A 108,957-nucleotide genomic window follows, 5' to 3' on the forward strand; every position below is an offset into this window, starting at 1 on the left:
GTCCCAAGTTCGGCCTCCAGCGACTGGATCTGGTCGCTGACGCTCGACTGGGCGAGGTGCACCGCCTCGGCGGCGCGCGTGACGTTGCGGCTCAGCGCCACCGCGAGGAAGGTCTTGAGCAGTCTTGGATGCATCGCCTGGCCGAAATCGCCCCGCCCTATTGCAGCTGCGGCTTCTTCAAAAAGCTGCCGCGGTCGGCGGACTTGACGCGCAGCCAGGTTTCGCGGCCGTCGCGCACCACCCGCATCGGGATCTCGGCCCCGGCCGAGCCGCTTTCCCACAGTTTGCGATAGAAATCGGCGAGCCCGTCGACCGCGCCGTCGCGCACCTCCGAAATGACGTCGCCTTCGCGCAGGCCGGCCTTGGCGGCGGGGCCGCCTTCGGTCACGCTCATCACCACCACCTTGCCGTCGCTTTCGGCCGACAGCGCGCCGAGCCACGGACGCGGCGGCTTGGCCACCTGGCCGCGCGTCAGCAAATCGTCGAGGATCGGCGGCAACAGGTCGATGGGCACCACCATGTTGATGTCGGCGACCTCGCCGGCGCGGCTCATCTGCAGGCGCAGCGAACCGATGCCGAGCAGCGCGCCCTCGGCGCTGAACAAGGGCGCACCGCCCCAGGATGGATGGGCCGGCGCGATGAAGATCGCTTCGTCGAGCAGATACTCCCAATAGCCGGCGAATTCCTGCTTGGTGACGATCTTGGCCTCGACCGCCCGGCCGATGCCGTCGGCAAGCACAACCGCGTCGCCGATCCTGGCCTTGCCGGCATCGCCGAGCGCCACGGCCGGCAGGCCGGTCGGCGCCAGCGCCTGGACGAGGCCGAAGCCCGATTCCTGGTCGTAAGCCAGCGCGTGCGCGGGGATGACGCGGCCGTCATGCGCGGTCAGCCAGACTTCCTCCGCCTCGGTGATGAGATAGCCGATGGTCAGCACCAACCCGTCATCCCTGATGACGACGCCGCTGCCTTCCCTAAGCGTGCCCAGCGCCCCGGCCGTGAAGGCATCGTCGGGAACGGTCGCTCGCACGGCAACCACGGAGCGCGGATTGGGATTGGTGGTCATGGTTTTGTCCTGCGATGCGAATGCCCGGCGGCTTCCTCTATAGGTATGCCGCTGAGAGGAAGGCGCAAGGGGTGGCGCTTGCCTTCTCCCCTTGTGGGAGAAGAAGATCCGACGTCCGTGCTGACATCGACAATAGTTCAACGCAAGTTGAACTTCCCGCTCCCCCACCCTAGTTCTAGCGTATCTGCCTAACCCCATTCTTCCTCCCCGCCATCCCGAGGCCCCGCATGACCGATTACACCCCGCCGAAAGTATGGACCTGGAACAAGGCCAATGGTGGCACATTTGCCAGCATCAACCGCCCGATAGCCGGTCCGACGCATGACAAGGACCTGCCCGTCGGCAAGCACCCGTTGCAGCTTTATTCGCTGGCGACGCCGAACGGCGTCAAGGTGACGGTGATGCTCGAGGAACTGCTCGCGCTTGGCCACAAGGGCGCCGAATACGACGCATGGCTGATCCGCATCAACGATGGCGATCAGTTCGGCAGCGGTTTTGTCGAGGTCAATCCCAATTCCAAGATCCCCGCGATGATGGACCACAGCGGCGGCACCCCGGTGCGCATCTTCGAATCCGGCTCGATCCTGGTCTATCTCGCCGAGAAATTCGGCGAATTCCTGCCCGTCGAACAGCCGGCGCGGGCGGAAGTGCTGTCCTGGCTGTTCTGGCAGATGGGCTCGGCGCCCTATCTCGGAGGCGGCTTCGGCCATTTCTACGCCTATGCGCCGGAAAAGTTCGAATATGCCATCGACCGCTTCTCGATGGAGGTGAAGCGCCAGATGGACGTGCTCGATCGCCGGCTGGCCGAAACCGACTATCTCGGCGGCAAGGATTATTCGATCGCCGACATGGCGGTCTGGCCCTGGTATGGCGGGCTGGCGCTCGGCCGGATGTACAATGATTCCGCCGATTTCCTGTCGGTGCAGGAGTACAAGAACGTGCAGCGCTGGGCAAAGGCGATCGATGAACGCCCCGCGGTAAAGCGCGGCCGCATGGTCAATCGCGCCTTCGGCGAACCGGCCATGCAGTTGCACGAACGCCATGACGCCAGCGATTTCGATACGAAGACGCAGGACAAGCTGGCCGCCGAATAAATTCCACCTTGGTGGGCGTCAAAACAAAAGCCCATCACCGGTCCGACCGGTGATGGGCTTTTTGCTTCGCATGAGACGGATCAGTGAAGAACTTCAACGATCTGACGGGTGTCGGGGTCGACCAGTACGGTCTGATCGTTGATCACCGCGACGCGGTACTTGACGTTGGGAACTTCACGCAGTTCGACCTTGTCCGGTACCGACGAACCCAGCTTGAGCTCCACGCCCAACAGATTCACCGACGCCAGCGGCTCCTTCTTGACGTATTCGCGAACGACCGTCTCCTGTTCCGGCTGCACAACGATGGTGTCCGCCATGGCGGCACCCACGCCGCCCAACAGGACGATCGCAGCCGCGGCACTCGTAAGATAATGTTTCATAACAACCTCCATGATTGGATATTTCGCTCCGCCTCGGAAAGAACTCCCACGCAACTCGGAGGTTCCATTGCTGCTTGTGAAATAAGTGCGGCGAGAAACCAGAAACATGCCACATTTTGTTATGCATGCATGCGAAGATAATCACTGACATGATTTTCATGCCAGCCAGAACTTCTTCCCGTTTCAGGAATAGCAAAAAGCATCAGCGCTTTGCAGCACAAGCAATGCAGCCTTCGTCTGGATCATCCGCTCCTTAGCAACAACTACGTATAGCGAAGAGTGTCGTTCCAAATGCTCTACCGGCCTTCAAAAAAGCCCGCCCTGCCGGGAGCAGAGCGGGCTTCAATGGATCGGTGGAGGTGGCGCCTCACCGGTCGCGGCAGGAAAACGCACGCACCGCGGCTTCGTTCCACCATGCCGACGCGATTTGGCGGAAGGGGCGCAACGCTCGACATGCTGCTGGAGTACGAACTCTTCGCTAGAACCGGACGCCGTCCCGATGGAGCGGCGGCACCGGGTTGACTGCATCCGGGCTAATCGCGGCGTCTTGCGCGCGCCTGTAGATCAACCCCACGACGAGCACGAAGTAGCCGACCTGCAGCACGACCAGGACCACCACCGTCCACGCAAGCGCCACCCACAACGACCCGGTGGCAATATAGGTCCACACCGCGACAAGGATCGTGGTCGCCGACATCCCGACGAGAAATGGCCCAAAATACATCGACCTTCAAGATCGCCGAACCCGTTTCGGTCCCGGCGACTCCCCTGCCCAAACACCACACCCGCGCACAGGCTTCCATTATTTTAGCAATTACGCAAGTATGGCGTCCGGCTGGGCCTCCATGTAGAAGTTTATTACGGGGCGGCGCCGACAGGAGCAGTTTGATGCTCGCGAACCGCGATATGCGGGAAAAGAAGTCCGGTGGGGATTGAATATGACGCTCAAGCTTATCGGGGTCGGTTTCGGCCGCACCGGCACATGGTCGACCTTTGCCGCGTTGAACAAGCTCGGCCTGCCCTGCTACCACATGCAGGAAGTGATTATAAACAAGGCCAATAAGGGCCATCTCGATTTCTGGCGCAAGGTGGCCAACAGCCCGCCCGGCTCCCAGCACGACTGGAACCGCGTGTTCGCCAACTATACCGCCACCGTCGACAATCCAGGCTGCTGCGTCTGGAAGGAATTGATGGCTTCCTATCCCGATGCCAAGGTGCTGCTTACGCTCCACCCGCGCGGCGCCGAAGCCTGGTATGAAAGCACCATAGATACGATTTACTTCACCAAGAACGTCTGGCAGTTCAAGATCCTGGAATGGCTGACGCCGTTCGGCCGCAAGTTCGGCGACATGTCGAGTAAGCTGGTCTGGGGCCGCACGCTGGCCGGTGTCATGGGCGACCGTGACAAGGCGGTAGCCCGCTATAACGCCTATGTCGACGAAGTGAAGGCAGCCGTGCCGCCGGAAAAATTGCTAGTCTTCAAGGTCAGCGAAGGCTGGGGCCCGCTCTGCCATTTCCTCGACGTGGCGCAGCCGAACGAACCCTTCCCAAACCTGAACGACCGCGAAACGATCAAGAAGATCATCCGCGACATCATCAAGGGCTCCTACATCATGCTGGGGCTGACGGCGGCGGCCATCGCGGCGGCGATCGCGGCATTGTGGTGGTGGCTGGGGTAAGGGCAGCCGCGGCTTTCTCGCAATTTTGCGCTTGCCTTCCCTGCCGGGCGGTCACCGGCCCATGCCTATCCTGGCAGGCTTTTGCCCCCTCTCAACCTTCAGGCGAGACGGATCGTTACATATTGATTGGATAAAATAGCGGAACGTCCAATGGACATTGCCGGAACCGAAGAGGGCCTCTCGGACCTTTGCGCGCACACCCCAAGACCTTGGTCCTACAAGGAAAACCGCACGGTTCGATCCGCGGCACTCAGGCCCGGTCGGTAAAGAGGCTCCAACACTTTCCATACCGAGCATCGCCATGCCCACAACGCCCGCCTGGCGGTTGGCCGATCATGCCCGGCTAGAATGCCGGACCTCGCCACCCTTGCCTATTCCGCTTTCGCGGAAGTTTCGGCCGGCATGCGATGTGCGATGGTGCTCTTGCGGCGGTACGAGCCGCCCTGGTTGACGCGGGCGCCGAGCACACCCCAACAATGCGCCCCCCGTCCGCGTCGGCCAGGCGCTCGGCGCGCAAAGCGCTGCCCACTCCATCGCCTTCGATCACCGGTCTCTGCTTGATCAGGCTGCGGAGATGATCCGGCGGTTCCTCGACATGTTCCCGATTGCTACAATGCAACATTGACAGAGAACCAAGATGTGTCACGATGATGGCGATATATAGGGGAGAGCTTTTGATCATGAAGAAGGTTTATGAACGGCCCGTCCTGGTCAAGAAGGGCAATCTGAAGTCTATCGTGGCTACGGCCTCGCCGCCGGTGCTCCCGGAATAGGTCAGCAGGTCGGCGTCAGGGCACTCGGGACCATTTTCCAACAGCACTCTTCAAAGTGTGCAGGCGGTATATCGCTCCAGGCATTTGGGCGGCGCGTGAGCGCCGAGATTAATTACGGACCCTTCAACGAGCCCGATAAAGTACCAGTGTCCGATTTGTCACGGTCGCGATCGGTATGGCTTGAACCATCCCGTCGAGACATTGACAGCAGGCAACGCTATGGCACACTCCTAACGGGATATAGTGGAGAGCCTGCATCATGAAGAAGCTTTATGAACGGCCCGCTCTGATCAGGAAGGGCAATCTGAAATTGATCACGGCCGGGACCAACGGCACGGTGGTGATCTCAAAATCGCCGCCCACCTGATCAGCCGGCCAGCACCAGGTCGTCCACGACCATTTGCCAGGTATGTTTCGTCGAGAGACGGACGCGGGTGACTTCTCCAAGCATCGGCGCGTAGTGCAGCGGCGTGAGCGCCGACAGCACCACTTCATCGCTGGCGACCAACCGGTCGCCGAGCCAGCTTTCGATCAGCGCCGTTTCCCCTTCCGCCTTCAGCCACGCAACACTAAGCAGCACCGAGTGGAAGCCGAATGGCGTCTCGCGGCTGAACTCGGCCGGATAGCCGCTGCTTGTATAGGCGACGTGGTCGCCCGAGACATTGCCGTTGACATAGCCCTCGCTGTCCTTGGTGTGGTCCTTCGCCATGGCGTTCAGATTGCGCCAGTCGAGCCCGGCATGGCCGCATGGGATCTTGCGGAAGCCACGCCCGGTGACGTCGTCGAAGCCGATCATACGCGCCGCCGCCTCGTCGGCCAGGGCTCGGGGCGAAAGCAGCCCGAGATCGGTCGGGTAAGGCGACAGCGCCAGCCGGCGGTCGAGCCCGCCGCCGCTGATCACCACCATGTCGGCCTCGCCGGCAAGCTCGAAGCGAAAGGCCAAAGCCGGCGCCAGCGTGTGGCGCTCCAGCACCTGCCCGTTCGCCATCACCGATAGGGTCGCGCTGTCGGCCGCCGCCATCCTGCCGGCCAGGGTGCGCACCGGCGCCAGCCCGACCGGGCGTGGCAGATCCCGCGACACCAGCCCGGCGGGTGAGCCGGGCGCCAGCTCGAACTGCATCGACTGCGTGTCGTTGGCGCTGGGCGAGCGCCAGCCCGGCGGCACCGAAACCGAGAACCGGTAGGCGCCGGGCAAGCGCAATGCGGCCTTCACCGCCGACGTCGACATGGTGAAATTGGCATAGCCGGCATTGTTCGTCCTCGACGACGCGACGAAGCCGCCCTGCCCGTCGAACAGCCGCACCATGATGCCGGCCATCGGCCGGTCGGCCACGCCGTAGCTGCCGTCGCGGTCGACATCGAAATAGACGAAGGACGAATAGTTGACGGTGCCCGTGCTGCGGCTCCAGTCGGTGCGCACCGCATAGTCGTTGGCGGGGTTGGCCCGGCGCAACGCTCGGCGGCTGAGGTGCCGCCGCCGCAACAGCCAGATCACTGCGACGGCGGCGGCAATGATCGCCAGCGCCGCGACAAGGAGGCCGACAAGAGCGGGATTACTCATGGCGGACCGGCTTCGCTGGCGGCCGCTCGCCACTTGTCAGAAATGCAATTCATCAAGCAGCCCCCTTGCCGATCCGATCCAGCTTAGCCCGACGGGTGCCCCGCGCAAAAGGGTAGCACGCGGTTAATGCCCGGCAGGCGTGACATGCCTCACCCCAATTCCACCCAGACCGGCGCATGGTCGCTGGCGCCGTCCTGCCCGCGCACCTCTCGGTCTATCCCCGCCCCCTTCAGCCGCCGCGCCAACGTCTTCGACAGCAGAATGTGGTCGAGCCTCAATCCGGCGTCGCGCGGCCAGCGGTTCCGGCGGTAATCCCAGAAGGTGTAGAGCGTCTCCTTCGGATATTTCTTGCGCAACGCATCGGTCCAGCCTTGATCGAGCAGCGCGGCGAAGGCGGCGCGGCTTTCCGGCTGCACCAGCGCGTTGTCGTCATAGGAGCGGGTGGCGTAGATGTCGCGCGGCTCGGGCACGATATTGTAGTCGCCGGCAAGCACCACCGGCAGGCCGGTGTCGAAGAGTTGTGCCGCATGCGCCTCCAGCCGCGCGTGCCAGGCGAGCTTGTAGGCGAATTTCGGCCCCGGCTGCGGATTGCCGTTGGGCGCGTAAAGGCAGGCGATGACGATACCGTTCACCGCCGCCTCGATATAGCGGCTCTGCCGGTCGGCATCGTCGCCCGGCAAGGCATCGCGCGTCAGCACCGGTTCGGCCCCCCGCGCCAGGATCGCGACGCCATTCCAGGTCGGCTCGCCCTTCCACACCGCGCCATAGCCGGCATCGGCAAGTGCGGTGCGCGGAAACTGCGTGTCGCGCGCCTTCAATTCCTGCAGGCACACGACATCGGGCTTCGCCGCCGCCAGCCAGGCCAGAAGGTTTTCGAGCCGGCTGTTGATGTTGTTGATGTTGAAGGTGGCGATTTTCATCGGTGCATGAAGCAGGAAGCTGAGGTGGGGAGCAAGAGAGCGGCCGGATGCGGCGCCTGGGCGTTGGCAGCCAATATGACCAACGTCAGTGCTGCCCCTCATCCGCCTGCCGGCACCTTCTCCCGTATAGTGACGGGGAGAAGGGAGCTGCCGGCAACGCCGCGACCTTCCTGCAATGTCGGCGATTGGCGAAAGCGGCCATGACAGCGTCTTTCTCCCCGTCACTATACGGGGAGAAATGCCCGGCAGGGCAATGAGGGGCGGCGCCAACGTCCGGGAAAATGCGAAAGCCCGCGGCGCGCTCTCCTAAACCCTACCCACCCAAGCCTTCACCGTCTCCGCCACGGTCTTGAAATGACCCGCCGTCGAAAACCCCGACACACTCTTGCGCGGTTTCAGATCGTGGTCGCCGTCCTCCAGCCAGATCACTTCGATCGCATCGGAAAGGCCATAACCGGCCACTTCGTCCGGCGCACCGAATTCGTCGCGCGTGCCCTGAAATATCAGCGTCGGCGTCTTCAGCCCCAACAGATGTTTGGTTCGCAGCTGCTCGGGCTTGCCGGGCGGATGGAAGGGATAGCCGAGGCACAGCAGGCCAGCGATCTCGCCCTTGGCTGACATTTCGTCGGCGACCATCGAGGCGACGCGCCCGCCCATCGACTTGCCGCCGATGATCAGCTTGCCCGTCACGCCCCTCGCCCGGAGATCGGCGATCGCCTTGATGTATTCCGGGTTCACCGTCTCCGCGCGCGGCGGCGGCTTGCGCTGGCCGTAGCGGCGGGCCGCCATGTAGTGGAACTCGAAGCGCGCGACCTGAAAGCCCACGGCGGCCAGCGCCTTGGCGGTGGCGGTCATCGAGGGAGAGTCCATGGAGGCGCCCGCGCCATGCGCGAGCAGGATGGTGACGGGGGCGGTGTCGTGGCCGTCGAAGAGGAAGCTGGTCATTGAACAGAACTCCGGTCGCTCGACGTTGGTGACCCCTTCTCCCTTGTGGGAGAAGGAAAGAACCCTCACCCGGCCGACTTCGCCAACTGCATATCCACGAACTGCACGCCCCTGGCCGCCACGCCGGCCCATTCCGACTCCGCGTCCAGTTCGAGATACCGCACCCAGAGCCGCCGCGCCTCGGGCAAATTGCCGGCGTCGAACTCCAGCCGCGCCAGGTTGAACACCGGATCGGCATAAGTCCTGTCCAGCGCGATCGCCTTCTGCAAATGCCTTCGCGCCGAGGCGTCGCGGCCCTGCTCGCTCATCAGCCCGGCGAGGTTGAACCAGGCTTCGACGAAGGCCGGGTCGAGCTTTATCGCCCGGGCGTAGTCATGCGCGGCTTCCGCCACGCGCCCGGCCCCGCGCAAACAGTTGGCGCGGTTGAAGGCGGCGATGGCGTCGGTCGGGTCGATCGCCAGGCAGCGCTGGTAGAGCGCGGCGGCGCCGTCATGGTCACCGTCCTCCTCCGCCGCTTCAGCTTCGGCGAACAGATCTTCCAGCGTGTCGTCACCGATCGTGGCGGCGCCCAGATCGAACAGCAGCTGCCCGTCGAGTTCGCTCTGGCCGCCGTCGAGATAGATCGCGTCGGGCCGGCCAAATGCCGAGCCGACATTGAGCGACTTGGCGGTGAGCGAGGCGACCGGACCGGAGCGGTGGACGGAGCGCGCGATCGCGCCCCATGTGGCGCCGCCGGCGATCAGCCCGGCATATTTGCGCGCCAGGATGAGGTCCCGGAAGGAATAGGGCTCGCCATCATGTTCGAAGGCATCGAACAGGCTGAGCCGGTCGAGATCGGCGCCGGACAATCTGGACTGGTCGATCAGCGACTGGCGCGACAGCGAAGACGCCCCGGGCGCTTTGATCAGCCCGAGCAGCCGCAGGAACCCATTCTCGCTCATAAGAACGCGACCGGCGGCGCGCTCGGCGTCGAGCCGGCGTTCGATCTCGCTATCGCTGTGTTTGGTCAGCCCAACCTTGGTCAGCCCCGCCTTGGCCAGCCCCGCTTTGACCAACCCAGCCTTGGCCAGCAAGGTCCGTCCGAACACGACATGCGTGGTGCGTCGGCTGACGCCGCGCCTGAGATGGCCGTGCTGACGCTCCACCTCGCGCGCCGCGAGCCGGAGCGGAAACGCCGCCAGCGCGCCGACCGTGCCGAAGACGGCGCCGGCTGATGCCGTCATTTCTTGCTCTTGCCGACCGCCTTGAGCAGACTGGCCTTGAGCGGATTTTCAGGAGCAGCGCCGCCCGCGGCCGCCTTCTTGGCGGCGGGCTTGGCGGCCTCGTCGGCCTTGCTCTTCGACTTGGCCGGCGGCTTCGACTGCGACAGGCTGGCCTTCAGCGCATCCATCAAATTGATGACATTGCCGCGTTCCGGTGCCGCCGCGATGATCGGCTTGTGGCCCTTCAGCTTCTCGCGGATCATCGTCATCAGTGCGACCTCGTAGCGGTCCTCGTAGTTCTTCGGGTCGAAGGTGGTTTCCTTCTGCTTGATCAGCGCTTCGGCAAGCTGGAGCATTTCGGGGTCAGGCTTGCCGGCCGGAATGTTGCCGAAATACTCTGCCGTGCCGCGCACTTCGTTCGGGTTCCTCAACGTACACACGAACATGCCGTTCTCGCGTGCGCCGATCGTCACCACGCGCTCGCGGCTGGACAGCACCAGCCGGGCGATGGCGAGCTTGCCGGATTTGCGCATGGCCTCGCGCAACACGGCGAAGGTCTCCTCCGCCATCGCCCCGTCGGGCGCCATGTAATAGGGCGCGTCCTGGTAGATGACGTCGACCTCGTCCTCGTCGACGAAAGCCTCGATGTTCATCGTGTGGTTGGATTCGATGCGCACCGCGTCGAGGTCGGTGTCATCGATGATGATGTACTGCTTGTCCTCGTATTCGTAGCCCTTGACCAGATCCGCGCGCTCGACGAGCCCGAGTTCAGGATCGACTGGCTTCATGTTGATGCGGTTATGGGTCTTCTTGTGCAGCTGATTGAACGAGATGCGTTCGCTGGCGCTGGTGGCGGGGTATAGCCGCACCGGACAGCTGACGAGACTAAGCTTGAGATAACCCTTCCAACTTGCCCTGGGCGCCATGATGAACTCCTACGCGGCCACGCACTGACATTTTAGCTCGGGCATGATCTCTGGACAAACGGAAACCGTTTGTCCGCGAAAACCGGTTCCCGCTTTTCGATCATGCTCTCTGCAGCGCTTTTCGTCCGTAGGACGAACAAGGCTGCGCACATCCTACACCGACCCCTGATTATAAAGCCAAATCCCTGACGAAACCTTCCGGCGGGTTTTGGGTCACGGGAAGAGAATAATTCAAATTGTCGGAACCGTCGATGGAGGTAGCGTGGCGCCGGCCGTTAGCCGGGGCAGCCATGTCTTCGTCATCCTAGGGCGAAGCAAGGAGCGAAGCGACCCGGCGAAGACCCTAGGATGACGAAGGGGAGGCCGGCAAATCCCTGGCAAACTCATCAATCTCCGCCCATGGATCGCCGGACGTCTCCAGCAACCCCGGCAGCGACGCGTAATTCAGATCCTGCGGCGCATCGATCGCCTCCAGGTCGCTCCAGCTCACCGGTGTCGAGGCCGGCAGGTTGGTGCGCGCGCGCAGTGAATAGGGCGCGGCGGAAGTGTGGCCGCGCGCGTTGCGATGATAGTCGATGAAGATGCGGCGCTTGCGGTTCTCCTTGCCCATGGTGGTGGTGAAAGTGTCGGGCGCGGTCGCCGCCAGATGCGTCGCGATGGCGCTGGTTGCCTGGTGCAGCTTCTTCCAGTTCTGCTTGCCCGTCACCGGCACGGTGATGTGGATGCCGCTGCCGCCGGACGTCTTGGCGAACGGCACCAGCCCCAGTCCCTCCAGCTCGCCCTTGATGTGGACGGCGGCCTCCACCACCTCGCGCCAGGAAATCCCCTCGCCCGGGTCGAGGTCGAGGACGATCTGGTCGGGCTTGTCGAGGCTCGTGCGGTGCGTGCCCCAGGTGTGGAATTCGACGACACCGAACTGCGCCAGCGCCAGATAGCCCTTGGCGCCCTCGACCGAGAGATAGGATTTGGCCTCGCCCTCGGAATTGATCGCCTGGAAGGTCACCACCGAAGGCGGCATGCCGGTGAAGGCGTGACGCTGGAAGAAGCAGTCCTTGGGCAGGCCGGTCGGGCAGCGCACCAGCGACACCGGGCGGCCAAGGAGGTGCGGCAGCATGAAGTCGCCGACCAGCGCGTAATAGACGGCGATGTCGAGCTTGGTCGGCCCGGTCTTGCCGAACAGCCGCCGTTCGGGATTGGTCACCCAGATGGTCGCCAGATCCGCCTCGGAGATCAGGCGCTTGCGCTTGGTCGACACCGGCGTCGACAGGCCGACATCCCTAAGACCGCGAAACACGCCATGGCGCAGCGCATTGTCCGCCGTGCGGTTGGCATAGTGGACGCGCGCCGAGAACAACGGTTTCACCCAGCGCATCTCGCGCATGATTTCGCGCGGCACGCCTTCCGGCGGGGTCGCGCCTGATGCGAGCGGCTGCAGCCGGGCCAGCAGATCGCCCGCGGTTCCGGCATCGAAGCCGGTGCCGACCTTGCCGCGATAGTGCAATTCGCCATCCACCCATTCGGCCATGCCGAGCGCGGCCAGCCCTTCCGCCGCGTCGGAGACAGTGTAGCCGGCGATGACGAAATCTTCGCTCTTTAGCGCCTTGGTCTTGGTCCAGCTCTTGGTCCGGCCGCTCTGGTAGATGGCGGTCGCCCGTTTTGAGACGACACCTTCCAGCCCCATATCCGAGGCTTGATCAAAAAGTCCCTGCCCCGAACCCTCGACATGGTCGGAAAACTGGATGGCGGAGTTGGCGCCGAGCCCGCCAAGCAATTCGGCCAACAGCGCCTTGCGCCGGATGAGTGGCACCTTCATCAGGTCCCAGCCGTCGAGATGCAAGAGGTCGAAAGCATAGAAATGCAGCTTGCTGCCGGCGCCCTCGGCAAGCGCGTCCTGCAGCAGCGCAAAGCGCGAAATGCCCTTGGCGTCGAGCACGACGATCTCGCCGTCGATGATCGCCTCGCGGCACGGCAATTTGGCGAACGCATGAGGCAGGTCGCCATAGCGCTTCGTCCAGTCGATGCCGCCACGGGTGATCAGCCGCACCTCTCCATCGGCGAGGTGTGCCATGGTGCGGTAGCCGTCGAATTTGATCTCATGCAGCCAGAGCTCGTTCGTGTTTTCGGCAAGGCCTTCGCCGCCCGGCGGCTTGGGCACCTGGCTTGCCAGTTGCGGCTCGATGCGGCTGAGCGCCGGCGCCTTGGCGGCACCCGGCAGCTCGCCAGGCTTCAGCGAACCAGGCTTTGGCGCGGACTTGGCGGCCGGTTTCGGCGGCGCCACCAGTTCCTCGATGCGCAATCCGGATTTGACGCTCTCCGGCCGCGCTTCGAGGATGTTCAGCACCGTGTCGGCGGCGAGGTCCCGCTCCTTGAACAGCAGCCAGTTTTTCTTCTCCGAATCCTCTCCCGGCTTGGGCTTCAGCCGGGTCAGCATCCAGCCGCCATTGAGCTTTTCGCCGGCCAGCCGGAACTTGAAGGCGCCGGTGCGCAGGCTCTTGTCGACATCGTCCATCGGCGCCCAGCTGCCGGTGTCCCAGACGATCATCGGCCCGCCGCCATATTCGCCTTCGGGAATGACGCCCTCGAAATCGATATATTCGAGCGGATGGTCCTCGGTCTCGACCGCCAGCCTCTTGTCGGCCGGATTGAGCGAGGGCCCGCGCGGCACCGCCCAGCTTTTCAGGACATCGCCGACCTGCAGGCGCAGATCGTAGTGGTCCGCGGTCGCGTGATGCTTGTGGACGACGAAGCGGTTGCCTTCATCGGTGATCAGCCCGCCGGCGGGTTCGGGCGTTTTGGAAAATTCGCGCTTGGCGCGATAGGTTTTGAGCTTGGTGGGCGGCATGTCAACAGCCGAGCCGGGCGGGAATCAACAACCGCCTCGTTCCTTCGCGCGCCCCTCTGCCCTGCCGGGCAAACCTCACGCCGGCCTTCGCGAATATTGGACTTTGAAGGAATAGCGCGGTAGGCGAAATTACCAATCTCTCCCCTAGAGGGGGAGATGTCCGGCAGGACAGAGGGGGGCGCCGTAGGGCGCTACGTTTGCACCACTCGCGATTTTTCACGTGGTCTCAATCGTCGATCGCGGGCGTCAGCTCCAGCTCGGCTGGGGTCAACCCCTGCTGCAACTGGCTCAAGCGGAATTCGTCGACCCAGTAGGCCTCGCCGTCGACCAGCACGCGCGCCTGGTAGGCGCCATCCGAAAAGCTTTGCGCGGTGATGTAGACCTTGTGGCGGTCGAGCGCCTTGCGCACCGCGGCGCGCTTGGCATTCTGGCCGGTGACGGGACTGAACATGACGCTGCCCTCGGTCGCTCTTACACGCAACATGGCCGTTTCCCTGGCCCGCGACTGTGCTTAAGGATGACGGAGACGCGCCGCCCTGTCAATTTCGCGGGCGGCGGCCCCTGGCCGATGGCTTACGAGCCGCTGGTGTTGAGCGTGTTGCCGATCTTCAAAAACTTGCTGTTGATCGCATTGCCTAGCGCGCCCGCGCCGACGATGATGGCTAGCGCGATAAGAGCGGCGATCAGGCCGTATTCGATCGCGGTGGCGCCGGAATCATCCCGGATGAACCGAGAAATTGTTGCTGACATGTCATGCCCCTGCTCTTGATCCCTCGCACAACCCTATAGGCACAGCAGGTTGCGGTTCGGTTAAATCTTCGCAGTGTTTTGAAGAGGTTCCGGGGCTGCCTTGAATCAGGATGAGAGCAATCGTGCCCGAATGCCAGGCAGGAAAGATAGCAGTCAGGTCTTCAATCGCCGCAGACGGCGCATCGCGCCTTGCATGGCCTTGTAAAGCCGAGGCTTGGAGCGCACGAACAGCTCGGTCTTGCAGCGCAGCCTGATATAGGCGGTCGAACCCCTGCCCTTCAGGGTCGTCGCCTCGCACAGTTCGGCCAGCACCGAGTTCGAGGCGCCGATATGTTGCTTGTATCCCTGTCCGCCGACCGAGAGGTCGAAATAGCCGAGCCCTTGCGCCCGTGCCCACATCATCAACTTGCCGATCATTGTCAGGCCCGGGGCGACGTTGGCCACCGCGTCCTGGTCGATGCCGAGCAGCAGGGCATGCAAGGTGCCTTTCATGACCAGCACGTACATGACAGCGAGATAGGCCTGGCCCACGCGCAGCCCGAACAGCCGCACCGAGCCGTCGGAAAGCCCCTGCAGGGCGGCGTTGCGGTAGAATTCCACGACCGGCGCCTGCGTCAAGAGGTCGAAGCGCCCGAGCTCGCGAAAGCGATAGAGCCTGAGGTCGAGCAGCCTGTCGAATTGCTCCTCGATCATGTCAGGCGTCTCGGCTTCGACCAGTGCGAGGCCGCCGTGCTCTTCGAAGCGGCGGCAGTGCTTGTTGAAATTCTTGGTGAAGGACGATTTGCAGATGCGTTTGAGAAGCGTCTCCGGCTCGCCATCCATGACCATACCCGAGGCGATCTGGATGGAGTCGCGCGCCGTCGAAAGCAGCGCCAGAGGATTGGCAACGCCGTGGATTTCCCGTGGAATCCCCGCGACATGGATGCGGTCGGCCGGCGGCAGCACGGCGCGGGCCGCCGCCCAGGCGGCGTCGGCGCTTTGCCTGGTCCAAGGCCTGGCATCGGCCAGTAGCGGCGCCGAATAATCGCACACGCCGCAGCTCAGCCATTCGATCACGGAGTGGCCAAGCGCCCGGCGCCGCATCAGCGGCATCAGCATGACCGGCGCGCCCGTGTCGGCGTCATTGACCTCGACGACCAGCAGCTCGGCGCTTTTGGGCATCAGCCGCCCGGCGATCCCTTCCACCCAGGCAAGGCCCTGGTGGCCGGTGCACAGGCCGGTCTCCTCGAGACGCTGCCAGAGCTGCCTTACGGTGTCGAAGCTGGTGTGCAGCCGCGCCGTATAGCGCGCCGTGGCGCCCATGCCTGCTCTGATTGGAGAAGTCGGTTGAGCCGGTGCATCCGCCGTCGCCGCCAACCGCACTGCCTGGCTTGCCAAATGCCTCTCCCATTCGTTCTGGGGCGCCCAGGCATCATCCACGCAAGCGCCGCAGACCCCGCATCGTTCCCTGGACCGCCTTGAGCAGCCTGGGTTTGGAGCGTATGAAGGCCTCGGCCCCCCTGCGCAACTCGATGGCGGTGCTGGCAAGACTGCCCCGCATCGTCAACCCATGGCAGAGTTCGACCAACACCGAACCCTTGGCGCCCATATGTTCCTTGTAGCTCTGGTTGCCGACCGACAGGTCGAAATAGCCAAAACCCCGTTCGCGCGCCCAGCCGATCAACCTGCCCATGATTGCAAGGCCCGGTGAGACGTTGGGCACGACGCTCTGATCCATTGCTATCAGCAGAGCGTGAACAGTCCCTTCATGAACCAGCAAATATTGGACCGAAATGAGAGCCTCGCCGACGAGCAGTCCAAACAGCCGCACCGAACCGTCCAACAGGCCCTGAATGGCCGCGTTCCTGTAGAAATCGACGATCTTGTCCTGCGTCAGCAGGTCGAAGCGGCCAAGCTCGCGAAAGCGATCGAGGCGCATCCGCACCAACTCGCCGAAGATGCGTTCAACCTCGGCCGGCGCGCGCGCCTCGACCAGTTCCACACCGCCAAGCCGCTCCAGGCGACGCCAATCCTTGCCGAATTCCTTGACGAAAGACGGCCTGCAAAGGCGCTTGAGGACCGTTTCCGGATCGCCGTCGATGGCGAGGCCGAAAGTGGTCTGGATCGAATCGCGCGTGGCCGGAAGCAAGGCCAGCGGATTGGCAACGCCCTGGATCTGTCGCGGAACCCCCTCGATGTGGACGCGGTCCACCGGCGGCAGCACCGAGCACAGCGCGGCCCACGCGGCCTGCGCGGATTGTTTCGTCCATGGAGTGTCATCGGCCAGCAGCGGTGCCGCATAGTCGCAGACGCCACAGCTCAACCATTCGACCACCCAATGGTGGAAAGCCTTGCGGCGCATCAGCGGCACCAGCATCCTGGTTTCGCCGGTCGCCGCGTCGCTCACCTCCACGAGCAGGAGTTGCGCGCCTTCCGGCAACAGCCGCGCGACGATCCCTTCCGCCCATGCGAAATTCTGGTGGCCGGTGCACACACCCTGCGCCTGCAGGCGCAGCCACAGCGGCCTGACCGCCTCGAGGCTGGTGTGCAGCTTCGCCGTATAGGCGTCGTTGGCGGCGACGGCGGCGGCGTGCGGAACCTGCCCGTCGGGCAGCTCGGTCACAGCGGCGATTTGTACGGCCTGGCCTGACACGTCCGTCTCCTATCGCTTTACCGCGGCGAACGAGACCGCCCGCCGCCAGGAGCCCAGGCGGCTGTCGCGCTGCTGGTCCGGATGTTCGATGTTCCACATGCGGTGATGCACGAAATACCATGATGCCGCGAGCACGAAGATCTCGGAGAGCGCGGAACCGAGCAGCGCCCATGGCGGGGGGGCGATTGCCAGGGAGATGGCGATCAAGGCCAGCCCGACGATGGCGCCGCCCAGGGTGATGAACGCGACGATGCGGAAGTCACCCATGATCTCCAGCACGATGCGGGGCATGATGTAGAGCATGATCGGAACGAAATTCGCGGTCACGAAAAGCCCGATGAAGCCTACCGACGCATCCTGGAGCGCCTGCGATTTTATCATCGGCAGGACGAACAGGATGGCGCATCCATAGACCACCGCGCCGAGCCCCATGACGACAGCCCACAGCTTCGCCTGGGCCCAGACACGACGGGTCTCGTTATTGCGCATCAGCTTGGCCAGTTCCGGCTGCGTCATGTTGACGAAGGCGAGGCTGATGATGCGCAACGGCGCGAACAGCACGATCACCGCCGCCAGCGGCGCATAGGCTGCCGGCCCGGCAATGCCGGCAACCAGCAGCGCCAGGCATTGGCCCTGGATGTTGGTGGTGGTGGCGCTGAACGCCGACCAGCAGAGCTGGGCCCAGAGCCTTGCATAGCGCCGCCGCGTCGGCATGCGGAAGCTGATGCGCAGCGTGCGGCGCGCCAGCCGGACCAGGACGAAGATGCCGAACACATTGGCCGCGGCCAGCGCGTAGAACACGGTCTGCAGCATGTCCTTGGCCAGCCAGATCGCCAGGCCGCCCATGACGGTGCCGGCGATCGTGAAGGCGGCATCGCTGATGGAGACGATCACCTGCTGGCGGCGCGCGAAGAAGGCCGTGCGCATGTGGCTGCGCAGCGACCACGCGCCGACGAAGCAGCCGGCGGCGATCCCACTGGGATCACCCAGGAGACGCATCACCATCGTCGTGCCGAGCGCCATCACCAGCGCGACGACCAGCGCCGCCGTCCCGAAGGCCACGTCATAGGCATCGACGCCGGCGCTGTTGGTGCTCTTGCTCATCCATATCGAGGCGGGAACGGCGGTGAGCGACCTGATGTAGGACAGGCCGACGCCGCCCATCACCATGCCGATGGCGAAGAGGCCGTAGCCTTGCGCCGACAGCATGTGCAGCAGCGCGATGTTGAGGGCGAAGTGGAATCCGCTCTGCATCGCCTCGCCGCCGATCATCAGCACGAGGCGCCGCACCAGATGGCCGGGGAGTTTCACGAGCGTGTCTCCGCCTGGCGCACGGTTGCCGTCCGGCCCGGCCTGGCGATCGCCGCCTTGAGCTTGTCGGCGGCTATCGCGGCGATCGCCGCCGCAGCGACCGGCTCGCTGAACACCGCTTCGTAGCGCGCCCGCCCGGCGGCGACGAAGGAGCGCCAGGCCTCGGGCCGCAGGATGATTTCCTCGAGTTTGCCGGCAAGGGCCGCGGCATCGCCGGGCGGCACATGCCAGCCGGTTTCGCCGTCCGCGACCACCTCGACCAGCCCGCCGATCGCCGACACCAGCGGCGGCCGGCCATAGGCCATCGCCTCGATGGCGACGCGGCCGAGCGATTCGGGACGCCGTGACGGCACGGTGACGATGTCGGCCCAGCGATAATGTTCGGACGGATCGGAAATGAAGGGCAGCACGCTGACGCGTCCGGTAAGCCCCATGCTGGCGACCAGTTCGGCCAGCGCGCGCTCGCGCTCGACGCTTTCGAAGGCGCCGCCGACCAGCCGCACCTCGATCCGCGACTTCAGCTCAGCCGGCAGCGAGGCGACCGCCTCGAGAAGCACTTCCTGGCCCTTGATCCTGTTGATGCGGCCAAGCAGCAGCACCTTGAGCGGCCGCTTGCCGTCATAGGTCGTCGCTTCGACCGCCGCCGGGCCGGCAACCCCGTTATAGACCACATGGGAGCGCCCGGATTTGGGATCGCCGAACGCTGCGCGGGTGGCGCGCGAGTTGAAGATGAGATCGGCATGGCTCCAGTGCATCAGGCCGACGAGGATCCTGCGCATGGCGCCTTCGGGAATTTCGTGGATGTGCAGCACGGCCTTATCAGGCAGAAGGCGCGCGGCGATCGCGTAGTCGGCCACGATCGAGGTGTTGACATAGGTGAGGTCGCAATCCCTGAGCCGCCGCCAGGCCCGCAGCACCGCGACCGGCAGCCGCGCCATCTCGGTGGTGGCAAGGCGCGCGATGGCCTGGCGCCTCAGCACCCAGAGCGGCTCGAAGACGATGCGGGTCGCATGCGGTTCGAGGATTTGCACGATCGGTCCGCCGCGCGGCAGGACCACTTCGATGTCGGCCGACGGAAACGCGGCGCGCAGCGCCGCCACGCTCTCGGCGAAGCTGCGATCGGAACCGTAGAGCTCGTAGCCCTGATGGATGCAGGCAATCCGCATCTTCAAATGCATCTTTCTGTCAGGGTGGTGAGACGATTCCGCTGCCTGACGCTATCGGCGGCCGGAAACTTCAAGCAACACCCCTTTGGACTTCCCTCGTTGTCAGTGTGGTCGTGAAACGAATCTCGACCCGGATCAACGGATGTTGATCTGGGATCACCACACCAATGCTGCGCGCCTCCGCCGATTCTGGCGCACAGAAGTCCTTACGCAAGCATTATGCCGTGCTAATATATCCGTTCGCAGGCCGACAAGCCGCAGCGTGGCCTCGTTTCGATACACATACGTTGGGAAGGTTGACCGATAATGAAACAACTCGGGCGCTTGGAAGAAATATTTTACAACCCGGGTGCGATGATGGCTGGAATCGAGCCTGCCAGCCAACCGCAAGGGCGCGGTTTTGAGATGAGACAGCATTGCGGATCGAGCGGACCTGAAAAGTGCCAGCAGTCATGAAATCGGAACAGCCTGCCATCCTGATCCTCGGGACGCGCGGCATTCCAGCGGCCCATGGCGGTTTTGAAACCTTCGCCGAGAAGCTGGCGCTGTTTCTTGCCGGGCGCGGCTGGAAGGTCGGCGTCTACTGCCAGGAGGAGGTCGAGCGGGTCGACCAGAGGGTGCGCGTCGATAGCTGGAAAGGCATCGACCTCATTCACATCCAGGTCGCCTCCAAAGGCCCGCGCGCGACGCTGGAATTCGACTGGCAATGCGTGCTCGACGCCGCCCGGCGGCCCGGCGTCTGCCTGGTGCTCGGCTATAATGGCGCGGTCTTCCTGACCTGGCTGCGGCTGATGCGGCGCAAGATCATCACCAACATGGACGGCATCGAATGGCGCCGGCCCAAATGGGGCGTGGCGGCGCGCACATGGTTCTGGCTCAACGAGTGGATCGGCGCCTGGGCCTCGCACCGTCTGGTCGCCGACCATCCCGTGATCGCCGATCACCTGGCGACGCGCCGGCCGCGCAGCGCCATCGGCACCATCACCTATGGCGCCGATCCGGTGACGTCGGCGCCGGAGGCGCCGGTACGCGCGCTCGGCCTCGAACCTGGAAAATACCTGATCTCGATCGCGCGCATCGAGCCCGACAACAACATCCTGCCCATCGTCGAGGCCTTCTGCAGCCAGAAGCGCGACATGAAGCTGCTCGTGCTGGGCACGCTTTCCCCTGACATCCCCTATCATGTCGCCGTTCGCAAGGCGGCCAACGCGTCGGTGGTGCTGCCCGGCGCCATCTACGACCAGGCGGCGGTGAAGGCGCTGCGTTTTCACGCGCGCGCCTATATGCATGGCCACACGGTCGGCGGCACCAACCCGTCTCTGGTCGAGGCGCTGGCCGCCGGCAACATGGTCATCGCCCACGACAACCCATACAACAGATGGACCGCCGGCGCGGCCGCCGTCTTCTTTACCGACAGGCAGAGCTGCGCCGAGCGCATGCGACAGGCGCTGGAGGATGACGCCCTGGTCAGGACTTGCGGCGAGGCGGCGAGAGCCCGCGCCAACGAAGTCTTCCGCTGGGACGATGTCCTGCTCGCCTACGAAGCTGAAGCCTACCGCCTTCTGGGTGTGAGCGCCGCGGCTGCCGTGCCGCTCGACCGCCCCTCGCCCGGCGCCGTATGACGGGCTGGTCGCGACGGCGGCTGCTGCGGACCGCGCTGTCGACGGCGCTGCTGCCCGCCGCGGCCACTCTCTCGTCCGCCCCACCCGCTTCGGCCGCTTCGGCCGCCACCGGGGAATGGCGCTTCCGCCGCGGCGTCAATGCCTGGCCCTGGTTCGCGCTGACACGCGAGTTTCCCGCGCCGCGCACCGACTATGCCTGGCCGCCCTTCCAGTCGCAGCGGCCGGTGCCGACACGCGACGACCTTCGCCGGCTGCGCCGAACCGGGCTCGATTTCATCCGCTTGCCGGTCGACCCCGGGCCATTCCTGGCCGCCGACGCTGCCACGCGCGCGAAATTGCTGGCGATGCTGGACGACGCCGTCGCGGCCGCCCTCGATGCCGATCTCGGCATCATCGTCAACGTGCAGGCCAACGGCGCCACCCACTACTGGACCCCCGACCGCATGGTCTCCAGCACCGCCGCGCCCGAATTCAATGCCTATCGCGCGCTGGTCGGCGAGCTTGCCGGCAGGCTGCGGCGCTTCCCGGCGGGCATGGTGGCGCTGGAGCCGGTCAACGAGCCGCCGCAATCCTGCTCCTCCAACGTCTGGTCAAACGTCCAGGCGGCCCTTCTGACGGCTGCCAGGGCATCGTCGTCGACCTTGCCGCTGGTCGTCACCGGCGGCTGCGGCTCGATGGTGAGCGGGCTGGCAGCGCTCGACCCGGAGCCGCTGGCGGCCTTCGAGCCGATCCTGTTCACCTTCCACTTCTACGAACCCTATCTGTTCAGCCACCAGGGCGCGCCCTGGATGCGCGAGCCCGTCTACCGCGCGCTGAACAACGTGCCATGGCCGGCCTCAGCCGGTTCGCTGGAGGCGACGCTGGCCTCGGTCAGGGCGCGCATGGCTGAGGATACCGAGACCTCCGAAGCGGACAAGCAGGCCGCCTATGCCGAAACCGAACGCGTGCTGAAGGTCTATTTCGATGCTCGGCCAGACCGCTGGTTCATCGACAAATACCTGAGCCAGGCGCGCGCCTGGGCAGACAGAAACGGCATCGCGCCTGGCCGAGTCATCATGGGCGAATTCGGCGCGCTGCGCACCGACGCCCGCTACACCGCAGCCCCCAACCCCGACCGTGCCCGCTACATCGCCGATGTCAGGCAGAGCGCCGAGGCATCAGGCTTCCCCTGGGCCTTCTGGGACCTCTTCGACGGCATGGGCATGATGGACGACACGACGCGCGCGCTCGACCCGGCGATGGTGGATGCGCTCGGGTTGCGGATGCCGGAGTAGCGATTAACCTACCAAGACTAGCCGAGCGCCTACCCTCTCTTCGTCATCTTAGGGCGAACCAAGAAGCGAAGCGACGCGGCGCAGATCCTAGGATGACGAAGCGCGGGGGTGCGTCTGGGGTCCGCGCACCCTTTGTGCGTCCGACCCCACCTCCCGCACCGGCCTGTACAGCGCCAGCGCGATCACCACGAACTTGGTCATCAGCGTCGTCTTGGACGCAAGGCTTTCGGAGGTGTTGAGCAGGATCAGCCAGCCCAGCATCGTCAGCCAGATGCCGGCATGGCAGCGGCGTGCCACTTCGTGCATGAACAGCACGAAGCCGAAAAATAGCAGGAGCGTGAAGAAGGCGCCCTGATAGAGGACCAGGCGGATGATCGGGTTCTCGATGCCCTGTTCGAGGCCGTTGATGCGGCGCAGGCTTTCGATGAGATCGATATCGGGCCCCACGATCAGGTCGCGCAGCTCCAGATGTTTGAAGAGCTCGAACATTTCGACGCGGGCATTGGCGCTGCCGCTGTCAGACACGAAGCGCTCCAGCAGCGCGTCGAAGAAGCCCCAGGAGAACAGCATGCCGAGCACGACCGGCAGCAGCGAGGCGAGCAGGACCGCAAGAGCGGCACCCGGCAGGCTGATGCGTCCTCGCCGCAGATAGGCCACGCCGCTGAAAAGCAGGTAGATGCCGCCGAGCGCGATCGTCGTCACCATCGCCGAGCGCCCGCCAAACGAGACCAGCGCCGCGCATTGCAGGCCGATCAGCCCGAGCCGCATCGGCATGGACAGCGATCGCGAACCCGAGAGCAGCGCCAGCACATAGATCGAGGTGACCGTGGCGTTGGACAGCGGATGGCCTTGGAGCGCCGTCGAGCGCAGGTCGTTCATGAACACCGCGCCGTCGAGCCGGTAGGGAAAGACCAGCGTCTTGGTGGCGAACTCGAACAGGGCCAGCAATGCGTTCGCCGTCATCACCGCGTGGACGACGGTCCGTATCCGGGCGAAGGTCCTTTCGTCGTCCTCGGCCAGCATCATCACCAGCAGCGCCGGCGCCACGAACGTGTCGATCATGCCGGCCATGCCGGGCCGCTGCCTGACGATGACGACGACCAGCAGCAAGATCGAGATGACCGCCATCAGCGCGCTCGCCGGCCGCCGGTCGGCGATGGCCAGCGTGTAGCCGACCGGGTTGCCGAAGGTGCAGGCGCGCCAGGCAAACATCAGCACCAGCAGATAGGTCGAGGGATGGATCTTGGTCGCCGGATTGCCGGTCAGGCCATCGTAATTATAGCCGACCAGCCACAGCATCCCGCCAGAGATGGCGAACAGCAGCGCCACCACCGCGACAAGGCCGTAGCCGGTCACCCAGTCGAGCGAGTGGCCGCCGGGGCGCGCGGCCGTGCCCTGGCCCCAGCCGGCTGCCGGGGCGGCGGGCCGAGCCATCTCAGGCCGCCTCGTCGACCAGCAAGGCGCCGGTCGGCAACCGTCCCATGACGGAAATGGCTTGCGAGGCCGCCGTGACATCGCGCATCGGCGTCGCGTTCAGCGTGGCGACGAGCACGATCTCGTCGACCATGGCGACCAGCGGCGAGGCGTTGAGATTGTCGGCCAGCGCGCCGCCGTCAACGACGACGAGGTCGAAATTGCGGCTCGCCTGGGCCAGCATATGCTGCGTGAAATAGACGCCCTGCGCCTCGGAGAAGGCGGCCTTCGGCCGTCCCTTGCCCAGGACCGCGACATTGCTGCCGGGCGCGAACTGGCTTAGCGCCTCGAAAGCGTATTCGCCGCGCAGCACGTCGAGCAGGCCGGGCTGCGGCTCCTTCTGGCTCTTGCCGCCATTGGTGTCGATGAACAGCACGCGGCTGCCGCGCGCGGCCGCCGCATTGGCCAGCAGGCGCGCCACCCGGCCCCGCTGCGCGGCATCCTCTGGCGCCGACGTCAACAGGATCGATGGCACCAGCGGCCAGTTCGGCGGACGCCGGCTGGAGGCGAACAGGCGTCTCAGCGCCAGGCCCGCGACCGCATCCATCTTCTGCGCGGCCGGCGTGGCGGCGCCGCCGAAAGGCCACCAGCGGCGGCGCGCCGGTTTTGCCGGCAGCACGCCCACCACCGGCGCCTCGATGGCCGATTGCATCTGCGCGCTGGAAAGCACCGTTGGCGACGAATATTCCGCGATCAGCGCCATGCCGGTGCCGAGCCCCAGCCCGCCGAAGAACGCGCCGAACACCAGCAGCAACAGCGGCGGCCAGCTCTTCTTCAGGGCGGGCATGGCGCTGGAGATGATGCGCGCATTGGTGCTGTCGACATTGATCTGCTCGCGCGTTTCCTGCGCCCGCTGCAGATAGGTGGCGTAGACGGAGCGCACCGCCTCGAGATCGCGCTGCAATTCGCGCAGCTTGACCGATGCCTGGTCGGTGTCGAGCGATTTGCTCTTCATGCCGGCGACCTTGGCCTCCAGCGCCTGCTGGTTGGCCAGCGCCCGCTCGTAGTCGGTTTCGGCGGCGGTGACGATGCGGCCGAGTTCGCGCGCGATGAGCTGGCGCGTGTCGCGCAGCTGCTGCTGGGCCGCGATCATCGAAGGATGGCGCGGCCCCAGTTCGGTACCGAGCTGCGAGAGCTGGTCGACAAGCGTCGCCTCTTGCGTGCGCAGGCTCGAAATCACCGACGAGCGCATGGCCTCGGAGGTCGCGTCGGGCGCGCCGCCCTGCTTGCGCAACTGGTCGACCTGCGCCTTCAGTGCCGCGGTGCGGCTCTGCGCGGCCGACAGCTGCGTGTTGATCTCGGTCAATTCCTGGTCGCTGACCAGATTGCCCGCCGCCATCACCATGTTGTTGGCGGACTTGTAGGCCTCGACCGCGTTCTCGGCCTGCTGGACGCGCTTGCGCTGCTCGTCGAGCCGCGCGGTGATGGAATCGGAAGCATCCGTGGCCATCTTGGCGCGCGCGCTCGCCTGGTCGGCGAGGTAGGCCTGCGCGATGGCATTGGCGAGCATCGCCGCCTTGTCGGCGCTCTTGGCGGTGACGATGACGTCGAGGACCAGCACCTTGTCGGCCCGCTTCACCGCCAGCCGCCGGCGCAGCGCATCGAGTGTCTTGCCCGTCTTGTCGGTTTCGGCCGAGCCACCGCCCAACAGACGGCTCAGCAACCCGCCCTGCCCGTTGAATTCGGGATCCTCGGTCAGGTTGGTTGCCGCGATCGCCCTGAGCAGTACGCCGCTCGACTGGACGACGGCGACCTGGCTTTCCACCATGGTGATGCCGCCATCGGGCGGAACCCGGCTCGGATTGACGTCGTTGGTGACCACCTGCAGGTCTTGCGGATCGACGATGATCTCCGCCACCGAACTGTAGAGCGCCGGGGTGAACAGCCCATAGAGCAGCGCCGCAAGGGTCAGCAGCAAGGCGGTGGCGAGGATCAGGAAACGGCGGCGCACCAATATGCGCTTCACGTCACCCAGTTCGACACTCGAGGATGGATAGGAGGCGGCCGGCATCGGCTCCGGCGCGGCATATTGCATCCCCTCCGGAGCGTGTTGTTGCGGCAACGAGAGCAGGGATGATTGCAAAGGTCGCTCCGACAACACTCCATGTGCCCCAAAAGATTAAATTGCGGCTTCAGCCTAGCTATTACTCCAACTGTTAAAACACTGTTAATTATGTTGGGAGCTCTTCTGATTTCTGGCACGAAGTTTGCGTAGCAAAGGCAACGGCCATGTTGACAGGGCGCAAGCGAGCGGGAAACGAATGGAAATGGAGCAACCTCTCCCTCCAGTCCATCCGTCCGCCCGCCTCTCATGCCCGAAATCGAACACCGGCCGGTTACCGACCATCAGAATTCTAGGGGTGCGACATGCAGGTGAGCCTGCGCCTGGACAGCGACTGCCTCCGAGCTTTTCACCTGCTGCTGCTGCGGCGCCTGGCGGCGCTCGCCGATGTCGAGGTTCGCGTCGACGCGCGCCCGGGCGGGAGCGGCGTCCCAGGCAGCATCGCGGCCCTGTTCCAGCTTGAAACGGTCATCCATGGCTTGCCCGCGGACGGGTTGGCCAAGCGCCTGCCGCTGTCGGCGCTGGCCTCCTACAGCACGCCGCCGCCCGCCGTGCCCGACCTCGTGATCGACCTGTGCGGTGACGTGCGGCCGGAAGGGACACGCGTCTGGCGCGTGACCTATGACGGCGCCGCCGGCGAAGCCGCCCTTCTGGCATCGATCCTCGATGGCCGCACCCCGCTGGCCAGCATCGAGGAGAACGGCGCCGTCGTCGCCGAAGGACGCCTCGGCACCGAATATGGCGGCATCGCGCTCGCCGCCTTCCAGGACATGCTGGCGCGCACGGCAAGCCTGATCGTGGCAGCGGTGACGGGCGCGGCGCGAGGCGCCCTGCCCGTCCTGCCTGAGATGTTGGACGGCGGCGCCGCGCCGTCACTGCCCTCGGCCGGCAAGCTCGGCGTCAGGGCGGGCAAGGCGCTGGCGCGGCGCATCGTCCAGAAAATCTACCATCTCTGCTACAACGCCCCGCACTGGAAGGTCGGCTGGCGCGAAACCGGTGGGAAGGATCTGTTCGACCTGCGCGCCCATCCGGCATCGGGTTGGCAGGAACTTCCCGACGACGGCAGCCGCTTCTATGCCGATCCTTTCCCGATCCTCCACCAGGGACAGGTGACCCTGTTCGTCGAGGACTATATCCATCGTCTGGGCCGCGCCATCATCTCGGCCGTGCCGTTCGGCCCGACGGGACCGATCGGCCGCCCGGAGCCGGTGCTCGACCTGCCCTACCACCTCTCCTACCCCTTCGTCTTCGAGCGTGACGGCGAGGTCTGGATGGTACCCGAAAGCTGCGCCAACCGCACGGTCGATCTCTACCGCGCCACCGCCTTCCCCGGCGGATGGGTGAAGGAAGCGACACTGCTCTCCGACATCGTCGCCAGCGACGCCACCCTGGTCGAGCATGGCGGGCGCTGGTGGCTGTTCGCGACCGTGCGGGACGGTGGCGGCGCCTTCTCCGATGAACTGCATCTGTGGTCGGCGCCGGACTTTCGCGGTCCCTGGACGCCGCATCCCAAAAATCCGGTGCTGATCGACATCGCCTCGGCGCGGCCGGCCGGCCGCATGGTGCAACGCGGCGGCCAGTTGCTGCGCCCGGTGCAGGATTGCCGCAGGAGTTATGGCGCCGCGCTCGGCATCGCACGCGTCACTCACCTTGATTTGAATGGCATGGAACAGCTTGTCGAGACCATCTTAACCCCTGGTCCGCTATGGAGCGGGCGCAAGCTGCACACGCTGAACGAGGCGGGCGGCCTGGAGTTCATCGATGGCTCGGCGATCGCGCCGCGCTGGAAACAAAAGAGGCGACCGCGGTTAACCTAAACACTTGTTACTACCAGCCACTCGCGCCGGTTGCTTGAGGTTGATCAAGGTCCGGTAGATATTTCCACCACAGATTGTGGAGCAGAAAGATGACGAGCTTGAAGGGCAGCGAGGCGAGCGCCGCCGAAGCTGTCCCGACCGAGGTCGATGTGGCGATCGTGGGCGCCGGAATGGCGGGCACGACCCTGGCAATGGTGCTGGGAAAGGCCGGGCGCAAGGTGGCGCTGATCGATCCGCACCGCGTCCATCATGACGAGTTCAGGGCCGAGAAGATCGGTACCGCTCAGATACGGCTGTTCGAGAAGCTCGGCCTCAACGAAACGATCATGCGTCTCGTCACGCCGTTCGACGACATTCATGTCTTCCGCCTCGGCCAGTTGTTCGCGCGCGAGCGCAGGCCGGAATACGCGTTTTCCTATGGCGCGCTGATCAACGGACTCCGCGATGCCCTTCCCCCGCAGGTACCGCTTACGGTCGGCAAGGTCATGGAGGTCTCGACCGGACCGGACCGGCAGCGCCTGGTGCTGAGCGATGGCAGCGTCATCATTGCCCGCCTGCTGGTGGTCGCCACCGGCTACAGCGAAGCGGTGCGGCGCGCCATCGGCGTCGAGCGCGTCGAGCAATCGAAAGCCCATTCGCTGTCGATGGGTTTCGACCTCGCCATTGCGCCGCGCGAATGCGTCTACCAAGCCGTCACCTGCTACGGCAAGCGGGCAGCGGACCGCGTGGCCTATCTCACCATCTTCCCGCTCGGCGACAAGATGCGGGCCAACATGTTCGTCTATCGCACCGTGGCCGAACAATGGACGCGGGATTTTCGGGCCGACCCGCAGAAGATGCTTTGCGAATTGATGCCGGAAATATCGGCGCAATGCGGCAATTTCGCCGTCGCGAGTCCCGTCGAAGTCAGGCAGATCAACCTGACCACGACGCAAGGCCACCGCCGCGACGGGGTCGTCTTCGTCGGCGACGCGTTCTGGACGACATGCCCGACGCCGGGCGTCGGCATTGGGCGGGTCATGATCGACATCGATCAGCTCCACTCCGTGCACATTCCACGCTGGCTGGAGACGCCAGGCATGGCGGCCGACAAGATCGCCGCTTTCTATGACGATCCGGTCAAGGTGGCCTCCGACGAGGCCGGCATGCGTGTGAGTGTCTACGCCAGGCGGATCACAACCGAAAACGGGCTGGAATGGCGCGTGCGGCGCCTGCGTAACAACACGGCACGCCGGCTGATGCTCATCGGCCGCAAGGTGCGCCATTTGGGATCGCGGCGGCAACCGGGCATGGCGTGAGGCGCCTCCCAATCTTCCTCGCAATCGAAGACAGCGGTTTCTTTCCACGGGGTTGAAAAAAACAAATCCAGTGCCGTTCGTTCGGAACAAGCGGCGCGCCGACAGGTTATCCCCGCAGGAGATCCTGTCATGGTCAAGAATATCGACCGCGCGTTGCAGGATGCTATTCTGGCGATGCGCATTCTTCGTAAATCCATCATTGACCATGGCCATATGGAAGCCATGGCCGAATTTGACGGCTTGATGAGCGTGACCATTTCCGAGGCCGAGCGCGAACTGACCCGCTGGCAGGCCGGTCATCGCGCCGGACGGTCAGGCGTGGCGCAATCCTGACGCGATTGCGTCCGCGAGCCGGCGGAACCTTGCCGCATCCGGATGGTTCTAGGATATCGCATCGCGCCGGAGAACGACGTGACCCGAGTGATCGACAAGCAAAAGCTCGAAAGAGCCGATCGCGAGTCGAGGATCATCCTCGACGCCGAACGGCTGGCCCGTGACGCAAAGACCGCCCGCCTTCGCGAGCAGCGGCTGTCCACGGCAAGCGACAGCGGCAAGCCGCGAAAGCCCGCCGCGTCAAAGCGCCGTCGTGACGCGGGCGCCTGCTGAGCGTCACGGCACGCGGCAGCGAAGGCCAGCACGGCAATGAGGTCGGCGGAACAAGGCGATCCTACGAAGATGCCGAAAATCCCAGGCACCAACGCCTCGACGGGCTGCCAGGATAAGATTTCACCATCTCGAAGGTCTGCCGCCGCAAGGTTTCCAAGATCGGCTTCAAATCCACTTGCAATATGCAACCGGTTCGGATACGTTCAAACTAGTTGCAAAACGCAACTGGAAAGTCGGCGCGATGGATCGGCGATCAGGATGCCCCGATAAATCTCGCGACAGAAGCTCTCGGTGATCGCCTGAGCATGGACCCCCTACGCGAAGCGGTTGCGAGAATGGCAGCCGTCACCCCGCGTCACGTCGAAACCCTGAAAGGAACTCACAATGCCAAAGTTCGTTACGATCCAATATGGCGACCGGGCCGGGTATGACCGCACGCCCCAACCCATCAGGGATGCCGCTCACGAACAGGACGCGAAGTTGCTCTCCGAAGGCGCCCTGATAGGGAGGGCGGGGACGCCGGTACAGGTGCGCAATCCGGAAGCGTCGGGAGTGGAAACGCGCGATGGTGCGTTCATGTCGTCGGATCTGCCGATCGCCGGATTTGCCGTGATCGAAGCTGCTGACCTTGCCGACGCCATCGAGAAAGTCTCGCAGGTCCCCTGTGCTGTCGCGCATGGCGTCGTCGAGGTGTGGCCCTTGAGATGAAGTCCAGTTCTGTCAGCGAACCGCTCCCAGCCGCAAACCCGCTTTCGCCGCCGCCTCGCGCAGGAACGGCAGGCCGACGCCGATGACGTCGTCGGGATTGTCGGCCACCGGGCGCCACACCGCCAGGCCGCCGGCGATGTCGGCATCGACATGGTTCATGCTTTCGAGCGTAATGGCGCCGGTATAGCCGATATCGGCGATCGCCTTCATGCAGGCCGCCCAGTCGAGCATGCCGCGCCCGGGCACGCCGCGATTGGCTTCCGAGACATGGACATAGCCGAGATAGGGCGCCGCCGCCTTGAAGCCGGCGGCGAAACTCTCCTCCTCGATATGCATATGATAGGTGTCGAGATGGATGAAGATGTTGTCGGCGCCGACGCGCTCGATGATGTCGACCGCGTCGACACCGCGATTGATCAGATGCGTTTCGTAGCGGTTGCAGGGCTCGATGCCGAGCTTCAGCCCGTGCGCCCCGGCCGCCTTGGCGGCGCGGGCGAGGAAGCGGCACATGCCGTCGATCTCGCCAGCCGTCGGCGCGCGGCCCGAAGTCTTGCCGATCGTGCCGTAGGTGACGCCACCGAGCGCCTCGCTGCCGACCGCCACGCAGACGCCGAAGGCCGGTTCGAGAAAGGCCAGCGCCTCGTCCGGACGCGCCACGACATCGAGTGAGGCCGGCAGGCCAAGTGACGGAATAAGCGCGACATTCCAGCGTTCGGCAAACGCGCGCGTGCGCGCCGTGTCGATCTCCTCGGGGCGCAGCAGCGGGATTTCCAGCAGCCCGATGCCGAGCCCCTTCAATCGCTCCATCTGGGGCTCGATCAAATCGAGATCCCAGACCGGGGCAATCGCAAATGTGTGCAGTCCAAAGACGTTCGTCAACTCAACCTCTCCCTTCCCGCGCCGCCGCATTGCCGGCCGGCGGACCCACGGAATCACGCATCAGGAGCCGGCACGGTTCCAGCCGCGCGGCCGGCGGCCCCTCCCCGCCCTCGATCCTGGCAAACAGCGCCGCCATGGCGTGTTCCGCGATGCGGCCCACCGGCTGCACCACGGCGGCGATGGCCGGCCATGTCACCTGCATCCATTCGGCATCGTCGAAGCCGACCAGCGAAATGTCGTCGGGGCAACGCCAGCCGCGCCGGCGGAACTCCGACAGCGCCACCAGCGTACCCCTGAGGAACAGCGAATAAACCGCCGTAGGCCGCTCGCCCTTCTCCTCGCATCCGCCGAAATAGTCGCGCAGCCGCGCCCTGAGCGGCTCGACATCGCTTTCGGCCAGCACCACGTCGATGCGCGCGTCGGGCGCGAGCGCAAGCGCGGCGGCGCGGAACCCGTCGAGACGGGCGCGCACGGTGGCCGCCTGTTCGCCAAGACCGACGATCAGTATGTGGCGATGGCCCCTGCCGGCCAGCTCGCGCGCCACTTGCGCGCTGGCCGCGGCACTGTCGGCGGACACCGTGTCGAAAACCGCGTCCGACAGCACGCGGTCGATCAGCACGCCCGTCATGCCGTTGGCCTTCATGAACCCGGCCGCCGGACCATGCTCGTTGCGCACCGGGGCCAGCACCACGCCGGCCACCCGCCAGTCATGCATGCGGGCCAGAATCTCCTTTTCGCGCGCCTCGGATTCACGGCTCGAGGCGGCCACCAGCGTGTAGCCATGCTCTTCGGCAAGGCTCTCCAGCCTGGTGACCATCTGGCCGAAGAACTCGCTTTCGAATTCCGGCACGATGGCGCCGATGATGCGGCGCCTTGCCCTGCGCATGTCGGACGCCAGCGGATCGACCCGGTAACCCAGATGTTCTACGGCATCGAGGACGCGCCGCGCATTCTCCTGCTTCACCGTGACGACGCCGGACAGCACCTTGGAGACGGTCGCCGCCGACACGCCGGCGCGCTCCGCCACGTCGTGGATCGACGGACGCCGCTGCTGGGCCTGCCTGTGCGCCATTGTCCTCCTCCCCGAGGGCCGGCCTGTATCGACCTGCTTCCGAAATGAGTAAATCGATTTATCGTGCTTGTAAATCGTTTAATCCGCGATAGATTTGGCCCCGAGAAAGCGCCTTGGGAGCCGCTTCGGGAGGATATTGCCATGTCGAACACCGCCTTGCCGCTGGTCATCAGCGCGCCCGAGCCGCGCACGCTCGAACTGATCTTCACGCCGCCGCAGCTGGCGCGGCTCAAGGCGAACTACCGCATTGTCGAGACGACGGCGGACGGCGTGGCGCAACTGCCGGCCGAGGTGCTGGCGCAAGCGCGCTACATCGTCGGCCAGCCGCCGATCTCGGCCGAAACGCTTGCGGCCATGAAGGCGCTGCGCTGCGTCTTCAATGTCGAGAGCAACCTCCTCGACAACATGCCCTATGAAACCCTGTTCGCGCGCGGCATCCATGTCGTGACAACGGGCCTTGTCTTCGCCGAGCCGGTCGCCGAACTCGGCCTGGCCATGGCGCTCAACCTTGCCCGCGGCATCGTCGATGCCGACCTCGCCTTCCGCCAGGGTCGGGAGCTCTGGGGCGGCGATGGCAACCAGACGGCGCGGCTGCTTTCGGGCGCCGATGTCGGCATTATCGGCTTCGGCGATCTCGGGCGCGCGCTCAACCGCCTGCTGTCGGGTTTCCGCACCCGAACAAAAGTGTTCGACCCCTGGCTGCCGCCGTCGATCCTGAGGGAAAATGGCGTCGAGCCGGCCTCGCTGGACGCGGTGCTGTCGTCGAGCGACTTCGTCTTCGTCGTGGCCTCGGTGACCTCCGAGAACCAGGGCTTTCTGGGCGCCGACGCTTTCGCCGCGATGCGCAAGGGCGCCGCCTTCATCCTGCTCAGCCGTGCCGGCGTGGTCGATTTCCCGGCTTTGATGGCGGCGGTGAAGAGCGGCCACATCCTTGCCGCCAGTGATGTCTTTCCCGAGGAGCCGCTGGCGGGCGACCATCCCGTGCGGGCGCTGCCCGGCTTCCTGCGCTCCGCCCACCGCGCCGGCGCCCTCGACATCGCCTTCAAGCGCATGGGCGACATGGTGCTGGAAGACATGGACCTGATCGATCGGGGCCTGCCGCCGTTGCGCTCCAAGCGCGCCGAACGCGAGACGGTGTCGAGGATGCGCTCCAAGCCGTCCGACAGGAACTGAGCAACCGGGCGGTGTGAGCATCGCTGAACCGCATCGGCGAGGTCTGTACCGAATCGTACGTTGAATCCCCTTTGAGATGCGCCTTCAAAGGCGTAAAAAATGCAACTCGGGAGGCAGCGATGATCGGAAGCCATAAAGACATAGCGCAGGCCGCTATCGAAGCCAGCTTCCTGCTACGACATCGTTCCATTGCTGGGAACGTCGCCTTTCGCCGCGAAATGGACAATTCCCGGCGCGTGATCGCGCAATCGCGCGAGCTTCTGAAACGGATTCGCCAACGCCAACGCGACGACAGCCGAGCCTGGGAAGATGCCGACCCGGTTCCTGTTGCCGTCTCGGCGTTCGATGCCGACATTCTGCGCGCTGTGTTTCGAGATCTGGTCTCGGAAACGAAGGTGTCCGAGTGTCAATGGCGCGATCTGGCCAGAAGCCTCGTTCACGAGTTTACCGGCTGCGATCTGGTCGAGACCGGCTTGATAGAATGGATCATTCATAGATAGCGATCCGCAAGGCATACCCTCTCCCAGAGGTGGGCCTCCCGTTGTGATGGAACGATCGCGCCGCCGGCGGGTTTTGCAAGAGGCCAGGGCGGTGGGACGCCCGGCCTACTCCAGAAGGCCCGTCACGAGTCGCGTCGGTGGCGGGCCTTTCTCCATCGCACGTGATATTGGCTCCATCGCAGGTGATATTGGCCGAAGGTCCCATTCGCGCCGCGCCCATCTTGTGCGACATTGCCCTAATATCAGCAATTGCTTGAATATGGTCGGGACGTCGGGGCGGGGTCGTGCCAATTCGCAGGAATCTAGCCGCGAATCTCAGACGGCTGGTCGGCAGCCATCCGTCCGTGAGCGCGGTTTGCCGCGGATTGAACATGAACCGCTCGCAATTCGAACGCTACCTGCAAGGCAAGAGCCTGCCCAACCGGGCCACGGCGCGACTGATCTGCGACTATTTCCGCATCGACGAGGACGACTTGTACCGCGCGCCGGAAGCGGCGGCATCGCAACACGCTCCCCTGTCGCCAATGCACGAAACGCTTTACGAAAACATGGTGCGCGGCCCCAGCCCCGCCATCGCCGGCGGCGCCTACTTCACCTACTTCGCGGTTCCCGATCGCCCTGACCTTTTGATGCGCTCGGTCACCTTCGTGCGGCGGCAGGCCGAGCTGGTGACGTTCAGGCGCGTGACCCGCTGGGTCGAGGGCCATCGCCAGGGCGGCGCGCGTGTCCCGGGCTGGCATTATGGCGTGGCGATCTCGCGCCTGAACTGGATCTATTTCGCCGCCATCAACCGCCGCCAGACCGCCGAGCCGTCGATCATGGCCGTGCAATGGGCGCCCTTCTCGGAGCCGGTGCTGGTCGGCAAGGCCTTCGTCCTGACCGGAGCCGGGCCGGCCTGCATCAAGGTCATCATGCGCCAGGAAGTCGGCAGGATCGGCCTGCGGCAGGCAATGCGGATGTCGGGCGTCGTCAGCCTCGACGACCCGCGTCTCGACCAGCTTGTGGCCAGCCTCGCGCGCGAAGGCTAGAGTGGTCGGCGCCAAGGATGATTTGGCCTGGCCAACGAGAGAGAGCGATGCTCAACACGGTCGACTATGGCGGCAAGGAAGCCGATATCGTGCACGCGCTGGAGGAAGACATCATCTTCGGCCGGCTGGCGCCCGGCACGCGCCTGGTCGAGGACGTGCTGCTCGCCCGTTTCCCGGTCTCGCGCCACACTATCCGCCAGGCGCTCTACCAGCTGGAAAGGCTCGGCGTCGCCACGCGCGAGCGCAACAAGGGCGCCATGGTGCGCCGGCTCGCGCCCGAGGAAGTGCGCCAGATCTATGAAGTACGCGAGATGCTGCAGCGCCAGGCCGCGCTGATGATCCGCCTGCCGGCGAGCGAGGCGTTGATCGCGGAATTGACCGAGATCCACCATGTCTACAGCGGCCATGTCGACGCCGGTTATCTCAGAGGCATCCACGAGGCCAATGACCGCTTCCACCTGACCATGTTCTCGGCCTGCGGCAATGCCTATCTGGTGGCCTCGATCGAGCACTATATGCGCCTCAGCCTGCCGGTGCGGGCCAATTCCCTGGCCGACCGGGACAAGCTCGACATCTCGCGCCAGCACCATCTGATGATGATCGAGGCGCTGAAGCGCAGCGACAATTGGGTGCTGGCGCAGCTCTGCGTCGACCACCTGCAGCCGAGCAAGGTTTTTTATCTCCAGGAGGTCGAGGCCTCGCTCCCGACTGTCCCTACCTGACCTTGATGACCACCTTGCCCTTGGCGCGCCCGGTTTCGACATAGGCCAGGGCTTCGTTGGTCTGTTCGAACGCAAACGTCCGGTCCATGACAGGGCGTATGATGCCGGTTTCGACAAGCGACGCGAGCCGGCTCAACTGATCGCCTTGCGCCCACATGAACAGGAAGGAATAGTCGACACCGGCGCGTTCGGCCCTGCGGCGTATGCCGAGACTGAGAAACCACAGCACCAGCTTCAGCACGACGTTCAGGCCTTGCTTGCTGGCGAAGCCGGGATCCGGCGGACCGGAAATGGAAATCAGCTTCCCGCCCGGTTTAAGCACGCGCAGCGATTTCTCGAGCGTCCTGGCATCCTGGCTGTTCACGACGACGTCGTAGCCTTGCAGCACCTGCTCGAAATCGTCCTTCCGGTAGTCGACGACGATATCGGCGCCGAGACTTTCCACCAGGTCCATGCTCGCCGCGCTCGCCGTCGTCGCGACCGTGGCGCCGAGATGCTTCGCCAGTTGGATGGCTATCGTGCCCACCCCGCCGGAACCGGCCTGGATGAAGACCTTCTGGCCCTTCCGTAAGCCCGCCCTTTCGACCAGCACCTGCCAGGCGGTCAGACCGACCAGGGGCATGGAGGCGGCCTCCTCCATGCTGAGGTTTTTCGGCTTCAGGGCCATCTCGGCCTCGTCGATGGCGATGAATTCGGCGAATGTCCCGATCCGGCCATCGCGCGGCCGTGCAAGGATTTCGTCACCGGGTTTGAACTTGCGGACTTTCGAGCCGACGCGCACGACGACGCCGGCCACGTCGTGGCCCAGGACGAAGGGCGGCCGATACGGCACTATCAGTTTGAACTCCCCGTCCCGGAGCTTGGAATCCAGAACGTTCACGCCGGCGGCGTGGATTTCGACCAGAACGTCATTGTCCCCCGGCTCGGGCACGGGCATTTCGGCGAGCCGCAGCGCGCCCTTCTTCTGATATTTGTCGACGACAAAGGCTTTCATCGCACTCGCTCTCTCACGATCGCGATCTTTCCGGAGTGCGTTTCATTTGATGCTCCAGAGCCCCTCGGGCTAGCTTTCCGCGACAGATTGAATTATGATCGTAATATCAGATTATGATCATAACGCAATAGTGGTGTGGGAAAGCAAGGACATGCGCTACGAAAAGGGCCGGAAGGACGCATCGCGCGGCCGGATCATGGAGGTCGCCACCGAGCGGTTCCGCGGCGACGGCATCGCCGCCTCCGGACTGGCAAGCATCATGAGCGACGCCGGGCTGACCAACGGCGCCTTCTATCCGCACTTTCCCTCCAAGGCGGCGCTGGTACGGGAATGCGTGGCGGCGGCACTGGAGGGCCAGTCCGGGCAGATCGCGGAGGCGCTGGCCTCCGGCGGCCTGGAAAAGGCCATGGACGCCTACCTGTCGCCGGAGCACCGCGACAATCCGGGCACGGGCTGCGCTTCCGCCGCGCTGTTGCCGGAAATCGCGCGGCAGCAGCCCGAAACGCGGCAACTCTATACCGAGCGCCTGATGATCCTAGTGCGGCAGGTGGCGGCCGCCCTCCCGCCCGATACGAGCGACCCCGAAGGCGTGGCATTCGGCATCTTCGCGACACTCATCGGCGCGCTTCAATTGGCCCGCGCCGTGGAAGGGCCGGACCTGTCGGATCGCATCCTGGCGGTAGGAGCGGACGCGGCCCGGTCGCTGATCCAACAGGGTCGCCGCGCACCAGCCGGCTGAGCCCGAAGCAACAGACGGCGAGAGCCTGAAACTTTCCGCAAGCCGCCCTCGTTGCTGCGTGATCGCCAAGGCGATAGCAAGACCCTCCATTCAATGCCCGCCGGCCTCTTGCCGGCGGTTTTTTTATGCTCGCCCGAGGCCGTCGGTCGCCCGGGAACCATCGACGAATCGAGAAGTTGTCCAGGCGGCCAGAAGCCTGGCCGACACACAGAAGCCCGCGCAGGCGCCGGCGGCGGGAGGGGCTGGGCTGAAACCAGTAGATGCAGGACAGAACCGCGTTGCTTTCAGATCCGGCGAAGGTTTAAACGCTATTTTGTCCTATTCGGGGAATTTTGGCCTGAAAATCCGGAACTTTCGGGCAAACTGTTTCGTTAGAAAGCTTGATCGTTGCTTCGACGGTCACAAAGCAACAGGGAAGGACCCAATCATGAACATCAAGATGATCTGTCTTGGCGCGATGGCGCTTTCAATGGCCGCCGGTTCGGCTCTCGCGGGAGGCAGCACGGGAACGTCCGCCCTCGACGATCCTGCCAAGATGAAGCCGTTCTACACGGACTCCGGCATGAAGACGATGGTCGGCAATGACGACTTCGTGAAAGCCTGGAAGGCGCTGACGCCCGAGGACCAGACGGCGATGAAGACCGCCTGCGCCGACGAGGCCAAGAACGCAAACCCCACCAACACCCATCCGGAATTCTGCAGCAGCGTAAAGCTGAACGGCGGCAGCTGATAACCCGCCACTGCCCTGGAGACAGCCCCGTTCGCGGGGCTGTCTTTTTGTGACTGCCACCGTCCCGACTTGTCGCCCGTTTGATCATGTTCGCCGGTTTCGCCCCCGGAAAGGCTGATGCGGCGTGCCGGCTTCGCTCCTGGGAGGCCGCGCGGCGCTTGTGTCGACGGCGGGTAAAGCCGGATCCATCGGCACCCAGGCGATACCCCTTCCCACCGGCCGTCCTTTTTCTGGCCATGTTGCACTGCGAAAAACATGTTGCATTGCGATAAGAAACTTGTTGCATTGCGGTAGCGACCTTCCCGAACGATCCCGGCAAGGGCTGGGCTTCGGGCTTGCACCAAGGAGACCTCGTGGCGGCATCGTTTCGGCCTGACATACAGGGCTTGCGCGCGCTGGCGGTTGGCGGCGTCGTCGCCTACCATTTCGGCCTCACGGCGCTGCCGGGCGGCTTTGCCGGCGTCGACATCTTCTTCGTCATTTCCGGCTGGCTGATCACGACGCATCTGATGCGGGAGATCGCCGAGACCGGCCGGCTCGACCTCTGGCGCTTCTATGCCAGGCGCGCACGGCGCCTGCTGCCGGCCGCGATCTTCGTCATCCTGGCCACGCTTGCCGTCGGCAGCCTCATCATGGCGCCGCAGGAACAGGCGCTCTATTCGCGCGGCGCCATGTATGCGGCGGCCTACGCCATCAATCTGTGGCTGCTGCGCTGGTCGTTCGACTATTTCGCCGCCGACGCCTTGAGCAACCCCTTCATCCATTTCTGGTCGCTGTCGGTGGAGGAGCAGTTTTATCTCGTCTGGCCGGCGCTGCTTGTCCTGGCCGCCTGGCTGCGGCCGGGCCGGCGCATGACCGTGGCGGTAATCGGCATCGTCGGCCTCGCCTCCTTCGCCGCTTGCCTCTGGCTCACCAGCCTGGCGCCGGCCTGGGCTTTCTACTTCTCGCCGCTGCGCGCCTGGGAGTTCGCCGCCGGTGGCCTGGCGACATTCGTCTCGCCGGCGCTCTGGCATCACCGATCCTGGCTGCGGGCGGCACAGGGGTGGCTCGGCCTGGCGCTGATCGCGACAGCCTACCTCACCTTGAGCGAAGACCTGCCCTTCCCCGGCTGGTACGCGCTGCTGCCGGTTGTCGGCACCGTGCTGGTGCTCTTGAGCGGTGCCGGCGAGCAGGGCGACGCCCCGGGCGTAGGGCGCTGGCAGGCCCTGGCGCCCGCCGCCCTGCTTTCGCTGGCGCCCTTGCAGTGGGTCGGCACGCTCTCCTATTCGCTCTATCTCTGGCACTGGCCGGTCATCGTCTATGCCGGAATGCTGCAGCCGGATTTCGGCGTGGCGCAGCGCCTCGGCTGCGCCGTGCTGGCGCTGGTTCTGTCGGCGCTCACCTATCGGCTGATCGAAAATCCGGCGCGGCGCGGCGACTGGCTGGCGGCGGCCGCGAAAGCCTTTCGCCTCAACGCCGGTCCGGACGCAAGACCGCTCCGGCTTTTCCCCGGGCTTGTGCTGGCCCCCGCCCTCGTGCTGACAGGCGCCGGCGTGGCGGCCGCCTACGCCAACGCGCATCTGGCCACGCGCAGCATCGACCCCACCCAGCGCGGCATCGAAGAGGCCGCCGAACAGCCTTCCCTCGCGCGCGCCACCGACGCGAACTGCCTGCTCGACTTCCAGACGGTGAAGCCGAAACCCTGCACCTTCGGGCCGGCCGATGCCGCCAACACCATCGTGCTGTTCGGCGATTCGCATGCCGACCACTGGTCGACGCCGCTGGTCGCGGCGGCCCGGCGCAACGACACCAAGGTGGTCACCTATCTGAAGTCGTCATGCCGCGCCTCGCGACTGTCGACCTTCAGCGCCGTGCTCAAGCGCGACTACACCGAATGCGACGCCTGGCGCGAACAGGCGATAGCCGACATCATCCGCGAGAAGCCGCGCCTGGTGGTGATCTCGGAATTCTCGATCGGCAATCTGACGCGCGACATGACCGCCGCCGGCCGCACCGCCGAGACCGCGCGATGGCAGGCCGGCCTGCGCTCCACCTTGGAGGCCTTCAGCCAGGCCGGCGTCGCGACCGCCGTCATCCGCGACACGCCGATCGGCGGCAGCTTTGCCGATGCCTGCGTCGCCCGCGCGCTGTGGTGGCGCGAGGCGCCCTCGCGGTGCGACACGCCGCGGGCGCAGGCCGCCAATGACGGCGCGGCGGCGCAAGAGCGCGCCGTGGTGCAAAGCGTGCCCGGCACGCTCTATGTCGACCTCACCGACCGCTTCTGCGACAGCGCCACCTGCCACGTCTTCATCGGCGGCAAGCTCGCCTTCCGCGACCGGCACCATCTGGCGACGGCGTTTGCCGAAACGCTAGAAGAACCGCTGGAAAAGGCGCTGTTTCCAGAAAGGCTTGGCTCCCTTCTCCCCGTTCACGGGGAGAAGGTGCCGGAAGGCGGATGAGGGGCAGCGCGGCGTTCCTCCTTATCCACTCAGCCTGACCCAGCCAAATCAGCCACATAGCGCTCCAGCGTCACCTTCCCGCGCTCCGGCCTGGTCGGCGGATCATAGGTGTCATCAACCGTCACCTCCGTCATGCGCGCGTAGGATTGCGCGGCTTGCGGTGAAAACCCCATCTCCTCGAACGCCTCCACCCAATGTTCGCGGGGCGCCGAGACCACGCTCACCTGCTTGCCGAGCGCCTCGCCAAAGGTGGCGGCGACATCCCTCGCCGTGTAGCGCGACGGCCCCTCGACGTGATGCAGGCCGTTCTTTTCCACCGGCTCCATCAGCAGGCGCGCCGCCGCCTCGCCGAGGTCGCGGGGCGCCACCATGGGCAGTTCGAAATCCGCCGGCAAAAGCGTGTTGACCACGCCGTCACGCCGGGCTGTCTCCAGCGAGGCGTCCCAATTGCTCATGTAATAGGCCGCGCGGATGATGCTGGCCGGAATGGGTTGACGATGCAGCTTCTCTTCCAGCCCATGCAGGACGGTGAGGTCGCCGGCCCGCTCGCCGGCATGCGCGCCATAGGCCGATTCCGCGACCACCTTCTCCAGCCCCGAACCGTCCAGCGCGGCGATGATCGCCGCCACGGTCCTGCGCTCCTCGGCATCCGTGTCGGTCGAGGGGTCAGCCGGCGGATTGAGCAGGAACGCCCGCCTGCCGCGCCTGAACACGCCACGCAGCGCCTCGACGTCGAGCACGTCAGCCACCGCCACCTCGGCGCCCTGGGCGGCCAGAGGCGCCGCCTTGGCCTCGTCGCGCGTCACCACCGTCACCGCCTCGCCCTGGCGCAGCAGCGCCGCCGTGGCCGCCGAGCCGACATGCCCGGTGCCGCCAAGAATGATATGCATGGTCCATTCTCCCTTGCTGTTTGTGTACAGGGGGAATGGATGGCGGCGACCAAGGTTCAAAACGCGCCTCACCATGCTGACACGTGCGGCCATGCACCGCCATGGACAGGCGCTTTGCCGTCACGGCGCGTGGCTCGAACCATCGATCCGCCAATTTTTATGGGAACAGGGCCGCCGCCGCGACGTTTATTAGACATACCTTAAGGAGGAGGTTGTCATGAAAAAGCTCTTGCTCGCATCCGTGATCGCGGTCGTCTCGGCGGTGTCCGTGATCGCCCCCGCAAATGCCGCCAGCATCACGCTTGGCATCGGGAACGGCTATGATGACGATTACTACGTTCCCAGACATCGCGACTATTACCGCCATTATTCCGACGACGGCTCCTATTACGGCCGCCGCCACTACCGCTACAGCGACGACGGCTACCGCCCGCGCTATTACGGCATGCACCATCGCCGCTGCCACACCGAATTGGTGAAGCACTGGCGCCATCACCACCGCGTCATCGAAAGAGTGCGCGTCTGCCGCTTTTAACCTCAGGATTGATCCGGCCGGCATCGGCCGGCCGGATCAAACATGACCACTTCAGACCGGAATGCACCGGCGCTACGCTGGCATCGCCGGCTGGGTGGCCTCACCGCCCCATCATCATCCCGTAGTGCACCGCCAGCAGGTCCAGCCCGACCTTCAAGAGCTTCGTCACCACGTCGCGGCCTTCGCCATTCTGCTCGGCCACGGTCTTCACCGGCTGTTCCAAGCACACGACCTTCCGCACGACCGTCGCCACGTCCCAATGGCCGAGCGCCCGTGTCGCGGCGGCGTGGGCGCGGCCGGCGTTGAGCACGCTGTCGGCGATGCCGCCGGTGCGGCCGCCGTCCACGCGCTCGGTCCAGCGCATCGGCTTGATGTCGGCCTGCTGGCTGCACCGGAAATGCTCGCGGTAGCGCAGGCCGGCCTCGCGCTGCTGGCGCGACAGCGAGGTGATGCCGACGAGCGGATCGACATTGCGCACCCGCACGATGCCGCCGGTGGAGGTGTGGCCGTCATTCGACACTTCGTAGACGCGCCGCGCCTCGGCCGTGCCCGATGTCAGCCGCTTGCGGCCGAAGGCGTCGTTTCTCAGCGCGAAATCATGCCCGACCTCGCGGCGGATGCGCACCTGCTCGGCCTCGCCCTTCGGCAGTTTCGGCGCCTGCGCTTTGGCGGGTCTGGCTTTTTTGGGCATGGGGTGGCTCCTCTCGGGTTTGGGGTGTGACGTTTTGTTGGAAAGGCTGGCGGAGATGATCATCCCGTCAACTGTTTTGCCGCCGCTTGCCCACTCCGCCGCGCCAGCAGTTCGCGCATCACCCGCCGCTCGCGCACTTCGATGCAGAGCTGCGCGCTCGAAGGGCAGAACTGGGCGTTGCCGCTCCTCACCTCGCCGCGCACGAAGCGCTGGATGGCGGCCTGCAGATCACCCAGTTCGGCATCCCTGACGGCGCCGAGATAGCCGCGCATCTGCATCTCGACGTCAGTCAGCGCGGATTGCGGGAAGCAGGAGAAGAGTGCCGCCAGCGCCTTCGTCGCCTGCTGCAGTTCGGCCGTGGTCATGTGCGCGGAGCTCCTTGATGATGGTGTTGGCGGCGTCGCCATGGGTTCTCGGCCTGATCCAGCCCGGTGGTTTTCTGGGCCGGCTCGGGCGGTGCGAGCCCGAAGCACCCTCACCGCTTTCCCGCATCGAAATCCCCACGCTTTCGCGCGCCCCGCGCGCTGAAAAAGCGGAAGCTTTTTCCATCTGGTTTCTGGTGTCTGGAGAATGCCGCGCCAAAAAATCGGCATTTGCCGCGATATGCGCCTTTGTTTTCAAGGCGGTGGCGGCCCCGCCACGCGCGCCGGCGGCCGCCCTCGCCTCGCTCTTGAGCAGCGCCTTGCGCAGCTCCTTGGTTAGCCTCTTGTGGCCGACCTGGCCGCCCTCGCGCTCGAAGAAGGCCAACAGATCGGCGCTGATCGCCCGCCATCGTTTCAAGGGCAGGCGCGCCACGCGCGCCAGCCTGGCCTCGTCGTCGGGCAGGCTCCCGCCGGCATTCCACATTGCCATCAAAAGCAGCATGTAGGCGCCGATCTGCTCGGTCGAGAGCTGCAGCGTGTCGCCGACGAAATCGGAGACGTAGAGCTGCATGAAGGGCCGTTCGCTCATGCCGCGCTCCACGCCGTGCTTGCGCTCGCGCTCATGGAACCAGTCCCCGGCCCGGACGTTGTGACGCGTCCAAACCAAGGAGAGGACCGCCGATGACGGCCTTCATGCCGGTGACCCTGCGCTTTTGCGACAACAAGACCATGCTGGTCGGCTCGGTGGCCGACGCGGCGACGGCGCTTCATCAGCAATGGCCCGACAAGACCGCATCGGGCTATCTCGAGGCCGCACGGCTCGTCCGGCTCGCCGTCGAGGGCACGTGCTGTCCGCGCCCCGCCTTCGAGGCCTTCCGCGAGGCGGCCAGACAGCAGGGCATATTGGTGAGCAGGCCACGCAGCCGCGCGCATGATTGGCTCGACGCCGCGGCCGGTCCCTGAGTCGGGCGCGGCGGCGATGCAACCGCCTGCCGGCCTCGTGCGTTTATGAGCGTCGGCTTGAAAGCCGCGCGCTCTGACGACAGACCGAAGGTGAACGCCGTGGGTACGATGAAAACCGGAGTGCCGCTCAAAGTGTGCCTGGACGGGCATGTCGAGGAAATCGAGACCGTCAGCGACGCCGCCGATTTCCTGCAGCGTTGGCCGATCGAGCGGCGGGGTCACGTCTACCGCAGCGCCCTCAACGCCTGCAGCGCGGCCATCGCCGCGCAGATCTCGCAATCCGACGCGATAAAGGTCTTCACCGGCTTCGCCCGCGTTACCGGCATCCTGGTTGCCGGAGGCGGCCCTGGGGTGGCGCTGGAGGCAAGGACGGTGCAGAGCCGCCTGCCCAAGCAAGGCCGTCAGATGCCGAAATAGCGGTGCCGCGCGATAGCGGTTCAAGGCAATTCTCCCAATATTTCGCGGAGCGTCCTTCTCCCCATGAACGGGGAGCATGCCCGATAGGGCAATGACGGCAGAACAAGCGTTTCCACAGGTTGGCGTCCGCTGAAGCTCCAATTCCGTCATGTCGGCGCTGCCCCTCATCCGCCTGCCGGCACCTTCTCCCGTATAGAGACGGGGAGAAGGCAAGCTCTCATTTCAGACCCGGCGTTGGAAGCGCGCCTGATGGTAGGTGCAGTAGCTTTTCATCCCCCTTGTGCGCATGCCGCAGCACAGCATCTCCTGGCCGGGCCGCCCGCCGGGCGCATCATTTTGAGGATCGTCCTCCAGCGTCAGGTCGAGCGGCGCGCGGCAGCGGTTGAACAGACAGTCGATAAAGCGCATGGCCACGCCATGCGGCTGCCGACCGATGGGAGCGCGCGGCCGGACCGGCACCTTGAAACGATAGGTTTGCCCGTCGGCGACCAGCAAGCCCGCCTCGCGATGGAAAAGCCGTGGCCGGGCCGGCGAAGGATCCCGCTTGAGCTGTGTGGCCGGTTTGCTCGCCGCCGCTGGTGGGGCCGGAGCCGGTGTCTTGGCCGCGGCTTTGCGTTCCGCCGTGGCGGCGTGGCGCGCAGCCACGGCCACCGCCGCCGGCAGGCCCTTGCCATTGGCAAAGCCGATCGCGCCCAGCATGGCGTTGCGGTGGACGATGCCGATAATGGCGTTGCGCGATACGGGCGAGCCACGCTGCTGGCTGAACCCGGCCGCGATGCGCGAGGCCGAAAGCCCGTCCTTCAGCCAGGCGGCGATGGCCTGCAATTCACTGTCGCTGTAGCTTGCCATGTCCGTCTCCATTGCGCGGCCAGCGGCCGCCGTGGACGGCGCCGCAGGCAAGCCGTCGGGGTTTGCCCACAGCCGCCATGGGCGCCGTCGGCCGTGGTCCGGCCTGTCGGCCGGTGGGATTTTGCCTGTGGAGGGGCCTGCTCTCAGCCCGGCCGGCCGACGGGCGCGGCAAGCGCCATGTCCCTATCGCCGGCGGAAATCGCCCTGCCCGTCTTCGGCTGGTACAGGACACCGGTCCGCGTGCCGATCAGGGAACAACCCATGGCCGGGTCGAATGGGGGGCCGGAGCCGCGGGGAGCGGCGGCTCCGGCCGTTCCGGCCGCCGCGGAAGGGCGGACCGGACGCGAGGCCGATGCGTCAAGGCAATCGGCTTCGCGCTTCGCCCCGGCCGGGGAGGAGGCGGCCGGGTCGGAAGGGAAAGCGCGGACCGGCAAGGCCGGGCTGGAGGCGCTGTCGACTCTGAGGAGGGGGTTGAGCTTTTGCATGGGTTGATATAAGCATAACTCGAAAAATGATGCAAGCCATTCTTTCATGGACGAAAGCAGGACTTGTCGATCACATGAGGCCATGGTGAAAACGCAACTGTCGATCAGGGTCGGAGCCGCGATCCGCCAGGCCCGCAAGCAGCGCGGCCTGGTCATGCGCCACATCGCCGAGCACAACGACACCGATGTCGCCGCCGTCGGCAATTGGGAAACCGGGCGCAACCTGCCCAAGACCGAGAACCTGTTGAAGACCGCCGCCTTCCTGCGCGTCGACCCCGTGGCGCTCGGCCAGGGGCAGGTCGTCTTCCTCGACGATGCCGGGCCGGTGGCGGACGCCGAGATCGTCACCGATGCCGGCCCGCTGCCGGCCGGGGCTATGGATATTCCGGTGCTTGGCGCCGCCGTCGGCGGCGATGACGGCGACTTCACCTTCAACGGCGAGCCGGCGGGATATGTCCAGCGTCCGCCAGGCGTGCGCAACCTGCCGAAAGTGTTCGCGCTGCATGTGCTCTCGGATTCCATGGTGCCGCGCTATGAACCCGGCGACATGATCTATTGCGGCGGCCGCGACGCGGTGCCGGGCGACCACGTGGTGATCGAGACCTTTCCCGAAGAGAACGAGAAGAACGGCAAGGCCTTCATCAAGAAACTGGTCCGGCGCACCGCGGGCGAACTGGTGGTCGAACAATACAATCCGCCCAGGACGCTGACCTTCAACCGCTACGCCATCAAGCAGGTCTGGCGTGTCATCCCGCTGAAGGAACTGCTGGGGTATTAGCGGCGCACTTCCCTTCTCCCACAAGGGGAGAAGGAAGAAACAGCGCTCCTCAAGCCCGCCTCGCCCCTTCCAGCGGCACGTCCCGGTCGCTCAGCATGCGCGCTTCGTTGCGCACGCGCTGGCGCTCGTCGATGAAGGCGGCCTGGATGGAGATCGCCGTGCCTGGCAGCCCGTCGGCGCGGCAGGCCGAGCACACGATCCTGCCCGACAAGGCGGCCAGCGGCGTGTTGCCGTTCACCCCGAAGCGCTTCAGCTGATCGGGCCGCCACCACCTGTTGCGGCCGCAATCGGCGCACTCGACCGCCAGCGAGGCGACCTGCGCGATCACTGCTTCCCTGCCTGGCAACGCCATCATCCCCTGTCCTTTTGTTTCTGATTTGTTCCTATCTTCCCGTGTTTTGAAGCGGGAGTCGAGTCGCGGTTTTCAAACACCTCCAAAAGTCTCTCTTTTATGTCTGTTTGAGTTATGCTTATATAATTCTTGCAAATGTGAGTCGGCGCGGAATTGCACGCGCATGATCCGGGAGCAAGAATGGATGCCGCCGATTTCGCCCGCGCCTGCGGTTATACCGGCGACAGTCCAGTATTGCTGGAGGCCTTCGATGCGATCCGCCGCAACGGCATCGCGCAGGCCCGTCTCGACCATTTCAGCCGCAAGGCCGTCGTCGACGATCTGAAACAGTCGGAGCTGTTGTTCCTTGCCGCGATCGGCCCGGCGCTGTCGGCGCACGAAGCCGTCGAGGAGGCCACCCGCTTCATCGCCGGCTGGCGCAACATGCCGCGCTGGCGCCAGGAACGGCGCCTGCCCGATCTCGCCAGGGCAAGGCGGCAGCTTCTCATGGCCCGCTTCTTCCGCCGCTACGGCCATCGCCTGTGGGCGCTCGAAGCGGCCTGAATCGAGCACGTCGAGCACATTGGCGCTCTGGCCGAAATCGGCTTGGTCGAGCGTCTCGCGCGAATATTGCCGCACGATGTCGCCGAGGAACCCCAGGCCGCGTAATAGGCGAAGAATGGCAGCAGCGCGATGGTGATCATGCGCACCAGCCGCGAGCCGCGCCGGGCGGTATCGCCAGCCTGCTTGCCGGCGGCCGCGACCTTGTCCGCGCCGCGCTGCGCGGCCAGCACATTGGGCAGGCCCGGCCGCAACACATGGAACATCGCCACCGTCACCCCCAATTGCGCCATCGCCACCAGGGTGAGCATGGCAAGCTCGGCGAAATGATTGGCGAGTGCCACCTTCGCCGCCAGTTGCATCAGCAGATCGCCGGCCAGCACCCCGGCCAGCACCAGCGCCACGAACTGCGGCCAGAACCGCCGCAGCAGCGAAAAGCTCAAGCTGATCGGCCTGATGATGTCGGCAACCATGAGCACCCCTCATGACGCCACCCGCCCCGGCCTTTCTAGCAAGGCGCCGATGTTTTGCAACCGGGCGGGAACCATCCGCGCATCCGCTGCTCGCGACCATGCCGCCGCGCATGCCGGCGGCCCTCTTTCCGTCGGAATGATGCGCTGATTGATGCCTCGAAAAGCGCTGGAAGGACCCGCCATGAAACGCCTTGTTCTTGTAGCCGCCTGGATGATGGCACTCGCTTTGTCCGCCCATGCCGCCGGCGACACCCCATCGGGGCTTGCCGACGCCACCGTGCTGATCGTGCGCCATGGCGAGAAGCCCGACAGCGGCACCGGCCTGTCGCCGGCGGGCGAGGCCCGTGCGCAGGCCTATGTCGCCTATTTCCAACCCTTCATGCTCGATGGCACGCCGCTCCGGCCCGATATGCTGGTGGCCAGCGCCGATTCCAAAAACAGCGCGCGTGAACGGCTGACGCTGACGCCGCTCGCGCAAGCCCTGAAACTGCCGATCGACCAGCGCTTCGCCGACAAGGACGTCAAGGGCCTGGTCGCCGCGCTGGCCAGCGAAACGCACGGCAAGTCGATCCTGATCGCCTGGCATCACGGCCAGTTGAGCAAGTTGATCAAGGCCTTCGGCGTCTACCCCAACGCGCTGCTGCCGAACGGCAAATGGCCGCGCGATGTCTTCAACTGGGTGGTGGTGCTGCGCTTCGACCATGCCGGACAGTTGGTGCCGGGCTCGACGCGGATCATCGAGGAGAAGTTGCCGGGTTGAAATGATTTCCGGCTGATGCGAGGCCCCCCCGACCTTGCGACCTACCGCCTCACCCTTGACTTCAGCCACCGGTCGAACGCCACTGCCAGGATCAGGATCAGCCCGATGACGATGCTTTGCGTGTAGGACGAGACGTTGTTGAACTGCAGCCCGTTCTGCAGCACGCCGATCAGGGCAGCGCCCACCACCGTGCCGCCGACCGAGCCGATGCCGCCGAACAGCGAGGTGCCGCCGATGACGACGGCGGAGATCACCGTCAGCTCGTAGCCGATGCCGGCGACAGCCTCGGAAGAATTCAGCCGCGCCGACAAGACGAAGGCGGCGAGCCCGGCGAAGAAGCCGACGATGACATAGACCGAGACCAGAATGCGGTCGACGCGCAGGCCAGACAGCCGCGCGGCTTCCGCATTGCCGCCGACGGCGTAGACGGCGCGGCCATAGCGCGTGTAGCGCAGCACGATGTGGCACAGGATGGCGGCGAAGGCGAAGATCAGCGCCGGCACGGGCACCGGGCCGATCAGGCCGGTGCCGAACCAGCGCATCGAGGCGTCGAAGCCCGAGATCGGGCCGCCATTGGAGATGGTCAGCGTCAGCCCGCGAAACACCGTCAGCCCACCCAGCGTGACGACGAAGGGCGGCACTTTCAGCCTTGTGATGGCGAGCCCCTGTACGCCGCCGGCGAGCGCACCCACCACGACGGCGGCCAGCAGTGCCGCGAACCAGCCAAAACCCTGCGTGCCCGACGTCGACAGCGACAGCGTGTTGGCGGTGCCGCCCTTGGCCACGACCGCCGCCACCATGCCGCAGAAGGCGAGCAGCGAGCCGACCGAAAGATCGATGCCGGCGGTGAGGATGACGAAGGTCATGCCGAGCGCGATCAGCCCGGTGATCGAGATCTGGCGCGTGATGTTGAACAGGTTGATCGGGTCGATGAAGCTCGGCTTCAGCACGGTGAAGACGACGACCAGCGCCGCCAGGAACAGCAGCGGCCCGAAGCTCATCAAAAGCTTTGCGAGCGTCGCGCCGCCTCGCTGGTTCTGGTCCTCGGCCATGCTCATCGTGCCTGCCCCTCCGCATCCTGTGGCGGCGTTTCCCGCCTGTCGAGCGCCATCAGTTCCATCAGTTTTTCCTCGTTCGCCTCGACGCCCGGCATCTCGCCGGTGATGCGGCCCCGGCGCATGGTGACGATGCGGTCCGACACCGCCAGCACCTCGGGCAGTTCGGACGAGATCATCATCACCGCTATGCCGCGCGCCGCCAGTTGCACAAGGATCTGGTGGACCTCTGCCTTGGCGCCGACATCGACGCCGCGCGTCGGCTCGTCGACGATCAGCACCTTGGGATCGCGCGCCAGCCAGCGCGCCAGGATCACCTTCTGCTGATTGCCGCCCGACAGGCCCTCGATCGCCTGCTCGGCCGACGCCATGCGGATCGACAGCATCTTCCTGAAACCCGACAGCGCGTCGCGCTCGCGCCGCTCGGCCATGAACCCAAAACCGGTGCTGAAGCGGCCGAGCGAGGCGACGGAGAAATTCGGCAGGATGCCGAGCGCGGCGAAGATCGCCTGGTGCTTGCGGTCCTCCGGCACCAGGCCGATGCCGAGCTTGATGGCGTCGGCCGGCGAAGCAGGCGCGATCGGCTTGCCGTCGAGCGTGATCGTTCCCGCCGCGATCCGGTCGGCACCGAAAATGGCGCGGGCAAGCTCCGTGCGGCCCGAGCCGACGAGACCGGCAACGCCGAGGATTTCGCCCTCCTTGAGGTCGATGTCGACGCCGTCGAGCACGATGGCATGCGGCGCCTCGGGGTCGCGCACGGTCCGAAGGCCACGCACCGAAAGCACCACATCGCCGGCCACCGCGCGCTGCGCGGGCCTGGCGTAAAGTTCGGAGGCGGCGCGGCCGACCATCTTTTCGATGATGGCGGGCAGCTGGATCGGCCCGCCCTGACGGTCGAGATGCCCCGCCAGCCGGCCGTCGCGCAGCACCGTCATGCGGTCGCAGATGGCGGATGCCTCCTCCAGCCGGTGGGTGACGAACATGATCGCGACATGGTCCTTGCGCAGCCGGTCCATGATCGACAGCAACCGCTGCACCTCGGTCTCTGTCAATGCCGAGGTCGGCTCGTCCATTATGATCAGCCGGCTTTTGAGCGACAGCGCACGCGCGATCTCGACCAGTTGCTGTTCGGCCACCGACAGCGCCGAGACCGGCGTCAACGGGTCGATGGTGAGGCCGACGCGGGCGATGATGGCGCGGGACTCCTGTTCCATCCTGCGCCAGCTCACCAGGCCGAGCGGCCCGGTCGGCGCGCGCCCGATGAAGATGTTCTCCGCCACCGTCAGCGTCGGGATCAGGCTGAGTTCCTGGTAGATGGTGACGATGCCGAGCCGCTTGGCGTCCTGCGGGCTGGACGGGGTGTATTCGGCGCCGTCGAAAATGATGCGGCCGCCGGAAGGCGGCATGACGCCCGACAGGATCTTGAGCAATGTTGACTTACCGGCGCCGTTCTCGCCGAGCAGGCCGAGGATTTCGCCAGAGCGGACATCGAGCGAGACGTCGCTGAGCGCGGTGACGCCGGCGAAATGCTTGGTGACGCCTTCGACGGCAAGCAGGACGGGTGCGGCTTCAGCTGGCAAGGGTTGTTTCCTTAGTGGAGTTCATCCGGGCTCCGTCAGCGCTTGAACGCCCCCCTCTGTCCTGCCGGACATCTCCCCCTCAAGGGGGGAGATTGGCAGCATCGCTGTCGTCGCCTTCTCCTGCGGCATTAAAATTGGCGAAAGCCAAACATAGGGCCGATCTCCCCCCTTGAGGGGGAGATGCCCGGCAGGGCAGAGGGGGGCGATGCCCCGCCTGCCTTGCCAATCAGCCCTACTTCGTCTCGCTCAACCTCTCGGCCTTGTCCAAATTATCCTTGCCGATGACGATGGGCGTCAACAGCACCAGCTTCTCCTTCGGCTCGGTCTTGTCCTTGGCATAGGCGACCGCGATCTGCACGGCGGTGCGGGACTGTTTGCCGGGGAACTGTTCGACCGTGCCGGCGAGCTTGCCGTCGCGCACGGCAACCAGCGCTTCCGGCAGCGCGTCGAAGCCGTAGATCTTGACGTCGGTGAAGTTGCGCGCGGCGCAGGCTTCGAGCGCGCCCAGCGCCATGTCGTCATTAGCGCAGATGATGGCGTCCGGCTTGCCGTTGGCGGCAAGGCCGGCTTCCGTCACCGACAACGCCTCGGCGCGGGCGAAGTTGGCGGTCTGCTCATAAATGATCTGGTATTTGTCCTTCACCGGATCGAGCACATTGTGCACGCCCTTGTTGCGGTCGATCGCGGGACCCGCGCCAGGCTGGCCCTGCAGGTGGAACAGCTTGGCGCCATTGGGGAATGCCGCCACCACGGCCTGCGCCTCGGCCTCGCCGCCCTTGACGTTGTCGGCGCCGACATGGGCGAGGATGCCTTCCACGCCGTCGACGCGGCGGTCGATCGTCACCACGGGAACGCCGGCCTTGACCGCTTCCTCGATCGCCGGCGCCAGCGCGTTGACGTCGAGCGGCGAGATCACGATGGCGTTGACCTTCTGCACCAGGGCCGCCTCGATGTCGGCGGTCTGCTTGGTGGCCGAATTCTGGCCGTCGCTCTCGGTCAGATTGACGCCTTGCGCCTGCGCTTCGGCCTTGATCTCGTTCAGCATGTGCACGAAGAACGGAAAGCCCAGACTGGGCACAGAGCCGAGAATGGTGAGCTTGTCCTCGGCGAAAGCCGAGCGTGCGGCCAGCATCATGGCGCCCGCGGCCACGGACGTCATCAGGAATTCACGTCTGTTCATTGGGTTCCTCCTCCACGAAAGCGCACGGCCCCCAAAAACCGGGACCGGTTTCAAGGAAGGATCGCGCGCCGGTTAAAGTGTTGGAGCATCCTCCTTGCGCCAAGAACGCATGCCGCTCCAGCTGACCGCCGCCTAAATTCCTCCGATCGGCGTCAACAAGAGGATGCTAACCCAGGGTCAACCATTTGTGCAACATCGATATAACAGAGCCGGGCAGCTAATTGTCGGAATTGTCGGAACTTTGGATCGCGGGCATGCTGCTTCTTCGAGGGGCACGGATCCCTTCCACTTTTTTATTGAAAGGCCGGCTGCCGGTGTGTATAAATACACATGACTAGTGCTGAAATCATCCGCCTGTTGCAAGCTGACGGTTGGTTCGAGGTAGCCCGAAAGGGTAGCCATGCGCAATTCAAACACCGCGGCAAGCCAGGACGTGTCACCGTTCCCCATCCCAAGCGGGATATCCCGATAGGCACCCTGCGCGGCATCGAAAAGCAATCTGGACTGAAACTGAGGTGACGGACATGAAGCAGTATATCGGACTTATCCACAAGGATGCCGACAGCGACTTCGGCGTGTCTTTCCCCGATTTCCCAGGCGTGATTACCGCCGGCAAGGATCTGGATGACGCCCGGTCCATGGCCGAAGAGGCCCTTGCCCTCCATATCGAAGGGCTGGTCGAGGATGGCGATGCCATTCCGGAGCCTTCCAGTCTTGAAGCTGTGATGACAGACGCCGACAATCGTGACGGCGTGGCAATCCTGGTCGCGGCAAGGACCGGGGCCAGGAAGGCGGTGCGTATCAACGTGACGCTGCCGGACGACGTTCTCCAGCGGATCGATGCCTTCGCCGAAGCCCATGGCTATACGCGATCCGGCTTTCTGGCGAAGGCGGCGGAGAAGGTGATGGCGCTTGAAACGGCCTAGCCCCGTGACACCCCAGACACGGCACAAGGCCTGAATTATGGAATCCTATCCCCGGAGAAGTCCCATGAAGCCGCACATCATCTGCCATATGCTTGCCTCGCTCGACGGCAGCCTTCATCCGAGCCGCTACACCGAAAGCCCCGACGGCAGCCGGGCCGAGTGGTCAGGCCTCTATGAACAGATCCACGATGACCTCGAAGGCGACGCCTGGATCGTCGGCCGCGTCACCATGGCCGAGATGAGCAAGGCCGGTGCGCACCCGCCGGCGCATGTGGGCAAGGTCGAGCGGCCGCATCATTTCGCGCAACGCGACGCGGGCAGCTATGCCGTGGCGCCCGACGCCTCGGCCAAGCTGCACTTTTCCAAGCCCGAGATCGGCGGCGATCATGTCGTGGTGCTGCTCGGGCAGGATGTCGAGGACAGCCATCTGGCCGAGCTCGCCGCCGACGGCGTGTCCTACATCGTCTCGCAAACATCAGACATCGATCTCGCCGCCATGCTCGACGTGCTTGCCCGCGAACTCGGCATCCGCCGGCTGCTGCTCGAAGGCGGCGCCGGCATCAATGGCTCCTTCCTGGCGGCGGGGCTGGTCGATGAACTCAGCCTCCTCATTGCCCCCGCCCTCGATGCGCGGGCGGCGAACCAGGGCTTTGTCGAGTTCGGCGAGGCCGGGCTTGCGGGCAAGGTGCGGCTGTCGCTTACGGACTGCAAAACCCTGGCGCATGGGGTGATCCACTTACGCTACGCTGTGAGCCCAGGAGCATGACCCCTCACCACTTCGTCATGTATGGACGGAGCAAGGAGCGTAGCGACGCGGCGCAGACCCCTGGAGCTGCTCTGCAGCCCAATGGATCCATGCCGGGACTCCTCAGCGCCGCAACGGTCCGGAATTCTGCACCGCTGCGCCCGCGTTCGAGGTCGCGGAATGGATCCCAGGGTCTCCGCGACGGAGCTGCGCTCCTGCTTCGCCCTGGGATGACGAACGTGGGGAGGCTCAGCTAGCCCTCGAACGTTGCCACGCGCCTCAGTAGCGCATGGCATCCAGATCGGCGATCAGCGTCGGGCCGGTCGGGCGCCAGCCGAGCCGTGCCTGGGTCAGCGCGCTGGAGGCGGGCAGGTCCATCGGGGCAAACAGCGCCATCCAGCCGAAATGCTCCGCCGCCTGTTCCGGCGCGATCGAAACCACCGGCAGGTTCAGGCCCCGGCCGAGCGCCTCGGCGATGGCACGCACCTCGACGCCTTCCTCGCCGACCGCATGGTAGCGCGCGCCGGGCTGCCGCTTTTCCACCGCAAGCCGGTAGAGCCGTGCCGCGTCGAGCACATGGCCGGCCGAATAGCGGTTGCGGCCTTCGCCGACATAGGCCGAGACGCCCTTTTGCCGCGCGATCTCGATGAGCGGCGAGATGAGGCCTTGCTTCCTCGTGTCGTGGACCTGCGGCAGGCGCATCACCGACAGGTTGATGCCCGCCTCCAGCAACGCATTGCCGGCGAGTTCCGACGCGATGCGGGGGTTCTGGTGGCCGGGATTGAAGACATCCTCGACCGCCAGTTCGCCATGTCCGGGGCTGCCCATGCCGACGCCCGAGGTGATCACCAATGGCCGGTCGGAGCCGGCGAGTGCCTCGCCGAGCGCGGCGATGACGCGGCTGTCTTTTTCGCAGTTCTCGGCGAACCGCGAAAAATCATGATCGAAGGCGGTGTGGATCACGGCTTCCGCCTTGGCCGCGCCGTCACGCAGGCCTTTCGGATCCTCGAGGGTCCCCCGATACACCTCGGCGCCCGCGGCGGCCAGCGCCTCGGCCCCGGCATCGGAGCGGGTGACGCCGACCACCTGATGGCCGGCCTGAAGAAGTTCGGCAACGATGGCCGAACCGATGAAACCGGTCGCGCCGGTGAGAAAGATACGCATGCAAATCTCCTGCGGTTGCCTGCGCAATATCGCTGGTCTATTATTCCATTAAAGTAGTGACCTTATCATGGTATAATCTTTAACAGGATGGCCAACAGGATGCCCAACAGCTCTCCCGGTTCGCTCGCCGCATTCCTGAAAGACCGGCGCACCCGGCTCGACCCCTCGTCCTTCGGCTTTTCCGGGCGCAGGCGCACGCCGGGGCTGCGCCGCGAAGAGGTCGCCCAGCGCGCCAACATCAGCCCGACCTGGTACACATGGCTTGAACAGGGACGCGGCGGCGCGCCTTCGGCCGATGTGTTGAACCGCATCGCCAAGGGGCTGCTTTTGACCGAGGCCGAGCGCGAACATCTCTTCATGCTCGGGCTCGGGCGCCCGCCCGAGGTTCGCTACGTCGGCGCCGACGGCGTCAGCCCGAGGCTGCAGCGCCTCATCGATACGCTCGAGGCAAGCCCCGCCTTGATCAAGACGGCGACTTGGGATGTCGTTGCCTGGAACAGCGCCGCGCAAGTGGTGATGACCGACTACAGCACCTTGCCCCACGGCCAGCGCAACATACTGCGCTTCATGTTCCTGAGCCCGACCATCCGCGCCAAGCAGCACGACTGGGAAAACCTCGCCCGCTTCGTGGTCGGCGCGTTCCGGGCCGACGCGGCGCGCGCCGGCGCGGTGTCCGAGGTCGCCCAGCTCGTCGACGAATTGTGCGGCGCCAGCGCGGAATTCGCCGCGCTCTGGCGGGAAAACGACGTGCTCGCCCATGGCGACGGGACCAAGCGCCTGAAGCATCCCGTGCTTGGCGACATCGAGCTCGAATATTCGGCCTTCGCGGTCGATGGCCGGCCGGATTTGAGCCTGACCGTTTACAATCCGGTGGACAGTGCGGTCGCTGATCGCATCCGCGACCTCGCCCGCCGCCGCAAAGAGCAAGATGCCTCCGAGCCCGTCGCCGTGTAGCCGCCACCGCTTAGGGGCGCTCGCACACCGCCTTAAGGATTTGCAAGGTCGGCCCCCAGTAAAGATTGGCATGCGGACGGATCGACGGCTCGGCGAAGCCGCTCAGCGTCAGGGTCAGCAGGGTTCCGCCATGCGCCCGCGCAAGAGCGAAGCCGACCACCGTGTGGTTCTTGGGCATATCAGCCAGCCGCGAGGCCGACAGCGTGCTCCAATAGCTGTAGGCGAAGCTCTTCGCCGGCTCGTACGCCCGGACGGTGCCGTGATTTTCGAACGGCATGCCATGCAGCACGCCGCGGATCACGATCGCGCCGCCGGCATGCGCCTCGAGGCTGACATCCAGTTCTTCGTCGGACATCCATTGCGCGATCAGTGCCGGCATCGTCAGCACCCGCCAGACCTTGGCCGGGTCGGTATCGATGGCGATAGCCTTGACGATCGGCGCGGCAGGATCGGTCACGGCGCGGCGCTTCAGGCAGAAGGTTCGGGCGCCAGCACCAGGGCGATCCCGTGCGCCGCCTGCGCGGCATGGCGGCGCACGGTGGCGAGGTCGACCACGCTGTAGCTGGTCGCCACATAGGGCACGGTGAGAGCCGCGACCGAATGGCCGAACGGCCCGATGACCGGAAAGGCCAGGTCGATGACGCCAGGCTGCAGCCCGTCCGCCACCTCCTCATGGCCGGCGTCGCGGATGCGGGCGAGCGCGTCGCGCACTTCGCTATTTTTTTCGTCAGCGATACCAGCGGCTTGCAGCCATTGACTGATTCTATCCTGCGGCTGGAACGCCATCAGCGTGCGGCCGGTCGCGGTGCCGAACAGCGGAAACTCCGCGCCGACGCGAACCCGGAAGCCGAACGCGGCCGGGCTTTCCACCTGCGCCAGGATCAGCACCCTGCCGGCATTGTGGACACCGAGATTGCAGGATTGCTGGATGGCGTCCGACAGCCGCCGCATCGACGGCAGCGCCGCCTGGACGAGGCCGCGCAGCGGCTCGTGCCGGTGCGCCAGTTCGAACAGGCGCGGCGACAGGAAATAGAGCCCGCCCGGCCGGTCGCGGAAGATGTAGCCGCGCCGCTCCAGCGCCTGCAGCACGCGGTAGATCTGGTGGATCGAGCGTCCGACCGCCTCGGAAATCTGGCCCTGGTTCAGCCCGTCCTTCTGCTCGGCCAGGAGTTCGATGATATCGAACGCCTTTTCCAGGGCCGGAACCGAATAGTCCGGCGCTTCCGCGGTCTTGCCAGCCATGCCCACAATCCTTCAGGCGTCAGACGGAGAGAATCATGGGGCTACCATAGCTACAAGGCGGCCCCCATCGAAGCCGTCATCAGCCGGGCGATGCGGCGGTTGATGTCGTCGGGCACCGGCTGCGCGCCCGCGGCAAGGTCCTTCCCGCTCACCACCCGCTCCAGCGACAGCGCCTGCAGCATGAAGCCGATATCCATGGACTCGATCGAATTGCCCTTCGGCTCGACGCCGGCAAGGTTGAACATGCGTCCCTCGGCGACGAGGATGACATGCCGCCCATTGGCGAGGTCCAGCCGCCGCAGCGTGCCGTCCAGGTCGATGGTCGCGGTGGTCATGGCACCGAGACCCTCGGTGTCGATCTCCCAGGGAAAGTGCCCGGAATTGGCCAGCACCGCGCCATCCCGCATGAGGGCAATCGCCTCCGCCGGCAGCACGCCAGCGCGACCGGTGGCGGTGATGAACACCTCCGCCCATGGCGCAAGGTCGGCAAGCGGTGCCACGCGGTAGCCGTCAAGGGCGGCCTCCAGCGCCTTGATATCGTCGACCTCGACGATCGCCACCCGGCCCCCCAGCGCCCGCAGATATTGCGCGATGCCGCGCCCGCACCAGCCATAGCCGACGACGCAGAAGCGGCGCCCGGGGATCATCAGATTGGTGATGCGCATGAAGCTTTCCACCACCGACTGGCCGACAGCGTGCTTGTTCTCGCCGATCGCCTTCAGCGGGCTGTCATTGATGACGATGGAGGGGAACGGCACCTTGCCGGAGAGTTCGCCGCGCAGCCGGTCGCCGCCCGATGTCGTCTCCTCGGTGCCGCCCAGGATCGACGCCGCCCTGCCCCGTTCGACGATTCCGGCGGCAAGGTCGGCGCCATTGTCGAGCAGCATGTCGGGCCTGGCATCCAGCACCCGCGCCAGATTGGCGTGATGGTCGGCGAGCGTGTCGGCGCGGCGGCCGAAGATGCCTATGCCCCGGCTTTGCAGGAAGGCGACGACATCGTCCTGCGTCGAACCGTGATTGCCGGTGCCGACGATCTCGGCGCCGCCCTCGGCCAGCACTTCGAGCAGCACGGCGGTCTTGGGTTCGACATGCAGCGACACGCCGATGCGCCGGCCGGCGAACGGCCTCGTGCGGCGGAACTCCTCGCGCAGCCCCGCCAGTAACGCCATGCGCGAACGGATCCAGGCGATGCGGGCGCGGCCGCGCTCGACCAGTTCGGCATCGGCCGCATTGGTATCAGCCGGACTGGTATTGGCCGAATTGGTAGGCGCTTGGCTCATTCGAGGTCTCCGATCATGGTGCAGATTCAGCGCTTGCAAAAAACTTTTTTGCATGTGACAAATCTTGCAGAGGGTCGTCAAGCCCCGCCAAGAGGGACAACGGACAGGACAGCACGCGCGCCAAAGAATGTGGCGCGCCATCGGCTTCGCACGTGAAGGGGTAGAAAATGGGAAATCTGGATATTGCGGTCGTCGCCGTCTATCTCGTGGCGGTCACCGGCATCGGGCTCTACTTCGCTCGCTCGATCAGGACCGAGGAAGACTACATCGTCGCCGGCCGGCGCATGGGGCCGCTCTGGCTGACCATCTCGGCCTTCGCCTCCTGGACCGGACTTGCCGGCCTGTTCGGCACGCCCGAAATGGTCGTGCGCTACGGCATAGCGGGCACCTGGTGGTGGTTCACCTTCCCGATCGGCCTGCTGCTGATGGGCATCTTCCTGGCGAAAATCGTGCGCCAGCGCATGCATGTGACGACGCCAGACATCGTCGCCCAGGATTATCCGGGCTCGGTGCGCGTCGCCGCCTCGCTGGTGACGAGCTGGAACTATCTCGCCTGGGCAGCCGCGCAGGTGTTCGGCATCTCCATGGTGTTCACCCTGTTCTCGGGCATGGATCCCAGGACCGGCGCCATCGTCGCCTTCCTCGTCGTCATCGTCTACACCATGCTCGGCGGCTTCCTCGCCGTGGTGGCGACCGACGTATTGCAGGCCGTCATCTTCCTCGTCATCATCGGCGTCGTGGCGCCGCTCTACGTCATCTTCGGACCCGGCGTGCCGCACATCTACGAGGCGACGAAGGACATTCCGGGCTTCTACAATCTGTTCGCCAACGTGCCGCCGGCGACGCTGTTCGTCTGGTTCCTGCTCCTGCCTGCCGGCTTCATCGACACGATCGGCTTCCAGCGCGTCTTTTCCGCCAACTCGCCGGACACCGCGCGCAAGGGCTTGATCAACGGGTTCGTCATCATGGCGATCTTCGGCGTCGTCCTCACCTTCCTCGGCGTCGCCGCCAAGGCGCTGCTGCCGGCCGGCGCCAACCCGGTCAACGCCATGCCCGACCTGATGGTGCAGCTACTGCCGCATGGCGTCATCGGCGTGCTGGTCGCAGCCTTCCTGGCGGTGGCGATGTCGACGGCAAGCACCACGCTGCTCATCACCGCCACCACGCTGCAGCGCGACGTGATCTCGCGCATGCGCCCCGGCGCCAGCGACAGGGAGAGGCTGTGGACCAGCCGCATCCTGTTGCTCGTGCTCGGCCTCGTGGCGCTGGTCGTGGCGCTCTCGGTGCCCGGGATCGTCACCATCCTGATGCTCGGCTTCTCGGTCTATGTGCCGGGCCTGCTCTTGCCGGTGCTGTCGGCCACCTTCGGCTGGCGCATTCCCTCCTGGTCGATGCTGGCGACCATCGTGCTGGGCGCCGGCTCGACCGCGATCCTGGTGCTGATGGGCGAGCCGGGCGGCATTCCCGCCTCGCTGATCGGCTTGCTGCTCTCGCTCGTCCCCTTCGTCGCCGGGCTCGTCACCCGGTCGCAACGGCAGCCGGCGTGACGGCGAAGATCAAGAAAAGCAATGCGATAAAGCTTCATCCTGAATCAATTCGGGATGGAGCCCGGATACGGAGAGACCGATGCGCAAGACAAGCTTCGACCAACTTTCGAGCGCCGACCAGGCGCTCGTCACAGCGGCGGCGCAGGCACGCGACAAGGCCTACACGCCCTACTCCAACCACAAGGTCGGCTCGGCCGTGCGCACCGCTTCGGGCCGGCTGTTTTCCGCCTGCAATGTCGAAATCGTCACCCTCCAGCAATCGGTGCATGCCGAGCGCAACGCGGTGATGCAGATGGCCGCGGCCGGCGAACGCCAGATCGAGGCCATCGTCTGCCACGGTCCCTATTCGGGCGTGCCATGCGCCGAATGCAGGCAGGTGATCTGGGAGTTCTGTTGCGACGATCCCGAGGTCAGGATCATCGGCTCGACCCTCGATGGCGAGATCGAACTGATGACCATCGGTGAGGTTTATCCGAGCCCTTACGGGCCGGGCACCAAGGGCATCGACCCGCGCAAATTCTGATTTCCGGGGAACGCCTGAGTAGCCGGCCCGCCACCGCTCCGGTGGCGGGCCAGGCGATGTTACTGGATGATCTTGATGATCTTGCGGGTGCTTGGATCCACGATCACGGTCCGGTCGTCGACGACGGTGTAGCGATACTTGACGTTGGGGACTTCGTGCAGTTCGACGGTGTCGGGCAACGCCGTGCCGACATTGAGTTCCACGCCGGGAACCTTGACCGAAGCCAGCGGCTGCTTATGCACGTACTCCTTGATCACCGTCTCCTGCTCGGGCTGGATGACGATGTCCTCGGCGGCGGCGGCGCCGACACCGCTGAGCAACAGGACCGCTGCCAGGGCGGCAAGATTCTTCTTCATGAGATCCTCCATCTGGAATTCGCACGGCACGGAATTGTCGCCGCGCTGCGAACCGAACTTCAGCCCGGGTCGAACGTTCCAGGGTCGGGCTTCGGTCCGGCATCACCCAGGACTTAAGGCCGATCAAGAAAGGCAATGGTCCTATCGGCACCGCCGCCGGGAACAGCCACCTTTTGCGCTCGTTGTCGACTGCAAGTTCAGGCATTGGCGCAGCTCCGTCCCTTCCTGCGCCAATAGGGTTCGCTCGTTGCTTCCGGGTGGCGGGCGAACCCTGAATTCCGCCGCCGGGGCCAAGACGGCAGGAGATCGTGATGTTCAGCGACAAGGAAACCAAACTGATCGAGGCGGCGCTGTTGATGGCGGTCCCGCTATCGGCCCTGGTCGCCGTTTTGCTCGTCAGCTTTACGTTGAGCTGGTAGCTGCCTTCATTGCGGGAGGCTGAGGCGATGAGACGTCAGATCCGGTCACACAACCCCAACCTGACCACGCTGGCTGGCCGCCAGAGGAACGAGAACCGCGCCTTTCTCGCCGCCGAGCAAGGGGGCCGGTTCCGGCGTGCTTTCCGCCAGCCCGCCGATCGGGCCTTGTCTTCGTTGCGCAACCAACGCTCGCCCCTGCCCGTGGAAATCGCGGTCCGCTGGTGATGTTCTCATGGCGGGAGCCCGGCCCGCTTTGGCGGAAGGTTCGGCACGTTGGCGAGCAGGCCGGGCTGTGCGCCGGCTACCCCGCTTGATGGAGGCTCGGCCGGTGCGCGGGCAGGTTGCGGCTTTATCGCCGCAGCTGCAATTGGGACTGAAGTCCCAACCATCGGCGCATTGGTCCCATATGCCGAACATCGGCCGCCGATGCTCGTTGCGCTACCAGGCGGGCGATTTGGAGGACACGTAAATGCAACTTGGTGAGATCGTCGCCAACACCCTGGCCATCCTCTTGCTGGTCTGTTTTCTCGCCAGCACGTTCTTCCTTTTCGGCAAGCCATTGTGGCCGGAACAGCATGCCCGCATGGTCATTATCGTGCCCGTCGACACGATGACGACGGCCTCGACCGGACGCGGTGACACACCTGTACTGCCGGCCACCTTCGACGCCAGCCTGGCCCACCCAAGGCCGTCCTGACATCGCCAAGAGAGGCAGGCGTGACAAGAGAGGCGTGAGAAGACAGGCCCGTGAAGACACGGCGGCTAGAGCGTTTCACGTTTTGACGGAAGCGTACCCTGCCTTGGCGAAGTAGTTGCTGCATTCGGCTGCCTCGATGGTTTCGACGAGGTGGCCGATGTGTCGCCAAGTGTCCTCGACGGTTCGCTTCTGGGCTTGGCGCATCCAGTGTTTGATCTTGGCGAAGGCCTGCTCGATCGGGTTCAGGTCCGGAGAATAGGGCGGCAGGTACCAAAGCCTGGCCCCGGCTGCCTTGATCATCTGTCTGATGGCCGCCGACTTATGACTTCCGAGATTATCCATGACGACGATGTCGTCGGGCTTCAGCACGGTGATGAGTTGCTGCTCGACGTAAGCGCGGAAGCATTGGCCGTTGATCGGTCCGTCGAAGACGCAAGGTGCCGCGAGCCGATCGCAGCGCAGCGCGCCGAGGAAGGTCAGCGTGCGCCAGTGGCCGTGCGGAGCCAAGCCGCGCAGCCGTTTGCCTTTCGGCCCCCAACCGCGCAGCGGAGCCATGTTGGTCTTGATCCAGGTCTCATCGATGAAGACCAGGCATTGCGGATCAAGGCCGCCCTGCCAGAGCCGCCATCGTTGGCGCCTGCGGGCAACATCAGCGCGGGCCTGCTCAAGGGCGAACAGCGTTTTTTTTGAAGCTTAAGCCCTCACGACGCAGAAACGACCACACTGCGTTGTGCGAGATCTTGACCCCGCGACCGGCCAGCTCATCCTTCAGACCGTGCAGCGTCAGATGCGGTGTCTCACGCATACGGGCTTCGATGAAGGCACGGTGCGGCTCCAGCACCCTCTTGCGATGTCCGCCCATCTTGCCCGGCGCAACCGAGCCGGTCGCCTGATGGCGCTGCAACAACTTCACTGCGGCCGAAACCGAAATGTCAAACCGTTTGGCGGCCGACCGGCGGCTCTCGCCAGTCAAAACCGCTGCCACAACCCGCTCGCGAAGATCACTGGAAAGAGGTCGAGTCATCTGATGCTGGCCTCCATTCCAGCCAGCAGCTTGAATCACAAAACAGACAGATCGGGAATCCCCCGTCGATTCCATCAAGGCATGAACCGCTCTAGTCGAGCTTCTGGATGCGCCCTTGGTCGAGACGGAACACGCCATCGTTACCGCCCTGGAGCTCGAAGTCGGTCTGCAGCTCGTCCCATATCCCGAGATACCTGCCGCACTCCGCGCAACTGATCCGGGTCGACGGTTGCGCATCGGCCGGGATGTTCAGGCGAATGGTGCCGCAGAACGGACACTCCAATCGGTGATCGAGGTATTCGCCCTTGCGCGTCCGTAACAGCCTACTCACACCTTCCTCCTGGAATTTGGCGGAAGCAGGATGATGCTCCCAAGCGTCAGCGTGCCTGGAGTTGCGGACGGCTTGGGCAAAATACGCCTGTCGCCGTCGTGGTCAATAAACAATGACGTAGCTAAAACCTTCGCATTCCACGAAACGCGGCGGCTTCGGCAAGGCGGGGCCGACGCGCCCGTGCAGCTTGGCGATCCGCCCGGAACCAAAACCACCGGCAGCGGTTTCCCACTCGAAGGGACCGCAACCACGGAAGCGGAGTAATGGAACTTCTGACCTTGGAACTGGCCACGGCGAGGCAGCGCCTCAACCGGGCGGAACTCGCCCTTGAGCGGGCAAACGCGATGCTGGACGAGGACTGTGGTGTCGGTATCAATCTGAGGCTTTGCGACAGGATAAGAACCGCGCAACAACGCGTCGGCGAAGCAAGAGCCCGCCTTGTAAAGCTCGATCCCGCCAGCACGGATTGAGATGGATCCGGCTGAAGCCGAGAGGCTTCGTCAGCCAGATCATCCTCGATCGAATTTTCCCCGCAACGCTTGCGGTACGGCGAGGCTCATGTCTTGCGAGAACCCGCCGAGCGTTGATCGCTGAGATGCGGACGCCAGCCATGCACCCGGTCGCGCCCGGCGGCCTTGGCGCCGTAGAGCGCCTCGTCGGCGCGCCGCAGCAGATCGGCACTCTCCATCGCGGCGGCGCCTGCCTCGAATGTGCCGACACCGATGCTGACGGTGACGATGCCTTTCTCGCTTCCGGCATGCGCCACGGCCAGGTCGCGCACCTTGCTCCTGAGCTTTTCGGCGATGACGAAGGCGCCCCGTGCGTTTGTCTCGGGCAGGATGAGCGCGAATTCCTCGCCGCCATAGCGGGCGGCGGCGTCCGCCGGCCGGCGGGCTGCCGCCTCGATGCAGCGGCTGACGGCGCGCAGGCATTCGTCACCCGCCGGATGGCCGTAATGGTCGTTGAAACGCTTGAACCAGTCGACATCGATGATGAGCAGGCTGAGCGGCATCGCGTTGCGGCTGGCGCGGGCGAATTCGCGCGCCAGCGCTTCGTCGAAAGCGCGGCGCGTCAACAGTTCGGTCAGGCCGTCGCGATGCGCCAGAAGGTTCAGCTTCTCATTGGCGGCCATCAGTTCGGCCTCGACCTGCTTGGTCTCGGTAATGTCGGAAAACACGCTGAGGCTTCCGCCGTCGCCGGTCGGGCGGGTGCGCACGTCGAGCCAGCGTCCGTCGGCGAGCCGGATCTGGCGGTGGCTGACAAGCTTCTGCGCGGCCATGATGCCGGCGATCCACTCCTCGACGGCGCCAGGCGGTGTTGTTCCCTCGCCGCGCGCCGCCGAGGCGCGCAGTATGTCGCGGTAATCGGCGCCGGGCACCCTCAGTTCTGCCGTCTTCGGAAACATGGCGCTGTAGCGGGCGTTGCAGAGCACCATCTTGCCGTCCGGGTCGAACATCACCAGGCCATCGGCCATGTGCGTCAGCGCGTCTCCGAGCCTGGCCTGGCTTTCCGCCAGTTCGGTCTCCAGCTGCTTGCGCACGGTGATGTCGCGATTGTGCGTGATCAGGCCGACCACGGCCCCGCTCCTGTCGCGAAACGGCGCCTTCAGGGTCGCCAGCCAGCCATCGGTGCCGTCCTCGTGATGAACACGCTGTTCGATGGTGGAGGAGGCGCCCGAGGCCAGCACGGCAAGCTCGTCCTCACGAAATCCCCGCGCCGTTTCGCGCGGATAGAAATCGAAATCGGTCTTGCCGATCAGCGCCTTGGCGTCGGGCGCATGCATCAGCGCGGCCGTTGCCGGATTGGCCGCGATGAAGCGCCCGTCGAGATCCTTGACGTTGAGGCAATCGGGCAGCGTCTCCACCACCGCCTTGTAGATGCGCCGCGACTGCAGCGCTTCGAGGCGGCGCCGCTCCTGGTAGAGCGTCAGCCCCGACAACACCACCGAGACGAAGATGAGCAGGGAGGAAGGCAGCGCCACCTTCGGCAGGACCATTTGCAGCACATCCCGAGGCAGGACGCTGAGGCCAAGCAGCGACGCCGCGGCTGCCGCCGCGCCGAGGATCATGATGTCGATCATGGTGGGCCGGCGCCCCCGCAGGGCAAGGTTGCCGGCAATGCCGACCAGCATGGCGGCCGCGATCCCCACCGCGCCGGCGAAGGCGCCGATGCCGCCTTCGAAGGTTCGGAACGCACCGGCCATGATCCCGGCGACGATGCCGGCCACAGGACCGCCGAAGAAGCCGGCAACGGCAATCATCGTCGCCCGGAGATCGGCGAGCACGCCCGGCTGCAACTGCATGGGCGTCAGCATCAGGATGATGGCGCCGACGCCCATCAGCAGGCCGAAGGCCGCCGCCTTTACGGCGGGCGCCCAGCGATCCAGCCACACATGGGTGTGGATCCAGACCGAAACGAACATCGCGACGACCGCCAGATTGGCCAGCAATTCGGACCAGGGCGAACCCATTTTCTTACGCGTCCCCCTTCATTTTGCCTCTTGAAGGTGCATCCGGCGTTGGCGAAACCGCCCTTCTGATACGTCGGGCAAGACAACAAACCGTTACAGACCGCGTTTGGATTGTTCGAATGCGGGCGCAAGGCGGCGCTGCCGGAGGCCGCGTTGGCTCAGCTGGAACCCCTCACCACCGCATCCCGCCGACAAAATCGATGAAGGCGCGCAGCGGCGCCGGCGTCAGGCGGCGGCCGGGATAGTAGAGGAACGGGCCTGAAAATTCCTGCCACCAGGGCTCCAGCACCGGCTCCAGCCGGCCATCGTCGAAATAGGGGCGCAGCCAGTCCTCGAACAGCGAGACGATACCGCCGCCGGCGACCGCCACCTCGAGCGCAAGCGCCATTGCCGTGCCGGTGCTGACCAGCAGCGGCCCGGTCGGCTCGACGCTCACCACCTCGCCGTCGCGTTCGAACTCCCAGGGCGGCGTGAAGCCGCTGGCGAAGCGGCCGCGTAGGCAGGCATGGTCGAGCAGGTCGCGCGGGTGCTCGGGCCGGCCGTGCCGGTCGAGATAGGCCGTTGCGGCGGCGGTGGCGAAGCGCTGCCGGCGCGGGCCGATCGGCACGGCGATCATGTCCTGCTCCAGCCGCTCGTCATAGCGGATGCCGGCGTCGCAGCCGCTGGCCAATATGTCGACGAAATTGTCCTCGGCGGTCACTTCCAGCCGAATTTCGGGATAGGCGGCGAGGAAGGGCGGCAAGAGGCGCGGCAGCACCAGTTTGGCCGCCACGACAGGCACGTTGAGCCGCAGCGTGCCGGCCGGGCGGCCGCGAAAGCCATTGACCACGTCGAGCGCCGCCTCGACCTCGCCGAGCGCCGGGCCGAGCCGTTCGAGCAGCCGCGCGCCGGCCTCGGTCGGCGCCACGCTGCGCGTCGTGCGGTTCAGGAGCCGCACGCCGAGTTCGCTCTCCAGCCGCCGCACCGTCTCCGACAGGCTGGAGGCGCTGACGCTTCCCACCCGGGCCGCCTCGCGAAAGCCGCCGGCGCGCGCCACCGCCATGAATGCCTGGAGGTCGCCCAGATCCGCCGCCATTGTTCGCCTTTCCGCACAGGTTGTGCCGATTACACCATATTATCGTGCAGGCGCGCGTTGTCTATATCTGGCTGATCCAAAGGAGACGACACCATGACCGACATCAGCAAGGCCGGAAGCTTCAGGCTCGGCGACCGCACCGTAAAACGTCTCGGCTACGGCGCCATGCAATTGGCCGGACCCGGCGTCTTCGGTCCGCCGAAGGACCGCGACGCCGCGCTCGCCGTGCTGCGCGAAGCCGTCGCCAGCGGCGTCGACCACATCGACACGTCGGATTTCTACGGCCCCCACGTCACCAACCAGATCATCCGCGAGGCGCTGCATCCCTACCCGGCCAACCTCACCATCGTCACCAAGATCAGCGCCCGGCGCGGCGCGGACGCATCGTGGATCCCGGCAATGTCGCCGCAGGAGCTGACGCAGGCCGTGCACGACAATCTGCGCAATCTCGGACTCGACGTGCTCGAGGTCGTGAACCTGCGCTCCATGCATGGCATCCACGGACCCGCCGAAGGATCGCTCGAGCCGCAGCTCGACACGCTCGCCGAACTGCAGCGCCAGGGCCTTGTGCGCCATATCGGCCTGAGCAATGTCACCCGCAAGCAGATCGCGCAGGGGCGCGGCAAGGTCGACATCGTCTGCGTACAGAACCAGTACAACATCGCGCATCGCCAGGATGATGCGCTGATCGACGAGCTTGCCGCCGGTGGCATCGCCTATGTGCCGTTCTTCCCGCTCGGCGGTTTCACGCCGCTGCAGTCGAGCACGCTCGCCGACGTCGCGCAAAAGCTGGGCGCGACGCCGATGCAGGTGGCGCTCGCCTGGCTGTTGCAGCGCGCGCCCAACATCCTGCTCATCCCCGGCACCTCGTCGGTCGGCCATCTCCGCGAGAACCTGGCGGCGGCGGAGCTAAAGCTGCCGGCCGACGCGATCGAGGTTCTGGACGGCATCGGCGACGAGGCCAAGGCGGCCTGAGAACGACCCGGCCGGGCAGAGCCTGCTCGGCCAGAACGCATTGATTGCCGGGGGCGAAACACCCCCGGCAATCATCCCAACAGACGCGCCAGCCGCCTTTTCAGCGCCCGCAGCGACAGGCGCCGCCTGAGCGAAAACCCCGCAATGCGCCGACGCACCGCCTGCATGGCGTCGGCATGGGCGGCATCGACGCTCATCGTGCCGTCGCCGAGCACGAGACTGAGGCCGGAAGCCGGCCGCATGATGCCGCGCAGCGCCTGGGCGTGCATGGCGGCGTAGCGGCGGTAGTCGGCGGCTGCCTCCCAACCGGGCGGACGCGCCAGGACCGTGGGATTGTTGTTGATCTCGAAGGTCTGGACCTGGCCGTCGACGATGCCGTAGTCGATGCGGCCATAGTCGATGCCAGCCAGTTCGAAGACACGCTCGATCTGCTCGGCATGCGGATTCTCGGCCACATAGGCGCGGCTCTCGGCCCTGTCCGCCTCGCTGAAGCGGGTGCTTGGAAACTTGATGTACCAGCTTTCATTGATGAAGCAGTGCTGCGGATAGACCGTCGGTCCGACCTTGTAGGCCGAATATTTGCGAAACCGTCCATCGGCCGAAGGTGCCGCGCCATATTCGACGATCATCAGGTCCGGGTCGCGGCGGATACGCGCCGGCAGGCCGGCGATGGCCCGATCGAGGGCCTCCGCGCTGTCGACCAGTCCGGTCAACGGCAACTCATGCTGGCTCTCCCAGCGCACGAAGACCGGAAAGCGACGGATTGCCTTGCGCTCCTCCAGGCGATGCACGTCGAAATGGTTGAGGCCGGCGACCTTCAGCCGTTTCAGCAAGTCGAACCGGCCGGGCACGACCGCCGGATCGTTGAGCAGCAACAGGTCGGGATTGCGGGAGCGGATGCGCCCGTGCAGCGAAATCGCCGCCTGCGATTGCGCGGCGGACAGCCGTTCGAAATCGGTGAAGATGAAGGTGCCGGGCGCGACCGGCCCCAGCCTCGCGACATGCTCATAGGGAATGATCCGCACCTGTTCGCCAAGCCCATGGTCGTAATAGCCAAGCAGCACGCCCATCGTGTAAGCGTGTTGGCGCGTGCAGAAATAGTAGATCGGCCCTTGATCGGTGGTCATGGCCGGTTATCGGTTTGCGGAAGCGTGCCTGATTTGGCCGGCAAGGTGGGGTTTTTCGAAAAGCGATGCATACCGGGCCCTCCGAGGCAGTCGAACATCCCTGGCAAGGGGTTCGCGCCGGCGCCTTCGAGGGCGCCGCCGACACCTATGCCATCCATGATGAAATGCGCCGGCAAGCGCCCGTCTGGCAGGCGCCTTGGGGCGATGTCTATGTCACCGGCTACGATCTCGTCTCCAGCAGTCTTGCCGACCGCAAGCTCTCGCATGTGCCGCCGGGCAGCGAAGCGGCGCAGCCAGATTCGGCGATACGCGACTGGCTGATCTACCAGGAAGGCAGCGCCCACGCCGCGCTGCGCCAGGCCTTGCAGCAGCCCTTTGTCGGCAAGGGCATGGCCGCCCTGCGCCCGGTGGTCGCGCAAGCGGTGGACGAATTCGTCGGCGATGCCGGCCTGTCGGGTGCGGTCGATGTCGTCGCCGCCTTCACGCGCGCCGTCCCCGAACGCATCATCGGCCGCCTGCTTGGCGTGCCGGATGAGGACATGCCGCTGATCCGGGCCTGGTCGGTTGCGATCCGCACCATGCTCGACACCGGCTTCGACGATGCCTTTGGCGATGGCGCCAATCCCGCCGACGAGATGTCCGGTTATTTCGTGGAGCATTTGCGCCATCTGCTCGCCGCCGGAGACCTGCCGCCGCTGCTGGCGGGCCTGCCGGCTCTGGCCGACGCGCTGGGGCTGACGGCCGCCGGCCGCAACATCGCCTTCCTGGCCTTTGCCGGCCATGAGACCACGGTGCATCTCATCGGCAATATGCTGTTCCATCTTGCCCACCGGCCCGACCAATGGACGGCGCTGCGCGCCGACCGCCGGCTCGCCGCCAATGCGGTTGCCGAAACGCTGCGGCTGGAAAGCCCGGTGCAGAAGATCTGCCGCTGGCCGCTCGAGCCCGTGGTCCTTGGCGGCCGCGAGATCGGCAAGGACCGGCTGGTGGTGCTGCTGGTCGGCGCCGCCAATCGCGATCCCGCCCAGTTTGCCGATGCATCGCGTTTCGACCTTGGCCGCGCCGGCAGGCAGAATCTGGCTTTTGGCCGTGGCGCGCATGTCTGCATCGGCAGGGCGCTGGCCGAGATGGAGGGCCATGCGGTGCTGGAAGCCGCACTCGCCCGCTGGAAAACCATCGAGCCTGTCGGCTGGCAATGGATGGACAATTCCTCCATCCGTGGCCTGGACGCGCTGACCTTGCGCCTGACGGCCTAAGCCGAAAAGGCTGGCCCCCTCCTCGTCGGTCGCCAAGGCAAATTCCGATTCCGGTCCAAAGGGATGACGCATCATCCTAAACCCCCGCTTCACCGGCATTGAGGGCCGCAAGCAGCGCCTCATCCGATTGCCCGAGCAGGATCGGCGCCTTCATGCCGGCAATGCTCGTGCCGCCTTTCAGGCGGTGGCGCTTCAGCCGGCCATAGAGATCATCGACCGCGGTCGTCCGCAACGCGCCCAACTGGCCGATGCGGCGCGCATATTCATATTGCGGATTGGCCATCAGGTTGCGCTCGACGGCTGACCCCGGCGGCGCGACCGTGCCCGGGGCTCGCCTGGATTCGACGAAAAGCTGGTAGTGCGGATGCGGCGCCGCGACCGCCGCCAGCAGAGCATAGGTGCGGGGATCGAACCCAGCTTCGGCCAGACAGCGCGCGACGAAGGCTTCGGTGAGTTTCTCGCCGCAGAGATCCGACACCATGCCTGCCCGGCCAATGAAGCGCAGGCGCGGCGTATCGCCGGTGAAGCCGCGGACCTCGACCACGTCTTGCGTGTCGTAACGATAAAGCCCCGAGCCGGTGGTGACGATCAGCCGGTAGCAGCGGCCAAGTTCGAGCTGCCAGGCGAAGCGGCCGGCCCCGTCGTCGTCGATAAATTCGAAGAATCCGCTTTGCGATGCCAGGATCGAGCCTGGACCATCGCCATGGGGAAACGACACGGCGGCCTCGGTGGACATCAGGCCTTTCGGCTGGAGGAAGGCCCCCGGAAATTGCGCCTGCAATTCGGCGGCGAAGCCTTGGCTCGAGGCATCGGTCCAGCAGCTGATCGTATCGAGCCGAGGCCAGATCGCCGACAGGCCGGCACCGGCCCCGCCGAGGGCTGCCTCCAGAACGGCGATGCGGCGGCTCACCGTGGCGGCCGGCTGCGTGGCGCCAAGCCTCTCGCCAAGCTCCGGCAGCAGGCTCGCCGCATCGCGCCGCATGGCGCGCAGGATCTCGGTCAGATAGGTCGGGCTCCAGACCCAGATCAGGCTGAGGTCGTCGGCGGCCAGCAGGTGCAGGCAGGTCTGCCTTTGCCAGCTGGCGAAGTCGCCGAGTAGCCTCAGTTCCATCGGCACAGCCGACAGCTCGATGAGGCTGTCGCGCAAGGCACCGAAATAGGCGAAAGGCACCGGACTGCCCAGCCTGTGGGCGCCGACGCGTTCGTCGGCTCCGCGGCCGACGGGGCTCAGCGCGAAATAGCCATGCCCTTGCGCCACGCCCGGCCGGCGGCGGATCAGGTCCGCCAGCCAGGGATAGAGGCAGTCGGTGAACGCGCGCAGGCCGCTATCGGTATAGGGGATGTATTTAGAGCCGCCGGAACTGCCGCCGGTCTGCTCCAGGAAGCGGACCGGCTCGGCCGTCAGCACATTGCCGGCGCCGTCGATCGTGCGCTTGATGTAAGGCAGCAACGCCTCGTAGTCGGCGATCGGAACCAGATCGCGAAACGCCTCGGCCGACGTGGCGCTGGCGAAACCATGGTCGCGGCCGAACTCCGTCCCGGCATTGGCCTCGATCAGCCGCCGCAGCAGATCACGCTGCGTTGCCTCGACATGGCCGAGCCGCGCCCGAAAGCCTGCTTCGACGGCAGCGGTCGCGCCGGCGATCCGAGCCCAGGCGTCAGCGGCCATCGCCCAGCCCCTCGGCAAAGCTCGTGGCGCCATAACGCTTCAGATTGCCGGTCTCGAACTCGGTCAGGCAGGCGAGTTCGACACCTCTGGAATGGTCGGGGTTGGCTCTGACGAAAAAGGCCGCCAGGGGATTGTGGGCCGCCGTTTGCCTGGCGTCCGCCCATTGTTCCCGAAGATGGCCTTGCGATGGACCGAAATCGATGAGCCCGGTCGAAGGATCGAAATAATCGCCGTATCGGGCGGACGCTATCGCATCGCGGATTGCCAGCAGGCAGGGCGCTCCCTGGCCTTCGATGGCCGGAACGAACTTGCGAAAGAAATCGGGCAGGATGCGAAACGTGCGGTGTCCCTTGATGATGGGGAACCAGAACAGCCGGCCGTCGACCTTGGCCTTGGCCGCGCCCGCCGCGCGGAAAAAACCTTTCAGCAGCACGGGATTGCCCCAAAGCGAGGCGTGCAGGACGGTATCCCCGGAGAAAAGGTAATGCACCGTCTCGCCGCCGATCGCCTGTTGGCGCACGAGATAGGTCGAGAAGCCGACGATCTCGCGGCCGAGACGGGTCAGCACGACGGCGTCCTTCTCGGACAGATCACGCTCGAAAAGCCCGCGATCGATCGCTTCGTAATAGGTCTCGTAGAGAGCAAACATCCGGTCGCGATCGGCCCTCGCCAGTTCCGCGGCCGGTGTTGTCAGCGTCTCCAAGGATTCCGTCTGGCCCGCACCAATTCCCAAATAGTCTGCCCGCCCCTATCAGACCCGATCTAGCGAATATCAGTCCCGGCTTGAAAAGTTCAACCCGGTGCTTGACGATTCATCGCTCGGACGGAGCCTCCAGCCGCATGGAGGCGTGGCTTGCGGTGCCCGCTTTCTCCATGGCATTTGTCGCCTGGAAGGGACCATCGGCAAAACCATGGCAGCACGATCACCACCGCCCGGCCGGCCGCCCCCCGGCAAGCCACGCGCCGCCGGGCCTCCCGGCGTCAGCCTGAACCGCGCGCTGTCGAAACTCGGCCTGTGCTCGCGCACGCAGGCGCAAGTGCTGATCGCGGCGGGCCGCGTGCGCGTCGGCGGCAAGGTGGTGTGCGATGCGGCGTTGCGCGTCGACATGAACCGCGACCGCATCGTCGTCGACGGCGACGCGGTCGTTGCCGAACGCAAGGTCTATCTGATGCTGAACAAGCCGCGCGGGCTGGTCACCACCCGCGACGATCCGCGACAGCGCGACACCGTCTACGCCTGTCTCGAAGGGCTCGACCTGCCCTATGTCTCGCCGGTCGGCCGTCTCGACAAGGCGAGCGAAGGGCTGCTGCTGATGACCAACGACACCCATTTCGCCAACCGGCTGATGGACCCGGCCTCGCATCTGCCCAAGACCTATCACGTGCAGGTCGCCACGGTGCCGGATGACGTCATGCTGGGCAAGCTCCGCGCCGGCGTCACCGTCGATGGCGAGACACTGGCGTCAAACTCGATCGGGCTTTTGCGCAGCGGCGGCCGCACCGCCTGGCTGAAGATCGTGCTCGACGAAGGCAAGAACCGCCACATCCGCCGCCTGCTCGCCGCCCACGACATCGAGGTCAAGCGACTCATCCGCATCGCCATCGGCGGCTTGCCGCTGGGCGATCTCGCCAAGGGTGCCGCACGGCATCTGACGGCGGAGGAGCTGGCGTTGCTGGCGCAGTGAACGGGCGTCTAAGTTTCTATTCGACGTTGATGCTCACCACGGCCTGGTGAGCGTCGCCCATATAGGTGTGGACCGAAAACGTAACCTGGTCGCGACCCTTGTATCCGGGCTTCGACCGATAAAGCCCCTTGATGCCGTCGACCTTGTGCGCGTTGCATTTCCAACGGTCGTTCGATTTGGCAAAACCGGCGTAGATCTTGGCGTGGACGAGCCTGACCTTGCCGTGGCTTGGACCCGCGATGATCCGGACATCGTTGGCGCCCGCGCTCGAACAGTCGGCATTCAGGCTGACATTCCTGAAAATATAGATCTCCTGTCCGGAGAGCGCCGATTTTTCGTAGCTCGACGCCGCCGCCGGCCAGGCTGCGCAGCCCAGAATCGCCAATGCCGTTACCAAACTTGTCGTTCGACGCTTCATTTCAACGATCCTCCTGGCTGCACGATTTGCCGCCCGCCACGGCATGCGGGCGGATATTGGCGGGCCTCCGCAGCCCTTGCGACGGAAAGCCTGCTACTCCACCTTGATGTTGGTGACATATTTAAAGGCGTTGCCGTCATAGGTGTGGACCGAGATCGTCACCTGATCCCAGCCCTTGAAGCTGGGGCTCGACCTGTAGAGCGCCTTGATGCCATTCACCTTGCGGAGATTGCATTTTGCCCGGTCGTTCGACTTGTTGTAATGCGTGAACACCTTGTCATGGACGAGTTTTACATTTCCGTGGCTTGGACCCGAGACCACCCTCACATCGTCCCTGCCCTCGCTGGAACAATCCACGTTCAGGCTCGCTCCGCCGAAGAAATAGACATCACGGCCCGAAAGCGCTGTCTTTTGGTAGGTGAACGTCCGGTTGGAAGCAGCCGCGGGACTGACCGCCAGCCCCAGAAGTACCAGCCCCGTCATGATAGGTGTCGCGCGGCGCCTCATATTGTCTCCCCCCGGTTCAGGAACTCTCCGGCCGACGATTTTATGACAGCTCGGAGCAAGCAACAAATCACGGAAACAGCCATGCCAATCAATTCATGGTTATCAGAATAAAATCGATAAAGCCCTCGGAGATCGCCATTCTAAATACTCATACCGGACGAAATGAAGTATTTACCTCGAAACAACGCCACGAAATTCTTAAGACCATGAAATGCGCCAAGAACAGATTGCCGATTGCAACACGTTGTCGCCTGCCGATGATTTCTCCCCTCCCGCTGTCCAGGCGCCGGTCAGGTCCGAAGCATAACCGCCGCTCCCTCTCTCCTGACAGAAAGCTGTCAGGAGGCCTGGTCTATGCATCGGCTGGGAAGCCCGCTCGCGGCTTCAGCGACCAAGGAGCCAATGCGATGAATTTCGTCTCTGTCCGCATCATAACGTCGGACGTCCAGCGCCTCGTGCGCTTCTACGGGGAGATCACCGGCATGCCGGTGACGGTGTACACGGAAGATTTCGCCGAACTGGCGACGCCGGCCTGCACCCTGGCGATCGGCGGCACACGCACCCTGATGCTGTTCGGCGGCGACATCGCCCGCCCCGCCGACAACCACACCGCCATCCTCGAATTCCGCGTCGGCGACGTCGATGCAGAATTCGACCGGCTGTCGGACCTCATCAAGAAGACGACCGTGCAGGAGCCGACCACCATGCCCTGGGGCAACCGCTCGCTTTTGTTCCGCGACCCCGATGGCAATCTGGTGAATTTCTTCACGCCGGTGTCGGCGGAGGCGATCCGGAAATTCGAGAGGTAGAGGGCAGCCCAGCATCCGGAATTAGCCGAGACCTCCCCGCGTTCGTCATCCCAGGGCGGAGCAGCCGCGAAAGCGGCGTCGCGGAGACCCTGGGATCCATGCCGCGACCTTCGCCATCGAGCGCAGCGGAGCAGAATTCTGGACCGTGGCAACGCACCGGAGTCCCGGCATGGATCCCTTGGGCTGCGGAGCAGCTCCAGAGGTCTGCGCCGCGTCGCTACGCTCCTAGCTCCGCCGTGGATGACGAAGTGACGGGCGCTTCCGCGCTGTGCAGGCGCCGTTGCTCCCCTATTTAAGGTTCCACTTGCGCACGACCGGCTCGGTCAGATCATGCTCGTAACCCAGCACGCTGATGCTGGCCGTGTCGAGCACGAACAGCGCGCCGCCTTCCGGCGGCAGGCCGAGCCAGCGGGCGGCGAGCACGCGCAGGAAATGCGCGCTGGAGAAGATCAGTATGTCGGCATTGGCCTGGCGCAACCGGTCGATGATCCTGTCGGCGCGGGCGCCGACATCGGCCGCCACCTCGCCTTGCGGGCAGCCGTCGCGGAACACGTTCCAGCCCGGCCGCCCGGCCAGGATTTCTTTCGTCGTGCGCCCTTCATAGGCGCCGTAGTCCCACTCCTGCAAATCGTCCAGCTTGAGGCTTGTCGCGCCAAAGCCGGCCAGCACGCTGGTGTTGTAGGCGCGCTGCGAGGGGCTCGACCACACCTGGGAAACCGACAGGCCTTTCAGCCGGTCCGCGAGACCGCGCGCCGCCGCCTCGCCAGCCGGCGTCAACGGCATGTCGGTGCGCCCGGTATGCTGCCCCGAAAGGCTCCACGCCGTCTCGCCATGCCGGACCAGATGGATTTGGGGAAACGCGCTGCTCATGGGATGCCTTTCGATGTCGTCGGCACCTTAGAGGACGATTCCGCAAAGGGGAATCCGGTTGGCGAAATGCGCGGCGTGCCTCTTCTCGACAGGTTGGCGCCGCCCCTCACCATGCCATGTCGGATGATTTCGCCAGCGCAAGTACGCGCCGGCGTTGCGGCGGCTTCTTTCTCCCCGTTTACGGGGAGAAATGCCCGGCAGGGCAATGAGGGGCGGCGCCGACGCCAACGATTGACCGCCCCAGACGCCTGTATGTCAAGCCATCCCGCTGGCCCTGATCCCCGCCGCATTGGCTCAATGAATGGACGCGGGGGCATAACTATCTCTGTTGGATAGTCCTCAGGCACGACAGGCAACACCATCATGTACAAACATCTGCTCATCGCCACCGACGGCTCGGAACTGGCCGACAAGGGCGTCGCCCAGGGCCTCACTCTGGCCAAGGATCTCGGCGCCGCCGTCACCTTCGTCACCGTTTCGGAACAATTCCCGATCTTCGCCTGGGGCGGCGCCATGGCCGGTTACGCGGCCGGCGATGAACTGGCCGTCTACCAGGAAGAATCGCGCCGCTACGGCAAGCAAGTGCTCGACAAATGCAAGGCATCCGCCGATGCGGCCGGCGTCACCGCCAAACTGGTCCATGTCGAGGACAAGCGACCCGCCGAAGCGATCCTGGAGCTGTCCAGGACGCAAGGCTGCGACCTGATCGTCATGGCCTCGCATGGCCGCCGGGGCCTCGGCAGGCTGCTTCTGGGCAGCCAGACGGCGGAAGTGCTGTCCTATACCGAGATCCCGGTGCTGGTGGTGCGGTAGCGGCTGGTCCCGCACCTCGCTATTTTGAGAACGGCGCCGGCGTTCAGGGCTGCTTGCCCAGTTCATTCGCCAAGGCATATTCAACCCGTGGCGGATGCCCGAAGAGTTGCTTGTAGGCGCGGCTGAAGGCGGCCTCGGACTCGTAGCCGATGCGCAAGCCGATCTCGCCCACCCGCGCGTCCCGTCTGGCCAGGAGGTCGCGGGCCAGGCCCAGGCGCCATTCATTCTGGTAGCGCAGTGGCGAGCGCCCGACGAGCGCGGCGAAACGATCGCAGAAGCTCGAACGCGACATGCCGGCCTTGTCGGCCAGTTCATTGATGCTCCATCGCTGCAGCGGCCTTTCGTGGATGGCCTTCAGCGAACGGGCGACGCGGGCGTCGGAAAGCCCGCCGAGCCAACCCGTGGCGTGCCCTTCATGGACCCAGCTGCGTAAGGTGCGGATGACCATGAGATCGATGATGCGCGAAATCATCAAGGCGGCACCTGGCTCGGCGCCGCTGGTTTCGACCATCAGGAACGGCAACATTCCGTCGACCCACCCTGCCCCCTGGGCACGCCCGATATGGATGCATTGCGGCAAGGCGAAGATCATTCCGCGCAGGCTGTCGGGATCGAACCAGAAGCGGCAGACGACGATCTCCACGCGCGGATGCGCCGCCACCAGCCGCAAGGCGCCGGGACCGCGAGGCAGCAGCACGAGGTCGCCAGCCTCGATGACGACAGCGGCCTGATCCTCGCTCTCCATGCGCAACGCGCCGGACCTCACCACGACGATATGAGCCTGCCCGTCGTCGAGATCGAGCTGCTCCGCTCCCGCCAGCGCGCGTGAAAAAACCTCGTCGCCGGCAAGCCTGATCTGCGCCAGCACATGCGAGAGAAGGTCGCCGGAGACACCGGCACGCGGCCCTCCATCCGGAAGAATGGTCAAATTTTCAGGCGATTCAATCATGGATGAGGCCGGCTGTTTTCCCTACATTCCCTAGCAAGAATAGCGCATCTCGCAGTGATTATGCGCTGTTTTCATCTTGGATCAAAGCCATCCCGCAAGTTGAGATGCGAGCGTGAGCTTTCCCAATCATCCGAAGCGGACGTGATCCCAGTCGATCAAGCGGGTCGACCGCCGTCCAACCGCCAAGACAGGAAATTCCAATGAGCACTCAAACCATCCAGGCGCCCTCGGGCATTGCCGCATCGCAGTGGCTGAGATCCTATTATTTCATCCGGGCCGGCTTTTCGGTCGCCTGGGTTGCGGCGGCCTTTACCCTTGGCAAAAGCGCGCCGCCGGTCGCGGCGCTCCTCCTGGTCGCCTACCCCCTATGGGACGCGATCGCCAACATCGTGGATGCGCAGCGCAGCGGCGGCCTGAAGGCCAATCCCAGCCAGGCGCTCAACGCGGCGGTGAGCACGATCACCGCCATCGCGGTCGTCGTCGCGCTTGGACAGGGCCTGCACACCGTGCTGGCGGTGTTCGGGGCGTGGGCGGTTCTCTCCGGCCTGTTCCAGCTTGCCACCGGCGTGCGCCGTTGGCGGGCCGGCGCGCAATGGGCGATGGTGCTGAGCGGTGCGCAGTCGGCGCTTGCCGGCGGCTTCTTCATCAAGCAGGCAATCGGAGCAGCGTCGCCCGGCATCACCGACATCGCCCCCTATGCCGCGTTCGGCGCCTTCTATTTTCTCGTCTCGGCCATATGGTTGAGCGTCACGCAGGCACGCAAGCGCAGAGCTTGATCCTTGCGCGTGCCTAGGCTGGCCTGGCGTTAAAGCGCTGCCTCCAGCATGAGATAGGCTCCGAGCGCCAGCAGCCCGGCGAAGAACACCGTGCGAAAGGTCTCGACGCTCATCTTCTGGCGCAGCGCCTGGCCGACGAACATGCCGGCCAGCGCGGGCAGCAAGGCCAGCACCGACCCAGCCAGTTGCGCCGTCGGCGAGGCCAGCGCGCCGGTCCTGACCAGGCCGAAGCCGAGGGCCAAGGTCGACACGGTGAAGGAGAGGCCGAGGGCCTGGATCAGGTCTTCCCTGCCCAGCCGCAGCGATTGCAGGTAAGGCACCGCCGGAATGACGAAGACGCCGGTGGCGCCGGTGACCAGGCCGGTCGCCACGCCGACCAGAGGCGACATCCACGCTTCGTGGCGCGCCGGCGTGGTGAAGCCGGCCTTGGCGAGGCCCACAAGCGCATAGAACACCAGTGCTGTGCCAAGCCCGGCGGAGGCGATCGTCGTGTGCGCGCCGGTCAGCAGGCCGGCGCCGGCGACGGTGCCGATGACGACGCCGGCCATCATCGTCCACAGCCGCTTGCACAAGCCGCCGAAGGACGGGCCGGTGAACAATTGCCACAGGTTGGTGACCAGCGACGGGATCAGCAGCAGAGCAGCGGCCTGCGCCGGCGGCATGGTCACCGCCAGCAGGCCCATCGCCACGGTCGGCAGCCCCATGCCGACGACGCCCTTGACCAGGCCGGCGGCGAGGAAGACGAAACCGATGAAGGCGACGGCGCCGATGCTCAGCATGGATGGGCGCTCAGCATGAGCCCGGGCACGCCGGTTGCTTCAGTCATGCAACAGCATGTCCGTCGCCTCGGCATCCCGGTTTGCCGGCGCGGCATCACGGCTGGCGGAAGCCGCCGCCACGGTGCATTCCCGCGAACCAGGACGCGTTTGCGCCATCGCAAGCGAGGCCACCGCGAGCGCCAGCACGATCGCCGCGCCTTCAAGAATGCCCAGCCCTCGCCGGCCTGTCGCTTTTTCGGTCATCGCATATCTCCACGCCAAATGATTTGACTGAGATCCGGGTCGCCCACAATGTGGAAGTTGCGCTGCCAGCCTTCGGCCTGAACGAAGGCTGATCCGGCACGACACGATTTGCGGGAGCGAAAATGCGCTTCGACCTCACCGATCTCAGGCTGTTCCTGCTGGTCGCCGAACGCGGCAGCATCACGCATGGCGCCGAACTCGCCGGCCTGGCGCTGGCCTCGGCCAGCGCGCGCATCAAGGGCATGGAGGAAAGCCTCGGCGCGCCGCTCCTGGAGCGGCGCCGGCGCGGCGTGGTGCCGACGGCGGCCGGACAGGCGCTGCTCCACCATGCGCGCGCCGTGCAGAACCAGATCGAGGCGATGGCCGGCGACCTCGGCGCCTATGCCACGGGCCTGCGCGCCCGCGTGCGGCTGATGGCCAACACGGCGGCGACCAGCGAACTTCTGCGCGAAGCAGTCCCTGCCTTCCTGGTCGCGCATCCCGGCATCGACATCGAGCTCGAGGAGCGCCCCAGCCATGAGATCGCCGAGGCCGTGGCCAACGGTGCGGCCGATCTCGGCATCGCCGCGACCTGGGCCGGGCTTGCGCATCTCGAGCAGAAACCGTTCTTCGTCGACCGCCTGGTGGTGATCACCGCGCGGAACCGGCCCGGCCTCGCAGGGCATGGCGTCGGCATGGCCGATATCCTGGGCGAGGCCTTTGTCGGCTTGAGCGCCGGCCATGCCTTGCAGGAACACATCGCCCGCCAGGCGGCCCGGCTCGGCGGCCACCTGCATTTTCGCATCCGCGTGCCCGGTCTCGATAATGTCTGCCGGCTGGTCTCGCAAGGCGCCGGCATCGCCATCGTGCCCGAAAGTGCCGCGCGCCGCGCCGCCCGCACGCTGCGCGCCCTGCGGCTCGGCGATGACTGGGCAACGCGCCAGCTCAATCTCTGCGCCCGCAGCTTCGAGGCGCTGACGCCGCAGGCGAAACTGCTGGCGGCGGCGCTGGCGTGAGGCCAAGCCCCTTGCTCACACCACTTCGAGCACCTTGCCGGTATCATGCTGGCGCACGAAATCGACGCGGCCGCCGTCCCAGTGGTAGCTGTAGTGGCGGCCCTGGACCGGGACACCGATGACGTCGGGCCAGAAGATGCCGATGCACGCTCCGTCGGGCATGCGCACGCTGTTCCATACCAGCCCGTCGCTGCCCGAGGCCCGCAGCGCCCGTCCTTCGGCCTGCGAGGCGCTGTAGTCGTCCGGGTCGAGCACGCCGGGCACGGCGTTGACGTCGTCGAGGTCGCGGTCGACGCTGCCGATCAGCACGCGGAAATCGGCCGTCCAGCCCGGCGCCTCATGGGTGGCGCGCATGAATTTCTGGTGATGGTGGATGGTTTCGGCGAGCGCCACGTCCTCGCTGTCGCCGGCATAATAGATTCCGTAGCTGCCATCCGAGAAGCGGCCGGGCCGTAAGGTCGAACAATGCACGAAAGGCGCCATGACGAAGCTGGCGCCGGGGCCGGAGACCCGCCTTGCGGCCGGCACCTTGCCGAGGTCGCCGAGCTCGAGCCGGATGCGCGGATTGGTCTTCTCCTCGACGGCGGCCAGCGCCTCCCAGTCGCGCGGGTCGGCAATGTCCTCGAACAGGTCAATCGGCGGATGGATGGAGCGGATGATGCGAAAAGTCTGGGGCCAGTGGACGCGGCGCCGGACCGCGAACCCACTCACCATGCACCACGCTCCGCGTCGAGCCATTCGCGCATCGCCGCGAGATCGGAGATGTCGCCGCGCAGCATCAGGTCGAGCGCCGACTGGCCGCCGAATGTGGCATTGGGCTTGCGGATCCAGGCATAGCCGCGCGCCGGCTCGGTGAAGAGATAGCGCAGCCCTTTGTGGATGCCCATCAGATGCGCCATGCGGGTGCGCAGGTCGCGGTCGATCCGGCCGACGCCGCCTTCCTTCCAACGCGCCCAGGTGCGCGCCGAGATGCCGCCAAGCAGCACGCAGGCCTCGAAGTCGGTGAGATTCCACGCCTTGAACAGATTGACCGTGGTACGCGCCAAGGCGCCGGCTTCTTCATCCGAAATGGCCGGGCCGACCGTGGCCGGCGTCGTGGTAATGGCTTGAAGCTGCATGTTTAGACCTCGCTAATGGCAGATATATAGCATGTATCTGCCAATTGGCAAGGATGGTCTGACTGAGCGTCCCTCTCCCGTCTCTATACGGGGAGAGGATGCCGGCAGGCAGGTGAGGGGCGGCGCCGACTTCGGCGGTTGGCGGTCTCCGTCAAACTGATATTGCCCGACGCTGCAAGACAAACATCGAAGCTGGCGCCGCCCCTCATTGTCCTGCCGGACATTTCTCCTCGTATAGTGACGGGGATAAAGGGGGGTGGCGGCGATGTCGGCGCTCTTTCTGAAATGTTGGCGATTGGCGAAATCCGCCACGAAAGCGTCCCTTCTCCCCGTCACTATACGGGGAGAAGATGCCGGTTCACCCTCCCTAGCTGCATCGCAGCGAAGGATGGGCAGGCAGATGAGGGGCGGCGCCGGCGCCTCTCCAGCTACGCGCTGCAGCCAGAACTACTCCGCCGCCTCGTACCCCGCGATACCCTTGATCTCCAAGAAATCCTCCAGGCCGTATTCGGCATACTCCCGGCCATTGCCCGACTGCTTGTAGCCGCCGAAGGGCAGGCCGGCGTCCCATTGGGGATAATTGATGTAGACATTGCCCGATCGCATGCGCGCCGCCACGTCGCGCGCCTTCTGCAGGTCCTTGGCCTGGATATAGGAGGCAAGGCCGTACACGGTGTCGTTGGCCTGCTCGACCGCCTGTTCCACCGTGTCATACGGCAGGATCGCCAGCACCGGCCCGAAAATCTCCTCGCGCGCGATGCGCATGTCGTGGGTGACGTCGGCGAACACGGTCGGCCTGATGTAATAGCCGCGGTTGAGTTCGGCCGGTCGGCCGGGGCCGCCGGCGACCAGCGTCGCACCCTCGTCGATGCCGGCCTGGATCAGGTCCTGGATCTTGTCGAACTGGACCTGACTGACGACAGGGCCGAGCTTGGTGTTGGCGCCGTCGGCCGGGCCGACCGTGAATTTTTCAGCCGCCACCTTGGCGTATCCGGCGGCCTCGTCGTGGCGGTCGCGCGGCACGAACATGCGCGTCGGCGCGTTGCAGGACTGGCCGCTATTGCTGAAGCAGCCGGCAACGCCCTTGGAAACGGCGGTGGCGAGGTCGACATCCGGGAACAGGATGTTGGCCGACTTGCCGCCAAGCTCCTGGTGCACGCGCTTGACCGTATCGGCGGCGGCCTTGGCCACCAATATGCCGGCCCGCGTCGAACCGGTGAACGACATCATGTCGATGTCGGGGTGGCTGGACAGCGCCTGGCCGACGCCGGGACCGTCGCCGTTGACGAGGTTGAACACGCCCTTCGGCACGCCGGCCTCGTCGATGATCTCGGCGAAGATGATGGCGTCGAGCGGCGCGATTTCGGACGGCTTCAGCACCATGGTGCAGCCGGCGGCGAGTGCGGGACCGACCTTGCAGGTGATCTGGTTCAGCGGCCAGTTCCACGGCGTGATCAGGCCGACGACGCCGATCGGCTCCTTGACCACGAGATGATTGCCCTTGACGTGGCGGAACTGGAAATTCTTCAGCGTCTCGGCCATTTTGGTCAGATGCGCCAGCCCAATGCCGACCTGGCTGTCGAGCGCCATCTGCCGTGGCGCGCCCATCTCGCGCGACACCGCGATCGCCAGGTCCTTGGAGCGCTTCTTGTAGACTTCGATGACGCGGTTCAGGATGTCGAGGCGCTCCTCGACCGAGGTGAAGCCATAGGTGTTGAAGGCGCGCTTGGCGGCGGCCACCGCCTTGTCGACATCGGCCTTGGCGCCGAGCGAGATCTGCGCGAAGGCGTCTTCATTCGACGGATCGATGACGTCGAGCGTGTTGGGCACGACGGGATCGACCCACGCGCCGTCGATATAGAACTGCAGATTGTGTGACATGGTTTTCTCCTGGGGTGCCGCATGGCCGGTCCGGCCGTAATATCGGGTCAGAAATAACGATGCGCGAACGGCGCTGTCAAACGCAACCCCCGAAGTGGTTGAGCCAGCGCGCCAGTGGTTGATCCAGCGCGCCAAGTTGATCAGGGCCGGCGACGAGCGGACTATAGCAGCGTATGCCCGGCTTCGCCCAGCAAGCCTCTCGCCTTGGGCTCGTCCGCCGCTTTCACCAGCAGGTGATCGCCATCGAAGGTCGATACCAGGAAGATGCCCAGTTCGTTCTCCGACAGCGGCCGGATGACAGACAACACGATGCCGGTTTCGTCGAAGGCAAACGGCCCCTGCAATTTGAAGGCGATCCAGTTGCGATCGTGCTTGACGGCCTCCGGCACGCGATCCTGAAGGCAGGTTATCGAAAGTTCGTCATCGGTCCTGGTGATGCTGACGAAGCCTGGTCCGTCCGCCCAGGCAGGAATGCCGTCACCGGCCTGAAGCCGCGAAATCGCATACAGGCCCGGGAGTTGCTTGAGCTTGATCCTGGCGGCCATCCTCACGCTCCGGTCGGTGGGCATCCAACGAGCCGCTTGCTCATGTAGACGGTCGTTCCGTTCAGGAACGGCTCCTCGCGATCGACCGTATAGCCAAGCTTGCGATAGAGCGACACATTGGCTTCGAAGGCACCGTTGGTCAACAGGCGGAGCTCCGGGCGACCTGCCGCGCGCGCCTTGGTTTCCGCGCGCTCCAGCAGCAGCCGGCCGATGCCCCTGCCCTGCGCCTGCGGCGCGACGCAGACATTCTCGACCCAGAGGTGATCGTCGGCGAGCATGGTCTCGATCATGCCGATGATGCTGTTCTCTGCCACGGCGAGTTCGAACGGATGCGCGGCGACGGCCTTGTCGTAATCGGCACGCATCGGCAGCGGCTCGCGGCCGATCACCGGCACCCATTTGCCATAGGCGGCGCGCACGATGTCGCGGATGGCGGCAGCGTCGGCAGGCGCGGCCGGCCGAAACCGGATGGAAGGATTGGTGGTCATCGGAAAGGCTCCAGGCATGAAGAAGCCCGCCGGCGTATTTCGCGGGCGGGCTGTGGAAACGAAGCGGATTTAGGAAGCCGGTCTTCGTCGTCGCACAATCAGCCTGCCGGCCCGCACGGGGCGGCGTCGCTTGCTGTCGGGGGGCGCGAGATCAACCATGGTGGCAGGCTGGAGCGGCAACCGTCACGCGTCAAGGCATCGTCTCGCCCGGTCATTGGGCCAACCGTCCACAGCGCCTGGCAAAGCAGTTCAAGCGAACCCTGCCAGAAACCGTTTCCTGTCGGATTCGTCTTTCTTAACGTTCGCACTGCTGTATACGGAACCGTTTTAGCCCGCCGACGTTCACGGTGGTTAAATGGAACCTTGCGCATGACGGACCTGTCGAACAGCTCGACGCTCGATCTATCCCATCAAATCCTCGATAATCTGCCCGTCGCCATTTACACGACCGATAGCGAAGGCAGGATCACCTATTTCAACCGGGCCGCGGCCGATTTTGCCGGGCGCGAGCCCGAGCTCGGAAAAGACCAGTGGTGTGTCACGCACAAGCTGTTCACGACCGACGGGCAGGTGTTGCCGCACGACCAATGCCCGATGGCCGTTGCCTTGCGGGAGAACCGGCCGATCAGAAACCAGTCGGCCATCTCGCAGCGCCCGGACGGCACGCGCGTGCCTTTTCTTCCCTATCCCACCCCGCTCCATGACGAGCAGGGCAAGCTGGTGGGCGCCGTCAACATGCTGTTCGACCTCACCGATCGCCATCTTGCCGACGAGGCCAGGCATCATCTGTCGGCCATCGTGGAATCCTCCTTCGATGCCATCGTCAGCAAGGATTTGAACGGCGTCATCAAGAGCTGGAACGCAGGCGCCCAACGCCTGTTCGGCTACACCGCCGACGAGACGGTCGGCAGGTCCGTGACCATGCTGATACCGGACGACCACCTGGACGAGGAGCCGCGCATACTGGAGCGCATCCGCAAAGGCGAGCGGGTCGAGACCTACGAGACCATCCGCCGCCGCAAGGACGGCAGCCTCGTGCCCGTGTCCCTGACCATCTCGCCGGTACGCAACGCCGTCGGCCAGATCATCGGAGCCTCCAAGATCGCCCGCGACATTTCGCTGGCCAGGGAGAACGAATATCGCATCCGCATGCTGATGCGCGAGGTCAACCATCGGGTCAAGAACCAGTATTCCGTCATCATCTCGATGATCCGGGAAACCAGCAAGCGGTCCTCGACGCCGACGGAGTTCGAACGCCAGGTGCGCGAGCGCATCATGGCGCTGTCGCTCTCGCATGACCTGCTGGTGTCAGGCGACTGGAGAGGCGCGACGATCTTCGAACTGCTGCTGGCACAGGCCAAACCGTTCGGCAACGAGGAGCGAATTTCCATGGCAGGCCCTTCCCTGACGCTGAACCCCAATGCCGTCCAGTATCTCGGCATCGCGTTTCATGAACTGGCGACCAATTCAGCCAAATACGGCGTGCTTTCGGCCGCTGAGGGAACGATATCGGTGCAATGGAAGGTGACCGGGGCAGGCGACCTGAAACGGTTCCAGCTGATCTGGAAAGAGCGCGATGGTCCCCAGGTGCAGAACATCGGCCATGGCGGTTTCGGAACCGTCGTGCTCCAGCGCGTCGCTCCAGCCGCTGTAAGCGGCACCGGCGTTCTCGAATATGACAACCACGGCGTCACCTGGACCCTTGAAGCACCCTCGTCGCAGCTCGAAGCCTCGGTCGACAGCGAACACGTCGACCCGCAGGCGATCGACGAGGTCATCGGCGAACCGGAATTGGCAGTCCTTCCCTGATGCCGCACTCGCAATCCGGCATTGGCGCGCTATGTCTCCCCCGAAAGCATTTCTCGCCGTCTGGAACAGTCGCATAACGATGCGGGTGGGGCAAAGCGCCGGAGCATGCCGTGACCGATGAAGATATTGCCAAGAGCTATCGTGGCTACATCGCCTGCCTCAACGCCCAGGACTGGCAGAACCTCGGCAGCTTCGTGCACCAGGAGGTGCACTACAATGGCGACCGGGTCGGGGTATCGGGTTACCGCGACATGCTGGAACGGGATTTTCGGGAAATTCCCGATCTCTATTTCGACATCCAGTTGCTGATCGCGGATACGCCTTTCATCGCCAGCCGCCTCCAGTTCAACTGCACGCCAAAGATCCTTTTTTCTCGGCCTGCCCATCAACGGCAAGAAGGTCTCCTTCAGCGAGAACGTCTTCTACGAATTTCTCAACGACAGGATCAGGAACGTCTGGTCGGTCATCGACAAGGCGGCGATCGAAGCGCAGCTTTGATGTCATGCGCCACCTATCCTCTTGCGGCTGGTGGTAAACCATGATGCGCGAGGTCGTTGCGGCGGGCGAATACGCTTCGGCGAGCGAAGTCATGCGCGAGGCCTTGCGGGAGTTCGCCGGACGCAACGCGACCAGGCCATCGACGAGTTAGGCCGGCTATGGGACGAAGGCATGGCAAGCGGCGATCCCGTCGACGGCCGCGATGCCTTTGCCCGGATCAAAAGCAAGCTTGATGCTGGGATCGCCGAGCGCACATCGCGATGACGCTGCGCCTACGGGTTTGCGTACATTCCCTGCGGGAAACTACTGATCATCTATCGCCAAACGGACGACGGTGCGGAGATCGCGCGTGTTATTCGTGGCGCGCGGCGGTGGCAGGAATTGTTGTAGCCCAACGGGTTGCGTCCTCGTGGTTGGTGCGCTTGCTTTGGCCGCCAAGCCACCCAGCATCGCCCGCAGGCGCGCTTAAGGCTGTTTGGAAAACAAACCGTTCGCAAAACCAGATCATTCCAACTATAATAATTCGTTGGAAAGATCGGTTGTGAAATGGCATTTCCCCGGCATTCCCGCCTGGAGAATTCCATTGTCTTCCCTGAGCCGCATCGCGAATGATATTCCCAAGACCACGATTTCCGCCGATCTGGCGCAGGGCCGCAAGCGCCTCGATTCGCTGTGGAACGGCGTCATCCCCGGCATCGTGCTGGTGGCGATGATCACGGCCGTCGCCTTCTCGGCCCGCAATGTCTCCGGTTTCGCCTTGTTCAGCCCGATGATCCTGGCCGTGGTCGCCGGCATGATTTATTCCAATGTGCTGGGCACGCCGGCGCATGCCAGAGCGGGCATCGCCTTCTCGCAGAAGCGCCTGCTGCGCTTCGCCATCGTGCTGCTCGGCTTCCAGCTGACGCTCGGCCAGGTCGTTTCGATCGGCGCCGGCGGCGTCGGCATCGTGGCGGCGACCCTTGGCGCCACCTTCCTGTTCACCATCATGCTCGGACGGCTGATCGGCGTCGATGCCAAGCTCACCCAGTTGATCGCCGCCGGCACCTCGATCTGCGGCGCCTCGGCGATCGTCGCCACCAACATCGTCACCGAAGCGCGCGACGAGGATGTGACCTACGCCGTCGCCTCGATCACGCTGTTCGGCACCGTCGCGATGCTCGGTTTCCCATTGCTGGCGCCGCTGCTCGGCCTCGACCAGCACGCCTTCGGCCTGTGGGCCGGCGCCTCGATCCATGAAGTGGCGCAGGTCATCGGCGCCGGCTTCCAGAACGGCACGCAGTCGGGCGAAATCGCCACGGTGGCCAAGCTGACGCGCGTTGCCATGCTGGCGCCGATGGTCATCGCGCTCGGCCTGATGGCGCGCAGCAAGAGCAACCCCTCGGCGGCGCGACCGCCCATGCCATGGTTCGTCGTAGCCTTCGTCGCCGTGGTGGCGCTGAACAGCCCGGTCACGATCCCGGCCGAAATGAAGCAGGCGATAGTGCTCGCCACCACCGTCATGCTGACCATGGGGCTGGCCGCCATGGGCCTGCAGGCCGACATTTCGCAGCTTCGCTCGCGTGGCCTGCGCCCCCTGGCGCTCGCCTTCTGCGCCTTCCTGTTCATCGGTTGCTTCAGCCTGATGCTGGTGAAGCTGATCTGACACGGGCTGTCCTGCGCGCGAGCGCTCATTGGGAATCGAGACCACTTCGGCTAGGGTCGCCTGTCAGCATAGAGCCCCACGACCCATGCCGTTCGTTCCCCTGCCCTTCGTCGTCGCGCTGCTGCTGCTCATCCTGCTCTGGGTCGTCGGCAGGCGCGAGGACGGGGCGGCGCCCAACCTGCCGCTTCTCGGCCTGATCCTGCTTGCCGCTCTGCAATCCGTATTGACCGGCCTGCGCTGGGGTTATGGCATTCGCGAGGTCGGCTACATCGCTCCCGTCTCCGCCGCCATCATGCCCGCGCTGCTCTATGCCGGCGTCTCCAGGCTGGTCCGCGCCAGCGACCGCCGGTGGCCGGCCTTGTTGGTGCTCCATGCGGCGCCGGCGGCAATCGTCATGATGCTGGTGATCGTCCGGCGCGACGCGGTCGACGCGGTGCTCGTCGCAATCGACGTCATCTACGCCTCGGCCATCCTGTGGCTGTTGCGGTCCGGCGCGGATGGGCTTCGCCTGGCGCCCTTCGACGGCGCGGTGCCTGCCTACAGGGCCATCATCGCGGCGGCGGCGGCACTGTGCCTCTCGGCCCTGGTCGACATGCTGGTGTCCTTCGAAATAGCATCCGGGCAAGGCGCCCGCGCGGCGCTGGTGATCGGCATCGCCAATCTCTTCATCCTCGTGATTGTCGGCGTTGCGGCGGCGGCAGCGAGCCAAAGCCACGTTCCCCGCACCATCGCCGAGCCGATGGACCAACGGTCCCCACCCGATGCCGGCGAAGACGCCGGCACGATCGCCAGGGTGAACGAGCTGATGCGGGAAAAGAAACTCTATCGCGACGCCAATCTCAACCTCAACCGGCTTGCCCGGCGCGCCGGAATTCCGGCGCGGCAGATCTCGGCCGCGATCAACCGGGTAATGGCCAAAAACGTCTCGCAATATGTCAACGAACACCGCATCGCCGAGGCCTGCCGGCTGCTTGGCGAAACCGGACAGCCCGTCATCGAAATCATGTTCGCCGCCGGCTTCCAGACCAAATCGACTTCAACCGCGAATTCCGTCGCGTGACCGGCATGACCCCGCTCGCCTGGCGCGAGAAACACGCGCAGGCGCCATTGCTTGCGAGCCCCGTGGGCGGTTGACGACGCTCTTCCAAGGCAGCGGTACCAGATCGCGATCGTGAACGTCCTCGATCGCGATCGCGGTCGCGGGTTTCGCTCCTATCGGCCGATATCGCCTCATCGACACAGCGAGCGCCGCTGGCCGGAGCCTTCGTGGCCGCGGCGATGGCGCTTTCGGCAAACGGAGAGCTCAATGAAATTTCGAACCATGCTTTGCGCCATCATCGTCGCCACGATTGCGCCTCAACATCAGGCCAGTGCCGGCGACGCCGTCGGCGTTCGCCATGTTGCCGCGCCATCGCTGGAGCGCGGCGGCGATCTCGACGTCACCGTCTGGTATCCGGCCGAGCCGGGCGGCGTGACCGTAAACCTTGGCGACAGCGAACTCTTCACCGGAACGTCCGCCGCGCGCGATGCGCCGATATCCCCCGGCAAGTTCCCGCTCATCCTCCTCTCGCACGGCGCAGGCCTGGCCGGCACCCCGCAAGCCATGAGCTGGATCGCGACGCCCCTGGCCAGACAAGGCTTCATCGTCGCCGCGCCAACCCATCCGGGCAATGGCGGGAAAAACAGATCCGCCGCCGAGACGATGAAACTGTGGCTGCGGCCCGTCGACCTCACGGCAACCCTGGACGCGATGGAGAAAGAGGCCTCCTTCCGCGGCCACATCGACCAAGGCAAGGTGGGCGCGCTCGGCCTGTCCATGGGCGGCGGCACGGCGCTTGCCATTGCCGGCGCGCGCGTCGACCCGAAGCGCCTTGCCGCCTATTGCGACACCGGTTTGCTCAATGCCTCGCTGTGCGGCTGGATCAGGCAAAGCGGCGTCGACCTCCATGCCATGGACATGCGGCTCGCCGGCCGCGACAACAGCGACAGGCGCATCCGCTTCGCCATGGCGCTCGACCCCGCACCGTCGGATGTCTTCGACGCTGGAAGCTTTTCCGGCATCAGGATCCCGGTCGACATCGTCAATCTCGGCCAGCCGGGAAAAATCCCTATCACCGCCGACGCCTCCGATATCGCCAAGGCGATTTCAGGGGCAAGCTACGCGACGATCGCGGATGCCAGCCACTACAGCATGTTCGGCGAGTGCAAGCCCGACGCGCCAGCACTCGTCATTTCCGAAGAGATCGGCGATCCCGTCTGCGACGATGGCGGGGGGCGACCGCGCGGTCAAATCCATGCGCAGTTGATCGAGATGGCGGCCGCCGCGTTCAATCGCGCGCTGAAGGCAGCGCCGTAGGCTGCAAGGCAGCGCTCTACGACGCCCCCTCTGTCCTGCCGGACATCTCCCACAATTTGGGCTAGGGGATGCACACATCTTCCATGATCAGCGCGACTGATCGGTCTGAGGCTTGATTGCCAGGTGGTTCCCCCAATCCGTCGCTGCTTCGCAGCGCCACCTTTCCCCCCTCCGGAGGGAAAGGAAGGGAGCTTTGCTGGACGAGAGTTGACGGCAAAAAGCCTGGCGCCTTTCCCCTACCCCGTCGATCGGGGGGGGCCGAAGGACGGGCGAGACCCGTGGCTCGCCCCGGCAAGGTGGCTCGGCGAAGCCGAGACGGAGTGGGGGTCGACCTGCTCAGTACAAGACAATGCATGCGCCAAGCTGCCATGCACGCTATCGTCGAGGTCCAGCCGCTTGGAAATGCGTGCATCCCCTAAACAATTTGGGCGGAGATTGGCAGTTTCAGCGCCGGCTTTCATCTTGCAACGTCGAAGATTGGCGAAAGCCGAAACACAGCCAATCTCCCCACCTGAGGGGGAGATGTCCGGCAGGACAGAGGGGGGCGACGCGGAACTCGACGCCGATGTTTATCCCGATGCCGACCGCTCAGTCCTCGAACGAACTCGACGCGGCATAGATCGCCGCCAGCGACTCGATGCCGGCCTGGTCGGCCGCGTCGAAGCGGCCGGGCGTCGGGCTGTCGAGGTCGAGCACGCCGAAGACGCCCTCACCGTCTTCCAGAAGCACCACCAGTTCCGAGCGCGAGGCGGCATCGCAGGCGATGTGGCCGGGAAAATCATGCACGTCCTTGATCAGCATCGAGGTGCCGAGTTCGACCGCCGTTCCGCACACGCCCTTGCCGACGGCGATGCGCACGCAGGCCGGCTTGCCCTGGAAGGGGCCGAGCACCAGTTCCTCGTCCGAGGCCAGGAAGTAGAAGCCGGCCCAGTTGAGGTCGGGCACCATCTGGAAGATCAGCGCCGAGGTGTTGGCGGCATTGGCGATGGAATCGCCCTCCCCCTCGAGCAGCGCCTTCAATTGTTTGGCGAGGTCACGATAGAACGCGGCCTTGTCCGACGTGTCGATGGCCTTGGCGGCAAACATGGCTGGTCTCCGAATTTCAGCATCGCGGTTCCGTCTCGATCCCGTTGCCAAGGCTCCGCACCAAACGGCCACCGCGCCATACTAGCGTGAATTTCGGCCTCCGCGAAAGCCGCGAGATCGCTCAAAAATTCTTCGCCATTGGAATTAAATATTCAAAAGTATTATGTCGGCGGGCGATTTCGCAATGCAGGCCAGGCGCTAAATAATTCAAAAAATTGATTTTTGCCGTCTGCATGCCTATTTATCGGAAGAGTTCATTTCTACAATTCTCATGCATAAGGGAGATTTTCACGATGGCCGAAGGCAATCAGACGATCATGGAAAAAGCTGAAGCCCGCTTTGTCGACAAGCAGAAGAAGACCGCGGAGCGCAACAAGGCAACCGCTGAATATGTATCCGAGGCGCGGGCCAGGGAGATCAAGACGGCAAGGTTGAGGGAGTTGCGGCTGGCCAAGGAAGAGGCCGACCGCGTCGCTGAAGCCCTAAACCCGACGCCGAAGAAGAAGCGAGCGGTGAAGAAGGCCTAGAGCAATTCCAGGCAAAGTGCGAGGCGGGTTTCCCGCCCGCCATCGCGTCAAATCGTGGAGGCCAAGATGAGCCTGACATTCCCCAATCGCAGCCGCAGCTATGACGAAGCCGGCAAGCGCATCCGGTTCGTCGGCCATGACGGCATGTTCCAGATTTCCTTTTCCGTCGCCGCCGACGCGATGTCGAAAATTCAGCCGTCGACCGTGGCCAATGAAGCAGGCTACCTGGCCACATTCGACACCGAGAGCGGTGCCATTCGCGACGTGGCCTCGAGGGCCTACGACCGCACCCGCAAGAGCATCTATGTGCTGACATCGGACGATTTCGGCTGAGCCGGGTCGCATGCCGGTATCGAACAACGGCTTGGGGCGGTTCGCCGTTTCCGTGAACCGCCGAACTGCTCCAGCCCTCACGCCGCCGCGCTACGGCCTTTCATTCCAGCCTCGGCCTTGAAGATGCGGAACGTGTTGCGGCCTGCCGCCTTGGCGGCATAGAGCGCGGTGTCGGCCTGCGCGAACAGGTCGCAAGGCTGCCCTGCTTCCGCGAAGGCGATGCCGATCGAGGCGCCGAGCCTGAGCGACTGGCCGCAGGCGGCGACCGGTTTGCCCATCGCCTCGACGATGCCGCGCGCCACGCCGGAGACGGCGCCCCGGTCGAGATGGGTCCCGAGCAGCACCGCGAACTCGTCGCCGCCGACGCGCGCCACCAGTTCGGCCTCGCCGCACGCGCCGGCAAGACGCAGGGCCGCCTCCTTCAGGCACTCGTCGCCAATGACGTGGCCGAACGTGTCGTTGACGGCCTTGAAGCCGTCGAGGTCGATCAGCAGCAGTGCGCCGAGCGGTCGACCCTCTTCCACATGCCCAAGCCGCGCCTGGAAGCGGGCACGGTTGGCAAGCCCGGTCATGGCGTCGAATTCGGCCAGATAGCGCATCCGGTCCGACAGGATCTTTTCCTCGGTGATGTCCTGCTTCATGCCGAAGATGCGCACCGGCACACCGGCCTCGCACTCGACGGTGGCGGTGATGCGGATCCAGCGGCAATGGCCTGCCAGCGTGGTGATCTCGGCATCGAGGGTGAAGCCGTTGCGTTCGGCAATCGCGCGGCTGCGCAAAGTGGTCAGCGCCTTGCGCGACTCCCGCGGATAGCACTTGACGATCTCCGAGCGGTCGAGCGCCGAGCCGCGCGGCAGGTCGAACAGGTCGTAGACGACGTCGGTCCAGGTAAGCCGCTCGTCGGGCAGGCTGCATTCCCACACGCCGATGCGCGCGGCCGCCGACGCACGGTCGAAGATCTTGCGGCTGTGCGCCAGCGACACCTCCTGCCTGGCGATCAGCGCCGCCTGCGCGGCAAGGTCCGCCTTCAGACCGGCGATGGTCGCGGCATCGCCGCGGTGGTCGTCGGCGCTGTCGTGCCCTGCCCGCTTGCCGGCCTGCGCGGCCATGCCTTTCGGAGTGCAGGATGTATCGGGCATGGCGGAGCTCCAGCGGAGGGCCACCTTGGCGCAACAGCGATTAAGACTTCGCTGACAATCCGTGGGTCCCTCGCCCCATAAAGGCGGCTACGGCATGCACACAGGTGGCTGGTCTTTGGCGATGGCGTGGATGGCAGCTTCGCGCATGCATTGTCTTAGGCTGCGCTGGTCGACCCCCACTCCGTCTCGGCTTCGCCGAGCCACCTTGCCGGGGCGAGCCACGGGTCTCGCGCGTCCTTCGAACCCCCCGATCGACGGGGTAGAGGAAGGGTGCCAAGCTTTTTGCCGTCAACGCTTTTCCAACGGGGCTCCCTTCCTTTCCCTCCGGAGGGGGAAAGGTGGCGCTGCGAAGCAGCGACAGATTGGGGGAACCACGTGGCAATCAAGCCTCGAGCAGATCAGTCACGCCAATACAGAGGACCGGTTCATAGCGTAGACGGGCGTTGGGGGCGAGGAACCAAGTCTTGCTAGCCTCAGCCTCTCTCTTCCCACCGCTGAGCTTCAAACCACTTTCCCTCTTGAACGCTCCTCCGATCTGGCCTAGCCTCATCTGAGAAAAGGTTTTTCCACCCCTCTCCGATCAGGCTCGGCCATTGGCCGACCTTCTTCCGGCGATTAAGGGAAAACCTTTTCTCAACTGAGGATTTGCGCCGCGATGGCATCGGACGATCAGCCAGTTCCGGTCTTTCCCAAGCCCGTCACCTTGCGTGACGTGGCCGCCCAAGCCGGCGTCAGCGTCGCCACCGCCTCCAAGGCGCTGAACGACCAGGGGCGCATGACGGCCGAGACCCGCGAGCGCATCCGCGAGACGGCGCGCGGCCTGGGGTTTCGGCCCAACAGCCTGGCGCAGAGCTTGCTCAGACGCCGCTCCTTCACCGTCGGCCTGCTCACCAACGATACCTATGGCCGCTTCTCGCTGCCGCTGATGTCGGGCATATCGGACGCGCTGGTCGATGCCGGCGTTTCGGTGTTCCTGTGCCATGTCGAGGAGGATCCGCGCCTCGGCCAGCTCCATGTCGAGGCCATGCTCGACAAGCGCGTCGACGGCATCATCGCCACCGGCAAGCGCATCGACCGCCATCTGCCGGTCGACCTCTCCAACCTGCGCGTCCCGGTGATCTATGCCTTCACCCAGCCCGATCCCGACGCCGTCGCCTTCGTTTCCGACGATGGCGGCGGGGCGCGGCTGGCGATCGAGCATTTCCGCCGGCTCGGCCGCAAGCGCATTGCCCATGTCACGGGCCCGGCGAGCTTTGCCGTGGTGCACGAACGGGCGCGGGCTTACCGCGCCGTGCTGGCGGAAACCGGCCTGCCGGTGATCGAGCCGCTGCTCGGCGCCTGGTCGGAAGCCTGGGGGCATGAGGCGGTGGCGCGGCTGTTCGATGGCAGTGGCGAAAGACCGGATGCCGTCTTCTGCGGCAACGACCAGATCGCGCGCGGCGTCATCGATGCCCTGCGCGAACGAGGCCTCGGCGTGCCCGACGACGTCGGCGTCATCGGTTTCGACAATTGGGAGATCGTGGCCGAGGCGACCCGCCCGCCCCTGACTTCGGTCGACATGAACCTGGCGGCCCTCGGCCGCGAGGCCGGACTGACCCTGCTTTCCCTGGTCGGTGGCAAGCCCGCCACGCCAGGCATCAGAAAACTGCCGTGCCGGCTGGTGGTGCGGCAGTCCTGCGGCCGCCTGCCGGATGGTTGAGAAAGACGGCTGAAAAACGAAACGCCGCGATCGGCGGCAAGCCGCGCATCGCGGCCAATGTGGAGGAGGAGAACATGAGGACTTTGACTGCCAACCTGGCCCTGCCCAAACTCGCCCTGACCAGACTCGCCTTGACCAAACTCGCCTTGACGGCCGCTATTCTGGGCGGCGGCCTGCAACTTGCCGCCGCCGAGACCGCCAACATCTGGGTGCGCGCCGACGGTTCGAACTTCATGCCGAGGATCGTCGACGCCTTCAACAAGGCGCACAAGGACCAGGTCAAGCTCGACATCATCCCCAATGCCGAGATCATCCCGAAATATGGTGCGGCCGCCGCGGGCGGTACCGCACCCGACGCGCTGTCGCTCGACCTGATCTACACGCCCTCCTTCGCCGCCGCCGGCCAATTGGAGGACATCACCGACTGGGCGAAGTCCCTGCCCTATTTCGCCAGCCTGTCGCCGGCGCATGTGAAGACCGGCACCTACAAGGACCATATTTACGGCCTGCCCTTCTCGGCCGACGCCTCGGTGCTGATCTGGAACAAGAAACTGTTCAAGCAGGCCGGCCTCGATCCTGACAAGGGCCCGACCAACTGGGCCGAAATCACCGCCGACGCCGAGAAGGTCAACGCGCTTGGCGGCAACATCAAGGGCTTCTATTTCTCAGGCAATTGCGGCGGCTGCAACATCTTCACCTTCACGCCGCTGATCTGGGCTTCGGGCGGCGACATCCTGTCGGAGGACGGCTCGAAGGCGACGCTGGACAGCCCGCAATTGCGTGGCGCCATCGATCTCTACCGTTCGATGGTCAAGAAGGACCTGGTCCCGGCGGGCGCGCAGACCGACACCGGCGCCAATTTCTTCGCCGCGTTCGCCGCCGGCAATATCGGAATCTCGCCCTCCGGCGCCTTCGCCATCGGCGCGCTCAACACGCAATATCCCGACGTCGACTATGGCGTCACCTTCCTGCCGGGCAAGGACGGCAACTGGTCGTCCTTTGCCGGCGGCGACAATTTCGTCGTCACCAAGGGCACCAAGAAGCTCGCCGTGGTGAAGGATTTCCTGGACTTCGCCTATTCGCTGGAGGGCCAGACGATCCTGGCCAAATACGGCAGCCTGCCGGTGCGCGGCGACATCGCCAAGGACGCGCTCAAGGATCTCGATCCGCGCTACCAGATCGCCGCCGAGGCCATGGCCAAGGGCAAGACGCCCTATTCCGTGGTGTTCAACGACCTGATCAACTCCGCCAACGGCCCGTGGACGCAGATGATCAACGAGGTGTTCTTCGGCGACGACGTCGATGGCGCGATCGCCAACGCCCAGGAAACCATGCAGTCGATCATCGACCAGGCGCCGCAGAAATAGGCGCCTGTCCGGCCGCCCGCCTGTCTCCCTGGGCGGGCGGCCGGAAATTCGCATCGCTAACGGCAGGGCTATCGCTTTGAGACAAGACCCCCTCATCCGGCCGCTACGCGGCCACCTTCTCCCCGCTGGGGAGAAGAGGCTGGCCCCCGCGCCGGCGCCCTCCTCTCCCCTCGGGGAGAGGTCGGATTGCCCCGAATTGCCCTTCGCAATTCGGTTGGCAATCCGGGTGAGGGGGTGCTTGGCCAATGCCGTAACAGCATCGAGCGCCCAGCCATGACCACAATCACCACCACGACCACTGCCCCACCCCGCGTCCGCAAACGCGTCGGCGCCGGGCGCCGGCAATGGATCGGCCTCATCTATGTCGCGCCGGCGGTCGCGCTGGTGATGGTGTTCTTCGTCATACCGCTCGGCATGACGGCGTGGATGTCGCTGCACAACTGGCCGCTGATGGGCGAACATTCCTTCATCGGCCTCGGCAATTATTGGGCGATCCTGCGCGACACCAGGTTCTGGAACGCGCTGAGATTCACCGGCTACTACACGCTGATCGTCACCATCGCGATCTTCGCCGTCGCCTTTCCGCTGGCGATCTTCATCGAGCGGCCGCGCCCGTTCACCAATCTCTACCGCACCATGTTCTTCATGCCGGCCGTGGTCGGCTTCGCCTCGGCGAGCCTCTTGTGGTCGTGGCTGCTCAACGTCGATTCCGGCCTGTTCAGCCCCGCCGCCTACGACCTTGGCCTGATCGACAGGAAATTCAACCTGCTCGCCACCTTCCAGCCGGCCTTCTGGTCGATCATCGCCATGGTGGTGTGGAAGGTCGCCGGCTTCACCATGATCATCCTGATGACCGGCCTGCAATCGATCCCGCAGGACCTGCAGGAGGCGGCCGTCATCGACGGCGCCGGGCCGTTCGCCAGGTTCCGGGCGATCACCTTGCCGCTGATGCGCCGCACTTTGGCGCTGGCGCTGATCCTGTCGGTCGCCGGCTCGATCCTCGCCTTCGACCAGTTCTACATCATCCTGCGCGGCGGCCCGCGCAACCAGACGCTGACGGCGGTGTACTGGATCTTCAACCAGTCCTTCGTGTCGTTCAAGCTGGGCTATGGCGCGGCACTCTCGATGGTGCTGCTGGTCATCCTGGTGGCGCTCAGCCTCGTCCAGCTCTGGCTGCTGCGCAAGCCCGAAGGGCTCGACTGATGGCGCGGGCGATATCAGCCAGAGGCAAGCTCACCGCCCGCCTCGCCAGGCACTCCACAGGCATCATCGCCTCGCTGCTGTTCGTGGCGCCGATCGTGTGGACGGTGCTGTCGGCCTTCAAGCCGGCGGCCGAGGCGCGCCTGCCGCCGCTGCCGCCCTGGCCGACCACGGGCTTCTCGCTGGAGAACTACGCCACACTGAACAGTTTCGGCGACGGCCTGTGGGTCTCGGCGCAGAACAGCATCTACGTCTCGGTGATGACCGTCATACTGTCGGTCATCGTCAGCGTGCTGGCCGGCTACGGTTTTTCGCGCTTTCGCTTTCCGTTCAAGGACCTGTTCTTCGTCCTCATCCTGTCGACGATCATGATCCCGTTCCAGTCGATCCTGACGCCGATCTTCCTGGTGCTGACCAAGCTTGGCCTGCACAACACGCTGACCGGGCTGGTCGGCGTCTATGTGACGCTGCAGCTGCCGTTCTCGATCTTCATGATGCGCAACGCCTTCGACGCCGTGCCGCGCGAGATCGAGGAGGCCGCGCGCATGGACGGCGCCAACAACGCCACCATGCTCGTCAAGGTGATGCTGCCGCTGGTCTGGCCCGGTGTCGTCACCATCGCGCTGTTTGCCTTCCTCGGCGCCTGGAACGAGTTTTTGGCCGCTTTGGTGCTGATGACCGACCAGTCCAAATTCACGCTGCCGGTGATGATGACCGCCCTTCAGTCGGGCCGCTTCGGCGCCATCGACTGGGGCGCCGTGCAGGCCGGCGTCACCGTGATGATGGTGCCCTGCCTGATCCTGTTTCTTGCCCTGCAGCGCTTCTATATCCGCGGCCTGATGGCCGGGGCCGTCAAGTAATCGATCGAATGGAGTAAGTCATGACCGCATCGCCGTCCCGCAAAGCGTCCGCATCCGCCAAGCCGAAGCTCGCCTTCCGCCCGCTGCCGGTGCCGCAGGTAGACGTGCACGGCTTCTGGGGGGACCGCGCCGAGGCGGTCGCGACGCGCACCGCCGACATCCTTTACGACCGCTGCGTGGAGGCGCGCATGCTGGAGCAGATCGACCCCGACCGCCCCTCGCCCGGAATCGTCATTCCGTTCCACTCGCCCTCGCCCGACGAGGCGGCCTCCCCCGGCTTCACCGGCTCGACGGTGACCACGCAGATGTTCTGGGATTCCGATCTCGGCAAGACGATCGAGACCGCGGCCTATTCCCTCTACCGGCGCAAGAATCCTGACCTGGAGAAGAAGATCGACGCCGTAATCGACATGTACGGCAGACTGCAGCAGGACGACGGCTATCTCTCCAGCTGGTACCAGCGCGTCCAGCCCGGCCTGCGCTGGACCAATCTGCGCGACTGCCACGAGCTCTATTGCGCCGGCCACCTAATCGAGGGCGCGGTCGCCTATTACCAGGCCACCGGCAAGCGCAAGCTGCTCGACATCATGTGCCGCTATGCCGACCACATCGCCTCGGTGCTCGGCCCCGAGCCCAGCAAGAAAAAAGGCTATTGCGGCCATGAGGAGATCGAGCTGGCGCTGGTCAAGCTGGCGCGGGTGACCGGCGAGGCGAAATACATGGAGCTGGCGAGGTACTTCATCGACCAGCGCGGGCAACAGCCGCATTATTTCGACGAGGAGGCGCGCGCCCGTGGCGCCGATCCCAAGGCCTATCATTTCAAGACCTACGAATACAGCCAGTCGCACATCCCGGTGCGCGAGCAGGACAAGGTCGTCGGCCATGCGGTGCGGGCCATGTATCTCTATTCGGGCATGGCCGACATCGCCACCGAATATGGCGACGACACGCTGCGCGTGGCGCTCGACCGGCTGTGGGACGACCTCACCACGAAAAACCTCTACATCACCGGCGGGCTCGGTCCCTCGGCGCACAATGAGGGCTTCACCAGCGACTACGACCTGCCCAACGAAACCGCCTATGCCGAGACCTGCGCTTCGGTCGGGCTGGTGTTCTGGGCGAGCCGCATGCTCGGCATGGGGCCGAACGCCCGCTATGCCGACATGATGGAGCGCGCGCTCTACAATGGCTCGATCTCCGGCCTGTCGCTCGACGGCTCGCTGTTCTTCTACGAAAACCCGCTGGAAAGCCGGGGCAAGCACAATCGCTGGAAATGGCACCGCTGCCCCTGCTGCCCGCCCAATATCGGCCGCATGGTCGCCTCCATCGGCAGCTATTTCTACAGCCTGGCCGACGATGCGCTTGCCGTGCACCTCTACGGCGACTCCACAGCCCGTTTCGACATAGCGGGCGTGCCGGTGACGCTGACGCAGGCAAGCCGCTATCCCTGGGATGGCGCTGTCGAGATCACCGTCGAGCCGCAAACGCCGGTCGAACTCACGCTGCATCTGCGGGTGCCGGGCTGGAGCTCCGCCGCCAGGCTGGAAATCAACGGTCAGGCGGTCGACCTCGAGGGCGCGACCAGCGACGGCTACGCCGCGATCCAGCGCGTCTGGCAAAGAGGCGACCGTGTCAGGCTAGACCTCGAAATGCCGATCGAGCGGCTCTACGCCAATCCCGAGGTCCGGCAGGATGTCGGCCGCGTCGCGCTGTCGCGCGGGCCGCTGATCTACTGCGTCGAGGCGACGGACAATGACATCAGCCTGCACCGGTTGACCCTGCCGCGCACGGTCGGAATCGAGGCGCATGACGAACCGGACCTGCTCGGCGGCGTGGTGACGCTTTCAGCCACGGTGCAAGCCGATGCCGGCGACGGCTGGCAGGATGGGCTCTATCGTTCCGAACCGCCGGCCAAGGTCGAGACGCGCCTGACCGCCATCCCCTATTTCGCCTGGGACAACCGCGAGCCCGGCGAAATGCTGGTGTGGCTGCGCGACGGCTGAGGTTGGCAGCGACGCCCGCGCCTTCTGGCCTCGACTGTTTGGAACGTCACTCGGCGGCGACGGGCTGCGGTGCTTTCGGTGCCGCGCTGCCGTCGACATGCGCCCAGGCCGGCCGCTCGAACAGGAACATGCCGAAGCCGATGCGCTGGACGATAAAGTAGAGCACGACCGGGCTGATGATCGAGACCAGCAGCACCGCCAGGCTGAGCATGCCGGTGTCGGTCAGCAGGCCGCTGGCCAGCGCGGCGCCACGGAACAGCGACATCGGGATGGTGAAGGCGACATAGACGACCAGTGAATGTTCGCCGAGCCAGCGCAGCCATTCCATGGCAGGGAATTTCGACAGGAAGCCGCCAAGCACGCACAGCGCCACCGCGCCGGCGACGGCCAAGGTAAGATGCAGCGGCGGCCATGCGGCCAGCCCCATCTGCATGCCGACCGGCTGCATGGCATAGTCAGGCGAATAGACCAGCAGGCCGTTGATGACAGCCCACAGGACGAGCCCGGCGACGGCCAGCGCCGGGCGGCCTTGCGTCCAGTCGACAAGCCGGAACACCAGCGGCGCCATGACGAAGCCGACGTAGAAAAAGACGAAATAGGCCGCGAATTGTTCGACCGCGTAGCTGTCGGGACGAGGCGCCCACATCTGCAGCGCGGCCGCGATCGGGATGACGATCCAGGCGGGGACCGCGAACTGGCGCAGCAGTTTCGCCGCAAGGCCGAACACCGCCAGCATGTAGATGAACCACAGCACGCCATAGGGCTGGACGACGGCCATTGCGAGGTCATGCAGCATGCCGCCGGGATCCCGGCTGAAGATGCCGATCTTTAGTCCTATCGAGATGATCGCCCACAGCACGTAGAAATAGAGGTAGTGGACGACGCGCCGGTCGACATAGCGCCGCCACGGCCGGTCGATCACCTGCGACAGGAAAAGTCCGGAGATCAGGAAGAATTCCGGCATGCGAAACGGCGTCGCGAAGCCGATGACATAGTGGAGGAAGCCGACGCCACCGGTATACTCGCCGGTGTTGTAGGCCGAGTACATCATGACCACGAGGATGATCGAGAGACCTTTGGCCGTGTCCACCCACGGCATGCGCATCGGGCTGTTCATGGCGGCGAATCCAAACCGGGCCGGCCCGGCTGGCCAGCCTTCATTCGGCTAGGTCTAGCACCATCAAGCTTCCCAGATGGTAAACGCGCCGGTCTTTGGGGCGAGGCTGGCAGCGTCCGGGGTCACTCCTGCCGTGTTGAAGTCGTTGGCAATCATCCGCCGTCAGCGCTGCCCCTCACCTACCTGCCGGCATCCTCTCCCCGTAAACGGGGCGAGGGACGCCGTTGTCGCCGATTTCGCCAATCGCCAGCGTTGCAGAAAGAGCGTCGGCCTCGGGGTAGCCCTCTCGCCCCGTTTACGGGGAGAGATGTCCGGCAGGACAGTGAGGGGCAGCGCCGACCGTGACCGCCATGCGCAATGGACGATTACTTTCGGGACTTCGACTTGTTCAAGGCAACCGCCGCGCGCACCAGCGCCTTGAAGGCCTCCCCGTCGACATCCTCGCCCTTCTGGAAATCGATGGCGCGGCGTGTGTTGCCTTCGAGGCTGGAGTTGAACAGGCGCGCCGGATCGGGTAGCGCCGCGCCCTTGGCGAAGGTCAGCTTGACGACGGCCTTATAGGTCTCGCCGGTGCAGATCATGCCCGCATCCTCCCACACCGGAACGCCGCGCCATTTCCAGGTCTCGACCACGTCGGGATCGGCCTGATGGATCAGCGCGCGCAGCCGGGCGAGCATCTCGCCGCGCCAGTCGCCCAATTCCTTGATCCGGCCATCGATCAGCTCGGAGGGAGATTTGCTTTCTTGCGATCCCGTGGTCGTCATGATGTTTCCTCCTTCGAACTGAAATAGAGCGCTTACATGCGCTCGCCAGGCAATTGGCTGGCCTGCTTCACCCAGGCGCTGAACCGCGCCTCGTCCAACCCATCATCCTCGCGGATGTCGAGATAGCGCGTATCCCCGCTCTTGGACGCGCCCGGCGGCACCGGGTCCAGCGACTGGCCGCGAAAAAAGGCCACCTTGATGTACTTCGTGAAGCAATGGATGCCGAGGAACCAGCCCTCGCCCTCGACGCCGTAGAGCGGCGAGTTCCATTTCACCGCCTTTTGCACGCCGGGAACGGCGCGCTCGATGAGCGCGTCGAGGCGCTCTCCCACGGCACGCTTCCAGCCCGGCATGGCCGCGATAGAAGCCTGCACCGGCGCATCGCCATGGCCCTTGGCGATCCGAGGGTTGCCCCCGGAGAGTAGCTTCACCGGCGGAGCCTCAGGGACGGGTTTGGTCGATTTCGCCATCCGTTCCTATCCGTTGGCGCGCTGCGCGACGCGCCCTTTCGCAGTGTAAGGCAGCACGAACATATAGAGGCCGCTGAACAGCATCAGGAACAGCGGCGGCAGCGGCGAATAGACCACCCAGGCGGGCGGCTGCCCGAAGGCCATGGTGGCGAAGTTGGCGGCGACGGTGATCGTGAAGATGATCGACAGCCAGCGATGCGCCTGCCTTATCCATTTGCTCCAGTCCAATTCCACCTCCTCTTGCACTATGCGTTGAAACCCTGGCGCACTACCAGCGCGCCAGTTCCGTGATCTGGATGAGATTGCCGCAGCCATCGTTCACCTGCGCGATGGTCGACCCGGTCACTTGCGTCGGGGGCATGGCGAAGACACCGCCATTCGCCTTGATGCGCTCATGATCGCCCTTGATGTCGTCGGTGAACAGCATCAGCGCCGGCTGGCCTTGGCTGAAGATCGCCTGCTGGTAGGTTTTGGCCGCCGGATTGTCGTTCAGCGCCAACTGCAATTCGGTCCCCTCAGGCTCTTCGGCCGGGACGACCGTCAGCCAGCGGAACGGCCCATTGCTGAAATCGGCCTTCTTGGTGAAGCCGAGCACGCCGGTGTAGAAGGCAAGCGCCTTTTCCTGATCGTCGACATAGATGCTGGTCAGTTTGATCTTCATTGCTTTTCTCCATGGGTTTTGCTGGCGGAGAACCGCCCTTTGATAGTGCTGTATGGTTTTCAGCCTGGCCGGGAACGCTCAGTCAGTCCGCGCCAGAAGCTCTTCCAGCTTCTCCAGGAATTGCGGCCAGCCCATCTTGGCGCCGCCATAGGCGCGTCTCTGGTCGGGCCGGAAACCGGCCTGCTCCATGCGCAGATGGGTTCCCGTCGGTGTCGGCGTGAGCGTGAAGGTCACCACGCTCCTGAGATCGAAGGCCGGATCCTGGTGCGCTAGGTTCCAGCTGTAGGACAGCGTCCTGTGCGGCTCGACGGCAAGCACCTCGCAGTCCAGCACGCCGCCCCAGTCGGCGCTGATGTTGAAGCGGTGGCCGACAGTAGGCTTGAAATCGTTCTTCATCAGCCACTCCTCGATCAGATGCGGTTGCGTCAACGCGCGCCAGAGTTTTTCGGGCGGATGGGAAATCTCCCGCTCGACGACGACAGTGCGGGTTTCCTTTGCACTATCGTTCACTGGTCCATCCTTTTGAGCAGATCCTCAAGGTCGTCGAACCGGCTTTCCCAGAACCCTGCCATCTCCCGCGTCCAGTCCATCAGCGGCGCCAACGCGGCGAGCTGGGCGCTGTAATGCGTCTGGCGGCCCTCATGGCGGTCGCGCACCAGCCCGGCCTGCTTCAGCACGCCCAGATGCTTCGACACCGCCGGCTGCGAGACGCCGGCCTGTGTCGTCAGCGCTCCGACCGTCTGCTCGCCCTGGCGGCAAAGCCGTTCGAAGATCGCGCGCCTGGTCGGGTCGGCGAGCGTCCTGAAGATCATGTCATGAGCGTCTGGCATTCCTAATCGATAACCCGTTGGCTATTGGTTGACGTATAACCACAGGGATATATGTTCGTCAAGGGGAAGATTGGGAAGGCGGTAGCCGAAGCCCCAAACTTCGTCTTCCACGGGCGGAGCAAGGAGCGTAGCGACGCGGCGCAAACCCCTGGGTCTCCGCGACGGAGCTTCGCTCCTGCTTCGCCCAGGGATGACGAAATTGAGAGGCTCCCGCCAATCACCAACGCAGGCGATCCATCAACACAGGCGACTGGCTCCGTGCAAAGCCATTAGACGCCGGCATGCAGGCTCCCGATCTCCCGCGCCACCAGTTCCTGCAGCTGCCACAGATTGCGGTCGCGTATGCCGCGGGCGTCGAGGTGGCGGATCGTCTCGAACAGATATTGCGCGCCTGAGCCCCAATGGCCGACGGCGCTCGCCAGCGTCGCGGCGACCGCGTTCTTGTCGAGCTTGCCGGCATAGCGCGGATTGGCGGGGTCGACGACGAAGCCCAGCGCCCGGCATGGCCCCGATGATGTGGTGACCCGCAGCCAGCGCGGCACGTTGACGGCGGGCAGGATGGTCATTTCGCGGCGCAGCAGTGCTTCCAGATTTTCGGCGACCGGTTCGGCGATCTCGAACACCATGCCCTGGCACTGGCCGCCACGGTCGAGCGCCATCATCAGCCCGGGCTGATCGAGCGTGCCGCGAAAGCGCTGCACCGTGAAGCAGAACGAGCGGTGCCAACCCCGCGCCACCGCCCGCTCGCCGCCCCTCACCTCGCCGGCCGGCTTCCACAGCAGCGAGCCGTAGGCGAACAACTTTAGCGGCCCGGCCGGTGCCGAGGCCAGGATATCGTCGCGAACCCGCCCATAGTCGGCGTCGGTCATCGGGATCACGCCCGGCACCGGCCCGGCATCCTCGACCGCCCGCAGCGTACGCGCGACAAGCGCCTCGGTCAGCGCCATGGGTGCCTTGCGTGGCGCGATGGAAGTTGGCTTCTTCATGTTCGTCATGTTGCTGAAGGCAGAGGGATTCTCAAGGGTGCTGGACGCTCGGGCATCGCTTCACGTTCCGAGTTCGCTGAGTGCTTTTCCGCAAACGTTGCGCTGAGGTGAGTTAGCCCGCCCAAGCGCTTGAAAAGACTCCTCTCTGCTATCGCCCCGGCGCCGCGCTCAACTCGCTGCGCCGCCAAGCGGCCGGCGAGATGCCGACGGAGCGTTTGAACTCGCGGCCGAAATGGTAGACGTCGCAGAAGCCACAGGCTTCGGCCACTTCCGCCAGCGGTTGCTCGCCCTGCACCAGCAGCGACTGCGCCTGCATCAGCCGTTCGCGCACCAGCCATTGGTGCGGGCTGGTGCGCAGATGCTTCTGGAACAGCCGGCGCAATTGCGAGGGACCGAGGCCGGTCACCGCCAGCAGGTCCGGCGCGCCCCAGGCAAAGCCGGGCTCGGCGCGCATGGCGTCGAGCGCGGCGGCCAGCGGCCCGGGCAGATCGTCATGGCTGGCGCCGCCAGTCGCGCGGTCGACCAGAAGCAGGAACTCCGCGACCAGCTGGTTGAGGCGCAGGTCAAGCCCGGCGTCGCGCCGCCGCAGCGCCGAAAACAGCCGCTCGAACCACGGCGCCGGGCTCGCCGCCTCCGCGAACACGGCGCGCGGCGCGCCGTCGCCGAACAGCTTGCGCCGCAGCGCCACCGGATCCGGTCCGTCGAGCCTGAACCAGAGCAGCGTCCAGGGGTCGGCGGGATCGGCGCAATGCACATGCGGCGCTTCATTGGCCATCCACACCAGGTGGCCGGCGCGCATCTCCAGCCGCTGCCCCAACGTCTCGACATGGCCCCTGCCGGAGACGCAGTAGAGGATGTCCTGGCCGGGATAAAAAGGCCGTTCTATGCGGTAATCGCGCGCCGCCGCGACCTTGCCGGCGCGCGGCACGCTGAACGCCGCGCGCGTCCAGCCGCCGGCCGGCACATAGTGAAAACTCTCAATGACGGCGTTCTTTTCGAGCATGCGCGTTTTATACAAAAAGATCGCCCTGCTGTCCATTTTGTTGGCCACCGGGCGTCGCTATGGTTGCTCTCATGAGGCCGGGGATAACGGCAGGCAACGGCCCAAAACCCCGATTTTCCAGCCATTCGCGGCGGATCGCGCCATGGAGTGGCCGCTGTCAGGCATGCCAGGGAGGCAAGACGAATGTTGGCGATGACGAGGAAAGAAGCGGAAGACTACGCCCGCGACGGATACATTATCCGCAGGGGTCTGCTCAGCGTGGCGGAGGTAGAAGATTTCCGCGACCATGCCCGCAGGCAACTCGAGGCGGAAAACAAGAGCGGCGCCGTGATGGCCAAGGGCGACAAGGAGGGCAAGACCACCCTCCTGAAAATGTGGACCAAGGCCGAGGACGACAAATACGGGCTGCTCGCCCGCGACGAGCGCATGGTCGATCTCGCCGAAGACGCTGTCGGCAAGCCGATCTACCTCTACAGCCACAAGATGACCATGAAGCAGCCCAATGAGGGCGGCGCCTGGGAATGGCATCAGGATTTCGGCTATTGGTATAATTATGGCTGCCTGGCGCCGGAGATGATGAGCATCTATGTCGCGCTCGACAAGGCGACCCGGCAGAATGGCTGCCTGCAGGTGCTGAAGGGCACGCACAAGCTCGGCCGCCTCAACCACATCCGCGAGAACGACCAGACCAATGTCGAGCAGGAACACCTCGAGGCGGCACTCAAGCGCTACGAGCATATCTATGTCGAGATGGAAGCCGGCGACGCGCTGATCTTCGACGGCAATCTCTTGCACCGCTCGGACGCCAATCGTTCCGACACCTATCGCTGGGGCTATATCTGCTCCTACAACGCCATCGAGAACGCGCCCTTCAAGAAGGTTCGCGAATACGGAAACTTCGACGAACTGCGCAAGGTGCCGGCCGGCTCGTTCCGCAAGGCATCGTAACGCGACGACATCGGCACGGGCGGCCACGCCCAAGCCTGGCCATGATCCCTTTTCGAAAGATCGTGGCCGAACAGGGAGATAGAGCCTCATCCTGAATCACTTCGGGAACGGCTTCGAGGCATCGGCCCGAGCTCGGCGGGGTCGATGAAACGCAGAAGTGGCCATGCCGGTGAGGACCGGCGGCCGCGCTGAGGGAGGATAATGTATGACCCATGCGGTCAGGACCGGCGCGCGCGCGCCAGCCACCGACCGATTCACGCTGGCGCGGCTTTTGCGGGCGCGCGAGGCGGGCGTGTTCATCGCGCTCCTCGTAATGTGCCTGTTCCTGTCCTTCGCCACCGATGGATTCCTGACATCGCTGAACCTGCTCAATGTCGGGCGCCAGGTCTCCCTGCTCGGGATCATGGCGGTCGGCATGACGTTCGTCTTGATCGCCGGTGAGGTCGACCTTTCGGTCGGCTCGACCTACGCGCTGTCGGGCCTTGCCACCGGCATGCTGATCATCGCCGGCTGGGCGCTGCTGCCGGCCATCGGCGCCGGCCTCCTGACCGGTATCGTCATCGGCCTGATCAATGGCGTGCTCTCCACCTATGGCCGCCTGCCCTCGCTGATCGCCACGCTCGGCATGTTGTCGATCGTACGCGGCGCCGCGCTGATCCTGACCAACGGCCAGCCGGTCACGGTCAATGCCCGCAACGGCGCGCTGCCCGATGT

General features: G+C 65.1%; 117 protein-coding genes and 2 pseudogenes (2 of these 119 cut by a window edge). 54 read left to right on the top strand and 65 right to left on the bottom strand.

From position 1 onward, the window contains the following. Nucleotides 1–134 carry the beginning of a LysR family transcriptional regulator gene (locus FJ948_RS24025; RefSeq protein WP_140708826.1) on the bottom strand. It extends 835 nt beyond the left edge of the window, so only the first 134 of its 969 coding nucleotides appear in the window; it begins with the start codon at nt 132–134; the stop codon falls past the left edge of the window. A gap of 23 nt (nt 135–157) precedes the next feature. Beyond that, entirely contained in the window at nt 158–1,063 is a 906-nt protein-coding gene (locus FJ948_RS24030) for a S1C family serine protease (RefSeq protein ID WP_140708827.1), read from the bottom strand. Nucleotides 1,064–1,290: 227 nt separating this feature from the next. Here FJ948_RS24030 and yghU point away from each other — a divergent pair, with 227 nt between their 5' ends. Continuing rightward, a complete protein-coding gene (yghU, locus tag FJ948_RS24035; protein ID WP_140708829.1) occupies nt 1,291–2,157 on the top strand; it encodes a glutathione-dependent disulfide-bond oxidoreductase in 867 nt (288 codons plus the stop codon). 80 nt (nt 2,158–2,237) lie between these two features. On the opposite strand, the gene FJ948_RS24040 is transcribed toward yghU, so the two are convergent. Continuing rightward, nucleotides 2,238–2,537, bottom strand: a complete 300-nt coding sequence (locus FJ948_RS24040) for a DUF1236 domain-containing protein (RefSeq protein WP_140708831.1) — start codon at nt 2,535–2,537, stop codon at nt 2,238–2,240. 478 nt (nt 2,538–3,015) lie between these two features. After that, on the bottom strand, nt 3,016–3,261 hold the full coding sequence (locus tag FJ948_RS24045; protein WP_140708833.1) for an exopolysaccharide production repressor protein: 246 nt from the start codon (nt 3,259–3,261) through the stop codon (nt 3,016–3,018). A 214-nt stretch (nt 3,262–3,475) separates the two neighbouring features. Between FJ948_RS24045 and FJ948_RS24050 the strand changes: the two genes are divergently transcribed. The 3 genes from FJ948_RS24050 to FJ948_RS30465 all read left to right on the top strand — a co-directional run bounded on the left by FJ948_RS24050 (nt 3,476) and on the right by FJ948_RS30465 (nt 5,356). Continuing rightward, a complete protein-coding gene (locus FJ948_RS24050; RefSeq protein ID WP_140708835.1) occupies nt 3,476–4,216 on the top strand; it encodes a sulfotransferase family protein in 741 nt (246 codons plus the stop codon). A gap of 680 nt (nt 4,217–4,896) precedes the next feature. After that, nucleotides 4,897–4,989, top strand: coding sequence for a putative RiPP precursor (locus FJ948_RS30460; protein WP_210242282.1), 93 nt, complete (start codon nt 4,897–4,899; stop codon nt 4,987–4,989). A 259-nt stretch (nt 4,990–5,248) separates the two neighbouring features. After that, nucleotides 5,249–5,356, top strand: coding sequence for a putative RiPP precursor (locus FJ948_RS30465; RefSeq protein WP_210242283.1), 108 nt, complete (start codon nt 5,249–5,251; stop codon nt 5,354–5,356). Here FJ948_RS30465 and FJ948_RS24055 read toward each other — a convergent pair whose 3' ends face one another. The 12 genes from FJ948_RS24055 to FJ948_RS24115 form a co-directional block, all read right to left on the bottom strand. After that, nucleotides 5,357–6,550 carry a hypothetical protein gene (locus FJ948_RS24055; RefSeq protein WP_140708837.1) on the bottom strand — a complete coding sequence of 398 codons (1,194 nt, stop codon included), beginning with the start codon at nt 6,548–6,550 and terminating at the stop codon, nt 5,357–5,359. A gap of 149 nt (nt 6,551–6,699) precedes the next feature. Then, a complete protein-coding gene (locus tag FJ948_RS24060; RefSeq protein WP_140708839.1) occupies nt 6,700–7,470 on the bottom strand; it encodes an exodeoxyribonuclease III in 771 nt (256 codons plus the stop codon). Between the two features lie 306 nt (nt 7,471–7,776). Then, on the bottom strand, nt 7,777–8,415 hold the full coding sequence (locus FJ948_RS24070; RefSeq protein WP_140708841.1) for an alpha/beta family hydrolase: 639 nt from the start codon (nt 8,413–8,415) through the stop codon (nt 7,777–7,779). A gap of 65 nt (nt 8,416–8,480) precedes the next feature. Then, nucleotides 8,481–9,638 carry a tetratricopeptide repeat protein gene (locus tag FJ948_RS24075; RefSeq protein ID WP_140708843.1) on the bottom strand — a complete coding sequence of 386 codons (1,158 nt, stop codon included), beginning with the start codon at nt 9,636–9,638 and terminating at the stop codon, nt 8,481–8,483. Next, on the bottom strand, nt 9,635–10,543 hold the full coding sequence (locus FJ948_RS24080) for a Ku protein (RefSeq protein WP_140708845.1): 909 nt from the start codon (nt 10,541–10,543) through the stop codon (nt 9,635–9,637). The genes FJ948_RS24075 and FJ948_RS24080 overlap by 4 nt, the downstream gene beginning before the upstream one ends. Nucleotides 10,544–10,886: 343 nt before the next feature. Beyond that, nucleotides 10,887–13,385 carry a DNA ligase D gene (gene ligD / locus FJ948_RS24085; RefSeq protein WP_140708847.1) on the bottom strand — a complete coding sequence of 833 codons (2,499 nt, stop codon included), beginning with the start codon at nt 13,383–13,385 and terminating at the stop codon, nt 10,887–10,889. A gap of 226 nt (nt 13,386–13,611) precedes the next feature. Further along, nucleotides 13,612–13,836, bottom strand: a complete 225-nt coding sequence (locus FJ948_RS24090) for a hypothetical protein (protein WP_140709102.1) — start codon at nt 13,834–13,836, stop codon at nt 13,612–13,614. Between the two features lie 122 nt (nt 13,837–13,958). Then, entirely contained in the window at nt 13,959–14,135 is a 177-nt protein-coding gene (locus FJ948_RS24095; protein WP_140708849.1) for a Flp family type IVb pilin, read from the bottom strand. A 153-nt stretch (nt 14,136–14,288) separates the two neighbouring features. Beyond that, nucleotides 14,289–15,512 (bottom strand): GNAT family N-acetyltransferase, encoded by a 1,224-nt coding sequence (locus tag FJ948_RS24100; protein ID WP_140708851.1) that lies wholly within the window; start codon nt 15,510–15,512, stop codon nt 14,289–14,291. 34 nt (nt 15,513–15,546) lie between these two features. Next, nucleotides 15,547–16,767 carry a GNAT family N-acetyltransferase gene (locus FJ948_RS24105; protein ID WP_140708853.1) on the bottom strand — a complete coding sequence of 407 codons (1,221 nt, stop codon included), beginning with the start codon at nt 16,765–16,767 and terminating at the stop codon, nt 15,547–15,549. A 9-nt stretch (nt 16,768–16,776) separates the two neighbouring features. Then, the gene (locus FJ948_RS24110) at nt 16,777–18,078 is read right to left on the bottom strand and encodes a hypothetical protein (protein WP_140708855.1); all 1,302 of its coding nucleotides are present in this window, start codon (nt 18,076–18,078) and stop codon (nt 16,777–16,779) included. Next, nucleotides 18,075–19,256 (bottom strand): glycosyltransferase family 4 protein, encoded by a 1,182-nt coding sequence (locus FJ948_RS24115; RefSeq protein WP_246677600.1) that lies wholly within the window; start codon nt 19,254–19,256, stop codon nt 18,075–18,077. The genes FJ948_RS24110 and FJ948_RS24115 overlap by 4 nt, the downstream gene beginning before the upstream one ends. Before the next feature lie 440 nt (nt 19,257–19,696). Between FJ948_RS24115 and FJ948_RS24120 the strand changes: the two genes are divergently transcribed. Continuing rightward, a complete protein-coding gene (locus tag FJ948_RS24120) occupies nt 19,697–20,866 on the top strand; it encodes a DUF1972 domain-containing protein (protein WP_140708857.1) in 1,170 nt (389 codons plus the stop codon). Continuing rightward, on the top strand, nt 20,863–22,140 hold the full coding sequence (locus FJ948_RS24125; protein WP_140708859.1) for a cellulase family glycosylhydrolase: 1,278 nt from the start codon (nt 20,863–20,865) through the stop codon (nt 22,138–22,140). Before FJ948_RS24120 ends, FJ948_RS24125 begins: the two co-directional genes overlap by 4 nt. A gap of 87 nt (nt 22,141–22,227) precedes the next feature. Here the strand turns inward: FJ948_RS24125 and FJ948_RS24130 are convergent, their stop codons facing one another. Further along, nucleotides 22,228–23,574: a VpsF family polysaccharide biosynthesis protein gene (locus FJ948_RS24130; protein WP_246677601.1), complete on the bottom strand. Its 1,347-nt coding sequence runs from the start codon at nt 23,572–23,574 to the stop codon at nt 22,228–22,230. A 1-nt stretch (nt 23,575) separates the two neighbouring features. Beyond that, entirely contained in the window at nt 23,576–25,648 is a 2,073-nt protein-coding gene (locus tag FJ948_RS24135; RefSeq protein WP_181173796.1) for a Wzz/FepE/Etk N-terminal domain-containing protein, read from the bottom strand. A 332-nt stretch (nt 25,649–25,980) separates the two neighbouring features. Here FJ948_RS24135 and FJ948_RS24140 point away from each other — a divergent pair, with 332 nt between their 5' ends. The 5 genes from FJ948_RS24140 (at nt 25,981) to FJ948_RS24160 (ending at nt 30,104) form a co-directional block, all read left to right on the top strand. Continuing rightward, a complete protein-coding gene (locus FJ948_RS24140) occupies nt 25,981–27,492 on the top strand; it encodes a formyl transferase (RefSeq protein ID WP_140708863.1) in 1,512 nt (503 codons plus the stop codon). A gap of 89 nt (nt 27,493–27,581) precedes the next feature. Beyond that, the gene (locus FJ948_RS24145) at nt 27,582–28,790 is read left to right on the top strand and encodes an NAD(P)/FAD-dependent oxidoreductase (protein WP_140708865.1); all 1,209 of its coding nucleotides are present in this window, start codon (nt 27,582–27,584) and stop codon (nt 28,788–28,790) included. A 129-nt stretch (nt 28,791–28,919) separates the two neighbouring features. Next, complete coding sequence (locus FJ948_RS24150) at nt 28,920–29,123, top strand: hypothetical protein (RefSeq protein ID WP_140708867.1); 204 nt, start codon at nt 28,920–28,922, stop codon at nt 29,121–29,123. Between the two features lie 78 nt (nt 29,124–29,201). Next, entirely contained in the window at nt 29,202–29,396 is a 195-nt protein-coding gene (locus FJ948_RS24155; protein WP_140708869.1) for a hypothetical protein, read from the top strand. Between the two features lie 384 nt (nt 29,397–29,780). Continuing rightward, nucleotides 29,781–30,104, top strand: a complete 324-nt coding sequence (locus FJ948_RS24160) for a YciI family protein (protein WP_140708871.1) — start codon at nt 29,781–29,783, stop codon at nt 30,102–30,104. Nucleotides 30,105–30,116: 12 nt separating this feature from the next. Here FJ948_RS24160 and FJ948_RS24165 read toward each other — a convergent pair whose 3' ends face one another. Together FJ948_RS24165 and FJ948_RS24170 are read right to left on the bottom strand one after the other, a co-directional pair. After that, on the bottom strand, nt 30,117–30,983 hold the full coding sequence (locus FJ948_RS24165) for a sugar phosphate isomerase/epimerase (protein WP_246677602.1): 867 nt from the start codon (nt 30,981–30,983) through the stop codon (nt 30,117–30,119). Nucleotide 30,984: 1 nt separating this feature from the next. Then, nucleotides 30,985–32,055, bottom strand: a complete 1,071-nt coding sequence (locus tag FJ948_RS24170) for a LacI family DNA-binding transcriptional regulator (protein WP_140708874.1) — start codon at nt 32,053–32,055, stop codon at nt 30,985–30,987. Between the two features lie 141 nt (nt 32,056–32,196). Here FJ948_RS24170 and FJ948_RS24175 point away from each other — a divergent pair, with 141 nt between their 5' ends. The 4 genes from FJ948_RS24175 (at nt 32,197) to FJ948_RS24190 (ending at nt 35,478) form a co-directional block, all read left to right on the top strand. Continuing rightward, nucleotides 32,197–33,228 carry a hydroxyacid dehydrogenase gene (locus FJ948_RS24175; RefSeq protein WP_140708876.1) on the top strand — a complete coding sequence of 344 codons (1,032 nt, stop codon included), beginning with the start codon at nt 32,197–32,199 and terminating at the stop codon, nt 33,226–33,228. A 119-nt stretch (nt 33,229–33,347) separates the two neighbouring features. Further along, the gene (locus tag FJ948_RS24180) at nt 33,348–33,728 is read left to right on the top strand and encodes a hypothetical protein (RefSeq protein WP_140708878.1); all 381 of its coding nucleotides are present in this window, start codon (nt 33,348–33,350) and stop codon (nt 33,726–33,728) included. Between the two features lie 284 nt (nt 33,729–34,012). Then, a complete protein-coding gene (locus FJ948_RS24185) occupies nt 34,013–34,756 on the top strand; it encodes a helix-turn-helix transcriptional regulator (protein ID WP_140708880.1) in 744 nt (247 codons plus the stop codon). Between the two features lie 47 nt (nt 34,757–34,803). Next, the gene (locus FJ948_RS24190) at nt 34,804–35,478 is read left to right on the top strand and encodes a GntR family transcriptional regulator (protein ID WP_140708882.1); all 675 of its coding nucleotides are present in this window, start codon (nt 34,804–34,806) and stop codon (nt 35,476–35,478) included. On the opposite strand, the gene FJ948_RS24195 is transcribed toward FJ948_RS24190, so the two are convergent. Further along, entirely contained in the window at nt 35,471–36,472 is a 1,002-nt protein-coding gene (locus tag FJ948_RS24195; protein WP_140708883.1) for an NADP-dependent oxidoreductase, read from the bottom strand. The two genes, FJ948_RS24190 and FJ948_RS24195, sit on opposite strands and share 8 nt — an antisense overlap. A 151-nt stretch (nt 36,473–36,623) precedes the next feature. Between FJ948_RS24195 and FJ948_RS24200 the strand changes: the two genes are divergently transcribed. The 3 genes from FJ948_RS24200 to FJ948_RS24210 all read left to right on the top strand — a co-directional run bounded on the left by FJ948_RS24200 (nt 36,624) and on the right by FJ948_RS24210 (nt 40,379). Beyond that, nucleotides 36,624–37,211, top strand: coding sequence for a TetR/AcrR family transcriptional regulator (locus tag FJ948_RS24200; RefSeq protein WP_140708885.1), 588 nt, complete (start codon nt 36,624–36,626; stop codon nt 37,209–37,211). A gap of 427 nt (nt 37,212–37,638) precedes the next feature. Then, entirely contained in the window at nt 37,639–37,941 is a 303-nt protein-coding gene (locus FJ948_RS24205) for a hypothetical protein (RefSeq protein ID WP_140708887.1), read from the top strand. 353 nt (nt 37,942–38,294) lie between these two features. Further along, nucleotides 38,295–40,379: an acyltransferase family protein gene (locus FJ948_RS24210; protein ID WP_140708889.1), complete on the top strand. Its 2,085-nt coding sequence runs from the start codon at nt 38,295–38,297 to the stop codon at nt 40,377–40,379. 29 nt (nt 40,380–40,408) lie between these two features. Here FJ948_RS24210 and FJ948_RS24215 read toward each other — a convergent pair whose 3' ends face one another. Then, a complete protein-coding gene (locus FJ948_RS24215; protein ID WP_140708891.1) occupies nt 40,409–41,269 on the bottom strand; it encodes an NmrA family NAD(P)-binding protein in 861 nt (286 codons plus the stop codon). Between the two features lie 217 nt (nt 41,270–41,486). Between FJ948_RS24215 and FJ948_RS24220 the strand changes: the two genes are divergently transcribed. Then, nucleotides 41,487–41,804 (top strand): hypothetical protein, encoded by a 318-nt coding sequence (locus FJ948_RS24220; protein WP_140708893.1) that lies wholly within the window; start codon nt 41,487–41,489, stop codon nt 41,802–41,804. Between the two features lie 100 nt (nt 41,805–41,904). Here the strand turns inward: FJ948_RS24220 and FJ948_RS24225 are convergent, their stop codons facing one another. Genes FJ948_RS24225 through FJ948_RS24235 form a run of 3 tightly spaced genes read right to left on the bottom strand, consistent with a single transcriptional unit; the run spans nt 41,905 to nt 43,446 of the window. Beyond that, nucleotides 41,905–42,495, bottom strand: a complete 591-nt coding sequence (locus FJ948_RS24225; RefSeq protein WP_140708895.1) for a DUF6456 domain-containing protein — start codon at nt 42,493–42,495, stop codon at nt 41,905–41,907. A gap of 59 nt (nt 42,496–42,554) precedes the next feature. After that, nucleotides 42,555–42,860 (bottom strand): hypothetical protein, encoded by a 306-nt coding sequence (locus tag FJ948_RS24230; protein ID WP_140708897.1) that lies wholly within the window; start codon nt 42,858–42,860, stop codon nt 42,555–42,557. Continuing rightward, the gene (locus tag FJ948_RS24235) at nt 42,781–43,446 is read right to left on the bottom strand and encodes a DUF1376 domain-containing protein (protein ID WP_140708899.1); all 666 of its coding nucleotides are present in this window, start codon (nt 43,444–43,446) and stop codon (nt 42,781–42,783) included. The genes FJ948_RS24230 and FJ948_RS24235 overlap by 80 nt, the downstream gene beginning before the upstream one ends. A gap of 92 nt (nt 43,447–43,538) precedes the next feature. On the opposite strand from FJ948_RS24235, the gene FJ948_RS24240 reads away from it, so the two are divergent. After that, nucleotides 43,539–43,820 carry a DUF982 domain-containing protein gene (locus FJ948_RS24240; RefSeq protein WP_140708901.1) on the top strand — a complete coding sequence of 94 codons (282 nt, stop codon included), beginning with the start codon at nt 43,539–43,541 and terminating at the stop codon, nt 43,818–43,820. Between the two features lie 45 nt (nt 43,821–43,865). Then, entirely contained in the window at nt 43,866–44,237 is a 372-nt protein-coding gene (locus FJ948_RS24245; RefSeq protein WP_140708903.1) for a DUF982 domain-containing protein, read from the top strand. 222 nt (nt 44,238–44,459) lie between these two features. Here the strand turns inward: FJ948_RS24245 and FJ948_RS24250 are convergent, their stop codons facing one another. Beyond that, entirely contained in the window at nt 44,460–45,086 is a 627-nt protein-coding gene (locus FJ948_RS24250) for a GcrA family cell cycle regulator (protein ID WP_140708905.1), read from the bottom strand. A gap of 567 nt (nt 45,087–45,653) precedes the next feature. On the opposite strand from FJ948_RS24250, the gene FJ948_RS24260 reads away from it, so the two are divergent. Continuing rightward, nucleotides 45,654–46,349, top strand: a complete 696-nt coding sequence (locus FJ948_RS24260) for a helix-turn-helix transcriptional regulator (protein ID WP_181173797.1) — start codon at nt 45,654–45,656, stop codon at nt 46,347–46,349. 49 nt (nt 46,350–46,398) lie between these two features. On the opposite strand, the gene FJ948_RS24265 is transcribed toward FJ948_RS24260, so the two are convergent. Further along, entirely contained in the window at nt 46,399–46,701 is a 303-nt protein-coding gene (locus FJ948_RS24265) for a hypothetical protein (protein ID WP_140709106.1), read from the bottom strand. 180 nt (nt 46,702–46,881) lie between these two features. Here FJ948_RS24265 and FJ948_RS24270 point away from each other — a divergent pair, with 180 nt between their 5' ends. After that, entirely contained in the window at nt 46,882–47,244 is a 363-nt protein-coding gene (locus FJ948_RS24270) for a hypothetical protein (RefSeq protein ID WP_140709108.1), read from the top strand. On the opposite strand, the gene FJ948_RS24275 is transcribed toward FJ948_RS24270, so the two are convergent. Continuing rightward, nucleotides 47,208–47,714, bottom strand: coding sequence for a hypothetical protein (locus FJ948_RS24275; RefSeq protein ID WP_246677603.1), 507 nt, complete (start codon nt 47,712–47,714; stop codon nt 47,208–47,210). The genes FJ948_RS24270 and FJ948_RS24275 overlap by 37 nt on opposite strands. A gap of 181 nt (nt 47,715–47,895) precedes the next feature. Between FJ948_RS24275 and FJ948_RS24280 the strand changes: the two genes are divergently transcribed. Beyond that, a complete protein-coding gene (locus FJ948_RS24280; protein ID WP_246677604.1) occupies nt 47,896–48,474 on the top strand; it encodes a flagellar basal body-associated protein FliL in 579 nt (192 codons plus the stop codon). A gap of 41 nt (nt 48,475–48,515) precedes the next feature. Here the strand turns inward: FJ948_RS24280 and FJ948_RS24285 are convergent, their stop codons facing one another. From FJ948_RS24285 to FJ948_RS24300, 3 genes are all read right to left on the bottom strand, one after another. After that, the gene (locus FJ948_RS24285) at nt 48,516–49,532 is read right to left on the bottom strand and encodes an ABC transporter permease (protein WP_140708911.1); all 1,017 of its coding nucleotides are present in this window, start codon (nt 49,530–49,532) and stop codon (nt 48,516–48,518) included. Continuing rightward, on the bottom strand, nt 49,529–51,109 hold the full coding sequence (locus FJ948_RS24290; RefSeq protein WP_140708913.1) for a sugar ABC transporter ATP-binding protein: 1,581 nt from the start codon (nt 51,107–51,109) through the stop codon (nt 49,529–49,531). Before FJ948_RS24290 ends, FJ948_RS24285 begins: the two co-directional genes overlap by 4 nt. A gap of 232 nt (nt 51,110–51,341) precedes the next feature. Continuing rightward, the gene (locus tag FJ948_RS24300; RefSeq protein WP_140708915.1) at nt 51,342–52,289 is read right to left on the bottom strand and encodes a substrate-binding domain-containing protein; all 948 of its coding nucleotides are present in this window, start codon (nt 52,287–52,289) and stop codon (nt 51,342–51,344) included. Nucleotides 52,290–52,619: 330 nt separating this feature from the next. Here FJ948_RS24300 and FJ948_RS24305 point away from each other — a divergent pair, with 330 nt between their 5' ends. From FJ948_RS24305 to FJ948_RS24315, 3 genes are all read left to right on the top strand, one after another. After that, nucleotides 52,620–52,808, top strand: coding sequence for a type II toxin-antitoxin system HicA family toxin (locus FJ948_RS24305; RefSeq protein WP_140708917.1), 189 nt, complete (start codon nt 52,620–52,622; stop codon nt 52,806–52,808). Nucleotides 52,809–52,813: 5 nt separating this feature from the next. Further along, nucleotides 52,814–53,215 (top strand): type II toxin-antitoxin system HicB family antitoxin, encoded by a 402-nt coding sequence (locus tag FJ948_RS24310; protein ID WP_140708920.1) that lies wholly within the window; start codon nt 52,814–52,816, stop codon nt 53,213–53,215. A 64-nt stretch (nt 53,216–53,279) separates the two neighbouring features. Further along, nucleotides 53,280–53,981 (top strand): RibD family protein, encoded by a 702-nt coding sequence (locus FJ948_RS24315; protein ID WP_140708922.1) that lies wholly within the window; start codon nt 53,280–53,282, stop codon nt 53,979–53,981. Between the two features lie 258 nt (nt 53,982–54,239). On the opposite strand, the gene FJ948_RS24320 is transcribed toward FJ948_RS24315, so the two are convergent. After that, complete coding sequence (locus FJ948_RS24320) at nt 54,240–55,124, bottom strand: SDR family oxidoreductase (RefSeq protein ID WP_140708924.1); 885 nt, start codon at nt 55,122–55,124, stop codon at nt 54,240–54,242. A 99-nt stretch (nt 55,125–55,223) separates the two neighbouring features. Here FJ948_RS24320 and FJ948_RS24325 point away from each other — a divergent pair, with 99 nt between their 5' ends. After that, nucleotides 55,224–56,078 (top strand): helix-turn-helix transcriptional regulator, encoded by an 855-nt coding sequence (locus FJ948_RS24325; protein WP_224541475.1) that lies wholly within the window; start codon nt 55,224–55,226, stop codon nt 56,076–56,078. 10 nt (nt 56,079–56,088) lie between these two features. Here the strand turns inward: FJ948_RS24325 and FJ948_RS24330 are convergent, their stop codons facing one another. From FJ948_RS24330 to FJ948_RS24340, 3 genes are read right to left on the bottom strand one after another with little or no spacing between them, the layout of a single operon-like run. Beyond that, the gene (locus FJ948_RS24330; RefSeq protein ID WP_140708928.1) at nt 56,089–56,535 is read right to left on the bottom strand and encodes an SRPBCC domain-containing protein; all 447 of its coding nucleotides are present in this window, start codon (nt 56,533–56,535) and stop codon (nt 56,089–56,091) included. 11 nt (nt 56,536–56,546) lie between these two features. Continuing rightward, nucleotides 56,547–57,320 carry an IclR family transcriptional regulator gene (locus tag FJ948_RS24335; RefSeq protein ID WP_140708930.1) on the bottom strand — a complete coding sequence of 258 codons (774 nt, stop codon included), beginning with the start codon at nt 57,318–57,320 and terminating at the stop codon, nt 56,547–56,549. 50 nt (nt 57,321–57,370) lie between these two features. Next, nucleotides 57,371–58,600, bottom strand: coding sequence for an adenosylhomocysteinase (locus FJ948_RS24340; RefSeq protein WP_140708932.1), 1,230 nt, complete (start codon nt 58,598–58,600; stop codon nt 57,371–57,373). 167 nt (nt 58,601–58,767) lie between these two features. On the opposite strand from FJ948_RS24340, the gene FJ948_RS24345 reads away from it, so the two are divergent. Together FJ948_RS24345 and FJ948_RS24350 are read left to right on the top strand one after the other, a co-directional pair. Then, on the top strand, nt 58,768–60,147 hold the full coding sequence (locus tag FJ948_RS24345) for a sodium:solute symporter family protein (RefSeq protein ID WP_140708934.1): 1,380 nt from the start codon (nt 58,768–58,770) through the stop codon (nt 60,145–60,147). Nucleotides 60,148–60,226: 79 nt separating this feature from the next. After that, entirely contained in the window at nt 60,227–60,670 is a 444-nt protein-coding gene (locus tag FJ948_RS24350; RefSeq protein WP_140708935.1) for a cytidine deaminase, read from the top strand. 59 nt (nt 60,671–60,729) lie between these two features. Here the strand turns inward: FJ948_RS24350 and FJ948_RS24355 are convergent, their stop codons facing one another. Next, nucleotides 60,730–61,026: a DUF1236 domain-containing protein gene (locus tag FJ948_RS24355; protein WP_140708937.1), complete on the bottom strand. Its 297-nt coding sequence runs from the start codon at nt 61,024–61,026 to the stop codon at nt 60,730–60,732. A gap of 446 nt (nt 61,027–61,472) precedes the next feature. Between FJ948_RS24355 and FJ948_RS24360 the strand changes: the two genes are divergently transcribed. Together FJ948_RS24360 and FJ948_RS24365 are read left to right on the top strand one after the other, a co-directional pair. Beyond that, on the top strand, nt 61,473–61,670 hold the full coding sequence (locus tag FJ948_RS24360) for a hypothetical protein (protein ID WP_140708938.1): 198 nt from the start codon (nt 61,473–61,475) through the stop codon (nt 61,668–61,670). A 244-nt stretch (nt 61,671–61,914) separates the two neighbouring features. Next, nucleotides 61,915–62,142 (top strand): polymerase, encoded by a 228-nt coding sequence (locus FJ948_RS24365; protein WP_140708940.1) that lies wholly within the window; start codon nt 61,915–61,917, stop codon nt 62,140–62,142. A 75-nt stretch (nt 62,143–62,217) separates the two neighbouring features. Here FJ948_RS24365 and FJ948_RS24370 read toward each other — a convergent pair. Both FJ948_RS24370 and FJ948_RS24375 read right to left on the bottom strand, forming a co-directional pair. Continuing rightward, nucleotides 62,218–63,166, bottom strand: a protein-coding gene (locus tag FJ948_RS24370; protein WP_140708942.1) for an IS630 family transposase whose coding sequence is annotated in 2 segments (ribosomal slippage) — nt 62,218–62,829 and nt 62,831–63,166 — 948 coding nt in all. Because the reading frame shifts where the segments join, the coding sequence is not laid out codon by codon here. A gap of 91 nt (nt 63,167–63,257) precedes the next feature. Continuing rightward, nucleotides 63,258–63,497 (bottom strand): hypothetical protein, encoded by a 240-nt coding sequence (locus FJ948_RS24375; RefSeq protein WP_140708944.1) that lies wholly within the window; start codon nt 63,495–63,497, stop codon nt 63,258–63,260. Nucleotides 63,498–63,760: 263 nt separating this feature from the next. On the opposite strand from FJ948_RS24375, the gene FJ948_RS24380 reads away from it, so the two are divergent. Next, the gene (locus tag FJ948_RS24380) at nt 63,761–63,967 is read left to right on the top strand and encodes a hypothetical protein (protein ID WP_140708946.1); all 207 of its coding nucleotides are present in this window, start codon (nt 63,761–63,763) and stop codon (nt 63,965–63,967) included. 86 nt (nt 63,968–64,053) lie between these two features. Here the strand turns inward: FJ948_RS24380 and FJ948_RS24385 are convergent, their stop codons facing one another. Beyond that, nucleotides 64,054–65,967: a diguanylate cyclase gene (locus FJ948_RS24385; RefSeq protein ID WP_140708948.1), complete on the bottom strand. Its 1,914-nt coding sequence runs from the start codon at nt 65,965–65,967 to the stop codon at nt 64,054–64,056. Nucleotides 65,968–66,139: 172 nt separating this feature from the next. Continuing rightward, a complete protein-coding gene (locus FJ948_RS24390; protein WP_140708950.1) occupies nt 66,140–67,042 on the bottom strand; it encodes a LysR family transcriptional regulator in 903 nt (300 codons plus the stop codon). A gap of 93 nt (nt 67,043–67,135) precedes the next feature. Between FJ948_RS24390 and FJ948_RS24395 the strand changes: the two genes are divergently transcribed. Then, nucleotides 67,136–68,017 carry an aldo/keto reductase family oxidoreductase gene (locus tag FJ948_RS24395; protein WP_140708952.1) on the top strand — a complete coding sequence of 294 codons (882 nt, stop codon included), beginning with the start codon at nt 67,136–67,138 and terminating at the stop codon, nt 68,015–68,017. Between the two features lie 71 nt (nt 68,018–68,088). On the opposite strand, the gene FJ948_RS24400 is transcribed toward FJ948_RS24395, so the two are convergent. Further along, nucleotides 68,089–69,144: a hypothetical protein gene (locus FJ948_RS24400; protein WP_140708954.1), complete on the bottom strand. Its 1,056-nt coding sequence runs from the start codon at nt 69,142–69,144 to the stop codon at nt 68,089–68,091. Nucleotides 69,145–69,209: 65 nt separating this feature from the next. On the opposite strand from FJ948_RS24400, the gene FJ948_RS24405 reads away from it, so the two are divergent. After that, a complete protein-coding gene (locus FJ948_RS24405) occupies nt 69,210–70,400 on the top strand; it encodes a cytochrome P450 (RefSeq protein ID WP_140708956.1) in 1,191 nt (396 codons plus the stop codon). 76 nt (nt 70,401–70,476) lie between these two features. On the opposite strand, the gene FJ948_RS24410 is transcribed toward FJ948_RS24405, so the two are convergent. Further along, nucleotides 70,477–72,069: a GH3 auxin-responsive promoter family protein gene (locus FJ948_RS24410; protein ID WP_181173798.1), complete on the bottom strand. Its 1,593-nt coding sequence runs from the start codon at nt 72,067–72,069 to the stop codon at nt 70,477–70,479. Next, the gene (locus FJ948_RS24415) at nt 72,059–72,772 is read right to left on the bottom strand and encodes a hypothetical protein (protein WP_140708960.1); all 714 of its coding nucleotides are present in this window, start codon (nt 72,770–72,772) and stop codon (nt 72,059–72,061) included. Before FJ948_RS24415 ends, FJ948_RS24410 begins: the two co-directional genes overlap by 11 nt. Before the next feature lie 208 nt (nt 72,773–72,980). Between FJ948_RS24415 and FJ948_RS24420 the strand changes: the two genes are divergently transcribed. After that, nucleotides 72,981–73,754: a pseudouridine synthase gene (locus FJ948_RS24420; RefSeq protein ID WP_140708962.1), complete on the top strand. Its 774-nt coding sequence runs from the start codon at nt 72,981–72,983 to the stop codon at nt 73,752–73,754. A gap of 16 nt (nt 73,755–73,770) precedes the next feature. Here the strand turns inward: FJ948_RS24420 and FJ948_RS24425 are convergent, their stop codons facing one another. Beyond that, nucleotides 73,771–74,172 carry a hypothetical protein gene (locus FJ948_RS24425; RefSeq protein ID WP_140708964.1) on the bottom strand — a complete coding sequence of 134 codons (402 nt, stop codon included), beginning with the start codon at nt 74,170–74,172 and terminating at the stop codon, nt 73,771–73,773. 93 nt (nt 74,173–74,265) lie between these two features. Continuing rightward, nucleotides 74,266–74,655 (bottom strand): hypothetical protein, encoded by a 390-nt coding sequence (locus FJ948_RS24430; protein WP_224693500.1) that lies wholly within the window; start codon nt 74,653–74,655, stop codon nt 74,266–74,268. Nucleotides 74,656–75,086: 431 nt separating this feature from the next. On the opposite strand from FJ948_RS24430, the gene FJ948_RS24435 reads away from it, so the two are divergent. Then, nucleotides 75,087–75,488, top strand: coding sequence for a VOC family protein (locus FJ948_RS24435; RefSeq protein ID WP_140708967.1), 402 nt, complete (start codon nt 75,087–75,089; stop codon nt 75,486–75,488). Between the two features lie 288 nt (nt 75,489–75,776). On the opposite strand, the gene FJ948_RS24440 is transcribed toward FJ948_RS24435, so the two are convergent. Beyond that, nucleotides 75,777–76,358 (bottom strand): histidine phosphatase family protein, encoded by a 582-nt coding sequence (locus FJ948_RS24440; RefSeq protein ID WP_140708969.1) that lies wholly within the window; start codon nt 76,356–76,358, stop codon nt 75,777–75,779. A gap of 363 nt (nt 76,359–76,721) precedes the next feature. Here FJ948_RS24440 and FJ948_RS24445 point away from each other — a divergent pair, with 363 nt between their 5' ends. Continuing rightward, nucleotides 76,722–77,171 carry a universal stress protein gene (locus FJ948_RS24445; protein ID WP_140708971.1) on the top strand — a complete coding sequence of 150 codons (450 nt, stop codon included), beginning with the start codon at nt 76,722–76,724 and terminating at the stop codon, nt 77,169–77,171. A gap of 43 nt (nt 77,172–77,214) precedes the next feature. Here the strand turns inward: FJ948_RS24445 and FJ948_RS24450 are convergent, their stop codons facing one another. Continuing rightward, the gene (locus FJ948_RS24450; protein ID WP_140708973.1) at nt 77,215–78,120 is read right to left on the bottom strand and encodes an AraC family transcriptional regulator; all 906 of its coding nucleotides are present in this window, start codon (nt 78,118–78,120) and stop codon (nt 77,215–77,217) included. A gap of 200 nt (nt 78,121–78,320) precedes the next feature. Here FJ948_RS24450 and FJ948_RS24455 point away from each other — a divergent pair, with 200 nt between their 5' ends. Then, nucleotides 78,321–78,896, top strand: coding sequence for a DUF308 domain-containing protein (locus tag FJ948_RS24455; RefSeq protein WP_140708975.1), 576 nt, complete (start codon nt 78,321–78,323; stop codon nt 78,894–78,896). Nucleotides 78,897–78,925: 29 nt separating this feature from the next. On the opposite strand, the gene FJ948_RS24460 is transcribed toward FJ948_RS24455, so the two are convergent. Beyond that, nucleotides 78,926–79,675, bottom strand: a complete 750-nt coding sequence (locus FJ948_RS24460; RefSeq protein WP_140708977.1) for a sulfite exporter TauE/SafE family protein — start codon at nt 79,673–79,675, stop codon at nt 78,926–78,928. A 39-nt stretch (nt 79,676–79,714) separates the two neighbouring features. After that, complete coding sequence (locus FJ948_RS24465) at nt 79,715–79,918, bottom strand: hypothetical protein (RefSeq protein WP_140708979.1); 204 nt, start codon at nt 79,916–79,918, stop codon at nt 79,715–79,717. A 122-nt stretch (nt 79,919–80,040) separates the two neighbouring features. On the opposite strand from FJ948_RS24465, the gene FJ948_RS24470 reads away from it, so the two are divergent. Then, on the top strand, nt 80,041–80,913 hold the full coding sequence (locus FJ948_RS24470) for a LysR substrate-binding domain-containing protein (RefSeq protein ID WP_140708981.1): 873 nt from the start codon (nt 80,041–80,043) through the stop codon (nt 80,911–80,913). 15 nt (nt 80,914–80,928) lie between these two features. Here FJ948_RS24470 and FJ948_RS24475 read toward each other — a convergent pair whose 3' ends face one another. The 5 genes from FJ948_RS24475 to FJ948_RS24495 form a co-directional block, all read right to left on the bottom strand. Continuing rightward, entirely contained in the window at nt 80,929–81,627 is a 699-nt protein-coding gene (locus FJ948_RS24475) for an RES family NAD+ phosphorylase (protein ID WP_140708983.1), read from the bottom strand. Beyond that, a complete protein-coding gene (locus FJ948_RS24480) occupies nt 81,621–82,031 on the bottom strand; it encodes an MbcA/ParS/Xre antitoxin family protein (protein WP_140708985.1) in 411 nt (136 codons plus the stop codon). The genes FJ948_RS24475 and FJ948_RS24480 overlap by 7 nt, the downstream gene beginning before the upstream one ends. A 447-nt stretch (nt 82,032–82,478) precedes the next feature. Then, nucleotides 82,479–83,912: an aldehyde dehydrogenase family protein gene (locus FJ948_RS24485; RefSeq protein WP_140708987.1), complete on the bottom strand. Its 1,434-nt coding sequence runs from the start codon at nt 83,910–83,912 to the stop codon at nt 82,479–82,481. Nucleotides 83,913–84,073: 161 nt separating this feature from the next. Continuing rightward, nucleotides 84,074–84,457: an ACT domain-containing protein gene (locus tag FJ948_RS24490; protein WP_140708989.1), complete on the bottom strand. Its 384-nt coding sequence runs from the start codon at nt 84,455–84,457 to the stop codon at nt 84,074–84,076. A 2-nt stretch (nt 84,458–84,459) separates the two neighbouring features. Beyond that, nucleotides 84,460–84,945 (bottom strand): GNAT family N-acetyltransferase, encoded by a 486-nt coding sequence (locus FJ948_RS24495; protein ID WP_140708991.1) that lies wholly within the window; start codon nt 84,943–84,945, stop codon nt 84,460–84,462. Between the two features lie 369 nt (nt 84,946–85,314). On the opposite strand from FJ948_RS24495, the gene FJ948_RS24500 reads away from it, so the two are divergent. The 5 genes and pseudogenes from FJ948_RS24500 to FJ948_RS24525 all read left to right on the top strand — a co-directional run bounded on the left by FJ948_RS24500 (nt 85,315) and on the right by FJ948_RS24525 (nt 91,250). Beyond that, nucleotides 85,315–86,754, top strand: a complete 1,440-nt coding sequence (locus FJ948_RS24500) for a PAS domain S-box protein (protein WP_140708993.1) — start codon at nt 85,315–85,317, stop codon at nt 86,752–86,754. A gap of 110 nt (nt 86,755–86,864) precedes the next feature. Beyond that, nucleotides 86,865–87,252 (top strand): annotated as a pseudogene (locus FJ948_RS24505) (ester cyclase). 583 nt (nt 87,253–87,835) lie between these two features. Beyond that, the gene (locus FJ948_RS24515) at nt 87,836–88,894 is read left to right on the top strand and encodes a YeiH family protein (RefSeq protein ID WP_140708995.1); all 1,059 of its coding nucleotides are present in this window, start codon (nt 87,836–87,838) and stop codon (nt 88,892–88,894) included. 85 nt (nt 88,895–88,979) lie between these two features. Then, a pseudogene (locus tag FJ948_RS24520) lies at nt 88,980–90,028 on the top strand (AraC family transcriptional regulator). Between the two features lie 172 nt (nt 90,029–90,200). Continuing rightward, the gene (locus FJ948_RS24525) at nt 90,201–91,250 is read left to right on the top strand and encodes a prolyl oligopeptidase family serine peptidase (RefSeq protein WP_140708997.1); all 1,050 of its coding nucleotides are present in this window, start codon (nt 90,201–90,203) and stop codon (nt 91,248–91,250) included. A gap of 588 nt (nt 91,251–91,838) precedes the next feature. Here the strand turns inward: FJ948_RS24525 and FJ948_RS24530 are convergent. Then, nucleotides 91,839–92,336 (bottom strand): GAF domain-containing protein, encoded by a 498-nt coding sequence (locus FJ948_RS24530; RefSeq protein WP_140708999.1) that lies wholly within the window; start codon nt 92,334–92,336, stop codon nt 91,839–91,841. 293 nt (nt 92,337–92,629) lie between these two features. On the opposite strand from FJ948_RS24530, the gene FJ948_RS24535 reads away from it, so the two are divergent. Both FJ948_RS24535 and FJ948_RS24540 read left to right on the top strand, forming a co-directional pair. Next, complete coding sequence (locus FJ948_RS24535; RefSeq protein ID WP_140709001.1) at nt 92,630–92,863, top strand: hypothetical protein; 234 nt, start codon at nt 92,630–92,632, stop codon at nt 92,861–92,863. A gap of 66 nt (nt 92,864–92,929) precedes the next feature. Then, nucleotides 92,930–93,196 carry a DUF1488 domain-containing protein gene (locus FJ948_RS24540; RefSeq protein ID WP_140709003.1) on the top strand — a complete coding sequence of 89 codons (267 nt, stop codon included), beginning with the start codon at nt 92,930–92,932 and terminating at the stop codon, nt 93,194–93,196. Nucleotides 93,197–93,273: 77 nt separating this feature from the next. On the opposite strand, the gene FJ948_RS24545 is transcribed toward FJ948_RS24540, so the two are convergent. Continuing rightward, entirely contained in the window at nt 93,274–94,335 is a 1,062-nt protein-coding gene (locus tag FJ948_RS24545; RefSeq protein ID WP_140709004.1) for a diguanylate cyclase, read from the bottom strand. A gap of 655 nt (nt 94,336–94,990) precedes the next feature. On the opposite strand from FJ948_RS24545, the gene FJ948_RS24550 reads away from it, so the two are divergent. The 5 genes from FJ948_RS24550 (at nt 94,991) to FJ948_RS24570 (ending at nt 101,464) form a co-directional block, all read left to right on the top strand. Continuing rightward, the gene (locus FJ948_RS24550; protein WP_140709006.1) at nt 94,991–96,034 is read left to right on the top strand and encodes a LacI family DNA-binding transcriptional regulator; all 1,044 of its coding nucleotides are present in this window, start codon (nt 94,991–94,993) and stop codon (nt 96,032–96,034) included. A 74-nt stretch (nt 96,035–96,108) separates the two neighbouring features. After that, on the top strand, nt 96,109–97,401 hold the full coding sequence (locus FJ948_RS24555; protein WP_246677605.1) for a sugar ABC transporter substrate-binding protein: 1,293 nt from the start codon (nt 96,109–96,111) through the stop codon (nt 97,399–97,401). Nucleotides 97,402–97,674: 273 nt separating this feature from the next. Then, nucleotides 97,675–98,604: a sugar ABC transporter permease gene (locus FJ948_RS24560; protein ID WP_140709008.1), complete on the top strand. Its 930-nt coding sequence runs from the start codon at nt 97,675–97,677 to the stop codon at nt 98,602–98,604. Further along, nucleotides 98,604–99,461, top strand: coding sequence for a carbohydrate ABC transporter permease (locus tag FJ948_RS24565; protein ID WP_140709010.1), 858 nt, complete (start codon nt 98,604–98,606; stop codon nt 99,459–99,461). Before FJ948_RS24560 ends, FJ948_RS24565 begins: the two co-directional genes overlap by 1 nt. 20 nt (nt 99,462–99,481) lie before the next feature. Next, nucleotides 99,482–101,464, top strand: a complete 1,983-nt coding sequence (locus tag FJ948_RS24570; RefSeq protein ID WP_140709012.1) for a glycoside hydrolase family 127 protein — start codon at nt 99,482–99,484, stop codon at nt 101,462–101,464. Nucleotides 101,465–101,510: 46 nt separating this feature from the next. Here FJ948_RS24570 and FJ948_RS24575 read toward each other — a convergent pair whose 3' ends face one another. The 9 genes from FJ948_RS24575 to FJ948_RS24615 form a co-directional block, all read right to left on the bottom strand. Next, the gene (locus tag FJ948_RS24575; RefSeq protein WP_140709014.1) at nt 101,511–102,581 is read right to left on the bottom strand and encodes an acyltransferase family protein; all 1,071 of its coding nucleotides are present in this window, start codon (nt 102,579–102,581) and stop codon (nt 101,511–101,513) included. 365 nt (nt 102,582–102,946) lie between these two features. Next, entirely contained in the window at nt 102,947–103,345 is a 399-nt protein-coding gene (locus FJ948_RS24580) for a DUF1801 domain-containing protein (RefSeq protein WP_140709016.1), read from the bottom strand. 32 nt (nt 103,346–103,377) lie between these two features. Next, on the bottom strand, nt 103,378–103,815 hold the full coding sequence (locus FJ948_RS24585; RefSeq protein WP_140709018.1) for a DUF1801 domain-containing protein: 438 nt from the start codon (nt 103,813–103,815) through the stop codon (nt 103,378–103,380). Between the two features lie 6 nt (nt 103,816–103,821). After that, nucleotides 103,822–104,043: a hypothetical protein gene (locus tag FJ948_RS24590; protein WP_140709020.1), complete on the bottom strand. Its 222-nt coding sequence runs from the start codon at nt 104,041–104,043 to the stop codon at nt 103,822–103,824. 40 nt (nt 104,044–104,083) lie between these two features. Further along, on the bottom strand, nt 104,084–104,476 hold the full coding sequence (locus FJ948_RS24595; protein ID WP_140709022.1) for a VOC family protein: 393 nt from the start codon (nt 104,474–104,476) through the stop codon (nt 104,084–104,086). A gap of 78 nt (nt 104,477–104,554) precedes the next feature. Next, entirely contained in the window at nt 104,555–104,986 is a 432-nt protein-coding gene (locus tag FJ948_RS24600; RefSeq protein WP_140709024.1) for an SRPBCC domain-containing protein, read from the bottom strand. After that, nucleotides 104,983–105,306 carry a metalloregulator ArsR/SmtB family transcription factor gene (locus tag FJ948_RS24605; protein ID WP_140709027.1) on the bottom strand — a complete coding sequence of 108 codons (324 nt, stop codon included), beginning with the start codon at nt 105,304–105,306 and terminating at the stop codon, nt 104,983–104,985. Before FJ948_RS24605 ends, FJ948_RS24600 begins: the two co-directional genes overlap by 4 nt. A gap of 269 nt (nt 105,307–105,575) precedes the next feature. Continuing rightward, the gene (locus FJ948_RS24610; protein WP_140709028.1) at nt 105,576–106,292 is read right to left on the bottom strand and encodes a gamma-glutamylcyclotransferase; all 717 of its coding nucleotides are present in this window, start codon (nt 106,290–106,292) and stop codon (nt 105,576–105,578) included. A gap of 148 nt (nt 106,293–106,440) precedes the next feature. Then, nucleotides 106,441–107,295 (bottom strand): AraC family transcriptional regulator, encoded by an 855-nt coding sequence (locus tag FJ948_RS24615; protein WP_246677606.1) that lies wholly within the window; start codon nt 107,293–107,295, stop codon nt 106,441–106,443. Between the two features lie 192 nt (nt 107,296–107,487). Here FJ948_RS24615 and FJ948_RS24620 point away from each other — a divergent pair, with 192 nt between their 5' ends. Continuing rightward, nucleotides 107,488–108,243 carry a phytanoyl-CoA dioxygenase family protein gene (locus FJ948_RS24620; protein ID WP_246677607.1) on the top strand — a complete coding sequence of 252 codons (756 nt, stop codon included), beginning with the start codon at nt 107,488–107,490 and terminating at the stop codon, nt 108,241–108,243. A gap of 205 nt (nt 108,244–108,448) precedes the next feature. After that, nucleotides 108,449–108,957, top strand: the beginning of a protein-coding gene (locus FJ948_RS24625) for an ABC transporter permease (RefSeq protein WP_140709034.1). It continues 514 nt past the right edge of the window; 509 of the gene's 1,023 nt are visible here — the first part of the coding sequence; its start codon is at nt 108,449–108,451; its stop codon lies off the right edge, out of view.

Source organism: Mesorhizobium sp. B2-3-12 (genome assembly GCF_006442205.1).
Classification (GTDB): Bacteria; Pseudomonadota; Alphaproteobacteria; order Rhizobiales; family Rhizobiaceae; genus Mesorhizobium.

What these genes read in the sequence shown, in the direction of transcription:
- FJ948_RS24485 (WP_140708987.1), bottom strand. Translation starts at nt 83,912, where the DNA reads ATGTCACACAATCTGCAGTTCTATATCGACGGCGCGTGGGTCGATCCC.
- FJ948_RS24545 (WP_140709004.1), bottom strand. Translation starts at nt 94,335, where the DNA reads ATGCCCGATACATCCTGCACTCCGAAAGGCATGGCCGCGCAGGCCGGC.
- FJ948_RS24275 (WP_246677603.1), bottom strand. Translation starts at nt 47,714, where the DNA reads ATGGTTGCCGACATCATCAGGCCGATCAGCTTGAGCTTTTCGCTGCTG.
- FJ948_RS24230 (WP_140708897.1), bottom strand. Translation starts at nt 42,860, where the DNA reads ATGACCACGGCCGAACTGCAGCAGGCGACGAAGGCGCTGGCGGCACTC.
- FJ948_RS24050 (WP_140708835.1), top strand. Translation starts at nt 3,476, where the DNA reads ATGACGCTCAAGCTTATCGGGGTCGGTTTCGGCCGCACCGGCACATGG.
- FJ948_RS24580 (WP_140709016.1), bottom strand. Translation starts at nt 103,345, where the DNA reads ATGACGACCACGGGATCGCAAGAAAGCAAATCTCCCTCCGAGCTGATC.
- FJ948_RS24170 (WP_140708874.1), bottom strand. Translation starts at nt 32,055, where the DNA reads ATGGCGCACAGGCAGGCCCAGCAGCGGCGTCCGTCGATCCACGACGTG.
- FJ948_RS24355 (WP_140708937.1), bottom strand. Translation starts at nt 61,026, where the DNA reads ATGAAGAAGAATCTTGCCGCCCTGGCAGCGGTCCTGTTGCTCAGCGGT.
- FJ948_RS24405 (WP_140708956.1), top strand. Translation starts at nt 69,210, where the DNA reads ATGCATACCGGGCCCTCCGAGGCAGTCGAACATCCCTGGCAAGGGGTT.
- FJ948_RS24460 (WP_140708977.1), bottom strand. Translation starts at nt 79,675, where the DNA reads ATGCTGAGCATCGGCGCCGTCGCCTTCATCGGTTTCGTCTTCCTCGCC.
- FJ948_RS24040 (WP_140708831.1), bottom strand. Translation starts at nt 2,537, where the DNA reads ATGAAACATTATCTTACGAGTGCCGCGGCTGCGATCGTCCTGTTGGGC.
- FJ948_RS24450 (WP_140708973.1), bottom strand. Translation starts at nt 78,120, where the DNA reads ATGATTGAATCGCCTGAAAATTTGACCATTCTTCCGGATGGAGGGCCG.
- FJ948_RS24195 (WP_140708883.1), bottom strand. Translation starts at nt 36,472, where the DNA reads ATGAAAGCCTTTGTCGTCGACAAATATCAGAAGAAGGGCGCGCTGCGG.
- FJ948_RS24595 (WP_140709022.1), bottom strand. Translation starts at nt 104,476, where the DNA reads ATGAAGATCAAACTGACCAGCATCTATGTCGACGATCAGGAAAAGGCG.
- FJ948_RS24475 (WP_140708983.1), bottom strand. Translation starts at nt 81,627, where the DNA reads ATGGTGAGTGGGTTCGCGGTCCGGCGCCGCGTCCACTGGCCCCAGACT.
- FJ948_RS24410 (WP_181173798.1), bottom strand. Translation starts at nt 72,069, where the DNA reads ATGGCCGCTGACGCCTGGGCTCGGATCGCCGGCGCGACCGCTGCCGTC.
- FJ948_RS24560 (WP_140709008.1), top strand. Translation starts at nt 97,675, where the DNA reads ATGACCACAATCACCACCACGACCACTGCCCCACCCCGCGTCCGCAAA.
- FJ948_RS24045 (WP_140708833.1), bottom strand. Translation starts at nt 3,261, where the DNA reads ATGTATTTTGGGCCATTTCTCGTCGGGATGTCGGCGACCACGATCCTT.
- FJ948_RS24395 (WP_140708952.1), top strand. Translation starts at nt 67,136, where the DNA reads ATGACCGACATCAGCAAGGCCGGAAGCTTCAGGCTCGGCGACCGCACC.
- FJ948_RS24175 (WP_140708876.1), top strand. Translation starts at nt 32,197, where the DNA reads ATGTCGAACACCGCCTTGCCGCTGGTCATCAGCGCGCCCGAGCCGCGC.
- FJ948_RS24620 (WP_246677607.1), top strand. Translation starts at nt 107,488, where the DNA reads ATGACGAGGAAAGAAGCGGAAGACTACGCCCGCGACGGATACATTATC.
- FJ948_RS24455 (WP_140708975.1), top strand. Translation starts at nt 78,321, where the DNA reads ATGAGCACTCAAACCATCCAGGCGCCCTCGGGCATTGCCGCATCGCAG.
- FJ948_RS24135 (WP_181173796.1), bottom strand. Translation starts at nt 25,648, where the DNA reads ATGCAATATGCCGCGCCGGAGCCGATGCCGGCCGCCTCCTATCCATCC.
- FJ948_RS24260 (WP_181173797.1), top strand. Translation starts at nt 45,654, where the DNA reads ATGGTGAAAACGCAACTGTCGATCAGGGTCGGAGCCGCGATCCGCCAG.
- FJ948_RS24115 (WP_246677600.1), bottom strand. Translation starts at nt 19,256, where the DNA reads ATGCATTTGAAGATGCGGATTGCCTGCATCCATCAGGGCTACGAGCTC.
- FJ948_RS24080 (WP_140708845.1), bottom strand. Translation starts at nt 10,543, where the DNA reads ATGGCGCCCAGGGCAAGTTGGAAGGGTTATCTCAAGCTTAGTCTCGTC.
- FJ948_RS24380 (WP_140708946.1), top strand. Translation starts at nt 63,761, where the DNA reads ATGGAACTTCTGACCTTGGAACTGGCCACGGCGAGGCAGCGCCTCAAC.
- FJ948_RS24055 (WP_140708837.1), bottom strand. Translation starts at nt 6,550, where the DNA reads ATGAGTAATCCCGCTCTTGTCGGCCTCCTTGTCGCGGCGCTGGCGATC.
- yghU (WP_140708829.1), top strand. Translation starts at nt 1,291, where the DNA reads ATGACCGATTACACCCCGCCGAAAGTATGGACCTGGAACAAGGCCAAT.
- FJ948_RS24495 (WP_140708991.1), bottom strand. Translation starts at nt 84,945, where the DNA reads ATGACCACCAATCCTTCCATCCGGTTTCGGCCGGCCGCGCCTGCCGAC.
- FJ948_RS24365 (WP_140708940.1), top strand. Translation starts at nt 61,915, where the DNA reads ATGCAACTTGGTGAGATCGTCGCCAACACCCTGGCCATCCTCTTGCTG.
- FJ948_RS24585 (WP_140709018.1), bottom strand. Translation starts at nt 103,815, where the DNA reads ATGGCGAAATCGACCAAACCCGTCCCTGAGGCTCCGCCGGTGAAGCTA.
- FJ948_RS24075 (WP_140708843.1), bottom strand. Translation starts at nt 9,638, where the DNA reads ATGACGGCATCAGCCGGCGCCGTCTTCGGCACGGTCGGCGCGCTGGCG.
- FJ948_RS24420 (WP_140708962.1), top strand. Translation starts at nt 72,981, where the DNA reads ATGGCAGCACGATCACCACCGCCCGGCCGGCCGCCCCCCGGCAAGCCA.
- FJ948_RS24535 (WP_140709001.1), top strand. Translation starts at nt 92,630, where the DNA reads ATGGCCGAAGGCAATCAGACGATCATGGAAAAAGCTGAAGCCCGCTTT.
- FJ948_RS24530 (WP_140708999.1), bottom strand. Translation starts at nt 92,336, where the DNA reads ATGTTTGCCGCCAAGGCCATCGACACGTCGGACAAGGCCGCGTTCTAT.
- FJ948_RS24280 (WP_246677604.1), top strand. Translation starts at nt 47,896, where the DNA reads ATGAAACGCCTTGTTCTTGTAGCCGCCTGGATGATGGCACTCGCTTTG.
- FJ948_RS24285 (WP_140708911.1), bottom strand. Translation starts at nt 49,532, where the DNA reads ATGAGCATGGCCGAGGACCAGAACCAGCGAGGCGGCGCGACGCTCGCA.
- FJ948_RS24390 (WP_140708950.1), bottom strand. Translation starts at nt 67,042, where the DNA reads ATGGCGGCGGATCTGGGCGACCTCCAGGCATTCATGGCGGTGGCGCGC.
- FJ948_RS24610 (WP_140709028.1), bottom strand. Translation starts at nt 106,292, where the DNA reads ATGAAGAAGCCAACTTCCATCGCGCCACGCAAGGCACCCATGGCGCTG.
- FJ948_RS24605 (WP_140709027.1), bottom strand. Translation starts at nt 105,306, where the DNA reads ATGCCAGACGCTCATGACATGATCTTCAGGACGCTCGCCGACCCGACC.
- FJ948_RS24345 (WP_140708934.1), top strand. Translation starts at nt 58,768, where the DNA reads ATGGGAAATCTGGATATTGCGGTCGTCGCCGTCTATCTCGTGGCGGTC.
- FJ948_RS24440 (WP_140708969.1), bottom strand. Translation starts at nt 76,358, where the DNA reads ATGAGCAGCGCGTTTCCCCAAATCCATCTGGTCCGGCATGGCGAGACG.
- FJ948_RS24030 (WP_140708827.1), bottom strand. Translation starts at nt 1,063, where the DNA reads ATGACCACCAATCCCAATCCGCGCTCCGTGGTTGCCGTGCGAGCGACC.
- FJ948_RS24180 (WP_140708878.1), top strand. Translation starts at nt 33,348, where the DNA reads ATGATCGGAAGCCATAAAGACATAGCGCAGGCCGCTATCGAAGCCAGC.
- FJ948_RS24305 (WP_140708917.1), top strand. Translation starts at nt 52,620, where the DNA reads ATGACTAGTGCTGAAATCATCCGCCTGTTGCAAGCTGACGGTTGGTTC.
- FJ948_RS24550 (WP_140709006.1), top strand. Translation starts at nt 94,991, where the DNA reads ATGGCATCGGACGATCAGCCAGTTCCGGTCTTTCCCAAGCCCGTCACC.
- FJ948_RS24220 (WP_140708893.1), top strand. Translation starts at nt 41,487, where the DNA reads ATGAAAAAGCTCTTGCTCGCATCCGTGATCGCGGTCGTCTCGGCGGTG.
- FJ948_RS24090 (WP_140709102.1), bottom strand. Translation starts at nt 13,836, where the DNA reads ATGTTCAGTCCCGTCACCGGCCAGAATGCCAAGCGCGCCGCGGTGCGC.
- FJ948_RS24350 (WP_140708935.1), top strand. Translation starts at nt 60,227, where the DNA reads ATGCGCAAGACAAGCTTCGACCAACTTTCGAGCGCCGACCAGGCGCTC.
- FJ948_RS24445 (WP_140708971.1), top strand. Translation starts at nt 76,722, where the DNA reads ATGTACAAACATCTGCTCATCGCCACCGACGGCTCGGAACTGGCCGAC.
- FJ948_RS24465 (WP_140708979.1), bottom strand. Translation starts at nt 79,918, where the DNA reads ATGACCGAAAAAGCGACAGGCCGGCGAGGGCTGGGCATTCTTGAAGGC.
- FJ948_RS24215 (WP_140708891.1), bottom strand. Translation starts at nt 41,269, where the DNA reads ATGCATATCATTCTTGGCGGCACCGGGCATGTCGGCTCGGCGGCCACG.
- FJ948_RS24160 (WP_140708871.1), top strand. Translation starts at nt 29,781, where the DNA reads ATGCCAAAGTTCGTTACGATCCAATATGGCGACCGGGCCGGGTATGAC.
- FJ948_RS24425 (WP_140708964.1), bottom strand. Translation starts at nt 74,172, where the DNA reads ATGAAGCGTCGAACGACAAGTTTGGTAACGGCATTGGCGATTCTGGGC.
- FJ948_RS24145 (WP_140708865.1), top strand. Translation starts at nt 27,582, where the DNA reads ATGACGAGCTTGAAGGGCAGCGAGGCGAGCGCCGCCGAAGCTGTCCCG.
- ligD (WP_140708847.1), bottom strand. Translation starts at nt 13,385, where the DNA reads ATGCCGCCCACCAAGCTCAAAACCTATCGCGCCAAGCGCGAATTTTCC.
- FJ948_RS24125 (WP_140708859.1), top strand. Translation starts at nt 20,863, where the DNA reads ATGACGGGCTGGTCGCGACGGCGGCTGCTGCGGACCGCGCTGTCGACG.
- FJ948_RS24225 (WP_140708895.1), bottom strand. Translation starts at nt 42,495, where the DNA reads ATGCCCAAAAAAGCCAGACCCGCCAAAGCGCAGGCGCCGAAACTGCCG.
- FJ948_RS24060 (WP_140708839.1), bottom strand. Translation starts at nt 7,470, where the DNA reads ATGAAAATCGCCACCTTCAACATCAACAACATCAACAGCCGGCTCGAA.
- FJ948_RS30465 (WP_210242283.1), top strand. Translation starts at nt 5,249, where the DNA reads ATGAAGAAGCTTTATGAACGGCCCGCTCTGATCAGGAAGGGCAATCTG.
- FJ948_RS24430 (WP_224693500.1), bottom strand. Translation starts at nt 74,655, where the DNA reads ATGACGGGGCTGGTACTTCTGGGGCTGGCGGTCAGTCCCGCGGCTGCT.
- FJ948_RS24615 (WP_246677606.1), bottom strand. Translation starts at nt 107,295, where the DNA reads ATGCTCGAAAAGAACGCCGTCATTGAGAGTTTTCACTATGTGCCGGCC.
- FJ948_RS24575 (WP_140709014.1), bottom strand. Translation starts at nt 102,581, where the DNA reads ATGAACAGCCCGATGCGCATGCCGTGGGTGGACACGGCCAAAGGTCTC.
- FJ948_RS24190 (WP_140708882.1), top strand. Translation starts at nt 34,804, where the DNA reads ATGCTCAACACGGTCGACTATGGCGGCAAGGAAGCCGATATCGTGCAC.
- FJ948_RS24205 (WP_140708887.1), top strand. Translation starts at nt 37,639, where the DNA reads ATGAACATCAAGATGATCTGTCTTGGCGCGATGGCGCTTTCAATGGCC.
- FJ948_RS24480 (WP_140708985.1), bottom strand. Translation starts at nt 82,031, where the DNA reads ATGCAGCTTCAAGCCATTACCACGACGCCGGCCACGGTCGGCCCGGCC.
- FJ948_RS24470 (WP_140708981.1), top strand. Translation starts at nt 80,041, where the DNA reads ATGCGCTTCGACCTCACCGATCTCAGGCTGTTCCTGCTGGTCGCCGAA.
- FJ948_RS24150 (WP_140708867.1), top strand. Translation starts at nt 28,920, where the DNA reads ATGGTCAAGAATATCGACCGCGCGTTGCAGGATGCTATTCTGGCGATG.
- FJ948_RS24140 (WP_140708863.1), top strand. Translation starts at nt 25,981, where the DNA reads ATGCAGGTGAGCCTGCGCCTGGACAGCGACTGCCTCCGAGCTTTTCAC.
- FJ948_RS24250 (WP_140708905.1), bottom strand. Translation starts at nt 45,086, where the DNA reads ATGGCAAGCTACAGCGACAGTGAATTGCAGGCCATCGCCGCCTGGCTG.
- FJ948_RS24315 (WP_140708922.1), top strand. Translation starts at nt 53,280, where the DNA reads ATGAAGCCGCACATCATCTGCCATATGCTTGCCTCGCTCGACGGCAGC.
- FJ948_RS24235 (WP_140708899.1), bottom strand. Translation starts at nt 43,446, where the DNA reads ATGAGCGAACGGCCCTTCATGCAGCTCTACGTCTCCGATTTCGTCGGC.
- FJ948_RS24265 (WP_140709106.1), bottom strand. Translation starts at nt 46,701, where the DNA reads ATGGCGTTGCCAGGCAGGGAAGCAGTGATCGCGCAGGTCGCCTCGCTG.
- FJ948_RS24240 (WP_140708901.1), top strand. Translation starts at nt 43,539, where the DNA reads ATGACGGCCTTCATGCCGGTGACCCTGCGCTTTTGCGACAACAAGACC.
- FJ948_RS24070 (WP_140708841.1), bottom strand. Translation starts at nt 8,415, where the DNA reads ATGACCAGCTTCCTCTTCGACGGCCACGACACCGCCCCCGTCACCATC.
- FJ948_RS24500 (WP_140708993.1), top strand. Translation starts at nt 85,315, where the DNA reads ATGACGGACCTGTCGAACAGCTCGACGCTCGATCTATCCCATCAAATC.
- FJ948_RS24400 (WP_140708954.1), bottom strand. Translation starts at nt 69,144, where the DNA reads ATGACCACCGATCAAGGGCCGATCTACTATTTCTGCACGCGCCAACAC.
- FJ948_RS24095 (WP_140708849.1), bottom strand. Translation starts at nt 14,135, where the DNA reads ATGTCAGCAACAATTTCTCGGTTCATCCGGGATGATTCCGGCGCCACC.
- FJ948_RS24320 (WP_140708924.1), bottom strand. Translation starts at nt 55,124, where the DNA reads ATGCGTATCTTTCTCACCGGCGCGACCGGTTTCATCGGTTCGGCCATC.
- FJ948_RS24490 (WP_140708989.1), bottom strand. Translation starts at nt 84,457, where the DNA reads ATGGCCGCCAGGATCAAGCTCAAGCAACTCCCGGGCCTGTATGCGATT.
- FJ948_RS24565 (WP_140709010.1), top strand. Translation starts at nt 98,604, where the DNA reads ATGGCGCGGGCGATATCAGCCAGAGGCAAGCTCACCGCCCGCCTCGCC.
- FJ948_RS24360 (WP_140708938.1), top strand. Translation starts at nt 61,473, where the DNA reads ATGAGACGTCAGATCCGGTCACACAACCCCAACCTGACCACGCTGGCT.
- FJ948_RS24310 (WP_140708920.1), top strand. Translation starts at nt 52,814, where the DNA reads ATGAAGCAGTATATCGGACTTATCCACAAGGATGCCGACAGCGACTTC.
- FJ948_RS24325 (WP_224541475.1), top strand. Translation starts at nt 55,224, where the DNA reads ATGCCCAACAGCTCTCCCGGTTCGCTCGCCGCATTCCTGAAAGACCGG.
- FJ948_RS24525 (WP_140708997.1), top strand. Translation starts at nt 90,201, where the DNA reads ATGAAATTTCGAACCATGCTTTGCGCCATCATCGTCGCCACGATTGCG.
- FJ948_RS24300 (WP_140708915.1), bottom strand. Translation starts at nt 52,289, where the DNA reads ATGAACAGACGTGAATTCCTGATGACGTCCGTGGCCGCGGGCGCCATG.
- FJ948_RS24555 (WP_246677605.1), top strand. Translation starts at nt 96,109, where the DNA reads ATGAGGACTTTGACTGCCAACCTGGCCCTGCCCAAACTCGCCCTGACC.
- FJ948_RS24385 (WP_140708948.1), bottom strand. Translation starts at nt 65,967, where the DNA reads ATGGGTTCGCCCTGGTCCGAATTGCTGGCCAATCTGGCGGTCGTCGCG.
- FJ948_RS24335 (WP_140708930.1), bottom strand. Translation starts at nt 57,320, where the DNA reads ATGGCTGGCAAGACCGCGGAAGCGCCGGACTATTCGGTTCCGGCCCTG.
- FJ948_RS24340 (WP_140708932.1), bottom strand. Translation starts at nt 58,600, where the DNA reads ATGAGCCAAGCGCCTACCAATTCGGCCAATACCAGTCCGGCTGATACC.
- FJ948_RS24540 (WP_140709003.1), top strand. Translation starts at nt 92,930, where the DNA reads ATGAGCCTGACATTCCCCAATCGCAGCCGCAGCTATGACGAAGCCGGC.
- FJ948_RS24120 (WP_140708857.1), top strand. Translation starts at nt 19,697, where the DNA reads ATGAAATCGGAACAGCCTGCCATCCTGATCCTCGGGACGCGCGGCATT.
- FJ948_RS24435 (WP_140708967.1), top strand. Translation starts at nt 75,087, where the DNA reads ATGAATTTCGTCTCTGTCCGCATCATAACGTCGGACGTCCAGCGCCTC.
- FJ948_RS24570 (WP_140709012.1), top strand. Translation starts at nt 99,482, where the DNA reads ATGACCGCATCGCCGTCCCGCAAAGCGTCCGCATCCGCCAAGCCGAAG.
- FJ948_RS24130 (WP_246677601.1), bottom strand. Translation starts at nt 23,574, where the DNA reads ATGGCTCGGCCCGCCGCCCCGGCAGCCGGCTGGGGCCAGGGCACGGCC.
- FJ948_RS24245 (WP_140708903.1), top strand. Translation starts at nt 43,866, where the DNA reads ATGAGCGTCGGCTTGAAAGCCGCGCGCTCTGACGACAGACCGAAGGTG.
- FJ948_RS24200 (WP_140708885.1), top strand. Translation starts at nt 36,624, where the DNA reads ATGCGCTACGAAAAGGGCCGGAAGGACGCATCGCGCGGCCGGATCATG.
- FJ948_RS24270 (WP_140709108.1), top strand. Translation starts at nt 46,882, where the DNA reads ATGGATGCCGCCGATTTCGCCCGCGCCTGCGGTTATACCGGCGACAGT.
- FJ948_RS30460 (WP_210242282.1), top strand. Translation starts at nt 4,897, where the DNA reads ATGAAGAAGGTTTATGAACGGCCCGTCCTGGTCAAGAAGGGCAATCTG.